At 73.3% G+C, this 114,909-nt stretch carries 100 protein-coding genes and 1 riboswitch (1 of these 101 only partly in view); of the genes, 23 read left to right on the forward strand and 77 right to left on the reverse strand.

Annotated elements, in window-relative coordinates; translation table 11 throughout:
• Positions 1-521 precede the first annotated feature (521 nt).
• Both IH48_RS0121445 and ptsP read left to right on the forward strand, forming a co-directional pair.
• On the forward strand, positions 522-971 hold the full coding sequence (locus IH48_RS0121445; protein WP_030906967.1) for a PTS sugar transporter subunit IIA: 450 nt from the start codon (positions 522-524) through the stop codon (positions 969-971).
• A 128-nt stretch (positions 972-1,099) separates the two neighbouring features.
• Positions 1,100-2,779, forward strand: a complete 1,680-nt coding sequence (gene ptsP, locus IH48_RS0121450) for a phosphoenolpyruvate--protein phosphotransferase (RefSeq protein ID WP_030906969.1) — start codon at positions 1,100-1,102, stop codon at positions 2,777-2,779.
• A gap of 92 nt (positions 2,780-2,871) precedes the next feature.
• Here ptsP and IH48_RS0121455 read toward each other — a convergent pair whose 3' ends face one another.
• The 4 genes from IH48_RS0121455 to IH48_RS0121470 all read right to left on the reverse strand — a co-directional run bounded on the left by IH48_RS0121455 (position 2,872) and on the right by IH48_RS0121470 (position 7,735).
• Positions 2,872-3,783 (reverse strand): hypothetical protein, encoded by a 912-nt coding sequence (locus IH48_RS0121455; RefSeq protein ID WP_037842902.1) that lies wholly within the window; start codon positions 3,781-3,783, stop codon positions 2,872-2,874.
• An 86-nt stretch (positions 3,784-3,869) separates the two neighbouring features.
• Positions 3,870-5,846: an acetoacetate--CoA ligase gene (locus IH48_RS0121460; protein WP_030906975.1), complete on the reverse strand. Its 1,977-nt coding sequence runs from the start codon at positions 5,844-5,846 to the stop codon at positions 3,870-3,872.
• A 255-nt stretch (positions 5,847-6,101) separates the two neighbouring features.
• A complete protein-coding gene (locus IH48_RS0121465) occupies positions 6,102-7,064 on the reverse strand; it encodes an amidohydrolase family protein (RefSeq protein ID WP_030906978.1) in 963 nt (320 codons plus the stop codon).
• 59 nt (positions 7,065-7,123) lie between these two features.
• Positions 7,124-7,735 carry an NAD(P)-dependent oxidoreductase gene (locus IH48_RS0121470; protein ID WP_030906981.1) on the reverse strand — a complete coding sequence of 204 codons (612 nt, stop codon included), beginning with the start codon at positions 7,733-7,735 and terminating at the stop codon, positions 7,124-7,126.
• Between the two features lie 142 nt (positions 7,736-7,877).
• Here IH48_RS0121470 and IH48_RS33545 point away from each other — a divergent pair, with 142 nt between their 5' ends.
• The gene (locus IH48_RS33545) at positions 7,878-8,585 is read left to right on the forward strand and encodes a TetR/AcrR family transcriptional regulator (RefSeq protein WP_234434338.1); all 708 of its coding nucleotides are present in this window, start codon (positions 7,878-7,880) and stop codon (positions 8,583-8,585) included.
• On the opposite strand, the gene IH48_RS0121480 is transcribed toward IH48_RS33545, so the two are convergent.
• From IH48_RS0121480 to IH48_RS0121500, 5 genes are read right to left on the reverse strand one after another with little or no spacing between them, the layout of a single operon-like run.
• Positions 8,579-9,124, reverse strand: a complete 546-nt coding sequence (locus IH48_RS0121480) for an NUDIX domain-containing protein (protein ID WP_030906987.1) — start codon at positions 9,122-9,124, stop codon at positions 8,579-8,581. The two genes, IH48_RS33545 and IH48_RS0121480, sit on opposite strands and share 7 nt — an antisense overlap.
• Positions 9,111-9,785, reverse strand: a complete 675-nt coding sequence (locus tag IH48_RS0121485; protein WP_078849932.1) for a GTP-binding protein — start codon at positions 9,783-9,785, stop codon at positions 9,111-9,113. Before IH48_RS0121485 ends, IH48_RS0121480 begins: the two co-directional genes overlap by 14 nt.
• Entirely contained in the window at positions 9,766-10,161 is a 396-nt protein-coding gene (locus tag IH48_RS0121490; protein ID WP_030906992.1) for a DUF742 domain-containing protein, read from the reverse strand. Before IH48_RS0121490 ends, IH48_RS0121485 begins: the two co-directional genes overlap by 20 nt.
• 11 nt (positions 10,162-10,172) lie before the next feature.
• Complete coding sequence (locus IH48_RS0121495) at positions 10,173-10,610, reverse strand: roadblock/LC7 domain-containing protein (protein WP_030906995.1); 438 nt, start codon at positions 10,608-10,610, stop codon at positions 10,173-10,175.
• On the reverse strand, positions 10,607-13,189 hold the full coding sequence (locus IH48_RS0121500) for a nitrate- and nitrite sensing domain-containing protein (protein ID WP_030906998.1): 2,583 nt from the start codon (positions 13,187-13,189) through the stop codon (positions 10,607-10,609). The genes IH48_RS0121495 and IH48_RS0121500 overlap by 4 nt, the downstream gene beginning before the upstream one ends.
• Before the next feature lie 407 nt (positions 13,190-13,596).
• On the opposite strand from IH48_RS0121500, the gene IH48_RS0121505 reads away from it, so the two are divergent.
• Positions 13,597-14,109: a hypothetical protein gene (locus IH48_RS0121505; RefSeq protein WP_234434339.1), complete on the forward strand. Its 513-nt coding sequence runs from the start codon at positions 13,597-13,599 to the stop codon at positions 14,107-14,109.
• Between the two features lie 20 nt (positions 14,110-14,129).
• On the opposite strand, the gene IH48_RS0121510 is transcribed toward IH48_RS0121505, so the two are convergent.
• The 3 genes from IH48_RS0121510 to IH48_RS0121520 form a co-directional block, all read right to left on the reverse strand.
• Positions 14,130-18,911 (reverse strand): hypothetical protein, encoded by a 4,782-nt coding sequence (locus tag IH48_RS0121510; RefSeq protein WP_078849933.1) that lies wholly within the window; start codon positions 18,909-18,911, stop codon positions 14,130-14,132.
• A gap of 66 nt (positions 18,912-18,977) precedes the next feature.
• Positions 18,978-19,880, reverse strand: a complete 903-nt coding sequence (locus IH48_RS0121515) for a hypothetical protein (RefSeq protein WP_030907021.1) — start codon at positions 19,878-19,880, stop codon at positions 18,978-18,980.
• Positions 19,881-20,007: 127 nt separating this feature from the next.
• A complete protein-coding gene (locus IH48_RS0121520; RefSeq protein ID WP_030907024.1) occupies positions 20,008-21,552 on the reverse strand; it encodes a hypothetical protein in 1,545 nt (514 codons plus the stop codon).
• A 278-nt stretch (positions 21,553-21,830) separates the two neighbouring features.
• On the opposite strand from IH48_RS0121520, the gene IH48_RS0121525 reads away from it, so the two are divergent.
• The 3 genes from IH48_RS0121525 to IH48_RS0121535 are packed head-to-tail and all read left to right on the forward strand — an operon-like array spanning position 21,831 to position 24,144.
• Positions 21,831-22,595 (forward strand): LamB/YcsF family protein, encoded by a 765-nt coding sequence (locus tag IH48_RS0121525; RefSeq protein WP_030907027.1) that lies wholly within the window; start codon positions 21,831-21,833, stop codon positions 22,593-22,595.
• Positions 22,592-23,209, forward strand: a complete 618-nt coding sequence (locus IH48_RS0121530; RefSeq protein WP_030907030.1) for a 5-oxoprolinase subunit B family protein — start codon at positions 22,592-22,594, stop codon at positions 23,207-23,209. The genes IH48_RS0121525 and IH48_RS0121530 overlap by 4 nt, the downstream gene beginning before the upstream one ends.
• Positions 23,206-24,144, forward strand: coding sequence for a biotin-dependent carboxyltransferase family protein (locus IH48_RS0121535; protein WP_234434340.1), 939 nt, complete (start codon positions 23,206-23,208; stop codon positions 24,142-24,144). The genes IH48_RS0121530 and IH48_RS0121535 overlap by 4 nt, the downstream gene beginning before the upstream one ends.
• 794 nt (positions 24,145-24,938) lie before the next feature.
• Here the strand turns inward: IH48_RS0121535 and IH48_RS0121540 are convergent.
• Positions 24,939-26,354 carry a hypothetical protein gene (locus IH48_RS0121540; protein WP_030907038.1) on the reverse strand — a complete coding sequence of 472 codons (1,416 nt, stop codon included), beginning with the start codon at positions 26,352-26,354 and terminating at the stop codon, positions 24,939-24,941.
• A 385-nt stretch (positions 26,355-26,739) separates the two neighbouring features.
• Between IH48_RS0121540 and IH48_RS0121545 the strand changes: the two genes are divergently transcribed.
• Both IH48_RS0121545 and IH48_RS0121550 read left to right on the forward strand, forming a co-directional pair.
• A complete protein-coding gene (locus IH48_RS0121545; protein WP_030907041.1) occupies positions 26,740-26,934 on the forward strand; it encodes a hypothetical protein in 195 nt (64 codons plus the stop codon).
• 62 nt (positions 26,935-26,996) lie between these two features.
• Positions 26,997-28,754, forward strand: a complete 1,758-nt coding sequence (locus IH48_RS0121550) for a hypothetical protein (RefSeq protein WP_078849935.1) — start codon at positions 26,997-26,999, stop codon at positions 28,752-28,754.
• Between the two features lie 240 nt (positions 28,755-28,994).
• On the opposite strand, the gene IH48_RS0121555 is transcribed toward IH48_RS0121550, so the two are convergent.
• Entirely contained in the window at positions 28,995-30,500 is a 1,506-nt protein-coding gene (locus IH48_RS0121555; protein ID WP_030907046.1) for a PLP-dependent aminotransferase family protein, read from the reverse strand.
• A gap of 80 nt (positions 30,501-30,580) precedes the next feature.
• On the opposite strand from IH48_RS0121555, the gene IH48_RS0121560 reads away from it, so the two are divergent.
• The 4 genes from IH48_RS0121560 (at position 30,581) to IH48_RS0121575 (ending at position 34,129) form a co-directional block, all read left to right on the forward strand.
• Positions 30,581-31,267, forward strand: coding sequence for a membrane protein (locus IH48_RS0121560; RefSeq protein WP_051840328.1), 687 nt, complete (start codon positions 30,581-30,583; stop codon positions 31,265-31,267).
• Positions 31,264-32,034, forward strand: a complete 771-nt coding sequence (locus IH48_RS0121565) for a glycerophosphodiester phosphodiesterase (RefSeq protein ID WP_030907052.1) — start codon at positions 31,264-31,266, stop codon at positions 32,032-32,034. The genes IH48_RS0121560 and IH48_RS0121565 overlap by 4 nt, the downstream gene beginning before the upstream one ends.
• A 63-nt stretch (positions 32,035-32,097) precedes the next feature.
• Positions 32,098-33,486 carry an MFS transporter gene (locus IH48_RS0121570; RefSeq protein WP_030907055.1) on the forward strand — a complete coding sequence of 463 codons (1,389 nt, stop codon included), beginning with the start codon at positions 32,098-32,100 and terminating at the stop codon, positions 33,484-33,486.
• 268 nt (positions 33,487-33,754) lie between these two features.
• The gene (locus tag IH48_RS0121575; RefSeq protein ID WP_030907058.1) at positions 33,755-34,129 is read left to right on the forward strand and encodes an RNA polymerase-binding protein RbpA; all 375 of its coding nucleotides are present in this window, start codon (positions 33,755-33,757) and stop codon (positions 34,127-34,129) included.
• Positions 34,130-34,253: 124 nt separating this feature from the next.
• On the opposite strand, the gene fxsA is transcribed toward IH48_RS0121575, so the two are convergent.
• The 4 genes from fxsA to IH48_RS0121595 form a co-directional block, all read right to left on the reverse strand.
• Complete coding sequence (gene fxsA / locus IH48_RS0121580; protein WP_030907061.1) at positions 34,254-34,853, reverse strand: FxsA family membrane protein; 600 nt, start codon at positions 34,851-34,853, stop codon at positions 34,254-34,256.
• Positions 34,854-34,932: 79 nt separating this feature from the next.
• Positions 34,933-35,757, reverse strand: coding sequence for a polyprenol monophosphomannose synthase (locus tag IH48_RS0121585; protein WP_051840330.1), 825 nt, complete (start codon positions 35,755-35,757; stop codon positions 34,933-34,935).
• Positions 35,758-36,304: 547 nt separating this feature from the next.
• Positions 36,305-37,957: an amidohydrolase gene (locus IH48_RS0121590; RefSeq protein ID WP_030907066.1), complete on the reverse strand. Its 1,653-nt coding sequence runs from the start codon at positions 37,955-37,957 to the stop codon at positions 36,305-36,307.
• A 32-nt stretch (positions 37,958-37,989) separates the two neighbouring features.
• Positions 37,990-38,430 carry an Lrp/AsnC family transcriptional regulator gene (locus tag IH48_RS0121595; RefSeq protein WP_030907069.1) on the reverse strand — a complete coding sequence of 147 codons (441 nt, stop codon included), beginning with the start codon at positions 38,428-38,430 and terminating at the stop codon, positions 37,990-37,992.
• Between the two features lie 204 nt (positions 38,431-38,634).
• Between IH48_RS0121595 and IH48_RS0121600 the strand changes: the two genes are divergently transcribed.
• Positions 38,635-39,072, forward strand: a complete 438-nt coding sequence (locus IH48_RS0121600; protein ID WP_037842905.1) for a hypothetical protein — start codon at positions 38,635-38,637, stop codon at positions 39,070-39,072.
• A 48-nt stretch (positions 39,073-39,120) separates the two neighbouring features.
• Here IH48_RS0121600 and IH48_RS0121605 read toward each other — a convergent pair whose 3' ends face one another.
• Both IH48_RS0121605 and IH48_RS0121610 read right to left on the reverse strand, forming a co-directional pair.
• Positions 39,121-39,810, reverse strand: a complete 690-nt coding sequence (locus IH48_RS0121605) for a TetR/AcrR family transcriptional regulator (protein ID WP_078849936.1) — start codon at positions 39,808-39,810, stop codon at positions 39,121-39,123.
• A 201-nt stretch (positions 39,811-40,011) separates the two neighbouring features.
• A complete protein-coding gene (locus tag IH48_RS0121610) occupies positions 40,012-41,403 on the reverse strand; it encodes a C39 family peptidase (protein ID WP_030907077.1) in 1,392 nt (463 codons plus the stop codon).
• A 197-nt stretch (positions 41,404-41,600) separates the two neighbouring features.
• On the opposite strand from IH48_RS0121610, the gene IH48_RS0121615 reads away from it, so the two are divergent.
• Positions 41,601-42,251 (forward strand): uridine kinase family protein, encoded by a 651-nt coding sequence (locus IH48_RS0121615; protein ID WP_051840332.1) that lies wholly within the window; start codon positions 41,601-41,603, stop codon positions 42,249-42,251.
• Between the two features lie 245 nt (positions 42,252-42,496).
• On the opposite strand, the gene IH48_RS0121620 is transcribed toward IH48_RS0121615, so the two are convergent.
• Positions 42,497-43,231 (reverse strand): S1 family peptidase, encoded by a 735-nt coding sequence (locus tag IH48_RS0121620; protein WP_030907084.1) that lies wholly within the window; start codon positions 43,229-43,231, stop codon positions 42,497-42,499.
• 117 nt (positions 43,232-43,348) lie between these two features.
• Positions 43,349-44,224: a phosphotransferase family protein gene (locus tag IH48_RS0121625; RefSeq protein ID WP_420705529.1), complete on the reverse strand. Its 876-nt coding sequence runs from the start codon at positions 44,222-44,224 to the stop codon at positions 43,349-43,351.
• A gap of 360 nt (positions 44,225-44,584) precedes the next feature.
• On the opposite strand from IH48_RS0121625, the gene IH48_RS0121630 reads away from it, so the two are divergent.
• Positions 44,585-46,480, forward strand: a complete 1,896-nt coding sequence (locus IH48_RS0121630; protein ID WP_030907089.1) for an AAA family ATPase — start codon at positions 44,585-44,587, stop codon at positions 46,478-46,480.
• An 80-nt stretch (positions 46,481-46,560) separates the two neighbouring features.
• On the opposite strand, the gene IH48_RS0121635 is transcribed toward IH48_RS0121630, so the two are convergent.
• From IH48_RS0121635 to IH48_RS0121685, 11 genes are all read right to left on the reverse strand, one after another.
• Entirely contained in the window at positions 46,561-47,676 is a 1,116-nt protein-coding gene (locus IH48_RS0121635; RefSeq protein WP_051840335.1) for a hemolysin family protein, read from the reverse strand.
• The gene (locus IH48_RS0121640) at positions 47,673-49,082 is read right to left on the reverse strand and encodes a hemolysin family protein (RefSeq protein ID WP_051840337.1); all 1,410 of its coding nucleotides are present in this window, start codon (positions 49,080-49,082) and stop codon (positions 47,673-47,675) included. Before IH48_RS0121640 ends, IH48_RS0121635 begins: the two co-directional genes overlap by 4 nt.
• Before the next feature lie 181 nt (positions 49,083-49,263).
• Positions 49,264-49,773: a PH domain-containing protein gene (locus tag IH48_RS0121645; RefSeq protein ID WP_051840339.1), complete on the reverse strand. Its 510-nt coding sequence runs from the start codon at positions 49,771-49,773 to the stop codon at positions 49,264-49,266.
• Positions 49,774-49,778: 5 nt separating this feature from the next.
• Complete coding sequence (gene hisG / locus IH48_RS0121650; RefSeq protein ID WP_030907102.1) at positions 49,779-50,624, reverse strand: ATP phosphoribosyltransferase; 846 nt, start codon at positions 50,622-50,624, stop codon at positions 49,779-49,781.
• Between the two features lie 70 nt (positions 50,625-50,694).
• A complete protein-coding gene (locus tag IH48_RS0121655) occupies positions 50,695-50,967 on the reverse strand; it encodes a phosphoribosyl-ATP diphosphatase (RefSeq protein ID WP_030907104.1) in 273 nt (90 codons plus the stop codon).
• Between the two features lie 19 nt (positions 50,968-50,986).
• Entirely contained in the window at positions 50,987-51,487 is a 501-nt protein-coding gene (gene ribH / locus IH48_RS0121660; RefSeq protein ID WP_030907107.1) for a 6,7-dimethyl-8-ribityllumazine synthase, read from the reverse strand.
• Between the two features lie 55 nt (positions 51,488-51,542).
• Positions 51,543-52,823: a bifunctional 3,4-dihydroxy-2-butanone-4-phosphate synthase/GTP cyclohydrolase II gene (locus tag IH48_RS0121665; protein ID WP_030907110.1), complete on the reverse strand. Its 1,281-nt coding sequence runs from the start codon at positions 52,821-52,823 to the stop codon at positions 51,543-51,545.
• Positions 52,820-53,482: a nicotinamide mononucleotide transporter family protein gene (locus tag IH48_RS0121670; protein WP_030907112.1), complete on the reverse strand. Its 663-nt coding sequence runs from the start codon at positions 53,480-53,482 to the stop codon at positions 52,820-52,822. The genes IH48_RS0121665 and IH48_RS0121670 overlap by 4 nt, the downstream gene beginning before the upstream one ends.
• Complete coding sequence (locus IH48_RS0121675; protein ID WP_030907116.1) at positions 53,479-54,099, reverse strand: riboflavin synthase; 621 nt, start codon at positions 54,097-54,099, stop codon at positions 53,479-53,481. Before IH48_RS0121675 ends, IH48_RS0121670 begins: the two co-directional genes overlap by 4 nt.
• Entirely contained in the window at positions 54,100-55,221 is a 1,122-nt protein-coding gene (gene ribD, locus IH48_RS0121680) for a bifunctional diaminohydroxyphosphoribosylaminopyrimidine deaminase/5-amino-6-(5-phosphoribosylamino)uracil reductase RibD (RefSeq protein WP_030907119.1), read from the reverse strand.
• Positions 55,222-55,397: 176 nt separating this feature from the next.
• A riboswitch (FMN riboswitch) is annotated at positions 55,398-55,528 on the reverse strand.
• A 93-nt stretch (positions 55,529-55,621) separates the two neighbouring features.
• A complete protein-coding gene (locus IH48_RS0121685; RefSeq protein WP_030907122.1) occupies positions 55,622-56,800 on the reverse strand; it encodes an ROK family transcriptional regulator in 1,179 nt (392 codons plus the stop codon).
• Between the two features lie 102 nt (positions 56,801-56,902).
• Between IH48_RS0121685 and IH48_RS0121690 the strand changes: the two genes are divergently transcribed.
• Complete coding sequence (locus IH48_RS0121690) at positions 56,903-58,204, forward strand: MFS transporter (RefSeq protein ID WP_030907125.1); 1,302 nt, start codon at positions 56,903-56,905, stop codon at positions 58,202-58,204.
• Between the two features lie 99 nt (positions 58,205-58,303).
• On the forward strand, positions 58,304-59,236 hold the full coding sequence (locus IH48_RS0121695) for an LLM class F420-dependent oxidoreductase (protein WP_030907130.1): 933 nt from the start codon (positions 58,304-58,306) through the stop codon (positions 59,234-59,236).
• 91 nt (positions 59,237-59,327) lie between these two features.
• Here IH48_RS0121695 and IH48_RS0121700 read toward each other — a convergent pair whose 3' ends face one another.
• From IH48_RS0121700 to fmt, 9 genes are all read right to left on the reverse strand, one after another.
• Entirely contained in the window at positions 59,328-61,034 is a 1,707-nt protein-coding gene (locus IH48_RS0121700; RefSeq protein ID WP_030907133.1) for a flavin monoamine oxidase family protein, read from the reverse strand.
• A 78-nt stretch (positions 61,035-61,112) separates the two neighbouring features.
• A complete protein-coding gene (locus IH48_RS0121705; protein ID WP_030907135.1) occupies positions 61,113-61,910 on the reverse strand; it encodes a carbon-nitrogen hydrolase family protein in 798 nt (265 codons plus the stop codon).
• Between the two features lie 192 nt (positions 61,911-62,102).
• Positions 62,103-62,576, reverse strand: a complete 474-nt coding sequence (locus IH48_RS0121710; RefSeq protein WP_030907137.1) for an Lrp/AsnC family transcriptional regulator — start codon at positions 62,574-62,576, stop codon at positions 62,103-62,105.
• A gap of 55 nt (positions 62,577-62,631) precedes the next feature.
• Positions 62,632-63,537, reverse strand: coding sequence for an RNA polymerase sigma factor SigF (locus IH48_RS0121715; protein WP_420705520.1), 906 nt, complete (start codon positions 63,535-63,537; stop codon positions 62,632-62,634).
• A gap of 106 nt (positions 63,538-63,643) precedes the next feature.
• Positions 63,644-65,092 carry a GuaB1 family IMP dehydrogenase-related protein gene (locus IH48_RS0121720; protein WP_420705530.1) on the reverse strand — a complete coding sequence of 483 codons (1,449 nt, stop codon included), beginning with the start codon at positions 65,090-65,092 and terminating at the stop codon, positions 63,644-63,646.
• Positions 65,093-65,272: 180 nt separating this feature from the next.
• Positions 65,273-66,262, reverse strand: coding sequence for a sugar-binding domain-containing protein (locus IH48_RS0121725; RefSeq protein WP_030907142.1), 990 nt, complete (start codon positions 66,260-66,262; stop codon positions 65,273-65,275).
• A 167-nt stretch (positions 66,263-66,429) separates the two neighbouring features.
• Entirely contained in the window at positions 66,430-67,113 is a 684-nt protein-coding gene (gene rpe / locus IH48_RS0121730; protein ID WP_030907144.1) for a ribulose-phosphate 3-epimerase, read from the reverse strand.
• Positions 67,114-67,198: 85 nt separating this feature from the next.
• Positions 67,199-68,650, reverse strand: coding sequence for an RsmB/NOP family class I SAM-dependent RNA methyltransferase (locus tag IH48_RS0121735; protein WP_030907146.1), 1,452 nt, complete (start codon positions 68,648-68,650; stop codon positions 67,199-67,201).
• A gap of 119 nt (positions 68,651-68,769) precedes the next feature.
• Positions 68,770-69,708 carry a methionyl-tRNA formyltransferase gene (gene fmt, locus IH48_RS0121740; protein WP_030907147.1) on the reverse strand — a complete coding sequence of 313 codons (939 nt, stop codon included), beginning with the start codon at positions 69,706-69,708 and terminating at the stop codon, positions 68,770-68,772.
• Between the two features lie 309 nt (positions 69,709-70,017).
• On the opposite strand from fmt, the gene IH48_RS0121745 reads away from it, so the two are divergent.
• Positions 70,018-70,563 (forward strand): hypothetical protein, encoded by a 546-nt coding sequence (locus tag IH48_RS0121745; RefSeq protein ID WP_030907149.1) that lies wholly within the window; start codon positions 70,018-70,020, stop codon positions 70,561-70,563.
• A 23-nt stretch (positions 70,564-70,586) separates the two neighbouring features.
• On the opposite strand, the gene IH48_RS0121750 is transcribed toward IH48_RS0121745, so the two are convergent.
• The 14 genes from IH48_RS0121750 to pyrR all read right to left on the reverse strand — a co-directional run bounded on the left by IH48_RS0121750 (position 70,587) and on the right by pyrR (position 87,285).
• Positions 70,587-72,752, reverse strand: a complete 2,166-nt coding sequence (locus IH48_RS0121750) for a primosomal protein N' (RefSeq protein ID WP_051840341.1) — start codon at positions 72,750-72,752, stop codon at positions 70,587-70,589.
• Positions 72,753-72,846: 94 nt separating this feature from the next.
• On the reverse strand, positions 72,847-74,070 hold the full coding sequence (gene metK / locus IH48_RS0121755; protein WP_030907154.1) for a methionine adenosyltransferase: 1,224 nt from the start codon (positions 74,068-74,070) through the stop codon (positions 72,847-72,849).
• A 306-nt stretch (positions 74,071-74,376) separates the two neighbouring features.
• Entirely contained in the window at positions 74,377-75,585 is a 1,209-nt protein-coding gene (coaBC, locus tag IH48_RS0121760; RefSeq protein ID WP_030907157.1) for a bifunctional phosphopantothenoylcysteine decarboxylase/phosphopantothenate--cysteine ligase CoaBC, read from the reverse strand.
• Between the two features lie 139 nt (positions 75,586-75,724).
• Positions 75,725-75,997 (reverse strand): DNA-directed RNA polymerase subunit omega, encoded by a 273-nt coding sequence (rpoZ, locus tag IH48_RS0121765; protein ID WP_030907161.1) that lies wholly within the window; start codon positions 75,995-75,997, stop codon positions 75,725-75,727.
• A gap of 26 nt (positions 75,998-76,023) precedes the next feature.
• Positions 76,024-76,587, reverse strand: coding sequence for a guanylate kinase (gmk, locus tag IH48_RS0121770; RefSeq protein WP_030907163.1), 564 nt, complete (start codon positions 76,585-76,587; stop codon positions 76,024-76,026).
• Positions 76,588-76,646: 59 nt separating this feature from the next.
• Positions 76,647-76,970 carry an integration host factor gene (locus tag IH48_RS0121775; protein ID WP_030907165.1) on the reverse strand — a complete coding sequence of 108 codons (324 nt, stop codon included), beginning with the start codon at positions 76,968-76,970 and terminating at the stop codon, positions 76,647-76,649.
• Between the two features lie 220 nt (positions 76,971-77,190).
• Positions 77,191-78,054, reverse strand: coding sequence for an orotidine-5'-phosphate decarboxylase (gene pyrF / locus IH48_RS0121780; protein ID WP_030907167.1), 864 nt, complete (start codon positions 78,052-78,054; stop codon positions 77,191-77,193).
• Positions 78,051-79,160: a quinone-dependent dihydroorotate dehydrogenase gene (locus IH48_RS0121785; RefSeq protein ID WP_030907169.1), complete on the reverse strand. Its 1,110-nt coding sequence runs from the start codon at positions 79,158-79,160 to the stop codon at positions 78,051-78,053. Before IH48_RS0121785 ends, pyrF begins: the two co-directional genes overlap by 4 nt.
• 8 nt (positions 79,161-79,168) lie before the next feature.
• On the reverse strand, positions 79,169-82,480 hold the full coding sequence (gene carB, locus IH48_RS0121790) for a carbamoyl-phosphate synthase large subunit (protein WP_030907171.1): 3,312 nt from the start codon (positions 82,478-82,480) through the stop codon (positions 79,169-79,171).
• The gene (gene carA, locus IH48_RS0121795) at positions 82,473-83,621 is read right to left on the reverse strand and encodes a glutamine-hydrolyzing carbamoyl-phosphate synthase small subunit (protein ID WP_030907173.1); all 1,149 of its coding nucleotides are present in this window, start codon (positions 83,619-83,621) and stop codon (positions 82,473-82,475) included. Before carA ends, carB begins: the two co-directional genes overlap by 8 nt.
• Positions 83,618-84,259, reverse strand: a complete 642-nt coding sequence (locus tag IH48_RS0121800; protein WP_051840343.1) for a hypothetical protein — start codon at positions 84,257-84,259, stop codon at positions 83,618-83,620. The genes carA and IH48_RS0121800 overlap by 4 nt, the downstream gene beginning before the upstream one ends.
• Positions 84,256-85,548, reverse strand: a complete 1,293-nt coding sequence (locus IH48_RS0121805) for a dihydroorotase (RefSeq protein ID WP_030907178.1) — start codon at positions 85,546-85,548, stop codon at positions 84,256-84,258. Before IH48_RS0121805 ends, IH48_RS0121800 begins: the two co-directional genes overlap by 4 nt.
• The gene (locus tag IH48_RS0121810) at positions 85,545-86,555 is read right to left on the reverse strand and encodes an aspartate carbamoyltransferase catalytic subunit (RefSeq protein ID WP_051840345.1); all 1,011 of its coding nucleotides are present in this window, start codon (positions 86,553-86,555) and stop codon (positions 85,545-85,547) included. The genes IH48_RS0121805 and IH48_RS0121810 overlap by 4 nt, the downstream gene beginning before the upstream one ends.
• A 109-nt stretch (positions 86,556-86,664) precedes the next feature.
• Positions 86,665-87,285 (reverse strand): bifunctional pyr operon transcriptional regulator/uracil phosphoribosyltransferase PyrR, encoded by a 621-nt coding sequence (gene pyrR / locus IH48_RS0121815; protein WP_030907183.1) that lies wholly within the window; start codon positions 87,283-87,285, stop codon positions 86,665-86,667.
• 206 nt (positions 87,286-87,491) lie between these two features.
• On the opposite strand from pyrR, the gene bldD reads away from it, so the two are divergent.
• The gene (gene bldD, locus IH48_RS0121820) at positions 87,492-87,992 is read left to right on the forward strand and encodes a transcriptional regulator BldD (protein ID WP_030907185.1); all 501 of its coding nucleotides are present in this window, start codon (positions 87,492-87,494) and stop codon (positions 87,990-87,992) included.
• Between the two features lie 235 nt (positions 87,993-88,227).
• Here the strand turns inward: bldD and nusB are convergent, their stop codons facing one another.
• The 14 genes from nusB to IH48_RS0121890 form a co-directional block, all read right to left on the reverse strand.
• Positions 88,228-88,656 (reverse strand): transcription antitermination factor NusB, encoded by a 429-nt coding sequence (nusB, locus tag IH48_RS0121825; protein WP_030907187.1) that lies wholly within the window; start codon positions 88,654-88,656, stop codon positions 88,228-88,230.
• A 2-nt stretch (positions 88,657-88,658) separates the two neighbouring features.
• Complete coding sequence (gene efp, locus IH48_RS0121830) at positions 88,659-89,225, reverse strand: elongation factor P (protein ID WP_030907188.1); 567 nt, start codon at positions 89,223-89,225, stop codon at positions 88,659-88,661.
• Positions 89,226-89,298: 73 nt separating this feature from the next.
• A complete protein-coding gene (locus tag IH48_RS0121835; protein ID WP_030907189.1) occupies positions 89,299-90,396 on the reverse strand; it encodes a M24 family metallopeptidase in 1,098 nt (365 codons plus the stop codon).
• 89 nt (positions 90,397-90,485) lie between these two features.
• A complete protein-coding gene (locus IH48_RS0121840) occupies positions 90,486-91,283 on the reverse strand; it encodes an AAA family ATPase (RefSeq protein WP_030907190.1) in 798 nt (265 codons plus the stop codon).
• A 107-nt stretch (positions 91,284-91,390) separates the two neighbouring features.
• Positions 91,391-91,831 carry a type II 3-dehydroquinate dehydratase gene (gene aroQ, locus IH48_RS0121845; protein WP_030907191.1) on the reverse strand — a complete coding sequence of 147 codons (441 nt, stop codon included), beginning with the start codon at positions 91,829-91,831 and terminating at the stop codon, positions 91,391-91,393.
• Positions 91,828-92,931: a 3-dehydroquinate synthase gene (gene aroB, locus IH48_RS0121850; RefSeq protein WP_030907192.1), complete on the reverse strand. Its 1,104-nt coding sequence runs from the start codon at positions 92,929-92,931 to the stop codon at positions 91,828-91,830. Before aroB ends, aroQ begins: the two co-directional genes overlap by 4 nt.
• Complete coding sequence (locus tag IH48_RS0121855) at positions 92,928-93,446, reverse strand: shikimate kinase (protein WP_030907194.1); 519 nt, start codon at positions 93,444-93,446, stop codon at positions 92,928-92,930. Before IH48_RS0121855 ends, aroB begins: the two co-directional genes overlap by 4 nt.
• Positions 93,443-94,627: a chorismate synthase gene (gene aroC / locus IH48_RS0121860; protein WP_030907195.1), complete on the reverse strand. Its 1,185-nt coding sequence runs from the start codon at positions 94,625-94,627 to the stop codon at positions 93,443-93,445. The genes IH48_RS0121855 and aroC overlap by 4 nt, the downstream gene beginning before the upstream one ends.
• A gap of 185 nt (positions 94,628-94,812) precedes the next feature.
• Positions 94,813-95,691: a shikimate dehydrogenase gene (locus IH48_RS0121865; RefSeq protein WP_037842916.1), complete on the reverse strand. Its 879-nt coding sequence runs from the start codon at positions 95,689-95,691 to the stop codon at positions 94,813-94,815.
• The gene (gene mltG / locus IH48_RS0121870) at positions 95,688-97,556 is read right to left on the reverse strand and encodes an endolytic transglycosylase MltG (RefSeq protein ID WP_030907200.1); all 1,869 of its coding nucleotides are present in this window, start codon (positions 97,554-97,556) and stop codon (positions 95,688-95,690) included. Before mltG ends, IH48_RS0121865 begins: the two co-directional genes overlap by 4 nt.
• A gap of 127 nt (positions 97,557-97,683) precedes the next feature.
• Positions 97,684-98,148, reverse strand: a complete 465-nt coding sequence (gene ruvX / locus IH48_RS0121875) for a Holliday junction resolvase RuvX (protein WP_030907203.1) — start codon at positions 98,146-98,148, stop codon at positions 97,684-97,686.
• On the reverse strand, positions 98,145-100,817 hold the full coding sequence (alaS, locus tag IH48_RS0121880) for an alanine--tRNA ligase (RefSeq protein ID WP_030907206.1): 2,673 nt from the start codon (positions 100,815-100,817) through the stop codon (positions 98,145-98,147). Before alaS ends, ruvX begins: the two co-directional genes overlap by 4 nt.
• A complete protein-coding gene (locus IH48_RS37110; RefSeq protein ID WP_030907208.1) occupies positions 100,817-101,164 on the reverse strand; it encodes a DUF6167 family protein in 348 nt (115 codons plus the stop codon). Before IH48_RS37110 ends, alaS begins: the two co-directional genes overlap by 1 nt.
• Positions 101,165-101,171: 7 nt before the next feature.
• Positions 101,172-101,603 (reverse strand): DUF948 domain-containing protein, encoded by a 432-nt coding sequence (locus tag IH48_RS0121890; RefSeq protein ID WP_030907210.1) that lies wholly within the window; start codon positions 101,601-101,603, stop codon positions 101,172-101,174.
• 168 nt (positions 101,604-101,771) lie between these two features.
• On the opposite strand from IH48_RS0121890, the gene IH48_RS0121895 reads away from it, so the two are divergent.
• Positions 101,772-103,967 (forward strand): ATP-binding protein, encoded by a 2,196-nt coding sequence (locus tag IH48_RS0121895; protein ID WP_051840347.1) that lies wholly within the window; start codon positions 101,772-101,774, stop codon positions 103,965-103,967.
• A gap of 121 nt (positions 103,968-104,088) precedes the next feature.
• Here the strand turns inward: IH48_RS0121895 and rpsD are convergent, their stop codons facing one another.
• From rpsD to IH48_RS0121920, 5 genes are all read right to left on the reverse strand, one after another.
• Positions 104,089-104,703 (reverse strand): 30S ribosomal protein S4, encoded by a 615-nt coding sequence (rpsD, locus tag IH48_RS0121900; RefSeq protein ID WP_030907215.1) that lies wholly within the window; start codon positions 104,701-104,703, stop codon positions 104,089-104,091.
• 298 nt (positions 104,704-105,001) lie between these two features.
• Positions 105,002-106,354, reverse strand: a complete 1,353-nt coding sequence (locus IH48_RS0121905; protein ID WP_030907218.1) for a replication-associated recombination protein A — start codon at positions 106,352-106,354, stop codon at positions 105,002-105,004.
• 21 nt (positions 106,355-106,375) lie between these two features.
• Entirely contained in the window at positions 106,376-107,011 is a 636-nt protein-coding gene (locus IH48_RS0121910; RefSeq protein ID WP_030907221.1) for a vitamin K epoxide reductase family protein, read from the reverse strand.
• A 124-nt stretch (positions 107,012-107,135) separates the two neighbouring features.
• A complete protein-coding gene (gene hisS, locus IH48_RS0121915) occupies positions 107,136-108,398 on the reverse strand; it encodes a histidine--tRNA ligase (protein ID WP_030907224.1) in 1,263 nt (420 codons plus the stop codon).
• 14 nt (positions 108,399-108,412) lie between these two features.
• Entirely contained in the window at positions 108,413-109,141 is a 729-nt protein-coding gene (locus tag IH48_RS0121920; RefSeq protein ID WP_030907227.1) for an MBL fold metallo-hydrolase, read from the reverse strand.
• A 179-nt stretch (positions 109,142-109,320) separates the two neighbouring features.
• Between IH48_RS0121920 and IH48_RS0121925 the strand changes: the two genes are divergently transcribed.
• Both IH48_RS0121925 and IH48_RS0121930 read left to right on the forward strand, forming a co-directional pair.
• Complete coding sequence (locus IH48_RS0121925; protein WP_030907230.1) at positions 109,321-110,121, forward strand: peptidylprolyl isomerase; 801 nt, start codon at positions 109,321-109,323, stop codon at positions 110,119-110,121.
• 172 nt (positions 110,122-110,293) lie between these two features.
• Positions 110,294-111,523 carry a DUF349 domain-containing protein gene (locus IH48_RS0121930; protein ID WP_030907234.1) on the forward strand — a complete coding sequence of 410 codons (1,230 nt, stop codon included), beginning with the start codon at positions 110,294-110,296 and terminating at the stop codon, positions 111,521-111,523.
• A 619-nt stretch (positions 111,524-112,142) separates the two neighbouring features.
• Here IH48_RS0121930 and IH48_RS0121935 read toward each other — a convergent pair.
• Both IH48_RS0121935 and IH48_RS0121940 read right to left on the reverse strand, forming a co-directional pair.
• Positions 112,143-114,659: a RelA/SpoT family protein gene (locus IH48_RS0121935; RefSeq protein ID WP_030907237.1), complete on the reverse strand. Its 2,517-nt coding sequence runs from the start codon at positions 114,657-114,659 to the stop codon at positions 112,143-112,145.
• Between the two features lie 185 nt (positions 114,660-114,844).
• On the reverse strand, positions 114,845-114,909 hold the final stretch of the coding sequence (locus tag IH48_RS0121940; RefSeq protein ID WP_030907240.1) for an adenine phosphoribosyltransferase. The gene runs 481 nt beyond the window's last position; the window shows 65 of its 546 coding nt (coding positions 482-546); its start codon lies beyond the right edge, outside the window; the stop codon is at positions 114,845-114,847.

Genomic DNA, 114,909 nt, shown 5'->3' on the forward strand with positions numbered 1-114,909 from the left:
CGAGAGCGGAACAGGAGAGAGGAATAATCCCTCCCGTCCACAGCATCCTCGCTGTGTTACTACAAAGGAACCCAAATCCACCGGACATCACATCCGGCAAACCGGGGTATCAACATATCTGGCGTTGACTTTTAGCACGCTGTTGAGTTCTCAAGGAACGGACGCTTCCTTCGGAAACCCTTCCAGGATCCCTCCGGGCGCTTTCCCTTCGGTGTGTCCAAACTCTATCAGGGTTTTTCACCCTCCCCGACCACCGTTCTGCGCACATGCAGAAGCAGTACCCGGTTCCGGGCGAGTTCATCTTGACAGGAGTTCCGCCGACGCCGACCCGTCGGGCCGCGTCAAGCAGGGGTATGACCCTACAGCCCCTTTACCTCTGCCCGCAAATCGGTTACGCGCCCTCCGCACGCTCCTCTCGTGCGGAGGCGCCGCTGGCCATGACTTACGCTCTGTTCAGCACCCCGTCCCGCTCACTCACAGTGACGACGGATCCGAGAACACTCCGCCCACTGGGAGGTCCCATGACCCTCGTGTCAGCTCCGCTGTCCGGCCGCGCCATCGGTCTCGCCGCCGTACCCGACCCCGTGTTCGCCGGGGCCATGGTCGGGCCAGGCACCGCCATCGACCCCGTGCGTGAGCCGACCGAGGCCGTCTCCCCCGTCGACGGCATCGTCGTCTCCCTGCACCCGCACGCGTTCGTCGTCGTGGACGGTGACGGCCATGGTGTGCTCACCCATCTCGGGATCGACACCGTCCAGCTCAACGGCGCCGGTTTCGAGCTGCTGGTCAACAAGGGCGACGCCGTCACGCGCGGTCAGGGTGTCGTGCGGTGGGACCCCGCGGGCGTCGAGACGGCCGGCAAGTCCCCGATCTGCCCCGTCGTCGCACTTGAGGCCACCGCCGACTCGCTCGCCTCCCTGCGCGAGAGCGGCGACGTCGCGACCGGTGAGACGCTGTTCGACTGGCAGTGAGCCGGAGTTCGGCAGCGGGCCGAAGCTCGATCGGCGGTTGAGGCCGGAAGCCGGGCACCCGGCTTCCGGGCTGCCGCACACCAACCGCGGTGCAGGGGGCCACCGCACGTAACACGGAGACGGTGAAATTGGAGACAACGCTGCGAGGCGTCGGTGTCAGCCACGGTGTGGCGATCGGCGAGGTACGGCACATGGGGACGGCCGTCCTGGAGCCGCCCGCCAAGCAGATCCCCGCGGGGGAGGCCGAGCGCGAGCAGGGTCGGGCCCGGCAGGCTGTCGAGGCGGTCGCCGCCGACCTGATCGCCAGAGGCAATCTCGCCGGCGGCGAGGCCCAGGCGGTCCTTGAGGCGCAGGCCATGATGGCGCAGGATCCCGAGCTGATCGCGGACGTGGAGCGGCGGATCGCCGTGGGCAGCACCGCCGAGCGCGGTGTGTACGACGCGTTCGCCTCGTACCGCGCACTGCTCGCGGGCGCCGGTGACTACCTGGCGGGGCGGGTGGCCGACCTCGACGACGTGCGCAACCGCATCGTCGCCAGGCTGCTCGGCGTGCCGATGCCCGGGGTTCCCGACAGTGACGCGCCGTATGTGCTGATCGCGCGGGACCTCGCCCCCGCGGACACGGCGCTGCTCGACCCGTCGCTGGTGCTCGCCTTCGTGACCGAGGAAGGCGGACCGACGAGTCACAGCGCGATCCTGGCGCGAGCTCTCGGGGTGCCCGCCGTGGTTGCGCTGCCGGGTGCGACGGAGCTGGCGGAGGGCGCGGCGGTCGCCGTGGACGGTTCCACCGGCGAGGTGTTCGTCGAGCCCGGCAGCGAGCGGCGTGCGCAGCTCGAGCAGATCGCCGCGGAGCGGCGGGCCGCGCTGGGCGCGGCGACCGGCCCGGGTGCGACGTCGGACGGGCACAAGGTGCCGCTGCTGGCCAACATCGGTGGGCCGGGGGATGTCGCGGCCGCGGTGGACGCCGGGGCGGAGGGCGTGGGGCTGTTCCGTACGGAGTTCCTGTTCCTCGACGGCGGTGGGCAGGCGCCGTCGGAGGAGAAGCAGATCGCGGCCTACCGCCCGGTTCTCGAGGCGTTTCCCGAGGGCCGGGTCGTGGTGCGGGTGCTCGACGCGGGGGCGGACAAGCCCTTGGCGTTCCTGACCCCGGCCGACGAGCCGAACCCTGCGCTCGGCGTGCGGGGGCTGCGGAGCCTGCTCGACCATCCGGACGTGCTGCGGACGCAGTTGGCCGCGCTGTCGAAGGCCGCCGAGGGGCTCCCGGTGTACTTGGAGGTCATGGCGCCCATGGTGGCGGACCGCACGGACGCGAAGGCGTTCGCGGACGCCTGCCGCGAGGCGGGGCTGCGGGCGAAGTTCGGCGCGATGGTGGAGATTCCCTCCGCCGCACTGCGTGCCCGCTCCATCCTGCAGGAGGTCGAGTTCCTCTCCCTGGGCACGAACGACCTGGCGCAGTACACGTTCGCCGCCGACCGGCAGGTCGGCGCGGTATCGCGGTTGCAGGACCCGTGGCATCCCGCCCTGCTCGACCTGGTGTCGCTTGCGGCGGACGGTGCGGAGGCGGAGGGCAAGAGCTGCGGGGTGTGCGGTGAGGCGGCCTCCGATCCGCTGCTCGCGTGCGTGCTGACGGGTCTCGGGGTGACGTCCCTGTCGATGGGCGCGGCGTCGATTCCGTACGTGCGGGCGGCGCTGGCGAAGCACACCCTGGCGCAGTGCGAGCGCGCGGCGGCGGCCGCGCGGGCCACGGACTCCGCGCAGGAGGCCAGGCAGGCGGCGCAGGCGGTGCTCTCCGGAGAGTCGCACGCGTAGCGGACGCGCGTGACCGCCGTCAGGGCGGTGCGGGGTGGGCCGCCGGCCGGGGTTTCCCGTCGGCGGCCCCGTTCATGTTTCCGCCTGCGCGGTCAGTGGTGGAGTCCGGGCTCTTCCGGGCCGAGGTCGAAGCCGGCCCGGTAGTCCACGTCCGGTTCCGGGCCGATGGGTTCGCCCGTCTCCGCGTCCGTGCAGTACGCGTTGAACACCTCGGCGGCCGTCAGGGGCGCGAGGTGCCCTTCGGCGAGGTGCCAGCCGTGGAGGCGGTCGGGGGCGCCGTGGGCGGTGGTGCGCATGACGACGCCTCCTCGCGTGCCGAGGGCGATGCCCGTGGCCAGGACGCAGACGAACTCGGCGCTCTGCACGGTGTCCAGGACGGTGGGACCGTCCGTCTGCTCGGCCTGGAGGACCGCGGTCAGTTGTTCCTCGGCGGCGGGGATGCTGCACACCATCTGGTGCGTGCCGGGTCCCGCGCCTTCCAGGAGCCGCCACAGGAGGCGGTGGGCCTGGTCGAAGGCGGCCTGCCCGATGTCCTCGCCGCAGTCGGCGCAGGAGCCGAGGTCGGCGAGTACCGCCGTCGCGTACGCGTGGGTCGCCTTGCGGACGGCGGTCTCGGCGAGCGTGTGCAGCAGGCTCTCGAACGGCGCGCCCGTGTAGGGCACGACGGCGCCGCCGGTGGCAGCGATGTGCGCCGTGTAGCGGGCCCTGACCGCGGGAGAGTCGGGGTCGAGGCCGGCGTCGGCGCAGTACCAGGCGTATTCCTCGGGGTCGAACAGGGCGGCGCCGACGTGCAGTGACTCGCGGGCGAGGCCGCGCAGCAGGGCGTCGGCCTGCCGCCGGTAGGCGGAATGGTCGTCGAAGGGGAAGCTGCGGTAGCGGCACATCGCCGCGAAGTCCTGCTCGTCGGCCAGGAGGCCGACCGTGCTGGGTACTTCGCGGCGCAGCGCCCTGCGCAGCGTCCTGGCCGTGGGCCGTCCGCCGCTGTCGTCGGTGTGTGCTGTCATGGCTCCCCCTGAGGTCACGCGCTGTCCGGGTGGTGCGCTGTGGTCTCACTCACCGTAACGAGGGGGTCTGACAGTGGCCCGCTCGTTCAGTGGCGGTCGCGGGCGAAGCGCTCGTAGAACCGCAGGACGTCGATGTCGTCGACGGAGCCCGGGTTGACGGCCTTGTCGAGTCGGGAGCCCTGGAGCAGGCGTTTGACGGGGACTTCGATGCGCTTGCCCGTCAGGGTGTGCGGGACGCCGGGTGCCTCGATGATCTCGTCGGGTACGTGGCGGGGCGAGAGGTCGGCCCTGATGGCCTGTTTGATGCGCAGGCGGAGGTCGTCGTCGAGGCTCGCGCCCTCGGCGAGGTGCACGAAGAGCGGCATCCAGTATCCGCCGTCGGGTTGTTCGATGCCGACGACGAGGGACTCGCGGATCTCGGGGAGTCGCTCGACGGCCTCGTAGATGTCGGCGGAGCCCATGCGCACGCCCTGCCGGTTCAGGGTGGAGTCGGAGCGTCCGTGGATGATGACCGTGCCGCGGTCGGTGAGGGTGATCCAGTCGCCGTGCCGCCAGACGCCCGGGTAGGTCTCGAAGTAGCTCTCGCGGTAGCGGCTGCCGTCCGGGTCGTTCCAGAACCGGACCGGCATCGACGGCATGGGGCCCGCGACGACGAGCTCGCCGACCTCGCCGATGACGGGCTTGCCCTGGGCGTCCCACGCCTGAAGATCGGTGCCGAGGCCCGCGGCCTGGAGTTCGCCGATGTGGACGGGGAGGGTGGGCACGGCGCTCGCGAAGCAGCTGCAGACGTCGGTGCCGCCGCTGACGGAGGCGATCCACAGGTCGTGGCCGACCTCGTCGTGGAGCCAGCGGAATCCGTCGGGCGGCAGTGGGGATCCGGTGGTGGCGACGCATTTGAGGCGGGAGAGGTCGTGGTCGCGGCCCGGGTGGACGTCGGCCTTGCGGCAGGCCATCACGTACGCGGCGGAGGTGCCGAAGAGGGTGGTGCCGGTGCGTTCGGCCACGTCCCACTGCGCGTCGGTGCCGGGGTGGGCGGGGCTGCCGTCGTAGAGCACGACCGTGGTGCCGACGAGGAGTCCGGAGACGAGGAAGTTCCACATCATCCAGCCGGTGGACGTGTACCAGAAGAACCGGTCCTCGGGCCCGAGGTCGCAGTGCAGGCCGAGTTGCTTGACGTGTTCGAGGAGGATGCCGCCCTGGGACTGGACGATGGCCTTCGGCAGTCCCGTGGTGCCCGAGGAGTAGAGGACCCACAGCGGGTGGTCGAAGGGGACGTGCGTGAATGCGGGTTCGGTGGTGCCGCCGACGAGCGCGTCCCAGTCGAGTGCCCCCTCGGGGGGCTCGGTGCCGAGGAGCGGTACGTGGACGACGGCGCGCAGCGTGGGCAGTTCCCGGCGCAGTTCGGCGACGACGCCGGTGCGGTCGTGGGTCTTGCCGCCGTAGCGGTAGCCGTCGACGGCGAACAGGACGACGGGTTCGACCTGCTGGAAGCGGTCGAGGACGCTGCGCGCGCCGAAGTCGGGGGCGCAGGACGTCCACACGGCGCCGACGGCGGCGGTGGCGAGGAGCGCGACGACGGCCTGCGGCACGTTGGGGAGGTAGCCGCTGACGCGGTCACCGGGGCGCACGCCGAGTTCACGCAGGTGGGCCGCGAGCCCGCCGACCTGGTGGCGGAGTTCCCGCCAGCTGGTGGTGGTCTGCTGCTGGGTCTCGTCGACGTGGAGGAGCGCGGGCAGTTCGGCCCTGTCCGGGTCCTCGCCGGCGCGCAGGGCGTGTTCCGCGTAGTTGAGGGTGGCGCCGGTGAACCACTGGGCGCCGGGCATCGTGCGGTCGCCGATGACCTGCTCGTACGGGGTGGCGAAGCGGATGCCGAACCATTCGGCGACGGCGGCCCAGAACGTGTCGAGTGCGTCGACGGACCAGCGGTGCAGCGCCGGGTAGCCGCCGTCGGCCGGCGCGCCGTGGTGTTCGGCCGCCCATGCCTGGAACCGTGTCACCTGCGCGGCGGCGACGCTCTCCGGCGTGGGCCGCCAGAGAGGGGCAGGGGTGGGTTCTGTGATCATGGTACGGCTCCCGGCCTGGGCTCGACGCTGGTGTGCGACGCGCGTGCCCGTGCGGGGTACGCGCGGGACACGGCTGACAGGGACGATGCCACGTGATCGTCTCTCGCACCAGGCTGCGCTGCCCGCCGCCCGCCGCTCGCCGCGCCGCTTGGACGTGGTCGCACGGGCGCTAGGGCCGGCCCGTGCGGGCTCCCTCCGTGCGGGGTCCGTCCGTACGTGGTCCGTCCGTAGGTGGTCCGGGCGGCGGCGCGCCGGTCAGATGTTCAGCACGCGCCGCGCGTTCAGGTGGGCGATCCCGCTCTTCACCTCGGGCGGGAGCGCGGCCTCCTCGATGGAGGCCACCGCGTCGGCGGTGTCTTCGTACGGGTAGTCGACGGCGAACATGACCGAGTCGGCGCCGACGGTGAGGACGGCGGCCCGCACGGCCTCCGGGGCGAGTATCCCGCTCGTGGTGATCAGGATGTTGGATCCGATGTACTGCGACGGCATGCGTTCGAGCGGTTCGTCGACCTCGAGCGTGCGGTAGCGGGAGTCGAGGCGGGAGCGCTGGAACGGCAGGAACTCGCCGAGGTGCCCGAGGATCAGCGTGGCGCCGGGGTGCCGGTCGAAGACTCCGGCGTACACCAGCCGCAGGGCGTGGCCGCCGGTCTCGGCCTGCCAGCTCCAGCTCGCCCCGTACATCTCGGGCCGCCCGCGCATCACGTGCCAGTCGTCCGCCGGCAGCGAGCCGGGGTGCAGGTACAGCGGCACGCGCAGTTCTTCCAGTGCGCTCCACAGCTCGTCGTAGGCGGGATCGTCCAGGTACCGGCCCTGCGTGTGGTCGTTGACCAGTGCGCCGCTGAAGCCCAGGTGGCGGATGCAGCGTTCCAGTTCGGCCACCGCGGCCGCGGGGTCCTGCAGCGGCAGGGCGGCGAACCCGCGGAAGCGGGAGGGGTGGCGGGCGATGGTGCCGGCGAGATGGTCGTTGGCGAATCGGGCGTTGCGCACCGCCGCGCGGGTGTCCGCGTCGGCCTGGATGCCGGGGACGCTCAGCGAGAGGACCTGGATGTCGATGCCGTGGGCGTCCATGTCGGGCAGGCGGTACTGCTCGAAGTCGTCCAGGCGCCGCATGCAGTGCTCGGCGTACTGGTCGCTGGTGCGGATCCTCATCGGGGCCGCGCCTTGGCGTGCGGCCAGTTCCGGGATGGTGAAGGCCTCCTCCAGCGCGATGTAGGCCATGGCAGGGCTCCTCGGTCGTCTGCGGTGACGGTGTGCGGGCGTGGGGTGTGGCTCGGGACTCAGCCGAGCGGTACGACGATCGCGCCGGCATGGTCGCCCGTCCGCGCCTCGTCGAGCATGAGCGCGGCCACGGAGGCGCGGGACATCCTGGGCGGCAGGAGCGGGCGCCGCAGTTCGGCGAGCGGCACCGTGCGGCGATCGGGGCTGAGGGGGCCGTTGGTCAGATCCGGCGCATGGAACACGCTGGCGCCGGCATCCAGGGCGATCCGGTCCGCCTCGGCCTTCTCGGCCAGTTCGGCGCCGACGGCCATCCGCATCACGGCCTGGTAGATCCGGCCGCCCGCGCCGGTCGACTCGCCCGAGCCCAGCGCGCCGAGCCATACCGTGCGCACGCGTGCCGCGGCGAGCAGCCCGGCGCCCGCAACCAGCGCTCCCGGACCTTCGCCCTTGGCCAGGCCGATGGCCGATATGGCCACGTCGACGTCGTCCAGGGCCGGGAAGGTGCGCGGGGAGCATACGTCCGCCCGCCGGACGTCGATCGCGCCGGGGCCCGACGCGGTGAACCCGTCCGGGTCGCGCACGAGCGCCACGATGTCGTGGCCCCGCTCGATGGCCTGGTCCACGAGCAGGCCGCCGACCCTGCCCGACGCGCCAAGTACTGCGATTCGCATGGTGATCCGACTCCTGACTGAACAACTGTTGGTTACATGAGTAAACAAGTGTTGGTCAGCGGCTGTCAAGCGGCGGAGACGGTAAAGTGAACAGCCGTAGCCGAACGGTGCAGCCGGTGCACGAGGCCGGAAGGGAGCAAGGGTGGCGTCTCGGGAGCAGCCCGCCCGCCGCCGGCGCAATCCGCGAGGACAGGGGCAGGTACTCAGGACCCAGCTCGTGGATGCCGCGGCGAAGCTGCTGGCCACGCTCGACCAACCGGAGACGCTGACGCTGCGGCAGGTCGCCCGCGAGGTCGGGGTGGCGCCGGCCAGTATCTACAGCCATTTCCCCGACCTGGGCGCGCTGGTCCAGCACGTGCTGCGGCTGCGCTACGACGAACTGGCCCGTTCGATGAGCGAGGCGGCACGATCCGCCCCCGACCCGCTGTCCGACCTCGTAGCCAGGTGCGCGGCCTACGTGCGCTGGGGCGTGGGGCAGCCCGGGCACTACCGCACGCTCTTCGGCGGCCGGATGCCCGCCGATCTCGTTCCCGTGTCGGCCCACGGCGCCGGGGCCGACCTGCTGGGATCCGTCGTCGACTCGCTCGCGGCCGTCACCGATCCGGACGGGACGCGGTCCACGGCCGGGCAGCGCCGGCAGGCGGCGCTCCTGCTGTGGAGCGCGATGCACGGCCTGATCCTGCTCTACAACGACCACGGCGCCATGGACTGGCCCCCGCTCGACGACCTGCTCGCGGCTCTGATCGGCCTGCACGCCGCCCGGCCAGCGGCCGAGGTCGCGGCCCGCCTGCCGTCCGACGACGGGCCGGGCGCGGACGGCGCGAGCGCCACGGACGACGCGGGTCAGTAGCCCTCGTGGCGGTACGCGCCGGCGAACCAGTTCCGCGCTGCCGTCGTGTGCAGCGGGAACGCGAGCTCCTGCGGGCCGCGCAGCAGGTACCTGCCGTCCGTCTCCGCCGTGGGCCGGTCGGGCGGCAGGAGGTCGGCGCGGCGCGCGGGCAGCAGGCCGAACAGCAGCAGGTGGCCATCGGGCGAGCTGAGCGCGTCGGCGAGCCGCACGTCCTCGCGTACGGCCTCGATGCCCGTCTCCTCCCGCAGCTCGCGCACGACGGCCTCCCGCCAGTCCTCGCTCGCCTCGACGAAGCCGCCGGGCAGGGCGGTGCCGCCGCGCTGCGGCTCGATGGTGCGGCGGATCGTGACGAGCGCCGTGCCCTGCTCGTCGGTCACGGGCAGCAGGGCGACGGCGACCGGCAGCGGGTTGCGGTAGGCGGTGTCGCCGCAGTCGGCGCACGTGCGGGGCCACCCCGTGCCGACCGGGTAGCGGCCGCCGCAGCTCGCGCAGTGCGAGTCCGGCACGGGGGTCTTCGTGAATCCGTCAGGTCGCGGCATGCTCCGGTGCCCCGGTCGCCACCGTCATGGCGTGTTCCACGACCGTCACCAGGACCTCCTTCACCGATTTTCTGTTCCGCGCGTCGCACTCGACCAGCGGGACACTCGGATCGAGGTCCAGTGCCTCGCGCACGCTGCCCTCGGGGTAGCGGTCGGCGCCGTCGAATCGGTTCACGGCGACGGCGAACGGGATGCCGCGGCGCTCGAAGAAGTCCACGGCGGCGAACGAGTCGGCGAGCCTGCGGGTGTCGGCGAGGACGACCGCGCCGAGCGCGCCCTGTGCCAGTTCGTCCCACAGGAACCAGAAGCGGTCCTGTCCAGGCGTGCCGAACAGGTACAGCGCGAGGCCCTCGCGAAGCGTGATGCGCCCGAAGTCCATGGCGACCGTGGTGGTGGTCTTGCGCTCGACGCCGCTCACGTCGTCGACCGGGCGGCTGGCCTCGGTGAGCGCCTCCTCCGTGCGCAGCGGCTTGATCTCGCTCACGGCCCCGACGAACGTCGTCTTGCCCACCCCGAAGCCGCCCGCGACGAGGATCTTCAGGGTGATCGGGTCGGCGGGCCCCGATGCGGGTCCCCGGGCGGCCCCGCTCGCGCGTGCGGCGGCGGTGCCCGGGCCCCGGCGGTCGGAGGGGCCGGACGAGCTAGAGCGCCCGAAGGCCATTGATCACCTCTCGGAGGATGTTCACGTCCGGCAGCTCGGCCGGCGGAACGGGGCGGGTTACGTGGACGAGTTCGTCGTCGAGGAGGTCGCCGACGAGTACGCGGATCACCCCGACGGGCAGGTCGAGGCCCGAGGCGAGTTCGGCGATCGACTGCGGTGTCCGTACGCAGCGCTCGACGATCTCCACGTGCTCGGGCGACAGCTTCCTGTCGAGGCCGGGCCTCTCAGCGGCCGGCTCGGGGATGACAAGGGCGATCAGGTCGAGCCGGTGCCTGGCGCCCGTTCCGGTGCGGCCGCGCGTCATCGCGTACGGCCGCACCACGGGCCCGGCCTCACCGTCGAACCACGCCTGAGGGCCTTGACCTGTGTCCTTCATGTGCCGGGTGCTCAGCCTGACAGGCCACCGCGTCGCGGCGCGGTCGCGAGGTGGCTGCCCACCCGCTTCACCATGAGCGTCATCTCGTAGGCGACCTGGCCGACGTCGGTGTCGGCGTCGGCGAGCACGGCGAGGCAGCTGCCGTCTCCAGCGGCGGTGACGAACAGGAACGCGCCGTCCAGTTCGACGACGGTCTGCCGGACCTGGCCGACGTCGAAGTGCCTGCCGACGCCCTTGGCGAGGCTGTGGAAACCGGAGGCGACCGCCGCGAGGTGCTCGCCGTCCTCCCTGCTGAGGTCCCTGGACGCGCCGGTGGGGAGCCCGTCGCCCGAGAGAACGAGCGCCTTGCGGATGCTGGCGACCCGCCCGACCAGCTCGTCGAGGAGCCAGTCGAGCTCGCGGCCGCCGTCCGCCTGCGTCGCGCCTCGTGGTGTGTGCGGTGCGGTCATCGACCGTCCCCCTCCGATGTCGTTCCTGGTGTGCCACCGGGGGCGGCGCCGGGGTTTCCGGCGGAGTCCTCGGCTTCGTTCTGAAGGCGGCCGCGCTGCCAGCCGCGCTGGAGGGAGGCCATCCGGGTGCGTACGTCACGCGCCTCGCGCTCGGCGTCCTCGGGCGACGAGACCGGCGCGGGCGCCGGCGCCGAGGCGCGCTCGGCGGCGGCCTCACGCAGCTGCGGGGCGAGGTTCGCCTGCCGCACGCGCCGGGGCAGTCCGCCCGCGGCCGGACCCGAGGGGCCGGCCCCGTACGCGGGCTCCGCGCCGGCTCCGCGCCCTGCGGCCGCTGCGGGCCCCGTGGCCGGCGGTTCGGGGTGCGTCCTGCCCTGCTGCCGGTCGTCCAGGCGCCTGCCGCGGTCGGCGACGAGCGTGGGCGAGGTCCTGCGGCGCGGCAGCTCCGGCGGTGTGCCGTCGCCCTCGCCCGCCACCGGCTCGCCCGCCTGCTGGTGCTGGTCCTCGGCGGCCCAGGCGGCCGCCCTCGCGCGTGCGGCGGTGTCGCGGGCGGCCGCACGGTCGCCGGGCGCCGGCGCCTCCGGGAGCGCCGCAGGGGCGAGCCTGATGCCGTGTTCGGCCCGCGGTCCCGGGACCGTACCGGAGGCCTGCCGCCGCTTGCGGTCGAGCCGGAGGCCGGTCTCGGTGTCGGGCGCCTCGGTCAGCAGGGCCGCAGGCAGCAGGATGATGGCGGTGGTGCCGCCGTAGGGGGACGGTTCGAGTGAGACCCGGACGTTCTGCCGCTGGGCGAGCCTGCTGACGACGAACAGGCCGAGCCGGTCCGTGTCGGACAGCTCGAACTCGGGGGTCTCCGCGAGGCGCAGGTTCGCTTCGAGCAGCGCGTCGGACGGCATGCCGAGGCCGCGGTCGTGGATCTCCAGCGTGAAACCGCCCGCGGTGCGCTCGCCGTTGACCTGCACGGCGGTCTGCGGCGGCGAGAACACCGTGGCGTTCTCCAGCAGTTCGGCGAGCAGGTGGGTGAGGTCGGCGACGGCCGGGCCGCCCACGCCGATCCTGGGGAGCCTGCGCACCTCTACGCGCTCGTAGTCCTCGACCTCGGCCACGGCCGCCCGTACGACGTCCATCAGCTGCACGGGCTTGCGCCACTGCCGTGACGGCACGGCACCGGAGAGGATGACGAGGCCCTCGGCGTGCCGGCGCATGCGGGTGGTGAGGTGGTCGAGGCGGAACAGGTCGGCGAGTTCGTCGGTGTCCTCGGTGCGGCGCTCCATGGCGTCGAGGAGGCCGAGCTGGCGGTGGAGCAGTACCTGGTTGCGGCGGGCGAGGTTGACGAACACCTCGGCCACGCCGCGCCTGAGGTCGGCCTGCTTGACGGCGGCCTCCACGGCGGCCCGCTGGAGGGTGTTCAGCGCCTGCCCGACCTGGCCGATCTCGTGGTCCTCGTAGGCGAGCCTTGGCGCCTCGGTCTCGACGTCGACCTGCTCGCCCGAGGCGAGGCGGCGCATGACGGCCGGGAGGCGGACGCCCGCCGACTCGTTGGCCTCCTTGCGCAGTTCGGACAGGTCGTGGACGAGGGCGCGGCCGACGCGTACGGAGACGATCACGGAAGCGATGAGCGCGATGAGCCCGACGCCGGCGGCCGCGAGGAAGCGGAGGTAGACGTCGTGGCGCGCGGCGGTCACGTGGCGCTGGAAGAGCGAGTCGGCCCTGGCGCTCTCCTTCTGGGTGCCGGCCATGACGGGACGGGCGAGGTCGCGCCACTTCTGCGCCGACATCGTCCGGTCGTTGACCATGGCGCCGGTGGTGGCGATGTCGTTCTCGTGCATCGCCAGCATGTCGTTGGCGGCGCCCGAGTTGTACGCGCCGAGTACGGCGGACTCCGAGGACGGCAGGTCCGCGAGGCTGGTCTTGTAGAGCAGCTGGCGGTCGGAGACGAGGCCGGAGACCGTGCGGCGTTCGGCGGGGCTCAGTTCGCCTGCCACGAGGGCGGAGGTGACCAGGGCGTTCTCGCGGGAGAACATCTCCTGCGCCTGGAAGATGCCGACGAGGGCGCGGCCCTGGTTGTCGCCGTCGACGTCCTCCTTGCCGTAGACCGTGGAGAGGAAGAGGTACGCGGGGTCGACGACCGTGGCGTACGCGTCGAGCGCCTTGCCCCGCGAGAGGCCGTTCTTGTCGACGGACGCGCGGACCGCTGCCAGCCTTCGGGCCTGGGTGGTGAAGTCGTCGAGGTGCTTCCTCGCAGTCGCGTCGAGGTCGTCCCGCAGCGCCGGAGAGGCACCGGCCCGCACGCCGGCGACGGCGCGGTCGGTGGCGGCGCGGTCGGAGCGCAACTGCCGTGCCGTGTCCGAGTCGCCGGGCGCCGCGAGGAGTACGAGCGTGTCGAGCCGCTCCTGCTGGACGGCGGCGACGGTGCGCTGCACCGGCCGGCCGACGTCGGCGGCCGCGGCCTTGAGGTGGCGCAGGCGCAGGGCCTCGCTGCCGGTGAGCACGCCCGTGAGCGCCGACAGGGCGGTGACGGATATGAGCGGCACGAGCAACAGCGCCACGATCTTCCGGCGGATCGACTTCCCGCGAAAGCGCATGGCCTCCCCCAGATTCCCGGCAACAAACGGCGTGAGCCTACTACTGTCACACCGGCAACTCGAAGACGTGTCAGGAGCCTGACGGGCCGACCGGCGAGGGATTGCCGCCGGTTTTCCCCTTATGCCGTCCGGGTTCGGGCGGCACCGATGTGCCGCCCTCAACGAACCGGCAGGTCAGACGGTTTTGCCAGTTCAAACACACCACGCAAAACCTTCACTCGGCGCGGGCCGCGAACCGGGGGTGCCGCGGGGCTGTGGCACCGCCTGATTGCCGCGTAAATGTCTGGGAAAACAATGGTGTTACGGGAATCGCGTTCGCCCGCGGATCGTTTTCGTATCAGGCGGAGTGATCCGGCCATTGCCGGGCACTCGGCGTGCGGTCGGGTCGGGGTGGGGAGTGACGGTCCATGGACACGGACGAGCGGCGTGGCGGTGCGCCGGCAAGGGCGTTCACGGGCGTGGCGCGCGACCTGTGGGTCGAGGAGCCCGCGGTGCGCTACCGGATGGCCGATCCCGTCAGGACGGCGGCCGTGCGCGCGGTGATCGTGGCGGCCGTGACGCTGATCGAGGCCATGGTCGCGTTCCTCGCCACGCTGGCGGACTCGTGGCTCGCGTTCCCCATGGTGATCGCCGGTGTGGCGTCCACCGTGGCGGCGACGTGGGCCGTGCTCGACGTGTGGGTGACGCGCCAGATGTGGAACCAGCGCCACGGCGTGGTGTCCGTGCCGAGCAGTACGGCGCGCCGGCTTCGCAAGGAGCGCAGGGCCGCGCGGCGCGCGGCCCGTGAGGCGCAGCGTGCGGAGGCCCGGATAGCCAGGCGCGCGCGGCGCCGCCGCCCCGGGCCGCGGTCCGGCGGTGCGGGCGAGCGCCGTGGAGGCCACCGTCAGCACCACGCGCCCCGCTCGGCGGTGACGCGCTGACCGACGGGTCGCCGGTACCGTCAGTTCCCGTCGTCGTCCGGCGCCTGGTCGGCGGTGGGAGACTGCCCCACCGGAGCCACCCGCGGGGACGATTGCTGGGCGGGGATCTCGCGCGCCGTCTCCGGCGGGGCCGGGGCCTCCTGTGACGGCGTCCTGCGGAAGACGCGCGTCGCGGTGATCTCGCCGTGCACCTGCTCGCCCTCCGGCTCGTGTACGGGCAGACCGGGCCTCAGATGCTCCTCCACGCTGATGTACTTGAGCCCCGCCCGCAGGTCCGCGTCGTTGCGCAACCGGATGACCAGCGGGAACTCCGCGAGTGCCGTCGTGTCGAACAGCCCCGTCGTGTAGAGCAGCTGGACGCCCAGCGCGTCGGAGACGGCACGCTGCAGCTCCAGCAGGTACGTGGCGTTGGCGCGCCCGATGGGGTTGTCGAGGAACAGCGTGCCCGCGTGGCGGTGCTTGTCACGTCCACGGTCGTTGCTGCGCAGCGCGGCCATCGTGCAGTACAGGGCGATCGCGGCCGTCAGCAGCTGGCCTCCGGAGAAGACGTCCCCCATCTGGCCGACGGGGACGCGTTCCGCGCGGAGCACCGCGTCGGGCTTGAGGATCTCGACGGCGACGCCCTTCGGGGAGAGCGCGGCCCGCACGCCGCGCAGCAGCAGCGACATGCCGTCCCTGCGCAGGTCGGAGTTCTTGCGCAGCGCGGCGCGCGTGGCCTCGTCCACGACCTCGCCGAGCCGTTCCGTGAGGGTCGCGCGGTCCGGTTCCTCGAAGCGGATCCGCAGGAACTCCTGCCCCGACCACTCCCCGAGTCCCTCGGGGAGCCGGGAAAGACGCTGGGCGGAGCGCAGCGTCGTCAGGGCGGACTCCACGAGCCCGCGCAACCTGTCGACGATGGAGTCACGGTTGCGTTCGAGCTGGGCGAGCTCGTCGGTCAGGACGCGCAGGCGCGGCGCGAACGCCTCGGCCCAGCGCTCGGCGTGCTCGGGCAGCGCGGCCGCGGGCAGCTCGCGGATCTGCTGGCGCGCCGGCGTGCGGACCTGTTCGTAGCGTGTCGCGTTCGCGTGGCGTACGAGGACGTCGCTCGCCTCGCGGACCGCGGACTCGGCGACCGACAGGTCCTGTGCGCAGCCGCGCACCGACCTGCGGGCACCGGCGGCCTCGTGGCGCGCTTCGGCGAGGGTCCCGGCGTAGGGCTCGGGCCGCTGGGACGCCTCGTCGCCCGCCTCGCCGCCGGTGGTCGCGTGCTCGTCCTGTGCGGGCGCGCCGCGCAGTAGGTCGCGCAGGAGCGCGGCGGTCTCGTCGAAGCCGCCCGCCGCGTCCTCGGCGGCGCGGTGCGCGTGCAGCAGTTCGTCGTGCGCCGCGCGGGCCGCCTCCAGCGCGTCACCGCGCACGGCCAGTTCGCCGGTGGCGGTGCGCAGCAGGGCCTGGGCCCGGTCGGCGTCGGTGGGCACCTGCTCATCGGGCAGTTCGACGTGGGCGTCGCCGTCCTGCGGCGCGAGGCGCTCGGCCTCGCCTCGCAACCTGCCGAGCTGCTCGCTCGCGGCGGACGCGCGGGACTCCAGCATCTGCACCAGTGACTCCGCCCGGGCTGCGGCGGCCTGCCGGGAAGGGCCGTCCGCGCCGTCGGGTGATTCCAGTAGCTCGGACGCGCGCGTGCGTACCTTGTTGCTGAGCCGGTCGAGTTCGGCGAGGGCCGCGCTCTCGTCGCTCTCCGAGCGCGCCTGCTCCGCCCTCAGATCAGCGCCGACGCCGACCTTCTCGTACAGCTGGGACGCGGCACGGTAGGCCTCGCGGAGCGCGGGCAGGGCGGCGCGCGGCGCCTCGCCGTCCGGACGTTCGGGCTCGTTCTCGGGGGCGCCGGCGATCTCGGCGCGTTCGGCACGCAGGGTGCGCGCCGTGCGGCGGGCGTCGTCGGCGGCGCGCTGGGCTGCCCTGCGGTCCTCGTCCGCCGCGCGCGCGTGGTCGAGGCAGCCGGCCGCGCGGGCCTCGGCCTCGGCCGCGTCGTCGGCCAGTTCGCGGAGCGCGGCCTGCCAGGCGGGCCGCTCCCGCAGCCGGTGCGCGAGGCCGGACAGCGCGTCGGCGGCGCGCCGGGCGCGCTGGGCGGCCTCCTGGCGCTCCTCGCCGGCGCGCGCCGTGTCCGCGGCGGCCTGCTCGGCCTCCGCGCTCGCGGCGCGGGCCACGGCCAGTTCCTCCCCGGCACGCTCGGCGCTCTCGCGGGCCGTGCGGGCCGACGCGGCCAGCTCCGTCAGCGTCCCCGGTGGGCAGTCGGCACGCCAGGAGCCGATGCGGGCCGCGAGCGCGCGGTCCCCGGTGAGGCGTGCCGCGACCTCCGTGATCTCCTCGTCGCGCGCGGCTGCGCGGCCGCGCAGCGCCCGCCGCTCCTCGTCGGCCGCGTGCTCGTCGTGCATCGCCGGGTTGGGCGGGACGAGGAACACCCCGGCTGCGCCGTCCTCGCCACCGCGCGGCACGGGCGCGAGCAGCGCGGCCGCCGTGCCGACGGCGACGGTGGAGCGGGGCAGCAGGGCGGCGGCGGCGAGCACTTCGCGTGCGCGCGCGTGGGACGCGTGGTCCGTGATGACGACGCCGTCGACCAGTTCCGGGCGGGTGGCGAGGACGGCCGCGTGGTCGGCGGGGTCGACACTCTGCGCGAGGTAGCGCCAGCCGGGCAGCGCGGGGATGCCGTGCTCGCCGAGGTACTCGACGGTGGCGAGCACGTCGGGGCCGGGCGGCAGGAGCCCGCCGTCGCCGAGCGCGCCGAGGATGCGCGCGTCGTCGGCGGCCGCGGTGCGCAGGTCGAACAGGCGCCGCTCGGCGGAGACGATGGACTGGTCGAGCAGGTCGCGCAGTTCGTCGGCGTGGCCGTCGAACTCCTCGGCCGGCAGCGGCCCCAGGGTGGTGGACCCGCCGCCGTGACTGCCGGTGCGGGGTGCCGGGACGCCCGGGCCGCCGGACGCCGAGGGCAGGGAGAGCAGCTGGGTGAGGCGGTCGTCCGCCGCGATCGACTCCGCCGCGCGGCGCTCCGCCTCGTACGCGCGCTCCGCGGCCTGCGCCGCGTCCTTGGCGCGCGCGGCGGCCAGTTCGCTGCGGCTCTCGGCGCCTGCGGCCTCCCTGGCGCGCTCGGCGGCGGCGCGTGCCGCGGCGCGGGCGGTGTCGAGCGCCGCCGCGGCGGCCTTCTCGGCGTCGCTCGCCGCGAGCGCCGCGCGTGCGGGGTCGGCGCCTGGCGCCGCGTCGTCCAGCCAGCCCGCGCGTACGGCCTCCGCGGTCTCCTGCTCGACCTCGTCGAGGCGCCTGTGCAGGTGGTCGGACTCGCTGCGCGCGCGTTGCGCCGCGGTGGCCGCCGACGTGGCGTCGCGGTGTGCGGCGTCGGCGGCGTCCTGGAGGGCGGCGGAGCGCGCCTCCTCCTCGTTGGCGAGGCCTTCGGCGTCACCGGCGGCCGCGTGCAGGGCGCGTACGAGGTCGGCCGCGGCCGTGGCGCGCGCGGCGAGCGCGGGCGCCGCGTCGCGCTCGGCCTCGCGGATGGCGACGGCCACGCGCGCCGAGCGGTCGGCGGCGGCGCGGTGGCGCAGCACGGCCTCGGCGGCCTGCCAGGCGGAGTGCAGCGTCCGGGCGTCGGTCAGCTCGCGGCGCTGGGCGGCGGCGCGCTTCTCGGCGGCGGCCAGCGCGAGCGAGGCGTGCCGGTAGGCCAGTTCCGCGGCGATGAGCGCGCTGTGCGTGCGCGCGTCCTCCGCCGCGGTGACGGTGTGGGCGGCGTCCGTGACGCGGCTCGCCAGCTCGCCCGTGCGGGCACGTTCGCGGGCGGCGCGGGCGGCGAGGCGGCGCACCAGCGCGCGGGCGGCGCGTTCCGACGCCGTGTGGACCTCGCGCGCGTGTGTGCGGGCGTGGGCGGCCTCCACGATGCGGCCGAGCAGGTCGACCGAGCCGGCGGTGAAGTCGCGTTCCGCGGTGAGTTCGGCGCGGCGGCCCAGCTTGTTGCCGAAGCCGCCGACGAGGTCGGCGAGGCCGTCCGTGTCGCGCGTGTCGGTGACGGCCCGCAGCAGCAGGTCCGTGAAGTCGGAGTCCTTCTTGACGGCGAACAGGCCGGCGGCCTCTCCCTCGTCCGCGTTCATCTCGCGCTGGTAGCGGAACAGTTCGGGGTCGAGGCCCAGGTCGCCGAGGTGCTCGTTCCAGCGGTCGTGGATCTCCTCCCAGTACACCTCCAGGTGGGGGTAGGCCTTGCCCGCGTCGGTGAGGGCGTCGCGGAAGCCCTTCATGGTGCGGCGCCGCCCGCGCGCGCCCGAGGCGCCCTCGGCGGGCGGACGCACGGACTGCGCCTCGGCGACGGGCAGGGAGTCCAGGCTCAGGCCGGGGCCAGGCCTGAAGGAGTACCAGGCCTCGGCGAACTTGCGCGGGTCGCCGGAGACCTGGCGGCCGCGCCACTCGCTGGCCTTGCCGACGACGACCAGCTCGCCGGTGAGCGTGTGCTGCCACTCCAGGGCGACGTGCCCGCAGTCGTCGGCCAGCAGGAACTTGCGCAGCACGCCGGAGCTCGCGCCGCCGAGTGTGTTGCGGTGCCCGGGCAGCATCACGGAGAAGATCAGCTTCAGCAGGACGGACTTGCCGCCGCCGTTCTCCAGGAACAGCACGCCCGCGGGCGCGGGGCGCCGCGGCGGGCCGGCCGGCACGTCCTCGAAGAACTCTGCCTGCACGGGCGCGGGCGCCGGCACGGCGGCACCGACGCCGCGCAGGTCGAGCACGGTGTCGGCGTAGCGCGCTCCTGCGGGCCCGATGGAGTAGAGGCGGACCCTGGACAGCTCGTACATGGCGGCGGTCTCTCTTGAACTCGCGAACGATTGTGCGGAGGTGGGCGGTGGGCGGCGTCAGCCGGGTCAGCTGTGGAACGGCAGCCCCGCGCCCTCGACAGGACCGAGGTCGTCGGCATCGGCGCCGGGCGGCAGCAGCGTCGCCGAACCGTCCGTGACCGGCACGACGCCCAGCTCCGCGAGCTCGCCGAGGGCGGCGGACCCCGCCATGTCGCGGACCTGCAACTGGTAGCGCGCGGTGGTGCGGTAGGCGCCGCCCGCGTCGTCGCCCGTGCGGTGCAGGAACCCGGACTCGGTGAGGAAGGCGACGGCCTTGCCGACGATGCCCGTGGTGGAACCGGCGAGGCGGCGCGCGTCCTTGGTGGCGCCCGTGGCGCTGCGGCGGGCGTACACCCGCCACGCGGCCTCGAGACCGGGCGCGTCGCTCGCCGGGTCGGTGTTCTCGCCCGACTCCTCGGCCCGCTCCTCCAGGCGGCGGCACGCCTGGCGGACGAACGCGTCGACGCCGTTGACGGTGATGCGTCCGATGTACCCGTCGTCGGCGAGGTCCTCGGGGCGGGGGAACGCGAGCGCCGCGACGGCGAGATGGGCGAGGCCGTGCAGGAAGCGGTCGGCGGAGTCGCTTGCGGCGCGGCGCGCGTACTCGCCCATGCGGACGGCGAACACCGAGTCCTCGGCAGCCGTCACCGCCATGCCCGCGCGGACGGACACCTCGAGAACGACAAGACCGAGCCCGGTGGCGACGGCGTCGGCCACCCGGGCGAACGGGGGATCGTCGCGGTAGCGCCGCAGCAGCTCCGTGTACTCGGCGTCACGGGCGGGCAGCAGCCGCGGCTGGAGCCCGAAGGACACGAGCCGGGCCGCGTCCGCCGCGTCGGCGGGTGTGACGCCCGCGGGGGCGGCCGGTGCGGGCCGCTCTCCCCCGAGGTCGCCCCAGGCGTCGCTCGCCGCCGGGTGCTGGTCGCTCACGGACGTCTCTCCTCGGGTACGTGCGGACAACTGGCGACGGGCCGGCAGGGGCCGGTGACCGCAGGGTGCGCCCCGCAGGCCACCGGAAGGCGGTGCGCGGGTGCCGGGCGCTGCGGCCCCCGCGCCGTCACGCCGCCTCCGTGCGGGCCGTGGCCATGGCGGCCGCGTCGAGCAGCGCCGTGCCGACGATCAGGTCGGCGCCGCCGAACTCGGGGTCGTCAAGCGGTGTCCCGTCGTCCACGGCGAACAGCAGGCGCTCCTCACCCTGCCGGTACGCCGTTCCCACAGGCGGGCTGGCCGCGTGGACCGCGAGCAGCGCGATCAGGTACGGCAGGTCGGGGTCGCGGCGGCGCGCCTCGGCGAGCAGCCCGGAAAGGCGGCGGGGCGCGTCGTGTTCCAGCGTCAGCAGCTCCATGGCCTGGGCGAGCTGGTGCTCGCTGAACCTGCTGTCGTCCGGGGTGGCGACGAGATCGGGCTCGGGCATCTCAGCGCCCAGGTGCGCCCGTTCCACCGGCGGCGTCAGCAGGAGCTCCACCAGGTCGCCGACGCGGACGGCAGCCGGATTGCGCAGCCCCGTCCCCCGGGCGAAGTACGCGTCGGTGACGCGGGTCGCGTCGGCCACGGGCAGCGGCAGCAGGGGGGCGACGAGCTGGCCGTACAGGTCGAGCCCGGACCGGGCGGCGGGCGTGGCGAACGCCTGCCTGTCCTGTTCCGCGCGAAAGAGCGGGCCGGCCTCGAGCAGCCGCGACTGGAGCTGCGTGTGGCGGCGGATGCAGTCCTTGACGATGTCGACCAGTTCGGCGGCGCGCCGCTTGTGCTCCGCGGTCTTCGGGTCGGCGCCGGTCTCCGCCTCGTCGCGCGCCTTGCGGATGTTCGTCAGGATCGCGTTCTCGTGGCGGTAGCGGTCCGCGACGTGGTCGAGCGCCTCGTCGATCATGTCGGGTACGGCGTCGAGCCAGTCGACCGCGCGCACGTTGCGCCGGGTGGCCTCCAGGGTCCTGCGCAGCGTCTCCGCGTACTGCACCGTGCGGTACCTGGCCTGCTCGGCGGCGAGCTGCGCGTCGGCCAGGCGGCCGCGGCTGATCAGTACCTCGAGCTTGACCTCGGCGGCGATCTGCGCGCTCGTGACGTCCGTGTCGAGCGCGCCCACCAGCACGTTGACCGCCTCGTCGGTCGTACGCAGGTAAACGCTGCCGCCCTCGCCCGGCACCTCCTCGATGAGCTTGAAGTCGTAGTCCCTGCGGCGGTAGACGCCGTCGGTGCCGAACGTGCCGTAGACGGCACGGAATCCGCGGTCGACGCTGCCGACGTTGATCAGGTTCTCCAGCACCCAGCGTGCCACCCGCTCGTGTTCCGCGGCGGGCCGCCGCGGTGCCTGCGCCGCCACGCGCGGGAGGAGCCTCGCCACTATCTGCTCGTGGTCCGCGCCCGTGTCGAAGTCCATGTGCAGCGTGACCAGGTCGATCGCGGCGAGTGCCACCTCGGCCATCGCGTACACGCCGTACTCCCCCGCGAGGTTGGCCTTGCGCGCGTCCAGGTCGTGCAGCGGGGCCGTGCAGGCCAGGGCGCGCAGGCGGCGCGCGAGGCCCTCGTCGGCCGCCGGGCCCTGCGCGGGCCGCGGCCCGGCGCCGAGCCGGGGCGTAGCTGGGTGGGTCGGGGCGGGCGAAGTCACGGTGCACAGACTAGGTCCTGCCACTGACAGGGGCCGAAACGGCGCAGAACCGCCCACGTCGCGGCCGGGCCCGCGCGTCCCCCGCCGCGCCGGAACCACGCATCACCTGAAAAGATGCGGCCGTGACTCCGCTCCCCCGCCTGACGGCAGGGGGCCTCCAGCCAGAAGGTTGCGGTCCAGCCCGAACCGGTCCCTTTCGGGACGAGAAGGAGCCAGCACGACGCAGGGAAGCGATTCCCCCACCGGCCGAAGCCAGTGGTTCCCTCACTAGGAGACTGATGGAGTCGAGAAAGATCGATCTGAACGCCGACCTCGGGGAGGGTTTCGGCCGCTGGCACCTGACGGAGGACGAGGCGCTGCTCTCGGTCGTCACGAGCGCCAACGTGGCCTGCGGCTTCCACGCGGGCGACGCGGTGACGATGCGCTCGGTGTGCGCGTGGGCCGCGGAGCGCGGCGTGCGGATCGGCGCTCAGGTGTCGTACCGGGACCTGGCGGGGTTCGGCCGGCGGTCGATGGACGTCCCGGCGGACGAGCTCGCGGCGGAGGTCGCCTACCAGATCGGCGCGCTGCGGGTGTTCGCGGAGGCCGCGGGGTCGCGCGTCTCGTACGTGAAGCCGCACGGCGCGCTGTACAACCGGGCGGTGCACGACGACGGGCAGGCCGGGGCCGTCGTGTCGGGCGTCCTCCTGGCGGGCGGCGGGCTCCCCGTGCTCGGCCTGCCGGGTTCCCGGCTGCACGCGCGCGCGGCGGAGGCCGGACTCCCGGTGGTGGCGGAGGCGTTCGCGGACCGCGCGTACACGGCGCGGGGCACCCTGGTGCCGCGTACCGAGGAGGGCGCGGTCGTCAGTGACGGCGCGGCGGTGGTCGAGCGCGCCGTGACGATGGCAACGTCCGGTTCGGTGACGGCGGTGACGGGCGAACGGGTGGACGTACGCGCGCGTTCGCTGTGCCTGCACGGTGACACGCCGGGCGCCGTGGAACTGGCGCGGACGGTGCGCGGGGCGATGGAGTCCGCGGGGGTGCGTGTGGAGCCGTTCGCGTGAGGACGGTGGGCGTCGGGGACCACGCGCTGCTCGTGGAGCTCGCGGACGGCGAGGAGACGGCGGCGCTGCACGGCGAGTTGCTGCGGCGCCGCGCGGACGGGTCGCTGCCGCGGGTGGGCGAGATCGTGCCCGCGGAACGTACGGTGCTGCTCGACGGGGTCGCGGACCCCGCGCGGTTCGCGGCCGAACTGGCGACCTGGCGGCTGACGGCGGCCTCCACGGCGGACGCCGCGTCCGTGGACGTGCCGGTGCGCTACGACGGGCCCGACCTCGCCGACGTGGCCGCCATGTGGGGCGTCGGTCCCCGGGAGGCGGCGCGGATCCACGCGGCGACGTCGTTCCGCGTGGCGTTCTGCGGCTTCTCCCCCGGCTTCGGGTACCTGACAGGACTCGGCGAGCGGTACGCGGTGGCCCGCAGGGCGACGCCCCGGACGTCGGTACCCGCCGGGTCCGTGGCCGTGGCGGGCCCGTACACCGGCGTGTACCCGCGTCCTTCGCCGGGCGGCTGGCAGCTGATCGGGACGACGGACGCCGTCCTGTGGGACACGGAACGCGAGCCCGCCGCGCTGCTGGCGCCCGGCACGCGCGTGCGGTTCGTGGCGGTGGAGGCGTGAGCGGCGTGCATGGCGCGAGCGGCGTGAGCAGCGTGGCGCGGGACGGTTTCACGGTGGTGCGGGCGGGTGCGCTGACGACGGTGCAGGACCTGGGCAGGCCGGGCCACGCGCACCTGGGCGTGCCGCACGCGGGCGCGCTCGACGCGCCGGCGGCGCGGCTGGCGAACCGCCTCGTGGGCAACGCGGACGGCGCCGCGGTGCTGGAGACCACGCTGACGGGGTGTGCGCTCAGGCCGGGGCGCCAGGTGACGGTCGCGGTGACGGGCGCCCCGGGCCCCGTCCTCGTCGACGGCCGCCCGGCGGCGTGGGGCGCGCCGGTGCTGGTGCCCGCGGGCGGTGTGCTGGAGGTCGCGCCGGCGCGCTCGGGCGTGCGCGCGTACGTGGCGTTCGGCGGCGGCGTCGCGGTCGCCCCGGTGCTCGGCAGCCGCTCGACCGACCTGCTGTCCGGGTTGGGGCCCGCGCCGCTGCGCGACGGGGACGTGCTGCCGCTCGGCCGCCCGACGGGCCCCGGCGCGCCGCCGGACGCGCTGCCGTGGCCGGCGCCGCCGGCGGAGCTGGTGCTGCGCGTTCGGCTCGGGCCGCGTGCCGACTGGTTCACGGACGCGGGGCTGCGGACGCTGACGGCAGGCGCCTTCCGCGTCTCGTCCGCGAGCAACCGCATCGGGCTGCGTACGGAGGGCCCCTCGCTGGAGCGCGCGAGGAGCGGCGAGCTGGCGAGCGAGGGCATGGTGACGGGCGCGGTGCAGGTACCGCCGGACGGCCGCCCCGTGGTGTTCCTCGCCGACCACCCGACGACGGGTGGCTATCCGGTGGTCGCGGTCGTGCGGTCGGCCGACCTCCCGGCGGCGGCCCAGGCGGCACCTGGCACGCCGATCAGGTTCGTCGTGACACGCGCGACGGCGGGCGGCCCGGCCGCGGGGCGCGCCCGCGCGTAGGGGCCCCGCCGGGCGTGGCGAGGCGGTGGCGGCGCCCGGCGCCGGCCGCCACGCGCGCAGCGGTGCGGGTCGATCCAGGCGCGCGTCCGCCCGGTGCCCCGCTTGGCCCCGGGCTGCGTGCGGCGCCCCGCCCTGGGGCGGGCAAGGGGTCCCACGCCCATGTCCGGGCGGCTGCCCACAGGCGAGCGGCCGCCCGTGGAACCACCGCCGCGTGTGACCGCCGGGGCTCCCGTCGGCCGCGCACCGGCGGCGTCCAGAAGGACCGGACCGTGCCCGGCGGGCGTCTCCGTCGTACGCGCTGCACGCTCGCGGTGAGCGGCCGTTCCCGCGATCACCGGCGCCGCGCGCCCCTCCCTGCGCCCGGCGCGGCGCGAGCGCAGCAGCGGAGCCGGGGGCGCGTGCCCGGCTCAACGTGCGGATGGCAGCGGGACCGGTAGGCCGCCCGGGGGCCACGAGCGCGCCCGGTGCGGCGCGGCGCGTGAGCTGCCCGGCGGGGAGCGGCGGGCCCCGCCCCAAGGGCGGCGGCGGATTCCCGCGCAGCCTCCTGGGCGGCGATGAGCCGGCGGGATCCGCGGACCCGGGCCCGCTCGGGGCCACGGGGCGCGGCCCGGTGCGGAACGCTCCGTGAGCCGCGCGGCGGGGCGGTGGCACGGCAGCCGGGATGCGGCGCCGGCGCAGGACCTCGCGCCGCGCAGACGCGGGTACACGACCACACGCGCGGCGCCACGGGCCGCGCCCGTGTGGCGCGCCGCGAGGGCCGCCCGGCGCGGTGGCGCGCGACGCGGCGGGCAGCGCTACAGCGCCGTCGCGTCCGGGCCGAAGCGGCTGCGTACCGCCGTCTGCACCTCGTCCTCCTCCGCGGGGTCGGCGGCGAGCGTGCGCAGCCGCTCCGCGACGCGCGCGTCGCCCATCTCCGCGTGCAGTGCGGCGATCTCGCGGGTGGTCTCCTCGCAGTCCCACAGGCACTCGAAGGCGAAGCCCGTCGCGTACGAGGGGTCGGTCGCGGCGAGGGCGCGCGCGGTCCTGCCGCGCAGCTGGGAGGAGGTCGTCTCGCGGTAGACGTGGCGCAGCACGGGCGCGGCGCAGGCGATACCGAGCCGCCCCGCGCCGTCCACGAGCGTCCACAGCGCGGGCGCGTCGGGGCCGTCGGCCCGTACCGTCTCGCGCAGGGCGCCGAGGACGAGCGGCGCGTCCTGCGCGGCGCCCCGTACGGCCAGCACGCGCGCGGCCGCCGCTCCGAGCCCGTCGGCCCTGTGGACCCAGCGCCGTGCCCTCTCCACGGCCGCGACGCCGCACATGCGCTCGAAGGCGGACACGGCCGCGTCCGCCACCGCGCGTTCGCCGCCCGCGGCCGCTTCGATCAGGTCGAGGGCCGCGGGGTCGGACGTCCTCGCCAGGTAGTGCAGGCAGGCGCCGCGGGCGCCCGGCGGCCCGCCCTGTGCGGCTTCGAGGATCGCCGGGCGGTCCTCGGGGCCTGCGACGGCGAGCAGGCAGCGCGACGCGGGCAGCCCCGGGTCGCCGCCGTCCTCGTGGCCCTGCTGTGCCCAGTCGAGTACGGCGCCGACGCTCCAGCCGGGACGAGGGCCCTGCGGCCGCAGCTGACGCTGCCACCGGTCGAACGAGCCGCGCTCGCCCGCCGCCCTGATGCGGTCGCCGACGCCGTCGCGCTCGTCGTCGGCCCACAGCCGCCAGGGTCGCGGCTCGAAGGCGTCGCGGACGGCCGCGGCGAGCGCGGCCTCGCCCTCGTGCGTCGCGGGGAAACGCGCCAGTACCGGCACGGCGAGGGCGCGCAGGCCCTGGTCGTCGTCGCGCAGCGCGAGCTCGTCGAGCGCCCAGGCCCAGTTGGAGCCCGTGACGGCGTAGCGCCTGAGGAGGTCGAGGGCGTCCCGCCTGCCGTACGAGGCGAGATGGCCGAGGACGGCCAGGGCGAGCCCGGTGCGCTCCTCGCCGGTCTCGTACCGGTCCTCGGCGCGGAAGAGGTGACGGTCGATCGCGTCGAGCCCGCCGTGGAGGTCGAAGTAGAGGCGCGCGTAGTACAGGGAGCGGTTCTCCGCCTGCCAGTCGTGGCGCGGGTCGCCGAGCACGCAGTGGTTGAGGGCGGTGAGCGCCTCGTCGCGCGGCGCGGCGAGCGCGTGCAGCGTGCCGTCGCCGCGGCCCCGCTGGAGCAGGCCGAGCAGGGTGCCGCTCGGAGCTATGACCGGATCGAACATTCGGGAAGCCTCACATCAAGCTGTCGACACAACCGGGGAGTACCTAGGCCGCGCGGCAACAAGGAGGACCCACTGTCGTCTGCTTGGTGTAGACCATTTCCCTGCCTCTCGTCGCAGGCCCGGTATGGGCCCGTCGTCATGATGACCCAGCGTTTTCGCCACCGCGACCACATTTAGGCGCCACCTGCTCATGCCCGGACTCGCGCACCGTATCCGTGCCGGGCGGAGCGTACTGCGCGGAACTTTGCATCCGGATCGGCAGCGACACTGGTCCATTGCGGTGAAAAAGATGGCCTTTCACCCATTTACACCTTTAGTCATATAGATACTTGGCGTCAGGATGGAACAACTCATGGTGACTGTCCCCTCAACCAGGAGAACACTCATGATTCTGTCTATCTCGGGCGTCGTGCTGCTGGGCATCATCGTCTTCCTCTTCTTCAGGAAGGACGGGCTCAAGGCGTCGCACGGCCTCGTGTGCGCCCTGTTCGGCTTCTACCTGGCGGGCACGGCCATCGCGCCGAGCATCACGGCAGGCGGGCAGAGCCTCGCCGGGCTCCTGGGCGGGATCAAGTTCTGACCCCTGGTCCGCGCGAGTGCTCATCGCCCGTCGAATCCCTTCCGCACCTCCAGGAGACAGCTGTGGCCCGGCGACCACTCCCCCGCATTCTGAGCAGCGGCACCATCCGTCTCGCGCGTGGCCGCGAGATGGCGCGTACGGCCGCCGACAGCGCCACGGACGTCCTCCATCCGCTGATCACGCTCACGCGCGGTCTGCGGCTGCTCGCCGTCGCGGCGCGGCAGAAGTGGGCCGGCACCCCGAAGGAACGGCGCGGTCCCGCGCTGTTCCTGGTGGCGGCCTGCGTCCTGGTGGTCGCGCTCATGCCGTACGGGCCGCTGCTCGCCCTCGTCACGGTCATGGCGCTGGCCGCGTGGAAGGGACGCGACCGCACCGCGCGCGCAACCGGGCCCGACGAGGCGGAGTCGCGGCGCCTGCAGTCCCTCTACGAGGCGCTGGTCCCGTACTTCTCCGTGCCGGAGGACCCGAGTCCGCTCTTCGCACACGGCGGGGAGTGGAGCGCGGCGTTCGACGCGTACGAGTTCGACGGCGAGGGGCGCCTGACCCGCCTGCGGGTGACGTACCCGCCGTACTTCACCGACGGTGACGCCACCGCGCGCGCCACGGTCGAACAGCTCCTGCACGCCAAGTCCGGGCGTGGCAGGGAGTACCACTTCGCCTGGAACGAGGAGGGCAACGAGCTCGTCATGAGCGTGCTGCCCGCCCTGTCCACGTCGATCGTCGCGCAGCGCTTCGTCACCGTCCCCGGCGAGACGCTGCTCGGCTTCACCGACGACGCGTCGGTACGGCGCACCGTGCCGGTCGTGGCCGGCGAGGAGACGCTGCAGGAACCGCCGGTCGTCTGGCGGACCGGGCAGCGGTCCACGGAGCCGCACCTCCTGGTGGCGGGCCTGCCGGGCGCCGGCTCGACGAGCCTGCTGCGTGGCATCGCGCTCCAGGCGCTGCGCCACGGCGATGTGCTGGTGGTCGAGGGCAGCGGCACGGGCGAGTTCGCCTGCTTCATGGGCCGGCCCGGGGTGCTCGGGGTGGAGTCGGCGCTCGGCGGCGCGCTCTCCGCGCTGGAGTGGGTGGCGCGCGAGACCGAGCGGCGGCTGGTCGCGGCGAACCGGGCGCGGCAGGCGGGGCTCGCGCTGCCCGACGACGTCAAGCGGCCCCTGTGGGTCCTCTTCGACCGGCCGAGCGTCTTCGCCCACCTGGCGGCGGCCGAGTCCATGCGCGACCCGCAGCAGTTGCTGACCGTGCCGCTGCGGCACGGCAGGGCGGCCGGGGTGACGGTCGTGGTGGCCGACCAGATCGACGCGCTCGACTGGGTCGAGGAGACCGTCAAGGCGCACACACGCGCGCGCGTCGTGCTCGGCGCCGTCTCCGCGGGGGTGGTCGAGTCCGTGCTCGGCGCGCCCCCGCACACGACCCCGACGCCGGAGGTCCCGCCCGGCCGCGGGTACGCGCGCTTGGGCGCCCGCGAGGTGCTGCGCCTTCAGGTGCCTGCCACGCCCGACCCCCACGACGAGTCGGCGCCCGCCGCGCACCGCGAGGCGGTGCTCGGCCTGCTGCCGGCACGCGGCGAGGAGTCCGCGGAGCGGGCGGAGCCCGAGCCGGATCCGGGCGTCGCTCCGGGCCCGGGCACCGGCCCCGGAGCGGCAGCGGGGCCGGAACCCGAGCCGGAGGCCGCCGACGGCTCCCGCCCGGCCGTGGGGCAGGAGCCGGCCGACGAGCCGGAGCCGAGCGAGGAGCGGCCGGAGCACGAGCCCGCGCCGGAACCGGCCGTCGAGCACGCGGGTCGGGTGCCCGTGCTGAACCGGCTGCTGACGGAGGGCTGACGCGGCGCCCCGGCGCCGGCCGTGCTTCCCGGGCGGCCGGTGGAGCGACTGCCCGCGAGGCTCGCGGCCCCGCGGGGGGAACCCCAGAAGGCGGCGGCCCGCCCGCGCCGACCGCCACTCCTGGAGGTGAGTGTCCGCCGGAGCGCAGACCCGCGCCCCGCACGAAGCGACGGCCACGCACGATCCCGCGCCGGGCCCGTCGCCGGACGGGAACAGGCGCCCGCGGCGTGCGCGCCCGTGCTACGCCACGAACGTGCGGGGCGGCGTGTGCGGGGCCGCGCCCGAGTCCAGGAGGCCGACCGCTCGGGCCAGGCGCGCCGCCGCCTCCGTGGCCACCGGGCCCGAAACCGTGAACGGCAGCCGCACGTATCCCTCGAAGGCGCCGTCCACCCCGAAGCGCGGACCCGACGGCACGCGCACCCCGACCCGTTCGCCCACCTCGGCGAGGCGCGAGCCCGACAGTCCGCCCGTGCGCACCCAGAGCGTCAGTCCGCCCTCCGGGACGTGGAACTCCCAGCTCGGCAGCGCCCGGCTGACCGCGGCGACCAGCGCGTCCCTGTTCTCTCTCGCCTGCGACCTGCGCAGCGTCAGGGCCTCCTCCCAGCCGCCGGTCCGCATCAGCCAGTGCACCGCGAGCTGTTCGAGCACGGGCGTGCCCATGTCCGCGTACGCACGTGCGGCGACCAGCGAGCGGATCACGTCGGGCGCCGCCCGTACCCAGCCGATCCGCATCCCCGCCCAGAACGCCTTGCTCGCCGAGCCCACCGTGATCACCGTGGAGCCCGCCGGGTCGAACGAGCAGACGCGGCGCGGCATGCTCATGTCCTCGTCGTGGTGCAGCTCGGACATCGTCTCGTCGACGACGAGCACCGTTCCCGAGCACCGCGCGACGTCGACGAGGCGCCTGCGCTGGTCCTCGTCCGCCAGTGCGCCCGTCGGGTTGTGGAAGTCGGCGACGACGTACGCGAGCCGCGGCGCCGAGTCCCGCAGTGCCTGGCGCCACCTGGGGATGTCCCATCCGGACAGGCCTTCTGCCATGGCGACGGGGACGAGGCGCGCGCCCGCCTCGCGCATCAGCTGGAGGATGTTCGCGTAACTGGGGGACTCCACCGCGACGCGCTCGCCGCGCCCGGCGAACAGGTGGGAGATCGCGTCGATGGCGCCCATGGCGCCCGTCGTCACCATGATCTGCTCCGGCATCGTGGGCACGCCGAGCGCGGTGTAGCGGTCGGCGAGCAGTTGCCGGAGCGCGGGCAGGCCCGCCGGGTAGTCGCCGTGGGTGTGCGCGTACGGCGGGAGGTCCTCGAGCGCGCCGCTCACCGCACGCGTCAGCCACGGCTCGGGCGCGGGCAGCGCGGCCGTGCCCAGGTCGATGAGCGAGCCGAGCGACTCGGGCGGCAGCGGTTCGAGGCCGCGCGCGGGCAGCGGGTTGCCCGCGGGTACGGCCGTCCAGCTGCCCGCTCCCCTGCGGGACTCCAGGAACCCTTCACCGCGCAGCGCCTCGTAAGCCGCCGCGACGGTGGTGCGGCTCACGGCGAGCGCCACCGCAAGTTCGCGCTCCGCCGGCAGCCGCGCGGCGACCGGCACCCTGCCCTCGAGGACGAGCAGCCTGACGCCGTCCGCGAGCGCGCGGTAGGCGGGCTTCCTGCGGCCGCCGCCCGACGCCGGCCGCGCGGTGTCCTGGCGCTGTGCCTTGAGCTGCCGCGCGAGCTGGGTAGCGCCGACCGCTGACGTCCACTCGGCCATGAATGCGGTCCACCTTCCCCGGATTGGCCATGGCTGGCCCTGATCGGCAGGGAACAAGCTGGCGTTTCACCAGTCCACCGATGCCAGGGAAAGGGTACGCCGTGTTCCTCTCGCTCCGCCGGGTCCGGGGACTCCCGCGACGCCTCGTTCAGCTGTACGCCGGCCTCGTGCTGTACGGCGCGAGCTCCGGTCTCATCATCAGGGGCGACCTCGGGCTCGAACCGTGGAACGTACTCAACCAGGGCGTCGGGGACCTGGTCGGCCTGTCCATCGGTACGGTGTCGATCGTCGTCGGCGCGGGCGTGCTGCTGCTGTGGATCCCGCTGCGGCAGCGGCCCGGTCTCGCCACCGTCTCCAACGTGTTCGTGGTGGGGCTCGCGATCGACGCCATGACGGCCGTGCTGCACCCGGTGCACGGCATGGCGGTGCGGATCGCCCTGCTGGTCTGCGGCATCGTGCTCAACGGCGCGGCGACCGGCCTGTACATCTCCGCCCGCTTCGGCTCCGGACCCCGCGACGGCCTGATGACGGGCCTGCACCGGGTGACGGGCCGCTCGATACGGCTGGTGCGCACGGCGATCGAGGTCACCGTCGTCGCGGCGGGGTTCGCGCTCGGAGGCTCGCTCGGCGTCGGCACCGTCGCCTACGCGCTGGCGATCGGCCCGCTCGCGCAGATCTTCCTGCGGATCTTCGCCATCCCCGCGGCCGACGGCGGTGCCGCGGCAGCCACCCGCGAGGCGGCCGAGGGCGCGATACTGCGGCCGTGAACCGCGAACACCAGCTCCATCCGTACCTCGGCCGCCGCACGCCCATCCCGTTCGCCCACAGGGGTGGCGCGGCCGACGGCATCGAGAACACGGCCGCCGCGTTCCGGCGCGCCGCGGGCCTCGGGTACCGCTACTTCGAGACGGACGTGCACGCCACGGCCGACGGCCGCCTCGTCGCCTTCCACGACGCGACGCTCGACCGGCTGACCGACGCCGCGGGACGCATCCGCGACCTGCCGTGGTCCGAGGTCGCCGATGCGCGTGTCGCGGGGCGCGAGCCGCTGCCGCTCTTCGCGGACCTGCTCGCCGAGTTCCCGGCCGCGCGGTGGAACGTCGACGTCAAGGCGGAGGCGGCGCTGCTGCCGCTGCTCGACCTGATCCGGGAGGCGGACGCCTGGGACCGGGTCTGCGTCGGCTCGTTCTCCGAGGCGCGCGTGGCCCGTGCCGCCCACCTCGCGGGCCCGCGGCTCGCCACCTCCTACGGCGTGCGGGGCGTGCTCGGGCTGCGGCTGCGCTCCCTCGGCGTCCCGGCCTTCGTCCGCGCCGGGGCGGTCTGCGCGCAGGTCCCGGTGGAGCACGCGGGCGTGCGAGTGGCGGACCGCCGCTTCCTCACGTGGGCGCACGCGCGCGGGCTTCAGGTGCACGTCTGGACGGTCAACGACCCGGATCGGATGGGAGCGCTCCTCGACCTCGGCGCGGATGGCATCATGACCGATCATCTGGAGACGCTCCGCACGGTGTTCGAGGCGCGGGGCGTATGGCGCTGACCGGCCGCCGGGCCCGTTTCCCGCGGACGGCGGCCCGGGACGCGGGGGACGGGGAGGTGGCGGGTGACCGCCGAGATCGTGGACGGCACGGCGGCAGGCGAGGGGTCCGCGGCACGGCGGCGTGAGCAGCGGGGCTGGTACTTCTACGACTTCGCCAACTCGGTCTACTCGACGAGCGTCATCACGGTCTTCCTCGGCCCGTACCTGACGTCGGTCGCGAAGAACGCCGCCGACGCACACGGCTTCGTGCACCCGCTGGGCATCCCTGTGCGTGCCGGGTCGCTGTACGCGTACACGATCTCCGTCTCGATCGTGATCGCCGTGCTGCTCATGCCGCTGGTCGGTGCGGTGGCGGACCGTACCGGGCGCAAGAAGCCGCTGCTCGGGGCCGCCGCGTACGTGGGCGCCGCGGCGACGGCCTGCATGTTCTTCCTGGACGGCGACCGCTACCTGCTCGGGGCCTTCCTGCTGATCGTGGCGAACGTGGCGCTGCCCGTATCGTCGGCGCTCTACAACGCCTACCTGCCGGAAATCGCCGAGCCTGCCGAGCGCGACCGCGTCTCGTCGCGCGGCTGGGCCTTCGGCTACACGTCCGGCGCGTTCGTGCTCGTCCTCGATCTCGCGCTGTACTCGGGCCACGACTCCTTCGGGGTGTCCCAGTCGACGGCGGTACGCGTCTGCCTGGCCACGGCGGGCCTGTGGTGGGGCGCGTTCACCGTGGTGCCGCTGCGCAGGCTGCGCGACCGCCGCGCCGCCGCGCGGCGCACGGACGGCGCGCGGGGCGGCACGGCACCGGCGCGCGGCGCCGTCGCCGGCGGCTGGCGCCAACTCGCCGCGACGCTGCGTGACATGCGCCGCCATCCGCTCACGCTCGCCTTCCTGCTGGCGTACCTCATCTACAACGACGGCATCCAGACGGTGATCTCGCAGGCGTCGGTCTTCGGCTCCGAGGAGCTGGGGCTCGGGCAGACCACGCTGATCGTGGCTGTCCTCCTGGTGCAGGTGCTGGCGGTCGCCGGGGCGCTGGCCATGGGCAGGATCGCCCGCGTCTACGGCGGCAAGCGGACCGTGCTCGGTTCCCTCGGCGTATGGATCCTCATCCTGGTCGGGGGGTACTTCCTGCCGGCGGGGGCGCCGGCGTGGTTCTTCGGCCTCGCCGCGGCGATCGGCCTGGTGCTCGGCGGCAGCCAGGCGCTTTCCAGGTCGCTGTACTCCCACCTCGTGCCCCGGGGCAAGGAGGCCGAGTACTTCTCCGCCTACGAGCTGAGCGACCGCGGCCTGAGCTGGCTCGGCCCGCTCGCATTCGGCCTCGCGTACCAGCTGACCGGCAGCTACCGCGTGGCGATCGTCTCACTGCTGGTGTTCTTCGTGGTGGGTTCTGTGCTGCTGGCGCGGGTACCGCTGACACGGGCGGTGGCGGCCGCGGGCAACACCGCGCCCGAGCGGATTTAGACGCGGGACCCAAAGGGCGGTAGTGTACGCGTTTGGCCTGCCAGCTGTACCGTTCCTTCGTGGTTCGGTATGTAAAATACGGGGTGACATCTCTTGCCACAGGTGACAAACCGGGCGCTGGCGGGTACCCGAAGACCAAGTGAGCACCAGCGGTACAACGGGCGACGCAGCACCGGGACGGGAATCTTTACCGCCGACCGGACGTTGACCGGAAGACGACGACAGCGACACCTTGTCCTGTGGGCGACAAGCCCGGGAGGCACGATTCATGAGTGAGCGAGCTCTCCGCGGTACGCGACTCGTGGTTACCAGCTACGAGACGGACCGCGGCATCGATCTGGCCCCGCGCCAGGCGGTGGAGTACGCATGCCAGAACGGCCATCGATTCGAGATGCCGTTCTCGGTAGAGGCGGAGATTCCTGCGGAGTGGGAGTGCAAGGCGTGCGGCGCCCAGGCACTTCTGGTGGACGGGGACGGCCCCGAGGAGAAGAAGGGCAAGCCCGCCCGTACTCACTGGGACATGCTGATGGAGCGGCGTACGCGCGAGGAGCTCGAAGAGGTCCTCGCCGAGCGGCTGGCCGTGCTGCGGTCGGGCGCAATGAACATCGCCGTACACCCGCGCGACAGCAGGAAGTCCGCCTGACGTCCTGACGCGGCGGCGCTTGTGGCGCGAGACGGAACACGGGCCGCGGGCCCCGGCACGGATTCCGTGCCGGGGCCCGCGGCCCGTGTCTGTCATGTGGTTCCCGCGGGTTCGTGCGGGTCACTCAGGGAGTGAGGGGCGGCCTCGGGCCCTCGTCGTCACCCCGCTGCCCCGGGCGCCGTCCGGCGCCTTCGTCGTCCCTGACGACCTCGCCCTGGACCACGTTGCCCTCCTGGCGCATCCGGGCACGCTGCGCCTGCTGGAAGGCGTCCTGGAGGTCGCCCGGCACCGCGGCCCGCATCCGCTTCTCCATCGACCGGTCCGCGATCCGCCCGACGACGGACCTGACCGGGGGGATCAGCAGGAGCAGCCCCGCCGCGTCCGTGATCAGGCCGGGGACGATGATCAGCAGGCCGCCCAGCATCAGGAAGCCGTTGCGGCTGGAGTGCGCGCTCTGCTCGCGGCTCACCTCGCCCTGGCGCTGTTGCTGCTGGAGCGTCTGCCGCAGGCTCTCGAAGGCGCGTCGGCCGGCCGTCTTCACGACGACGGAGCCGAACACGATCCCCGCCACGATGATCAGGAAGACGATCAGGCCGCTCGTGGCGGAGCCCACCAGGGTGAGCAGCCAGATCTCGAGCGCGATCCAGACGAGCACGGCGAGGGGCGCGAGGGAACGGGCGCGCGAGCGCTTGGGCACCGGCCCCTGCGGCGTTGCTGTGGTCATGACTCCAGTGTGCCTGGCGGGGCGTCCGTCCGGGGTAAGCGGCCGACGGGTTTCGGGCCCGCGGCCCGGGCGGCGTCCGTCAGGACGACTCGGCGGCCCGCGACTCGGCGCCGCCCTCGCGGGCGGGCGCCGGCGCGCCGATCGGGCCGCGGCCCAGCATGCGGTTGGCGCGGGTCTCCACGCCCCAGGCCGTGACACGCCAGAGGGCCTCGACGAAGATGTCCCGGCTCATCTTGGAGTCGCCGATCTCGCGGTCGACGAACGTGATGGGGACCTCCACGACGTGGAATCCCGCCTCGACCGCGCGCCGGGCGAGGTCGACCTGGAAGCAGTACCCCTGCGAGGCGACCTCGTCGAGGCCGATGCCCTCGAGCGTCTCCTTGCGGAAGGCGCGGAAGCCGCCTGTGACGTCCCTGATCGGCACGCCGAGCAGCAGCCTCGAGTACGTGCTGCCGCCACGGGAGATGAGCTCCCTGGTGCGCGGCCAGTTGACCACGCGGCCGCCGGGCATCCAGCGTGAGCCGAGCACCAGGTCGGCGCCCTTGAGCGCGGTGAGCAGGCGGGGCAGTTCCTCGGGCTGGTGCGAGCCGTCCGCGTCCATCTCCACGAGCACGCCGTAGCCGTGGTCGATGCCCCAGCGGAAGCCCGCGAGGTAGGCGGCTCCGAGGCCCTCCTTGCCCTTGCGGTGCAGTACGTGGACATTGTCGTCCTTCGCGGCGAGCCCGTCGGCGATCCGTCCGGTGCCGTCAGGGCTGTTGTCGTCCGCGACCAGCACGTGGGCGTCGGGCACCGCGGAGCGTACGCGCCCGACGATGGCCTCGATGTTCCCCGCCTCGTCGTAGGTCGGGATGATCACCAAGGCCGAGCCGAGCGGACCGAACCGCCTCTGACCGCCGTCGTTCACGTATGCCCCTTAGTCGTGTTGCGCAGAGCACCACCATAGCGATCTCGGCGGCGCAGGTCGCTTCCACGGGTGGCGAGTTGTGGCATCCGGGGGTGCTCGCGGTGTCCGTCCCGTGGTCCCTGCGCGGGCCGCCGACCGCCGGCCTGCGGATCGGGACCCGGCGTCCTTCGGGCCGACCTGGCACCCGCTGGCTGCGGGCCTGCCGAGAGCCGTTGTCTACTGAACGCCGGGGCCCCATCCGGGTCGCACCCGCCGACCGGGCGAAACCTTCCCGCACCGCCGGAGCGCCGAGGCTGGGCCTGGCTCCCAGTGGCGTTGCGCCGGTGCGGCACACCGCCCCTGACCCAGTGGCGTTCGGCGAGGGGCGTGGAGGATGCCGGACGGACGTCCTGTGGTGGACTCCGCCGAACCTACCCGCCCCCGGCGGTTCGCTGTCAACAGCCGTACGACCTGCGCCGTTGAGCGGAAACAGCAGGTCAGACGGGAAGATCCGCAGGTCGCCGTGCGACTGGGCGGTCCACGCCCGTGGGCTCGGAACGTCCGTACGTCACTCGTTCGGTCGCCTGAAGACGGTGCGTCCGGCGACGACCGTCTCCAGGCACTCGGGCAGCGGCCGCCCCGGCGTGAGGTCCGGCAGTCCGGGCGTGCCCGAGCGCGGGTCCGTCGACCAGCGGGACACCCGGTCGTCGGGCGCCTGGACGATCAGCTCGCCGGTACGCCAGACGGCGTAGTCGGCGGGGGCGCCGGGAACGAGCGTCCCGGCGTCGTCACGGCCGGCGGCCCGCCACCCGCCGCGCGTGTGCGCCGTGAACGCGGCCCTTACGGACACCCGGTGCTCAGGCGTGCGGTGGAAGGCGGCGGCCCTGACGGTGCCCCACGGGTCGAGCGCGGTGACCGGGCTGTCCGAGCCGAGAGCCAGCGGCACGCCGGCCTTCAGGAGCGCCGCGTACGGGTTGAGCGTGCGGGCGCGTGCGGCGCCGAGGCGTGCGGCGTACATGCCGTCGGCGCCGCCCCAGGCGGCGTCGAACGCGGGCTGGACGGACGCGGTGAGGCCGAACTCGGCGAAGGCGGCGACCGTCTCGGGGCTCAGCATCTCGGCGTGTTCCACGCGGTGGCGTGCCGCGCGCACGCGGGCCGCGCCCAGCCGGCCGCCGGCGGCGCGCACCCCCTCGACGACGGCGCCGACGGCCGCGTCCCCGATGGCGTGGAAGCCGGCCTGCAGGCCCGCCTCCGTGCAGGCCGCGACGTGGGCGGCGATGTCGGCCGCGTCCAGGTGGGCGGTGCCGGTGTGCGGCGCGTCGGCGTACGGCTCGTGCAGGCACGCCGTGTGGGACCCGAGCGAGCCGTCCACGAACAGGTCGCCGGCCGCGCCGAGGGCCCCGAGCTCGCGCACGCGCCGGGCACCCTTCTCGTCGGTGACGTGCTCGGCCCAGTAACCGTGGACGCGCGGGCCCTGGCCGTCGGCGGCCAGCGCGAGCAGCGCGGTGAAGTCGTCCTCGTCGGAGATGTCGGGGCCACCGCACTCGTGGACGGAGCCGATGCCGAGGGACGCGGCGCGCGCCAGGGCGGCGCGCTGGGCCTCGGCGCGCTGGGCCGGGGTGAGGGCGGCGTGGGCGGCTGCCCGTACGGCGTGGTGGGCGTCGCCGGTGAGCGGGGCGCCCGGCTCGTGGCCGCGCAGCCCGGTGACGCCCGGCACGAGGTCGAGAAGGGCTGTGGTGACGACGGCGGAGTGCACGTCGACGCGTGTGAGGTAGAGCGGCCTTTCGCCGGTGGCCTCGTCCAGTTCCGCCCTGGTGGGCGGGCGGCCGTCCGGCCAGCGTGCCGCGTCCCAGCCGTGGCCGAGCAGGATGCGGTCGGCGGGGCGTGCGGCCGCGTGGGCGCGTACGCGCGCGAGGGCGTCGGCGAGGTCGCGTGCGCCGGACAGGTCGAGGCCGGTGAGCGCGAGGCCGGTGGCTGTGGTGTGGACGTGGGCGTCGGTGAAGGCGGGCGTGACGAGCGCGCCGTCCAGGTCCACGACCTCGTCCGCCCCCGCCGCGAAGGAGTCGGCGGCGCCCTCGGAGCCGACCCAGGCCACATGCCCGCGTTCGACGACCATGGCGGTGGCGAACGGGTCGGCGGGGCTGTGTACTTCCCCCCGGCGCAGCAGCACGGTGCGGGGTTCGCTCTGGGGGGCGGCGTTCGGGGCGGTGCTCGGGTTCATGGGCACCAGTCTCCCCGCCTGCCCCGGCACGGTCAGATCCGGGGCGGACGCGCCTCGTAAGGGGTGGAGAGCACCACGGTGGTCCTGGTGGAGACGCCCGCCAGGGTGCGGATGCGGGTGAGCATGTCCTCCAGCTCGACCGGCGCCGACACGCGGATCTTCAGGATGTAGTTCTCGTCGCCCGCGACGCTGTGGCACGCCTCGATCTCGGGGATGCCGGCCAGGCGCTCCGCGATGTCGTCGGGCGCGCTCGGGTCGAACGGCTTGACGGAGATGAACGCGGTCAGCGGCAGGCCCACCGCCTCGGGGTCGACGACGGCGCGGTAACCGCGGATCACCCCGCGCTGTTCGAGCCGCCGGACCCGCTGGTGCACCGCCGACGTGGACAGGCCCGTGGCCTTGCCCAGGTCGGTGTAGCTCATCCGGCCGTCCCTGACGAGCAACTCCACGATCTGACGATCCAGCTCCTCCATGCGGCTCAACCTATTCCCTCCGGGTCGCTCCCGGCACCGGCGGAGGCGTGATGCGATGATCCATCCGCCGCCGTGTGACGAAGGCCACAGGTTCGGCCCGTGGTCGTTCGAGGCCTCGCGATTACCCGGCACGCCGGGCGGGAAGTGCTTGCTGTGGTCGAGACCACATGTGCCTGGTCGGCCCACCCGAGGGGGAATGACTCCATGCAACGCTGGAAGCGCACCGGTATGTCCGCACCGGAGCCCGCCGGTCTCTTCGACGCCGACGACGGCGAGTTCGAGGACACCTTCGAGATGTACCGCGTGGTCTGCCCGGCGTGCGCCCGGCCGATCGCGCTGCTCGCGGGCGAGGACGCCCTCCCGGAGCACGCGCTGTGCCCGACGCCCTGGAATCCGTTCGTGCTCTCCGTCTGCCCCGGCACGGGCGGCGCCGCGGCCGACGCGCTGCCGGCGGACGCGAAGGCCGAGGCCCGCGAGCGTGACGCCTCGCTGCTGCTGACGCTCCCCCAGGGGCTCGACTGGCGCACGCAGCCGTTCTCGCACGTCGGCGGCCCCGGCTCGCGGCCGGTGAAGCGTCCTGACATCGCCCTGGGGCCCGACGCGGCACCCCGTCGGGCCGCGGCGCACCGCGCGGCCGCCTGAGCCCGCCCGCCGCCCGGCCCCCGTCTCCTCCGGCCTGCTGCCCGTTCGTCAGTCCTGCGGGCCCTCCGGGGCGCCTTCGGCGTCCTCCCGGCCCGTGACCGGACGCCAGTCCGGGTCCGGTGACGGGGACGGGCACTCGGGCGCGAACTCCTCGATCGTGTCGAGCGTGTGCCGCAGCATGCGTACGAGCAGGTCGCGCGGGATCTCGAGACGCAGCTCCTGGTGGCCGAGCCATTCGAGGGTGAGCCACTCGACGCTGCTGAGCCAGCCGAGGAGTGCGAGCCGCGCGATCGCCGGGATGTCCTGCGTCCCGTAGGCGCCCTCGGCGAGGGTGAGCACGAGCCCGTCGCGGACGACGTCCCTGATCGCCTGCACCTGCGTGTCGAAGCCGACGCCGCCGTTGATGATGGTGCGGTACGCGGCACCGTTCTCCTGGGCGAAGCGCAGGTACGCCTCGACGGTGCGCTGGACACGCGTGGCGCGCGGCAGTTCTGGGTCGCTCGCGGCCAGCGTCACCAGCTCGCGCACGGAGTCCTCGACGATGGCGAGGTAGTAGCCGCGCTTGTTCTTGAAGTAGTAGTAGATCAGCCCTTTGGCGACACCCGCGTGGCTCGCGATGTCGTCCATCGACAATGCGTCGTAGGACGTGTTGGCGAACATCTTCCGCCCGGTCGATATGAGTTCGGAACGACGCAGTTGCGATCGTGCCGAAGGGGCGCTCTGCTGACTACCGTTCAATTGGGGTCCTGCCCTCCGGCCTGCCACGGAATTCCCGCAGTATGCCAGAGGGCCGGCCGCGCGCGCCCCCGGGGTTACCGGCGGACACCGCAGGTCGGGGCGGCCGCACGGGCGTGCCCCCGCCGGGCGTACGCCACGGCCGGGGCACGCGGTGCCGGCGCGCTACCCGTGCGGCGCCGGCGCGGTGCCCGCCAGGTCCCGTCAGAGCAGGCCGAAGGACCTCAGGGCGCGCTCCTGAGTCCCGGTCGGCCGCGGCGGCCAGTAGACGTAGACGACGCCGCCCGAACCGGAGGAGACGCCACCGGAGGCGTTGTGGCGCTTGGTGCGCAGCCAGATGGTCTCGAACTCGGACCGCTTGTAGACGTTGCGCACGGCCGCGTCGTCCTCGGAGGCCGGGTCGTGGGCGATGACGTCGCCGTCCGCGGTGAAGCCGACGATCGCCATCAGGTGGCCCGAGGTGCCGTAACCTGCGCCGGTCAGTTCCGAGGCGAGGAACGACTGCGAGGTGATGACGGGGATGCCGGCGCCCACCAGGGTCTCGATGTCGTTCAGCGACCCGAGCCGGGTGACGGCCGCGCTCAGGCCGTGGCTCGCCGCGTAGGCCGCGTTGAAGGGCCAGTTGCCGCACCCCTCGTACTGGTAGTCGTAGGTGTAGCGGGCCGCGTTGTCGACCTGCGGGTCGGCGTACGACGGGTCGACCCAGGCCGTCTCCGCCTTGCTGGGCCCGTGGCCCCAGTAGCCGAGGACCATCGACGTGGAGGTCGGGCTGCACCAGGCCTCGCCGCCGTTGTCGTACTGGGGGTACTGGCCCTTGTGGATGTCCTGCGAGTACGAGGGCACCCGCAGTTCGCGGGCGAGGCCCGGGGTCGACGTCGCAACCGTGAAGCGGGCGGGCACCGCCGAGGCCATCGCGCCGATGCGGTACACGGCGGGCGTGAGGCGGGTGCCGGGCCTGCGGTACAGCGTCAGCCGCAGCTGGTACGAGACGACCCTGAGCGTGCCCGACTCGTCGTCGAGCGCGAAGGTGTCGGTGGAGATGGACGAGCGGCCGTCGGCCTGGCCGTCCACGGAGGTGCGCCGGATGTCGCCGTCCCCGTCGCCCGCCGTCCAGCGGCCCATCACGTACCAGGGCGTGTCGGTGCCGTCGGAGTAGCGGCCCTTGAGCTCGACCTGCAGCCAGGTGCCCGCGGGGGTCTCGGCGTTCCAGTGGGCGATGATCTCCGTGGCGGACACCGACGAGCGGTGGACCGGCGCGGTCCAGGTCGCGTACTCCCACGTGGCGGTCGTGCCGGTGTGCGGGTCCGCGTAGTCGGTGGTGCCGGCGGCGTCGGCGATGGCGAGCGCGGGGCGGCGTCCGGCGAGGGTGCGGACGCCGCGGGAGGTGCCCGTGCGCCAGTCGTGCCGGCCGGCCCAGAACGCGTTGTCGACGAGCCGGTCGGCGGGGCGGCCGGGCGCGTGCCCGCGTGGGGCGGCGCCCGGGGCGTGCCCCGCGGGTGCGGCGAGTGCAGGCGAGGCGGCCGCGCCGGTGCCCGCGGCGGCGGCCGCCGCGATCGCGGCGGCCAGGACGGTTCTGCGCGAGGTGTGCATGGTCATACGACTCCTGTTCGCGGGGTGCGCGACAGACGGGGTGGGGACTGATCGAGCGGTGCGGCTCGGCGCCCACTATCGCTCGCGATACCGGCTCATCGCCATACATCAGGGCCGACTCGCGGACACTTATATTGGTCTTGACCACTGGCGCCGCCTGCGGTGATGCCGTCCCGCGATGGGAACGCCCGTACGCTGGCCGCATGAGTGACCTCCGCTCGGCGGCAGCGGCCCTCGCGGCCGCCCCGCCCTCCTGCGGACCGGCGCGGCTGGTCGCCGTGGACGGGCACGCGGGGTCGGGCAAGACGACGTTCGCCGGTCTGCTCGCGGCGGAGCTCGGCGGCGCGCCCGTCGTGCACCTGGACGACATCGCCACGCACGACGAGCTGTTCGGCTGGCTGCCGCGGTTCGTGCGGCAGGTCGTCGTGCCGCTGTCGCGGGGCGCCGAGGCGCGCTACGCGCCGTACGACTGGGTGGCGCGCCGGTTCGGCACGCCGCGCGTCCTCGCTCCGGCGCCGGTCGTCCTGGTGGAAGGGGTGGGCGCGGGCAGGGCCGGGCTGAGGCCGTGGCTCACGGCACTGCTGTGGATGGAACGCGCGGCGGACGCCTCCTGGTCACGCGGCAGGCACCGCGACGGGCCCGGCCTCGGGGACTTCTGGGACGGCTGGACGCGCGCCGAGTCGGACCACTTCGCCGCCGACCCGTCCCGTCCGTTCGCCGACGCACTGGTGTGCGAGGTGCCGGACGGGTACGAGGTGAAGCCTGCGACCGGTGGGGCGCTGAACGGCGCCGGCGGGGCACCGGAGGCACCGCGCGATACCACGCGCACGGCACCCTCCCCTCACTCACGGTGACACAGGTGCGTCGCGGTACCGTCCGGCCTCGCACCGCCGCCGGAGTGTCGAGGCCCGGCTTGACCGGGGGGTGCAACTGGTCTTACGTTCTGAATGTGCAGCTTTCACCGGCTGCCGCAGACACGAAGCCCCCGGTCGTTCCCCCGTGATCGGGGGCTTCGTTCTGCCCCGGTGGGCCCCGGCCCACCCGGACCACCCTCACCCTCGGTGATCACCCACAGCCGCCCCGGTGATCCACTTGCCACTCATCGCACGATGACCGAGCGGATCCAGGCGAGTTGGCCGGAGACCTCCCCCGCCTCTGCGGTCTTGTCCCGGTCGGAGCCGTCGAAGACGCCGACGAGCCTCTCCTTGCCGCGCGGAGCGGTGGTCATCACCGGCCCGCCGGAGTCGCCGCCGGCGGGGATCCCGGACACCTTGGCCATGCAGAAGTCCGAACCGCCCGGTGCGGTGAACCCCTCGCACCGGGGATCGTCCGGCCGCACCACCCGCAGCCTCGACTGCTTGAGCACGGGCGACTGGCAGGCGTTCTCGTCCCCGGTGCAGGTGGCGCCCCACCCGTACTGCCGCACGGCCTCGCCCGGGTGGACCCCGGACGTGGCGAGGCGCGCCGTGCGCACCCTCATGGGCGGGACCTCGACGAGCATCATGTCGGCGTGAGCGCTCCCCACGAGCCCGCCGGACACCGGGCGGACCGTGGCGCCCTTCCGCATGTCGAGGCTGCCGACCCTGAACGAGACGCGCTTGACGGAGATCCGCCGCCCCTGCTCGAAGAAGCAGTGGGAGGCGCTGATGATCCACCGCCGCGCGATCGCCGTGCCGGTGCACACCGGCTTGCCGTCGACCAGCATGCGCACCGCCCAGGGGCCGTAGGTACTCCTCGCTCCACCGATGACGGCGGACGCCGGCGCGGCCGACACGACGGATGCCGTCATCAGGAACAAGCCGGTCAGCAACAGCACACGCACTCGACGCACCATCGGGAATGCTCCTTGTTGCGGGGCAGCACAGGCACTTCTGAGGGTGAGATACCACGCGGGGGAGAAAAGTTCCCGCTTCAGCGTGACGGCGCGTCGAATGCACCGCCCCTGCGGTGGTCAGGCGTGGGCCGACTCCAGCGCCCGCTTCAGGTTGTACTCGGCGATCCCTGCCATGAAGTCCCGGTCGGGGAAGTCACCGTCGAGCAGCCGCAGCGGCCCCGCGGTCAGCGAGAGTCGCTGTGCGAGCGTGTAGAGCGCGAGCCGGTCGCCGTCCAATCCACTCGCGGACAACGGCTGGTATGCGTCGTGCAGGCGGATCCGCAGAAACACGTGCTCCCATTCGACGTCGAAGTACATCAGCCCCTCGATGTCGATCAGCACGGGGTTCCCCTCCGCGTCCACCAGCACATGGTCAGGGCCGAGTTCGCCGTGCACGACCGCGTACTCCGCGCGCGGACTCACCGCCGCCGCCAGGTCGAACAGCCGCTCCCGAAGCCTGTCGCGGGCGTCCGCGACCCGCGAATCGCGCGAGGCCGCCTCGGTGAGGTCCCGCAGCGCGCGGTCGAGAACCACTCCCTCGCACGAGGTGCCGCGTGATCGCTCCCCTCCGTCGACCACGGCCACCTTGCCGTACACGGGTGCCCGGTGGCCTCGCATCGCCTCCAGCGACTCCGCGAGCCTCGCCATGACCGGCGCGGCCGCACTCCTGTCGCGCGCGAGGAAGGCCTCCAGGTTCTCGCCCTGGACGTCCTCGACGATCGCCAGGCCCGCCGGGCCGTGTGAACCGTCGCGGTCGATGAGACGGAGCGCCGGGACGCGGACACCGAGCGACTCCAGCCGCGCGTGCGCGGCCTGGAACAGATCGAGCCCGGAACCCGGCGAGAACGGGTCGGTGAGGTCGTCGTCGTGCTCGGCCGCGGGCCAGTAGTTCTCGGCGTCGCTCCACAGGTAGGCGATGGCCGTAGTGGCGTCATCCATCACCAGGCGGTACACGCCCTTCTTGCTGCCGCCCACAACCCGCTCGACTGCCTCAAGCCGCCGGCCGCTGCCCAGGGCGGCCCGCGCCGCACCCGCCAACTGCTCCCGCGTCGCTGCCTTGCGTGCCACTCTCCCGACCGCCTTCCGTCACGACAACCCGCACACCCTACGAACGCGGCTGCGCGGCGGCGATCGGTTTGTTCACCCCGAAAGACGTCGCCAGTGGTTGGGGCAGGGCTTCGGCGGACACCGCGTGCGCAGGTACGATGCACTGCGGTGCGGTCAAATACCGTCCACCAAGAGGTGGTTCAGCAGCGGCCGACGGGCAACCGCCCGCCGGGACACCGCGGGGGCACGGTGTGGGTGGGGGCCTGGATGGACATCGGCACGCAGGGCACGGCGGCGCCGGGCGACCTGGCGTGGGTGCGTGGCGTCGACGCGTACACCATGGGCGCTTACCCGCAGGCCGAGGAGGAGTTCAAGGCCGCGGTGCGGCTCGATCCCGGCATGGCGGACGGCTGGCTAGGGCTGCACGCGCTGCGCGTGGACACGTCCACCGCGCTGCTGCGGATGTACGCGGCACGCGACCGCTTCGGCGAGCAGCGCGCCCTGCACGGCCGCACTCTCAACTCCTGGTACTGGCTGGGCTGGTGGGTCCAGCCCGTGCTGGAGACGGTGCGTGATCTGCTGCTCGCACACGCCTCGCACTGGCTGGACGGGCGCAGAGTGCCCGAACTCGACCACGCGCTGGCCGGGTTGCCGCCCGCGGAGTCGGATGCGCAGGTCAGGTTCCTGCATGCCTGCCGCGCCTACCTCGTCAAGGACTGGGAGCTGCTGGCCCGTTGCACTGACCCGCTGCTCGACGACGCGCAGCTGGGCACGGAGGCCGGCCTGTTCGGCGGCATGGCCCGGGTGCGGCAGGAGATGTACGGGCAGGCCGAGCCGCTGCTCGCCACCGCTCTCATGCGGTGCCGCAGCGAGCAGCCGCAGCGCAAGGAGCTGCGGTACTGGCTGGCCCGCGCCCACGAGGGCACCGGACGCAGCGCCGCCGCGCTGCCCCTGTACCGCGCCGTGCACCGGCTCGACCCGTCGTTCATGGACACGGCCGCGCGGCTCGCGGCGATCGCGGACTCCGACGGGTACGAGGCCGTCGCCGACGGCGCCTACGACCTGGCGGGTCCCGCGGGGGCCGTGCCGCTGGCGCTGGCGGGGCCCGGCGCCGAGGCGCTGTCGGAGGCGCGCGGCGAACCCGACGCGGTGCTCCCGCTCGACCCGCGGTTCGGCGGCGGGGTGCCGGGCGCCGCGGGGCCCGCCGTCTCCCCCGACGAGATACGCGAGCGTACGGTGCCGCCACCGCGGCAGCCCTCCCCGGCGGACTTCCCCGGTGCCCCGACGGATCCGGCGCTGCTGGCCGATGCGCTGGCGGAGCTGGACCGCATGGTCGGCCTCGAACCGGTGAAGCGGCAGGTGCGGGCGTTGTCGGCGCAGCTGAACATGGCGCGCCTGCGGGCCGGCGAGGGGCTGCCCGTCCAGCCGCCGAAGCGGCACTTCGTCTTCCTCGGCCCGTCCGGCACGGGCAAGACGACGGTGGCACGGATCCTCGGCCGCGTCTTCTACGCCCTCGGGCTGCTCGGCGGTGACCATCTGGTGGAGGCGCAGCGCGCCGACCTCGTCGGCGAGTACCTCGGCCAGACGGCCGTGAAGGCGAACGAGCTGATCGACTCGGCGATCGGCGGGGTGCTGTTCGTGGACGAGGCGTACAGCCTGTCCAACGCCGGGTACAGCAAGGGCGACGCGTACGGCGAGGAGGCACTCCAGGTGCTTCTGAAGCGTGCCGAGGACAGTCGCGACGACCTGGTGGTGATACTCGCCGGCTACCCGGAGGGCATGGAGCGGCTGTTCGCGGCGAACCCCGGACTCTCGTCGCGGTTCACCACGCGGGTCGACTTCCCGAGCTACCGTCCGCTGGAGCTGACCGCCATCGGCCGGGTGCTCGCCGCGGAGGGCGGCGACGCGTGGGACGAGGAGGCGCTCGACGAGCTGCGCTCCATCAGCGGGCACGTCGTCGACCAGGGCTGGATCGACGACCTCGGCAACGGGCGCTTCCTGCGGACGCTGTACGAGAAGAGCTGTGCCTACCGGGACCTGCGCCTCGCGGGCTACCCGTCCACGCCGACCCGTGACGACCTGTCGACACTGCGCCTGCCCGACCTGATGCAGGCCTACGGTGAGGCGCTGTCCGGCCGGGACACGGCGACCGGCCCGGAGTGACCTGCACCCGGGCGGAGCGCCGAGCGCACCCCGCCGGGCCGCCTGCCGGGACCTGACGGCCCGGGCCGCCGGCCCGCCGCTCACGCGCGGGGGGCCAGGACCGCCTGGGCGTCGTCGCCGCCGTGCTGCCCCTGGGACGGCATGGCGCTCCCCGCGTCCGCGGCGTCGCGGTGTGACGGGTCGCGCACCTCGCCGACGAGCGTCTCCAGCACGTCCTCCAGGGCGACCAGGCCGATCACCCGGCCCGTCGCGTCCGCGACCTGCGCCAGGTGGGTGGCGGCCCTGCGCATCACGGTGAGGGCGTCGTCCAGCGGGAGCTCGGCGCGCAGGGTGGTCATCGGGCGCCACAGGTGCTGCGGCACCGCGCGTTCCGGTGCCTCAAGGTCGAGTACGTCCTTGACGTGCAGGTAGCCCATGAACGCCCCGCCCGCCACGGCGCACACCGGGAAGCGCGAGTAGCCGGTGCGCACCGTCAGCTCCTCGATCTCGCGCGGGGTGACGGCGGCGGTCACCGTGATGAGCGAACCGCGGCTCAGCAGGACGTCGGTGACGGGGCGGCTGCCCAGCTCCAGGGCGTCCTCCAGCTGCTCCTGCGCCTCGGGTTCGAGCAGGCCTGCCTGGCCCGAGTCCTCCACGAGCCGGCCGAGCTGGACGCTCGTGTACACGGAGTCGACCTCGTCCTTCGGCTCGACGCGGAACATCCGCAGCACCAGCCGGGCGCACGCGGCGAGCGCGACGGTGACCGGGCGGCAGGGCCTGGCGAAGGCGACGAGCCAGGGGCCCAGCCACATGGCCGCCTTGTCGGGGGCCGCCATGGCGAGGTTCTTCGGGACCATCTCGCCGATCACGAGGTGCAGGAAGGACACCATCGCGAGCGCGATCACATAGCCGACCGGGTGGACGGCGACCTCGGGCAGGTGCACGGCCTGGAAGACCGGTTCCAGCAGGTGGGCCACGGTCGGCTCGGCGACGGCGCCGAGCGTCAGCGAGCAGACCGTGACGCCGAACTGCGCGGCGGCCATCATCTGCGGCAGGTTCTCCAGGCCTTGCAGGGTCCTGCGGGCGCGTGCCGAGCCCGCGCGCGCGTGGGGTTCGATCTGGCTGCGGCGCACGGAGACGAGGGAGAACTCGGCGGCCACGAAGAAGCCGTTGGCGAGCACGAGCAGTAGCGCGCAGGCCAGTTGGAGGACGCTCACCCGGTGCCTCCAGCCGCCGCGTCGGCCGTGGCGCGCCTCTCGGCCCGGAGGCCCGGCCCGTCGGCGTCCGCGCCGGGTCCGTCCGCCGCCGGCACCGCGCCGGTGCGTACGATCCGCACGCGCTCGGCGCGGTAGCGGTCCACCTGCCGCACCGCGAGCCGCCAGCCCGGCAGTTCGACGCGGTCGCCGGGGACGGGGATGCGGCCGAGCAGGTCGGCGACCAGGCCCGCGAGGGTCTCGTAGGGCCCTTCGGGCGCTTCGAGGCCGATGCGCCGCAGGGTGAAGACGCGGGCGCTGCCGTCGGCCTCCCAGGCGGGGTGTCCGTCCTCGGCGGGCGCGGGGACGACCTCGGGGCGCGCGGCGCCCTCGGCGTCGTGCTCGTCGCGTACCTCGCCGACGAGTTCCTCGACGATGTCCTCGATGGTGACGACGCCCGCGGTGCCGCCGTACTCGTCGACGACGACGGCTATCGGCTGCTCGGTGCGCAGCCGGGCGAGCAGCTGGCGCGCGGGCAGCGTCTCGGGGACGAGCAGCGCAGGTACGGCTATGCGCGTGACGGGCGTGCGCGGGCGCAGGTGAGCCGGTACGGCGAGCGCGTCCTTGAGGTGGACCATGCCGACGATCTCGTCCATCCGGTCGCGGTAGACGGGGAAGCGTGACAGGCCGGTCGCGCGGGTGAGGTTGACGACGTCCGCGGCGGTCGCGTCGGTCTGCAGCGCGCTGACCTTCACGCGGGGCGTCATCACGTGCTCCGCCGTGAGCCCGCCGAGTGCGACGGTGCGCACGAAGAGGTCGGCCGTGTCCTGTTCGAGGGTGCCCGCCTGCGCCGAGTGGCGGGCGAGCGAGACCAGCTCGCCCGGTGTGCGGGCCGACGCGAGCTCGTCGGTGGGCTCGACGCCGAGCATCCGCACGATCCTGTTGGCGACGGTGGTCAGCAGCGCGATCACCGGCCGCAGCAGCAGGCTGAAGCGGTGCTGGGGCCCGGCGACGAACCGGGCGACCTGGAGCGGCTTGGACACCGCCCAGTTCTTGGGCACGAGCTCGCCGATGACCATCTGCGCGGCGGACGCGACGAGCATGCCGAGTACGACGGCGATGCCGGCGACCGCGTCGTCCGGCAGCCCCGTCGCGGACAGCGGGGGCGTGAGCAGGTCGTCGAGCGCGGGCTCGGCGAGCATGCCGACGACCAGGGAGGTGACGGTGATGCCGAGCTGGGTGCCGGAGAGCTGGAAGGACAGCTCGCGCACGGCCTTGACGACGACGCCCGCGCGCCGGTCTCCGGCGGCCGCGGCGCGTTCCGCGTCCGCTCGCTCCACCGTGACGAGGCCGAACTCGGCCGCCACGAAGAAGCCGTTGGCGAGGATGAGGACGAGTGCCGCGGCGAGCAGCAGCAGGGGGACCATCATGTCGCCGCCTCCCGGAAGGGGGCGGCGCAGGTACTACCGGACGTTCCGTCCATTGCTGGAGGGAGTCACTCCTCGATTAGCAGGAATCCCCGCGGGCCTCGACCGGCCGTGGGATGCGGGGCAGGGCGCTCCTGGCGCCCGCTCCCCACAGAATAGTCAAGACGGCGTGCAAAGGGATGTGTCAGCGCCCGGCCGCCGGCGGGGCGCCCGATTCGGTGCCGGTGCCGTGGGCGTCGACGAGGGCGCGCAGGGCGCGTGCGTCCCTGATGGCGCTGTGGCGTGCGATGCCCGGCTGGATGCCGAGCGCGGGCATGCTGGTGCCGTCGCTGAGGTCGAGGAAGACCCACGGGTCTCCGGGGCGCAGGTTGACCGCGAGGATCTCGGGCCAGGTGAGACGCCTGACACGTGTGAGGTTGACCACGGTCACCCCGCCGTGGTCGGCGACGACCTTCGGCCTGGCGAGCAGGGCGAGCACGCCGTCGACGATCACGGCGACCACGAGGAACCCGGCCTGCTCGGCCGGTTCCGCCGCGTCGAGCAGCAGCGCGAGGCAGGCGATCACCGCGAGCATGACGAACCCGGCGACGAGCAGGAGCAGCCGGGTGCGCCGCGGCCTGAAGGTCACCGGCAGCGGCGGGGGCGCGCCGTGCGCCCGCCCACCGCCGTCGTCCGGCGGCGTCTTCGACGGCATCGCCGTCAGAGCCGGCAGGCGTGGATGGCCGTGGTGAGGATGGCGCGGGCGCCGAGGGCGTACAGGTCGTCCATGATGCGCTGCGCGTCGACGGTGGGGACCATCGCACGGACGGCGACCCAGCCCTCGTTGTGCAGCGGCGAGACGGTCGGAGACTCAAGGCCCGGGGTGAGCGCGACGGCGCGCTCCAGGTGCTCGGCGCGGCAGTCGTAGTCCATCATCACGTAGGTGCGGGCCACCAGGACGCCCTGGAGCCTGCGCAGGAACTGCCCGACCTTGGGGTCGTCGGCGGCGCCCGTGGCGCGGACGACGACCGCCTCCGACGTCATGATCGGCTCGCCGACCACTTCGAGGCCGGCGTTCCGCAGCGATGTGCCGGTCTCGACGACGTCGGCGATGACCTGGGCGACGCCGAGCTGGATCGCGGTCTCGACCGCCCCGTCGAGGTGGACGACGGAGGCGTTGATGCCGTTGTCCGCGAGGTGCTTCGCCACGATGCCCTCGTAGGAGGTGGCGACCGTCATCCCCCCGAAGTCCCCGACGCCCTTGGCGGTGCCGGGCTTCGTGGCGTAGCGGAAGGTGGAGCGCGCGAAGCCGAGCTCCATGATCGGCTCGGCGTCCGCGCCCGAGTCGAGCAGCAGGTCGCGGCCCGTGATGCCGACGTCGAGGCGTCCCGAGCTCACGTAGATCGCGATGTCGCGGGGGCGCAGGTAGAAGAACTCCACCTCGTTGACGGGGTCGACGAGTACGAGCTCCTTCGACTCCTTGCGCTGCTGGTAGCCGGCCTCATGGAGCATCGCCGACGCAGGTCCTGACAGTGAACCCTTGTTGGGAACGGCGATGCGCAGCATGGTTGCGGCTTCCTCACGGTGTCGTTGGCTGGTGCGGGCACGGCCTGTGGCGGCCCGGGGACGGATCGGCTCAGAGATGGGCGTACACGTCGTCGAGGTCGATCCCGCACGCGACCATCATCACCTGGACGTGGTAGAGGAGCTGGGAGATCTCCTCCGCGGCGGCTTCCTTGCCCTCGTGCTCGGCGGCCATCCACACTTCGGCGGCCTCCTCGACGACCTTCTTGCCGATGGCATGGACGCCCTTGCCGACCAGCTCGGCGGTGCGGGACGTGGCGGGGTCCGCCTGGGCGGCCTTGTGCTGGAGCTCGGCGAAGAGCTCCTCGAACGTCTTGTTGGACATGGTGTCGCTCACTCTAGCGTCAGGCGCCGGCCGCCTGGCGCCAGGGTTCGGCGACGGTCCGCAGGATCGTGGCCGTGGCGACGGCCGCGGTGACGGCCTCGTGCCCCTTGTCCTCGGTCGAGCCCTCCAGGCCCGCGCGGTCCAGCGCCTGCTGCTCGGTGTCGCACGTCAGCACGCCGAAGCCGACGGGGACGCCCGTCTGCGTGGACACCTGGGTGAGCCCCTGGGTGACGCCCTGGCACACATACTCGAAGTGCGGTGTGCCGCCGCGGATGACGACGCCGAGGGCCACGACAGCGTCGTAGCCGCGCTCTGCCAGTGCCTTGACGACGACCGGCAGCTCGAAGCTGCCGGGCACCCGCAACAGGGTGGGCTCGTCGATGCCCAGTTCGTGCAGGGCGCGCATCGCGCCGTCGACGAGGCCGTCCATCACCTTTTCGTGCCAGCTGGCCGCGACGACGGCGACCCTGAGGTCCCCGCAGTTCTTGACGGTCAGTTCCGGCGCGCCCTTGCCGCTCACGTGTCTCCCTGTTTCGTTTCTGCCGGGTGCTGTCCGGGTTCGTGCCCGGTGGGTACTACTGGTTGCCGCAGGCCGACGCCGGGATGGCGGCGTCGAGCCAGGGCAGGTCGTGGCCCATGCGGTCGCGCTTGGTCCGCAGGTAGCGCAGATTGTGCTCCCCTGCCGTGACCGGCATCGGCTCGCGCCCGGTCACCCGCAGGCCGTGGCGGGCGAGGGCGTCGGTCTTGTCGGGGTTGTTGGTCATGAGGGTCAGGCTGTGCACTCCGAGGTCCTGGAGGATCTGGGCGCCGGCCGCGTAGTCGCGCGCGTCGGCGGGCAGCCCGAGCTCCAGGTTGGCGTCGAGGGTGTCGAGGCCGCGCTCCTGGAGCTCGTACGCGCGCAGCTTGGACAGCAGGCCGATGCCGCGCCCCTCATGGCCGCGCAGGTAGACCACGACGCCGCGGCCGGCCGCCACGATGTGCTCCATGGCGGCGTGCAGCTGGGGGCCGCAGTCGCAGCGCTGCGAGCCGAAGACGTCGCCGGTCAGGCACTCGGAGTGGACGCGCACCAGGACGTCCTCGCCGTCGCCGATGTCGCCGTGCACGAGCGCGATGTGCTCCACGCCGTCCGCTGCCGAGCGGTAGCCGAAGGCGGTGAACGGGCCGAAGGCGGTGGGCAGTTCCACCTCGGCCTCGCGGTGCACGACGGGTTCGGCGGCGCGCCGGTAGGCGATCAGGTCCTCGATGGAGATGATCGTCAGGCCGTGCTTGCGCGCGAACGGGACGAGTTGCGGCAGCCGCAGCATGGCGCCGTCCTCGCCGGCGATCTCCACGATGGCGCCCGCGGGGTGCAGGCCGGCGAGCGTCGCGAGGTCGACAGCGGCCTCCGTGTGGCCGTTCCTGGCGAGCACGCCGCCGGGCCGGGCGCGCAGCGGGAAGACGTGTCCCGGCCTGACGAAGTCGGCGGGGGCCGCGGTGCCGCTCGCCAGCAGGCCGAGCGTGGTGGCGCGGTCTGCGGCGGAGATGCCGGTGGTGACGCCGTGCGCGCCCGCGGCGTCGACGGAGACGGTGAACGCCGTGCGCATGGACTCGGTGTTCCGGCCGACCATCTGCGGCAGTTCGAGACGGTCGAGTTCGGCGCCCTCCATCGGCGCGCAGATCAGGCCGCGGCACTCGGACATCATGAACGCCACGATCTCGGGGGTGGCCTTCTCGGCCGCGACGACGAGGTCGCCCTCGTTCTCCCGGTCCTCGTCGTCCACGACGACCACGGGGCGGCCCGCGGCGATGTCCGCGATCGCCTGCTCGACCGGGTCGAGGGCAAGGTCATCGGCGTTGCCGTTGGTGTACCAGGTCATGCTGTCGCGCCTCCAAGCGCCAGGGCACCGGTGCGGCGGGAACGCAGCCACCAGTCGCGCATCCCCCACAGGACGAGGGCCAGATAGATCACGTAGACGAGGCCGGAGAACGCCAGGCCGCTGCTGAACGCGAGCGGTACGCCGACGACGTCGACGAGCAGCCAGGCGAACCAGAACTCGACCAGGCCGCGCGCCTGGGCGACCATCGCCGCCAGCGTGCCGACGAATATGTAGGCGTCCTGCCAGGGGCTCCAGGAGAGCGACGGGAAGGCCGTGAACAGGCCACCGAGCGCGGCGGTGCCGAGCGCGGTGCCCGCGATGAGCAGGCCGCGCTCCCGCCAGGTCGCGAACCGCACGGTGACGGCCCCGCCGTCGCCCGCGGGGGCGCTGCCGCCGCGCGCCCGCCACTGCCGCCAGCCCCACAGGGCGACGACGATGACGATCAGCTGCTTGCCGACGCCGCCGCCGAGGTCGGCCGAGAGGTACGCGGCGACGAGTATCGCGCCGGAGAGGAACTGGGCGGGCCAGGTCCATACCGAGCGCAGCCAGCCGAGCGCGAGCGCTATCAGGCCTATCGTGTTGCCGATCATGTCGGACCAGAGGATGTGCTGGCCGAAGGCGGTGAACGCCTCGGTGTCCAGCCAGGAGAACGCGCTCATCCGGCGGCCTCCGTCCCGGTCGCGGCCGTCCGGTCCCCCAGCAGCCGTTCGACGTACTTCGCGAGGACGTCGACCTCCAGGTTGACGGGGTCGCCCGGCCCCTTGGAGCCGAGGGTCGTCAGCGCGAGCGTGGTGGGGATGAGGCTGATGGTGAAGTGATCGGCACCGGCCTCCACGACGGTGAGGCTGACGCCGTCCACCGTGATGGAGCCCTTCTCCACGACGTAGCGGCTGAGTCCGGCGGGCAGCTGGACGGTGACGATCTCCCAGTGCTCCGAGGCCTCGCGCGCCGCGATCGTGCCCGTGCCGTCGACATGGCCCTGGACGATGTGTCCGCCGAGCCTGCCGCCGACGGCGACGGTGCGCTCCAGGTTGACCGGGGAGCCGGGCGCGAGCGCGCCGAGGCTGGAGCGTTTCAGGGTCTCGGCCATGACGTCCGCCGTGAACCAGTCATCGCGATGGTCGGCCACGGTGAGGCACACGCCGTTGACGGCGATGGAGTCGCCGTGTTTCGCGCCCTCGGTGACCACGGGCCCGCGCAGGGTGAACCTGCAGGAGTCGCCGAGGTCCTCGACGGCGGTGACTTCACCCAGCTCTTCGACGATTCCGGTGAACACTCAGCGCTCCTTCTGGGCGGGGGCGGCGGAGGCCGCCGCCGCGCGTACCGCGGTGATCCGCAGGTCGGGTCCGACGGTCTCGACGTGCGTCATCCGCAGTCGCAACGCGTCGGCGAGGGTGGGGATTCCGGCGTCGGCGAGTGCGGTGGGTCCCGCGCCGAGCAGGAGGGGTGCGAGGTAGCCGACGACGCGGTCGACGGCGCCGGCGGCCGCGAAGGACCCGGCGAGTGCCGCGCCGCCTTCGAGGAGCACGGAGCGCACGCCCCGCGCGTACAGGGCGTCGAGCAGGGCGGGCACGGACAGGCCGCGCTCGCCGCGCGGCAGCCGCAAGATGCCCGCGGCCGTGCCGGTGTCCGTACCGGCGTGCGCCGCCGCGTCCGCGAGGGCGCGGGTGTCGGCGTCCTCGGCGACGGCGATCAGCGTGGGCGCGGCGCCGTCCAGGATCCGGGCCCCCGCGCGCACGGCGGTGGCCCCGGTGTCGACGCCGACCCGCAGCGGCTGGGTCGCGCCGTCGATGCCGCGCACGGCGAGGTGCGGGTCGTCGGCGCGCAGCGTGCCGGAGCCGACGACGACCGCGTCGGCCTCGGCGCGCAGCCTGTGCACGTCGGCGCGTGCCTCGGCGGAGGTGATCCAGCGGCTGGAGCCGTCCTGCGCGGCGATCCTGCCGTCCAGGGTGGCGGCGTACTTCCAGGTGACGTGGGGGCGGCCGTGGCGCACGGCGGTCAGCCAGGCGGCGTTGACCTGCTCGGCCTCGTCCGCGAGCAGTCCGCCCTCGGCGGTGACGCCGGCGGCCCGCAGCGCGCCCGCTCCCCCGGTGGCCTGCGGGGTCGGGTCGGCGACGGCGTAGTGGACGCGGGTGACGCCGGCGTCGATGAGCGCCTGCGCGCAAGGGCCGGTGCGTCCGGTGTGGTTGCAGGGTTCGAGCGTGACGTACGCGGTGCCGCCGCGTGCGCGGTCACCGGCGGCGCGCAGGGCGTGGACCTCGGCGTGCGGCCCGCCGGCGCGCTGGTGGTAGCCCTCCCCCGCGGGGCGGCCTTCGGCGTCGAGGATGACGCACCCCACGACGGGGTTGGGGCTGGTGGAGCCGAGTCCGCGGGCCGCGAGGGCCACGGCGCGCCGCATGGCGTCGATGCCGGCCTGGTCGTTCACCCGTCCCACCGGGTCCTCCTGCCTTCTCAGGCACGGACTCCGGGGGCTGCCACGAGGGCAGGAGGCGGAACCATCGCATCGGGAACGCCGCACCGCACGCCCGTCCACGAGGACGGACGATCCGGCGGTGGCGTACCCGTCAGGGCCCGCCGCGCACTGCCTCCCATCCGGACTTTAACCGTCGGTCCAGGAATTTCACCTGGTCAACCGGCCGCTGGAGGCGGACGGGTCGCGGACTGTAACCGCCGGTTCGGACTTTCACCGACCCCGGAGTGCGCTGCTTGTTCGTCGTGACCAGTGTGCCACGGACGGGTATCACCCACGCGGGTGAATTCTGTGCACTGGCTCACAGTGCGTGCGGCCGTACAGCAGGTCACCTCTCGGGGCCGAACAGGTCGTGCTGGGCGGCGTCCCGGGCGGTGAGCAGCGCGCCGCGCAGCACGGCGGCGCCGCCGAGCGCGCTCGGCGCGACCTCTGTGCGCAGCGGGCAGATGGCCGCGAGCCGCCGCTCGACGCGCGCGGCGAGTTCGGCGCCTCCCGCGCGGCCGAGTTCGCCGGAGAGCACGACGAGCCCCGGGTCGAGCACGGTGGTGAGGGCGGCGGCGCCGAGGGCGACGCGGTCGGCCAGCTCGTCGAGGAAGGCGCCGCCCGCGCCGCCCGCCGAGGAGGCCGCCCGCAGGCACGCGGCGGCCGGCGGCTCGTGCGCCGCGGGGCGCGCGTCGATGCCGTGGCGGGCGGCGAGATCGCACACGGCGGCGGAGTTCACGAGGGCGTGCAGCCCTCCGTCGCACCCGGTCGCGGACGGCGCGCCCGGGGCGCCCGGCACGGGCAGGAAGCTGACCTCGCCCGCGCCGCCCGAGACGCCCCTGCGCAGCCTGCCGTCGATGACGACGGCGGCGCCGACGCTCAGCCCGAGCCACAGGAGTGCGAAGTCCTGGTGGCCGCGCGCGGCGCCGATGCGCTGCTCGGCGACGGCCGCGAGGTTCGTCTCGTTCTCCACCAGCACGCGGACGCCGAGCCGTTCGGGCAGTGCGGCGACGAGGCGGCGGTGCCAGGCGGGCAGACCCGAGGTGTCCCGCAGCTCCCCGCTGGCCGGGTCGACGAGGCCGGGCGCGCCGACGGCGACGCTGTGCAGCCGGGTGGCGCCCGCCTGCTCGACCGTGCGCTCCAGCAGGGCGCGGGCGTGGTCCGCCGCTTCCTCCGGGTCCGTGCGCTGGTCCACGGGGGCGGCGGCCTCGGCGAGCGTGCGCCCGAGCAGGTCGGCGACGACGGCGAAAACGCTGCCCGTCCTGATGTCGAGGCCCGCGAGCTGGGCGCGGTCGGCGGCGATCCCGTACACGCGCGCGTTGGGGCCCCTGCGCTCGCCGCCGCTCTCGCCGACGACGCGGACGAGCCCCGCGCCCTGGAGCCGCTCCACCAGGTCGGCAACGCTGGGCCGCGACAGACCGGTGAGCGCCTTGAGCTGAGCCGCTGTCAGGGGGCCCTGCTCCTGGATGTGCCGCAGCGCCAGCCTGTCGTTGATGGCTCTGGCGGTACTCGGGGATGCGGGCATGGCGGTATCCTTCCACAGCCATCTATTTATCAGGCAGGCTTCCTGATAGTTTACGCCCCGACAGTGGACCCTCACAGCACGCCACCGCGCGAAGGACGACGCATGACTTCACAGGCCGCCCACCACGACGGTGAGCCGGGCATACGCCATGTGCGCAGGGCCCGGGTCGCGCTGGCCGTGGTGTTCTGCGCGCACGGCTGCGTCACCGGCAGCTTCGCCACCCGGGTCCCCTGGATCCAGGACCACACCGGCATCGGCGCCGGCCAGCTGGGCCTTGCCCTCGCCTTCCCCGCGCTCGGCTCCCTGCTCGCGATGCCGCTGGCGGGAACCGTGGCCCACCGCCTCGGCTCGCGCGCCGCGCTGCGCGTGCTCCTCTCGGCGTGGACGCTGTCGCTGGCCCTGCCCTCCCTCGCGCCGAACCTGTACACGCTGTGCGCGGCGCTGTTCGTGTACGGGGCGTCGTCCGGCATGTCCGACGTGGTGATGAACGGCATCGGAGTCGAGACGGAGAACCGGCTCGGCAGGTCGATCATGTCCGGGCTGCACGGGATGTGGAGCGGGGGCGCCCTGCTCGGCTCGGCCTTCGGTGCGCTGGCCGCGAACCTCGGCGCCGGTGCCCCGCTCCACCACGAGCTCGCGGCCGCCGTGCTGACCGCCGTGGGCCTGCTGGCCTGCGGCGGCGTGCTGGACGTGCGCAGCGCGCCGGAGGCGCAGGCGCCGCCGCGGTTCGCGCTGCCGCCGAGGGCGGCGCTCCTCATCGGTCTCGTCGGCTTCTGCGCCGTGTTCGGCGAGGGCGCGAGCCTGGACTGGTCCGCCGTCTACCTCAGGGACGTGCTGTCCACGTCGGCGGGGCTCGCCGCCGCGTCCACCACGGCGTTCTCGCTGACCATGGCGGTCACCAGGATCGCCGGCGACCGGCTGGTCGACCGGTTCGGCCCGGTGCGCACGGTGCGCGCCGGCGGCGTGTTCGCCACCGCGGGCGGCGCGCTGGTGGTGCTGGCGCCGCGCCCGGAGATCGCGATGGGCGGCTTCGCGCTGCTGGGCGTCGGGGTCGCGATCGTGGTGCCGCTGGCCTTCGCCGCGGCCGGGCGCAGCGGCTCGAACCCCAACCAGGCCATCGCGGGCGTCGCGACGATCACGTACACCTCCGGGCTCGTGGCGCCGTCCGTGATCGGCGGCGTCGCGCACGCGAGCTCCCTCCAGGCGGCGTTCGGCCTGGTGACCCTGCTGGCGGCCGGGCTCCTCGCGGGCGCGGGCGTCCTGCGGCCGCGGCCCCGCGCGGGCGGCGACCGCCTCGGCGGGGGCGGGGCCGACGGCGCGAACCCGGCGGCCGGCACGGCGGGCACGGACGGCGCCCCGGCCAACGGGCCGCGGCCGGGGCGCACCGGGCACGCGGGCCCCTGAACCGCCCGCGTCCGCCATGTCGTTGTATCGTCAACGACCTGCCGTGCTCTACGGTGAACTCCTCGGTCGTGACTCGATCTTGTCTCGTAGGAGCAGCGCATGCCGATCAAACTCGGTCTCTCCCTTCCGCAGATGCACCAGTTCGACCTCTCCCGCGACCTCGTGCCCGTCGCGCGGGCCGCTGAGGAGACGGGGTACGACAGCCTCTGGGTGTTCGAGCGCACCCTCTTCCCGACCCCGGCGACGCAGGGCCTGTACGGCGTGCCCGGCCTCGAATGGCCGGACAGCTACCGCTCCGTGGCCGACCCGCTGGTCACGCTCGCCATGGCCGCGGCGGTCACCGAGCGGGTCCGCCTCGGCAGCAGCGTCCTCGTCGCGCCCTACCACTCGCCGTTCCACCTCGCGCGCTGGTTCGCCACGCTGGACGCCGCGAGCAACGGGCGCGCGGTGGCGGGTCTCGGCACCGGCTGGTCCCACGACGAGTACGCGGCGGGATCGACGGGGACGTTCGCGGAGCGCGGCGCCGTGCTCGACGAGATGCTCGACGTCTTCGCCGCCGTGCACGGGCCCGACCCGGTGTCGTACGAGGGCCGGTTCACCACCATCGCCCCCGCCGAGGTCGGCCCCAAGCCGGTGCGCCCGGTGCCGGTCTACCTCGCCGCGTCGGGCGGCGCCGCGCTGCGCCGCCTGGTGGAGCGTGCCGACGGCTGGCTGCCGACGGGTATGACCGCCGAGCAGCTCGCCGGCGCCTGGAAGGGCGTCAACGCTCTCGCCGCCGAGCGCGGCCGCACGCGGCCGCTCGACGTGTGCGTGCGGGCCAACGTGCGGTACACGCCGCAGCCGGTCGACTCGTCGGGCCGGCAGCCCTTCCACGGCAACGTGGCGCAGATCGTCGAGGACGTCGCGGCGCACGCGGCGATCGACGGCATCGGCGAGATCCTGCTCGAACTCGGCCCCGACGCGAGGGACGGCCAGGAGCTGGCCGACCGGGCCCGCGAGGTCCACGCGGCGGTGCGCGAGGCCGGCGTCTGACCGTCCCTCCTGCGCCGCGCGGGTCCCGGCCCTCCCCGATGGGCCGGGACCCGCGGCGGCCGGGCGACGCGGCGGCTCGTGCGGCCCGTGTTCAGTCCTCCGGCAGCTCCACCGGCGCGAGCTCGTCGAACAGGTCGCCCGGTCCCGGGTTCGACGGGTCCGTCGTGCCGCCGAAGTGGTGCAGCACCCCCCACACCGCGTTGAGCGCGGTCTGCACGGCGCCCTCCGCCCACCCGGCGGTCCACGAGACGTCGTCGCCGGCCAGGAAGATCCCGCGCTTGTCCGCCGGCAGCGCGTCCTGCACGAAGTGCGTGAACAGCCGCCGCTGGTAGCGGTAGTGGCCCGGCAGGTTGGCCTTGAACGCGCCCATGAAGTACGGCTCGTCCTCCCACGAGACCGTGATCGGGCTGCCGATCACATGGCTCCTGATGTCGACGCCCGGGTAGATCTCCCCCAGCGAGGCGAGCATCACCTCCATCCGCTCGTTCGCCGACAGGGGCAGCCACTTGAGGCTGTCGTCGCACCACGTGTACGAGAGGCAGATGACGGCCGGCGCTTCGGGATCGTCGCCGAGCAGGTACGTGCCGCGCGTCATCCGGTCGGTGAGCGTCATCGACATCGTGTCGCGTCCGGTGCGCGGGTCCTTGTCGAGCCAGAACGGGCGGTCCACCGGGACGAACAGCTTGCTCGACTCCATGTAGTGGGTCCGCTCGATGGCGGTCCAGTGGTCGATCGGGAACAGCGCGTCGTCGCAGGCGATCTTCGACAGCAGCATCCACGACTGCGCGGTGAAGACGGCCGCGCGGTACGTGCGGATCGCGCCGGACGCGTCCGTGACGGTGATCCCGCCCCCGGCCGTGCGCCGCAGTCCCGTCACCGCGGGCAGCGGGTCGCCGTCGTGCAGGGACGCGAGCGAGGTGCCCTGCGCCCAGTACGTGATCTTCCCGGGGGCGCGGCGCCACAGCCGTTCCGGCAGCTGCCGGCTGCCGCCGACGATGCCCTCGTGGTGGTCGTCGGCCTCGGTGTAGACGACGCGCAGGATCTCCAGGATCGAGTTGGGGAAGTCGGTGTCCCAGCCGCCGGTGCCGAAGCCGACCTGCCCGAAGATCTCCCGGTGCCGGAAGGAGCGGAAGGCCGGCGAGTCGCAGAGGAAGCCGTAGAACGTCTGGTTGTCCAGGTCGCGCACGAGCCGCGACCAGATCTCCCGGATCGCGGGGATGTCGCGTTCGCGCAGCGCGCGGTTCATCGCCGAGAAGTCGGCGCCCTCCTCCAGGCAGGTGTTCCACGCGTCCATCACGTCGCGGTACACCTGGGGCAGGTCGTCGATCGTCCGGGCGAAGTGGGGCACACCCTTGAGGTCCACCACGGTCGAGGGGGTGCCGGGGGCCAGCGGGTTGGGGAACGGCTCGGTCTCCAGGCCCACCAGGTCGATGTAGTGCCTGAGCGCGGTCGACGACGGCGGGAAGCGCATGGCGCCGAGTTCGGCGGTGAGCGCCGGGTCGCACCCCTCGAACCCGACGGTGCGCAGCCGGCCGCCGATGCGGTCCGCCTCGTAGAGGACCGGGCGCAGGCCCATCTTCATCAGCTCGTACGCGGTGACGATGCCGGACAGCCCGCCGCCGATGACGGCGACCTCGGTGCCGTGCTCGGTCGCGGGTATCTGGCCGAGGCCCGCGGGGTGGGCGAGGTAGTCGTCGTAGGCGTACGGGAAGTCAGGACCTGACATGGTGATGGGCCGCTCGCCCGCCGGGGGCTGCGGGTGGGTGTGGGAAACGGCGGTGGGCACCGTGGACGTCATGACGCGACGCTCCTGAGGCGTGAGGGTGGCGGGCGGTGAAGGGCGGAGGAAGCCCGGGCAGGGCCGAGGAGGGCGGGGTCAGGCGGGGGCGTCGTACAGGCCGGGCCGCCGGTCGCGCAGGTACGGGTTGGCCTCGCGGGACGCGGCGAGCAGCGCGGGGTCGACGTCGCACACGAGGAGTTCCTCGCCGCCGCCCGCGCGCGCGTGCGCCGTGCCATCGGGGCCCGCGAGGCAGGAGAGGCCGACGAAGTCGAAGTCACCCTCGGGCCCCGTCCTGTTGACGTAGGCGATGTACATCTGGCTCTCGAAGGCGCGGACGGGCACGACGGACTCGGCGACGAACTCGAAGGGCCGCATCTGCGCGGTGGGCACGAGCAGCAGGTCGGTGCCGGCCAGCGCGTGGGCGCGCACGTTCTCGGGGAACTCGACGTCGTAGCAGATCAGCACGCCCACGCGCACACCACCGACCTCGGCCTGCACCACCTGCTGTCCTCCCGCGGCGAACCGCTCGCGCTCGAAGGGCCCGTACAGGTGGGTCTTGCGGTAGTTGGCGAGCCGCTCGCCGCCGGCGCCGATCAGCTGGGCGCTGTTGTGGACCAGCTCGCCGTCACGCTCGGGGTAGCCGTAGAGCACCGCGACGCCGTGGCGCGCCGCGCTTTGCGCGACGGCTCGTGCACCGGGTCCTTCGGCGCTCTGCGCGAGGCGCGCGACGTCGTCGCCGATCGCGTACCCCGTCAGGAACATCTCGGGGCAGACGAGCAGGGACGCGCCGGCCTCGGCCGCGCGCCGCGCCGCGTCGTCGAGCGCGCGCAGGTTCCCGTCCGTGCGGCCGGGGCGGCCCGAACTCTGGAGCAGGGCGGTACGCAACGGCGGCATGGCGGTTCCTCGCAGGTCACGGCGGTGTGAAGCGGGGCCGGGCGGGGCCTTCCCGGCCGCCTGCCCACCCCCTGAAGACGGTACGTTCGGCGACGGCGCGGCGACAAGCGGCGACCGTTGCGCGTACAGGCGTGATCCATTGCGCGGTCGGAGGCATCCGCGGCGATTCGTTGCGCGACGGTGCGAGATGCCTCAGGGACGTGACCCCGGCCACTGCGGCGCGCCCGCCGCGTACCGCCTCAGCAGCGGGGACAGGACGAGCACGGACTTGGTGCGCTCCACGTACGGCTCGCTCGCGATGCGTTCGAGTACCTCCTCGAAATGGCGCATGTCCGCCGCGAACACCTGGACCACGGCATCGGCGTCGCCCGTGACCGTCGACGCGGCCGCCACCTCGGGCAGCCGTTCGAGGCCGCGGTGGATGTCGTCGGGCGACGTGTTGCGCCCGCAGTAGATCTCGATGAACCCCTCGGTGCGCCAGCCGAGGGCCGCCGGGTCGACCCGTACGGTGAAGCCGGTGATCGCGCCCTCGGAGCGCAGCCGGTCGACGCGCCGCTTCACGGCGGGGGCGGACAGGCCGACGAGGGCGCCGATGTCCGCATAGGAGCGGCGGGCGTCCTCGGCGAGGGCGTGCAGGATGCGTTCGTCCAGGTCGTTCAGTCGCACCGGTGCAGTAGACCACGTACTCCCGGGCGGCCGGTGCCGGCCGTGGCGCCGGGGCTCAGCAGCCCGGCTCCAGCAGGCCCTTGCGCAGCCTGCCGGTGACCCTGGCAAGCAGCCGGGACACGTGCATCTGCGAGACGCCGAGGACCCGGCCGATCTCCGCCTGCGTCATCTCCTCGCCGAACCGCATCCGCAGCAGCTGCCGCTCCCGCTCGTCCAGCGTCTTGAGCAGGGGCTTGAGCGCCTGCACGTTCTCCGCGATCTCCAGTCCCGCGTCGAGTCCGCCGAGCCGGTCGGCCAGGGGCGTCACGGTCTCGGCGCTGTCGTCGGCCGGCATGTCGATGGAGCCGGCCGTATAGCCGTTGCTGGCGACGATGCCCTCTATGACCTCGTCCTCGTCGATGCCGAGGCGCTCGGCGAGCTCCGATGTCGTCGGCGTGCGGTCGAGCCGCTGTGACAGCTCGTCACTGGCCTTCGCCAGGTCGATCCTGAGCTCCTGGAGGCGGCGCGGCACATGCACGGCCCAGCTCGTGTCCCTGAAGAAGCGTTTGATCTCGCCGATGATGTACGGCACGGCGAACGTCGCGAACTCCACCTCGCGGGTGAGCTCGAAACGGTCGATCGCCTTGATCAGGCCGATGGTGCCGACCTGGACGATGTCCTCCATCTGGTCGGCCCTGTTGCGGAACCGGGTGGCGGAGTAGCGCACCAGCGCGAGGTTCAGCTCGATCAGCGTGTTGCGCGCGTACTGGTACTCGGACGTGCCCTCTTCGAGCTCCGTCAGCCGCGCGAAGAACAGCCGGGAGATCTCCCTGGCGTCCTTCGGCGCGACATCGGCGGGCGATTCGACACGCGGCAGGGCGTACGTCCACGACGACTGGGCACTCCCCCCGTGGCCCTCCGTGCCGCTTCCCCCGTGTGCGTACTCCGTGCGTTCGAACGGGACCGCCTTGGCCGTCGACACGTTCGCCTCCCCTGTGTTCCTGGTTCAGTAGGAGGCGTGTACCCCGTGGCGCCGTGGTCATGCGCCCGAATTCCGGGATCGCGGCATTCGGGCGCCCGTCGCCGTGTCAGCTCCAGCTGGACGAGAGGGGCTTGCCCTCCGCGTAGCCTGCGGCGCTCTGGATGCCGACGACCGCCTTCCGCGCGAACTCCTCCAGGGACGCGGCACCCGCGTACGTGCACGACGAGCGCACCCCGGCGATGATCGAGTCGATCAGGTCCTCGACGCCGGGCCGCGCCGGGTCGAGGAACATGCGCGACGTGGAGATGCCCTCCTCGAACAGGGCCTTGCGCGCCCGGTCGTAGGCCGACTCGTCGCTCGTGCGGTTGCGCACGGCGCGTGCGGACGCCATCCCGAAGGACTCCTTGTACAGCCGCCCGTCCGCGGACTGCTGGAGGTCGCCGGGCGATTCGTACGTGCCGGCGAACCACGAGCCGATCATCACGTTGGACGCGCCGGCGGCCAGCGCCATCGCGACGTCGCGCGGGTGCCTGACGCCGCCGTCGGCCCACACGTGCTTGCCGAACCTGGCGGCCTCGGCGGCGCATTCGAGTACGGCGGAGAACTGCGGCCTGCCGACGCCGGTCATCATGCGCGTGGTGCACATGGCGCCAGGACCGACTCCGACCTTGACGATGTCCGCGCCCGCCTCGATCAGGTCGCGCACGCCCTCGGCGGCGACCACGTTGCCCGCGACGACGGGGACGCGCGGGTCGAGGCCGCGCACGGCCCTGACGGCGGACAGCATCGACTCCTGGTGGCCGTGCGCGGTGTCCACGACGAGCGTGTCGACCCCGGCCTCCAGCAGCTGCGCCGCCTTGCCGACCACATCCCCGTTGACGCCGACGGCAGCGGCGATCCTGAGCCTGCCGCGCGCGTCGGTCGCGGGCGTGTAGAGCGTCGCCCGCAGGGCGCCCTTCCTGGTCAGGATGCCGACGAGGCGGCCCTCCGCGTCTACGGCGGGCGCGAGCTTGCGGTGGGCGCCGTCGAGGGCGTTGAACGCCTCCCTCGGGTCCATTCCGGCGGAGAGCACCAGCAGCTCCGTGGACATCACCGCGGACAGCTGCGTGAACCGGTCGACGCCCGAGAGGTCGTGCTCGGTGACGATGCCGACGGGCCTGCGCTTGTCGTCGACCACGATGCCGGCGCCGTGCGCGCGCTTCGGCAGCAGGGACAGCGCCTCGTCGACGGTCTGCGTCGGCCTGAGCGTGATGGGGGTGTCGAGGACGAGGTCGCGTTCCTTCACCCAGGACGTGACGTCGGCGACGACATCGAGCGGGATGTCCTGCGGGATCACCACGAGGCCGCCGCGCCTGGCGACGGTCTCGGCCATCCGGCGGCCCGCGATGGCGGTCATGTTGGACACGACCAGCGGAATGGTGGTGCCCGTGCCGTCGGGCGAGGAGAGGTCCACGCCGAGCCGGGAGCCGACGGCCGACCTGTTCGGCACCATGAAGACGTCGTCGTAGGTCAGGTCGTACGACGGCGAGAGATCGTTGAGGAAACGCACGTACAGAACATCCCAGTCGCTCGGAGCAGGCCGCCGGTCGATGAGCCCGGCGGCAGACGCACGTACTTCATTGTCCCATGCACCGCCCCAGTACTTCCTCGCCGCGCGGGGGCAGAAACGTACAGGTCCCGCCGCCCGCGTTCGGAGGAACCTCCAAGCGGCGCGCCCCGTCCTGCCGTGGCGGGGTCAGGCGCCGCCGGGGTCGGCCCGTTCGAGCGCCGGCTTCGGCGCCGGGGCGAAGTCCTTCAGCAGGAAGTCCGCCGCGACGGTGTCCGTGACCAGGCTCGTCACGAGGCCGGAGCGCAGTACCGCGCCGATCGCCTCCGACTTGCGCCTCCCGCCGGCGATCGCCACCACCTCGGGGATGCGGCGCAGCCGGTCCGTCTCGACGGTGATGCAGCGCTCGCCCAGGTCGCGGCCGACCCTGCGGCCCTCGGAGTCGAAGAGGTGCGCCGACATCTCGGCGGCGGCGCCCAGCGACGAGTAGTGCGAGCGCTCCTCCTCGCTGAGCATGTCGTACACCGTCGAGATGCCCGGCTCCCACGAGCCGATGGACACGGCGGCGACGGTCACCTTGTCGAAGTACTCGAAGGCGCGCGCGATACCGGGCTGGCCCCGCAGCGCGGCCGCCGTCGCCGTGTCGGGCAGCAGCATCGGCGCGTAGATCGGGTGCGCCTCGCCGCCGGACACCTGTGCCGCCCGGCGTACGGCCTCCACGGACCCGCGCTCGGCGGTGCCCGCGTCGTACACGCCCGTGAGCTGGACGACCGTGCAGGGCGGCAGGCGGTCGAGCGCCGCCGCCATGTGGATCGTGGACCTGCCCCACGCGAGGCCGAGGACGTCGCCCTCCGTGACCAGCTCGCCCAGCAGGTCGGCGGCCACCTCGCCGAGGTTCTCCGGGTCGGGCGACTCGTCCGCGCCGTCCGCCGGCGACTCCACCACGACCGCGTGCCGAAGGCCGTAGCGGGCGCGGAGCGCGTCGGAGCGCTCGGCGTCCAGCTCGGCAGGCACGCGGATCTCGATGCGTACCAGATCGCGCTCGAGCGCGGTCTCCAGGACACGCGCCACCTTGAAGCGGCTGACGCCGAACTCCTCGGCGATCTGGATCTTGGACTTGCCCTCCAGGTAGAAGCGGCGCGCCATGGCGGCCGCCTGCACCAGCTCCGCGGGTCCCATACGCAGGGCCGGCCGCCCCGCCGATGTTCCAGGCACCGCGTTCTCCTTCACTCCGCACACCTCTGGATCCGCCGTTCATCCTGTCAGATACGGCGATCCACGATCAGCCCCGAAGGGCGCTGTTCACTTGGCCGCGGCCCGCCTGCCGCACGGCCGTACCGCGTGCGTCAGTGGCCGCACGCCCAGGATGCCTTGGCCGTGGCCTCGTCGGCCTGGTGGCGCAGCATCCGCACCGCGGCGGCCGGGTCGTCGGCCCCGTACACCGCGGAGCCCGCGACGAAGACGTCCGCCCCGGCCTCCGCGCACCGCTCGACGGTGTCGGCCGAGACACCGCCGTCGACCTGGAGCCACAGTTCGAGGCCGTACTTGGCGATCATCTGCCGCGCCCGGCGGATCTTCGGCAGCATGATGTCCAGGAACGCCTGGCCGCCGAAGCCCGGCTCCACCGTCATGATCAGCAGCATGTCCAGTTCGGGCAGCAGGTCCTCGTACGGCTCGACCGGCGTCGCCGGCTTGAGCGCCATGGACGCGCGTGCTCCCTTGGCGCGGATCTCGCGCGCGAGGCGCACGGGCGCCGCCGCGGCCTCGGCGTGGAAGGTCACCGAGCCCGCCCCTGCCTCGACGTACTGCGGCGCCCAGCGGTCGGGCTCCTCGATCATGAGGTGGCAGTCGAGCGGGGTCCCCGCGGCCTTGCCGAGCGCCTCCACCACCGGTACGCCCAGGGTCAGGTTGGGCACGAAGTGGTTGTCCATGACGTCGACATGGAGCCAGTCGGCGCCTTCGACCGCCTTCGCCTCCTCGGCGAGGCGTGAGAAGTCGGCGGACAGGATGCTGGGGTTGATCTGTGCCATGTGACAAGCCTCCCATGGACGGGGACCCGCCCAGGCCGCGGTCCGCCCATCGGAACGGGCACGCCCTCGGAGCGGGCCGCGCCGATCAGGACGTGCGCCGCAGCACGGCCAGGTACATGGCGTCGGTGCCGTGCAGGTGCGGCCAGAGCTGGACGTCCGGTCCTTCGCCCAGCGCGGGCACGCCGGGCAGCAGCGGGCGCGCGTCGATCCACTCGGCGCCGGTACGGCCTTCCCGCAGCACGTCGTCGACGACCACGCGCGTCTCCGCGAGGTGCGGCGAGCAGGTCGCGTAGCAGACGACGCCGCCGGGTCGCACCGAGCCGAGCGCCTCGCGCAGCAGCGCGCGCTGGAGCGGCGCGAAGCCCTTGATGTCGTCGGGGCGGCGCCGCCAGCGCGCCTCGGGGCGGCGGCGCAGCGCGCCGAGGCCCGAGCACGGCGCGTCGACGAGCACCCGGTCGAAGGCGCCCTGGCGCCACGGCGGCCTTGTGCTGTCCGCGGTGACGACCTGGACCGGGCCCGGGTTGCCCGCGAGCGTGCGTGCGACGAGGCGCGCGCGGTGCGGCTGCTTCTCCGCCGCGAGCAGCGCGGCGCCGCGGCCGGCGGCGAGCGCGGCGAGCAGGCCCGCCTTGCCGCCGGGGCCCGCGCAGGCGTCGAGCCAGTGTGCGTCGCGCCCGTCGAGGGACGCGTTCGCCAGGGCGAGGGCGACCAGCTGGCTGCCCTCGTCCTGGACGCCCGCACGTGCCTCACGCACGGCGTCGAGCGCGCCGGGCTCGCCGCCCTCCGCGAGCCTGACCGCGTACGGCGACCAGCGGCCCGGCAGGGCGCCCTCGGCCAGCAGCTCGTCGGTCGTGGCACGTCCGGGCCTGGCAACGAGCGTCACCTCGGGCCGCTCGTTGTCCGCTTCCAGCAGGTCCTCGATGCCCGCCCGGCCGCCGCCGAGCGCGTCCCACAGCGCCGAGACGACCCAGCGGGGGTGCGCGTGGACGACGGCGAGATGGTCCTCCGCGTCCTCGTCGTAGGGCGGCGCGACCCGTTCGAGCCAGGCGTCCAGGTCGGCCGTGGAGATCTTGCGCAGCACGGCGTTGACGAACTTGGCCCGCCCGTCGCCGAGCACGACGCGCGCGAGCTCCACGCTCGCCGAGACGGCGGCGTGGGTGGGGATGCGCATGGAGAGCAGCTGGTGCGCGCCGAGGGACAGCACGTCGAGCACGGGCGGGTCGACCTCGCGCAGCGGCCGGTCGACGCAGGCCGAGATGATGGCGTCGTAGGTGCCCTGGCCGCGCAGGGTGCCGTAGACGAGCTCGGTGGCCAGGGCCGCGTCGCGCGCCTCGAAGCCGGGCTGCTCGCGCGCCTTGCCGAGCAGTGGCGGCAGCACGAGGTTGGCGTACGCGTCGCGCTCGTCCACGGCGCGCAGGGCCTCGAAGGCGACGATGCGCGCGGAGTCCTTCTTGGGACGGCGGTAGGGCTTGCCCTGGCGTGCCGGACGCCGGCGCCCGCGGGGTGCCTGGTCGTTGCCGCGGGGTGCCTGGTCGTTCAAAGGTGCTCCGGAGGTATGGATGTGCGGTGCCCTGTCTGGGGTTTTCGATGTCTGGGTTTTCGATGCCCGCGCGTTTCGATGCCCGGGGTTTTTCAGCGTACGCCGGGGCGGCGAGCGGTTCAGCCGGCGTCCCCGACGCGCTCCCCCGGTGCGATCCGCACGCCGCGCGCCCAGTCGGCGGCGCGCATCGGCTTCTTGCCCTGCGGCTGCACCCACAGGAGCTCGACGGGGGTCGAGCCGGTGCCCGCGTACACGTTGTTCTTGCCCACGGCGAGGGCGCCTGGCGCGAGGTCGTCGTGGCCCGGCGCGGGAGCCACGTGGACGAGCTTGAGCCGCTCGCCGCGGAAGACCGTCCATGCGCCGGGGGCGGGCGTGCAGCCCCTGACGACGCGGTCCACGCGCAGCGCCGGCGCGTCCCAGTGCACCTGGGCGTCCTCGACCGAGAGCTTCGGCGCGAGTGAGACACCCTCGGCGGGCTGGGGCGCCGCCTTGAGCGTGCCGTCCTCGATGCCGTCCATGGTGGCGGCGAGCAGGCCCGACCCGGCGAACGCGAGCCGGGTGAGCAGGTCGCCGCTGGTGTCGGTGGGGCGTACGGCCTCGGTGACCACGCCGTAGACGGGTCCGGAGTCGAGGCCCTCCTCGATCTGGAAGGTGCTGGCGCCCGTCACCTCGTCGCCGGCCATCACGGCGTGCTGCACGGGCGCCGCGCCGCGCCATGCGGGCAGCAGCGAGAAGTGCAGGTTCACCCAGCCGTGCGCGGGCACGTCGAGGGCGACGCGCGGCAGCAGCGCCCCGTACGCCACGACGGGGCAGCAGTCCGGGGCGATCTCGCGCAGGCGGGCGAGGAAGTCCGCGTCGCGCGGCTTCGCGGGCCGCAGGATCTCGATCCCCGCCTCCTCGGCACGCTGGGCGACCGGGCTCGCGACGAGCCGGCGGCCGCGGCCCGAGGGCGCGTCGGGGCGTGTCACGACGGCGGCGACCTCGTGCCGGTCCGAGGCGATGAGGGCGTCAAGGGCGGGTACGGCGACCTCGGGGGTGCCGGCGAAGACGAGCTTCATCGGTGGCGTGCTGCCTCTCGGAAGGTGGTGGGAGCGGGTGCGGTCCTCAACGTGGCGGGCACGGCCCGCGAACCCTGCCACCTTATGGCGCGGCCGCACGCCTCGTGCGGTGCGGGGCGCCGCGAGGAGCAGGGCTCGGGGGCGGCGGCTCCCCGGGGCGCGTGGTGGCTCACGCGCCCCGCGCATATGCCCGTACGCCCCCGCAGCGTGACCACACGCCAGGTGCCGCGTTGTCAAGGGAGATTGACCACCGCGGGCCGCACCGGTACGGCCCGCGTCCTTTTCCACGCCGGTTCGAGAGGCTCGTCCATGGCCGACCACGCAACCCACGACGCCCAGGCCCGTGCCAGCCTGCACATGCTGGTGCGGGACATCGAGCGCGTACGCCGCCAGGTGGACGCACTGCGCACCCTCACAGCCCAGTTGGGCAACGTCTACCGGCCCCGGCGGACGGGCTCCTCCACGGGGTTCGTCGTCTACGGGCGGGCCCCGGCACCCACCGTCCGCCTCGCCCAGGAGTTGAGGGACAGCGTCGAGACGCTGGTGACGGCGGCGGTGGACTTCGACCGCTCGCTCGGCTTCTCCTGGGACGCCGTGGGCTCGGCGCTCGGCGTCACCAAGCAGGCGGTGCACCGCCGTTACGGGGCGCGGCGCACCACGCCGCGCCCCGGTTCGGCCGAGGGCGCGGAGCAGGCGCCCGCCGCGGCGCGCAGGGCGCTGCCCGCGACGGGCGCGCTGCCGTCCGTGCCCGCCGCGCGGTCCATGCCCCCGCAGCCCGCGGTGGAGGCGCGCGAGCAGCGGGAGGCGCAGGGCGAGCCGCGTCCGTCCGTGTTCCCCAGCCCGCGCGGGAACTGACGCCGCCTCGGCACCGCGGCGCCTCAGCCGATGTCGGGCGGATCGATCCTGATCCGCACCGAGGGCGCCCCGCCGCCGCGGGACAGCCGGCTCGCCTGGGCCGCCTTCAGGGCGGCGGCGAGTGCGGCGCCGCCGCCCTGCGGCACCCGCAGCAGCACGCGCTCCCACCTCTGGCCGGGCGGCGGCCCGCCACGGCGCGGCGCGCCGGGCGGCGCGCTCGCCACCGGAACGGGCCCGAGCACCTCGGCGCCCGGCGGCAGTTCGGTGCTCGCGACGAACTCCGCGACGGCCTCGCCAGGCCCTGACACCGCGGCCATCCGCGACACCGGAGGGAACCCGAGCTCCGCCCGCTCGGCGAGCTCGCGCCGCGCGTGCCCCACGGGGTCCCAGCGCACCAGCGCCTGCACGGGCCGCAGCGTCGGCTCCGCGACCACCACGACCGTGCCCCCCTCGCCCTGGCTCCGCACCAGCGAGGCGGCCTGGATCCAGCGGCGCAGCGCCTCTTCGGAAGCCCTGAGGTCGGGGCGGGAGACCATCGCCCAGCCGTCGAGGAGCAGCGCCGCCGCGTAGCCGCCGTCGGCGACGGGTTCGGCGCCCGGGGTGGAGACGACGAGCGCGGGTCTGCCGGGCACGGCGTCCAGGATGTGGTCGCGGCCCGACGTGCGCACGGGGACGGCCGGGAAGGCACGGCCCAGCTCCTCGGCCGTGCGGCGGGCCCCGACGACCTGGGCGCGCAGCCTGGGGCTGCCGCACTCGGGGCAGTGCCAGCCGGGAGCGCCGCGGCCGCACCAGCCGCAGCGCAGGTGGTGCGCCTCCGCGGCCTCGACGGGGCCGGCGCAGTGCGGGCACCGTGCGGGCGCCCGGCAGCGTTCGCAGGCGAGCCTCGGCGCGTACCCGCGGCGCGGCACCTGCACGAGCACGGGCCCGGACGCCAGGCCCTCGCGCACGGCCTGCCAGGCGAGTGTGGGCAGCCTGGCGGCGCGCGCCGCCTCGTCGCGTGCCAGTTCGGCGTCGCCGACGGTGCGTACCAGGGGCGCCGTCACCCGCACCGTCTCGCGGGGCGCGGCGAGCGGCAGGGCCCAGCCCGACGCCACGAGCTGGGCGGCCTCGACGGTGCAGCTCGTACCGCCGAGCAGGAACGCGCACCCGTCGTGCGCGGCGCGCAGCAGCAGCACGTCGCGCGCGTGGGGCTGGGGCGCGTGCTGCTCGCTGTGGCTGGAGTCGCCGTCGTCCCACAGGGCGACGAGGCCGAGGTCGCGCACGGGCGCGAACATCGCGGCACGCGTGCCGACCACGGCGCGCACCGCGCCGCGCCGCACCGCGAGCCACTCGCGGTACCGCTTCTCGGGGCCGGCCTCGGCGGTGAGCAGCGCGTGCCGCCCCTCCCCCAGCAGGCCGGTGAGCGCCGCGTCGACCCGGGCCGAGACGCGGCCGTCGGGTACGACGACGAGTGCGCCGCGCCCGGAGGCCAGCGCCGCGGCGACGGCGCGTGCGATCTCCTGCGCCCACAGCGGCCCGGGCAGGGCGGTCCACACGGCGCGCGGCGCCCCGCCCGTCGCGAGGGCGTCGAGGAAGGCGGGCCCGGTCGGATACCTCTCCCAGCTGCCGGGCTCCGGGGCGGGCGGCGGCTCGAGCGGCTGGGGGGACGGGCGGCTCTCGGCGCGCGCGCTGCGCGGTGGCACGGCGAGTTGCAGCACGTCGGCGAGGGATCCGGCGTAGCGGTCGGCGACGGCACGTGCGAGCGTGAGCAGTTCCGCGCTGAGCACCGGCTCGGGGGAGACGACGCCGGCGAGTGCGGCCAGCGGGCCCGTGTAGTCGGACGTGGCGAGCCGCTCCACCACGAACCCGTCGATCAGCCGCCCGCCCTCGCGCCGCCCGCCGCGCACGGAGTGCGCCCCGGCCCCGAACCTGACCCGCACCCGCACGCCGGGCTGGGCCGTCTCGTCCAGCTCGGCCGGGACCGCGTAGTCGAAGAACTGGTCGAGATGGAGCACGCCCTTGTTGACGACGACCCGCGCGACCGGCAGCCGCTCCGCGAGCGGGGCGCCGCGCCAGGTGCGCGGCTTGGCGCGCGGCGTCCTCGCCTCGCGCACGGTCTGCTTGATCAGCGCGAGCTGCTCCCCCTCGGCCCCCTGCCTCTGCTCGTCACCGCTGCTCACAGCCCCATACCTACCAGACGGGTACGACATCGGGCGGCCGGTCGCGGGCGGCCGACGCCGTCGGGGCCCGGTCCCCCGCCGAGGCGGAGGGGCCGGGCCCCGACGGTGCTGCTGCGCGGGCCGGTCAGACCCCGGCCGCCTCGCGGAGCGCGTCGACGCGGTCCGCGTGCTCCCAGGTGAACTCGGGCAGCTCGCGGCCGAAGTGGCCGTAGGCCGCCGTCTTCGCGTAGATCGGGCGGAGCAGGTCGAGGTCGCGGATGATCGCGGCCGGGCGCAGGTCGAAGACCTGGCTGATGGCCTTCTCGATCTTCTCGTGGTCGACGGTCGCGGTGCCGAACGTCTCCACGAAGAGGCCCACGGGCTCGGCCTTGCCGATCGCGTAGGCGACCTGCACCTCGCAGCGCGAGGCGAGGCCCGCGGCGACGACGTTCTTCGCGACCCAGCGCATCGCGTACGCGGCGGAGCGGTCGACCTTCGACGGGTCCTTGCCGGAGAAGGCACCGCCGCCGTGGCGCGCCATGCCGCCGTACGTGTCGATGATGATCTTGCGGCCTGTCAGGCCCGCGTCGCCCATCGGCCCGCCGATCTCGAACCGGCCCGTCGGGTTGACCAGCAGGCGGTAGCCGTCGGTGTCCAGCTTGATGCCGTCCTCGACGAGCTGCTGGAGCACGTGCTCGACGACGAACTCGCGGATGTCGGGCGCGAGCAGCGAGTCCAGGTCGATGTCGGACGCGTGCTGCGAGGAGACCACGACGGTGTCGAGGCGGAGGGCCTTGTCGCCGTCGTACTCGATGGTGACCTGCGTCTTGCCGTCGGGGCGCAGGTAGGGGATGGTGCCGTTCTTGCGGACCTCGGACAGCCGGCGGGACAGCCGGTGCGCCAGGTAGATCGGCAGCGGCATCAGCTCGGGCGTCTCGTCGCACGCGTAGCCGAACATCAGGCCCTGGTCGCCCGCGCCCTGCTTGTCCAGATCGTCGACCTCGCGGCCGTCAGTGGCGCCCTCGACCCGGTTCTCGTACGCGGCGTCGACGCCCTGCGCGATGTCGGGGGACTGGGCGCCGATGGAGACGGAGACGCCGCAGGACGCGCCGTCGAAGCCCTTCTTCGAGGAGTCGTAGCCGATCTCCAGGATCTTGTTGCGCACGAGCTGCGCGATCGGCGCGTACGCCTTGGTGGTCACCTCGCCGGCGACATGGACGAGACCCGTGGTGATCAAGGTCTCCACGGCGACGCGAGAGGACGGGTCCTCGGTGAGGAGCGCGTCGAGGATGGTGTCGCTGATCTGGTCAGCGATCTTGTCGGGGTGACCCTCGGTCACGGACTCCGAGGTGAACAGACGGCGGGACACATCGCTCCCTGAGGTTGCAGCGGCTGCTGACTGATCAGCCGATCAGCTGATCACTTACTACTGGTAGCGCGGCTGGAGGCTGCGCCCGGCCACGCTCCGCCGTCAGTTTATCCGGCACCCCGCGCCAGGAGTCCAGGCATCTCGCTCCGTGAGCGCGGTGTGTGCCGTCTTACGGGCGGTGCGGGGCCGGGAGAACGGGGTTTCCCGCCTCCCGCGCCGGGCCGTGTCCCCTTTCACGCTTCGGCGCGCCGTCCACAATGCGGGACGCGGGACCACTATATGGACTCTGCGGACGCCCCGCGCCGGTCACGGCGTGGCGAGCCGCTCCGCGACCAGGTCCCAGACCGTGTCGGCGAGCGCCTCCTTCGGCCCGTACGGCACCGGTGTCTCGCCGCCGTCCGCGGCCAGGACCACCGCCTCGCTCTCCGCGGCGCCGAACGTCTTGTGCGTACCGACCTCGTTGACCACCAGCAGGTCACACCCCTTGCGCCGCAGCTTCGCGCGCCCGTTGGCCAGCACGTCGTCCGTCTCCGCGGCGAAGCCGACGACCACCTGACCGGGCGAGGGGCGCTCGGCCGCGAGCGCCGCGAGGACGTCCGGGTTGCGCACCAGCGCCAGCGGCTCGGGCTCCACGCCGTCCCGCTTCTTGATCTTGCCCTGCGCGTAGGCGGCAGGGCGGAAGTCCGCGACCGCGGCCGCCATCACCACCGCGTCGGCATCGGCGGCCGCCTTGAGCGCCGCGTCGCGCAGTTCGAGCGCGGTCCCGACGTGGACGACGTCGGCGCCCGCCGGATCCGCCATGCCGGTGTTGGCCTCGATGAGGGTCACCCGGGCGCCGCGCGCCACGGCCGTCCTCGCCAGGGCGAACCCCTGCCTGCCCGAGGAGCGGTTGCCGAGGAAGCGCACCGGGTCGAGCGGCTCGCGCGTGCCTCCGGCGCTGACCACCACGTGGCGGCCCGCGAGGTCGGGGGCCTTGGCTCCGCGCGCCAGCGCCGCACGGCACACCTCGAAGATCTCGCCCGGGTCCGGCAGCCTGCCCTTGCCCGTGTCGACGCCCGTGAGCCTGCCCACGGCGGGCTCGACGACCACGGCGCCCCTGCGGCGGAGCGCCGCCACGTTCTCCCTGGTGGCGGGGTGTTCCCACATCTCCGTGTGCATGGCGGGCGCGAACACGACGGGGCAGCGCGCCGTGAGCAGGGTGTTCGTCAGCAGGTCGTCGGCGAGGCCGTGGGACGCCCTCGCCAGCAGGTCGGCCGTGGCCGGCGCGACGACGACGAGGTCGGCCGCCTTGCCGATCCTCACGTGGGGGACCTCGTGCACGTCCTGCCACACCTCCGTGGAGACGGGGTGGCCCGAGAGCGCGGACCAGGTGTCGGCGCCCACGAACCGCAGCGCCGACGCCGTCGGCACGACCGTCACGTCGTGCCCCGACTCCGTGAGGCGGCGCAGCAGCTCGCACGCCTTGTACGCGGCGATCCCGCCGGCCACCCCAAGGACGACCCTCGGCTTCTCCACCATGTCTCCCGCTCCCCGCTCCGGCTCCGACCGCGGCGGCCGCACTCGCACACCGCCTGCTCCCATGACACACCACAGGCCCGGCAGACGTCTGCCGGGCCTGTGGACAACGCGTCGATCATATGACCGATGCGGGCGATTACTGGGCCGGGGCCTCGATGGCCTCGGAGGTCAGCAGCCCCGCGTTGATCTCGCGCAGGGCGATCGAGAGGGGCTTCTCGTGCACGTGGGTGTCCACGAGCGGGCCGACGTACTCCAGCAGGCCCTCACCGAGCTGCGAGTAGTACGCGTTGATCTGGCGCGCACGCTTGGCCGCGTAGATCACCAGGCTGTACTTGGAGTCCGTGGCCTCAAGCAGCTCGTCGATCGGCGGGTTGATGATGCCCTCGGGTGGGGTCATGGAAGAGGACACTCTTGGCCTTCCGAAGAATGAACGATTCAGGACACTGCCAGCAAGGCTAGCAGCTCGCGCGCGACGTCCTCGACGGAGGTGTTGACGAGGGTGGTGTCGAACTCCGGCTCGGCGGCCAGCTCCACCCGCGCCGCCGCGAGCCTGCGCTCGATGACGTCGGGCGACTCGGTGCCGCGCCCGGTGAGCCTGCGCACCAGCTCGTCCCAGTCCGGTGGCGCGAGGAAGACGAGGCGGGAGTCCGGCATGGACTCCTTGACCTGCCTCGCGCCCTGGAGGTCGATCTCCAGCAGCACGGGCGCGCCCGCGTCGAGCCGGTCCATGACGGCGGCCCTGGGCGTGCCGTAGCGGTTGCCCGCGAACTGTGCCCACTCCAGCAGTTCGCCGTTGGCGACGAGCTTGTCGAACTCGTCGTCCGTGACGAAGAAGTACTGGACGCCGTGGCGCTCGCCGGGGCGTGGCTTCCTTGTCGTGGCCGACACCGAGAGCCACACCTCGGGATGAGCCTTGCGCATGTGGGCGACGACCGTGCTCTTGCCGACCCCTGAGGGTCCGGAGAGCACGGTCAGCCGCTGACGTACCTCTGCTGCCATGCAGCGATTATCCAGGTTCCCGGGAGTGCCCGGGAACCATGGAAGCTCTCAACAACTTCTCAGGCGGGGGTCGAGCCGAACTCGCGCTCGAGCGAAGCGATCTGGTTGGACCCGAGGCCGCGCACGCGGCGGCTCTCGGAGATGCCGAGACGCTCCATGATCTGCTTGGCGCGGACCTTGCCGACGCCGGGCAGCGACTCGAGCAGGGCGGAGACCTTCATCTTGCCGATGACGTCGTTCTCCTGACCCTGCTTGATGACGTCGTGCAGGGACGCGCCGGAGTGCTTGAGTCGATTCTTGACCTCGGCCCGCTCCTTGCGAGCCGCGGCGGCCTTGTCGAGCGCGGCTTTGCGCTGTTCAGGGGTAAGGGGCGGAAGAGCCACGCCTACGTCACCTCGGATGTCGAACTGTCGGATACGGACCCGTGCGGAGACTGCCGTCCCGCACCAGGCGAGCCGCGGACGAAGGCTCCGCCCGTTGGCTCTGGTGGGGAGACTATCGGCCAGGACCGCCGGAGTCAGCGAGAACAGGGGAAAACTCCCTGGTCAGCATCGCCCGACCGGTACATTTCCGACATTTTGCACCTCTTTTTGGCTCAAAGCTCTACCTGAACTCCTCATTCCGGGGACCCACGGCCTCCCTCACCTCGTCACGGAAGCGGTCGGCGGCGCCCCTGAGCGCCGCCGCACCAGGCCCGGAACGCAGGATTCCGCGGCTCACGCTGGGCACCACGTTCCCTGCCGCGGCCCCGAACAGCGCGGGGAGGTCGGCCGGAGTGGCGCCCTGCGCGCCGATGCCGGGGGCGAGCAGCGGACCGTTCACACGCAGGTCCACGTCGACGTCCCCGAGGGTCGCGCCGACGACCGCGCCCACGGAGCCGAGCGGAACGGCTCCCGCGTTCCGCGCCGCGATGTGGTCGAGCACCGTCTGCGCGAGCGACCTGCCGTCCGCGGTGGTGGCGCGCTGCACCGACGCGCCCTCCGGATTCGACGTCAGCGCGAGCACGAAGACGCCGGCGCCCGAGGCCGCCGCCGCGTCGAGCGCGGGACGCAGCGACCCGAACCCCAGGTAGGGCGAGAGCGTCACGGCGTCCGAGAACAGCGGCGACCCCTTGTCGAGGTACGCCGACGCGTAGGCGGCCATCGTGGAGCCGATGTCGCCGCGCTTCGCGTCCATCAGGACCAGCGCGCCGGCCGCGCGCGCGTCGGCCACGGTCCGCTCCAGGACGGCGACGCCGCGCGAGCCGAAGCGCTCGAAGAACGCCGACTGCGGCTTGAGCACGGCGACACGGTCGGCCAGCGCCTCCACCGTCGTGCGGGCGAACCGCTCCAGCCCGCCCACGTCGTCGGGCAGCCCCCACGCGGCGAGCAGCGCGGCGTGCGGGTCGATGCCCACGCACAGCGGGCCGCGCGTGTCCATGGCACGCCGCAGGCGCGCCCCGAAGGGTTCGGGCTCCGCACCGCTCATGCGGCCACCTTCCTCACGTCGGCGCCGACGGCGTCGGCGAGTGTCCGGTACGGGCTCGCGGCCAGCCGCGCGTCGAGGCCCTTGTGGATGGCGCGCGCCCAGAACGGGCCCTCGTAGATGAAGGCGCTGTAGCCCTGGACGAGCGTCGCGCCCGCGAGGATCCGCTCCCAGGCGTCCTCGGCGTCCTCCACTCCCCCGACGCCCACGAGCGTGAGGCGGTCGCCGACGCGCGCGTACAGGCGCCTGAGCACCTCGAGGGAGCGCCGCTTCAGCGGTGCGCCCGACAGGCCGCCGGTCTCACGGGTCAGGCCTGCCGGCGACGTCAGTCCGAGGCCGTCGCGCGCGATGGTGGTGTTGGTGGCGATGATGCCGTCGAGGCCGAGTTCCACGGCCAGATCGGCGACCGCGTCGATGTCCTCGTCCGCGAGGTCGGGCGCGATCTTGACCAGCAGCGGGACGCGCCGCCCCGGCACCGCGCGGTCCGCCGCCTCGCGCACGGCGGTCAGCAGCGGCCCGAGGCGGTCCACGGCCTGGAGGTCGCGCAGGCCGGGCGTGTTGGGCGAGCTGACGTTGACGACCAGGTAGTCGGCGTGCGGTGCGAGCCGCTCGGCCGAGGTGACGTAGTCGCCGACGGCCTCGTCCTCCGGGACCACCTTCGTCTTGCCGATGTTGACGCCGACGACGGTGCGGAAGACCTCGCGGCGCGCCCCGAGCCGGCCCGCGACCGCGGCGGAGCCGTCGTTGTTGAACCCCATGCGGTTGATCAGGGCACGGTCGGGCACCAGCCGGAACAGCCGCCTGGGCGGGTTGCCCGGCTGGGGCCGCGCGGTGACCGTGCCGACCTCGACGTGGTCGAAGCCCAGCATCGCCATCCCGTCGATCGCGACGGCGTTCTTGTCGAACCCCGCGGCGAGCCCGAAGGGACCGTGCATCCGCAGCCCGAGCGCCTCCGTGCGCAGCCCGGTGTACCGGGGCGCGAGGGCGGCCGCCACGTATGTGCGCAGGACCGGGATCCGCGCCGCGAGGCGGATCCACCCGAACGCGAGGCGGTGGGCACGCTCGGCGTCCATGCGCCGGAAGAAGAGCCGGAAGAAGAGCGCGTACATGCCGCGGATCAGTCCTCCCTGGCGGCGGTCAGGCGGCTCGCGTGGTCCTGCAGCGAGCACACGCCCACGTCGCCGTGGTTGAGGGCGTCGATGCCCTGGACCGCGGCGGCGAGCGCCTGCACGGTGGTCAGGCACGGCACGGCACGTGCGACGGCGGCCGTGCGGATGTCGTAGCCGTCGAGCCGGCCGCCGGTGCCGTACGGGGTGTTGACGATGAGGTCGATCTCCCCGTCGTGGATCAGCTGGACGACGGTCCTCTCGCCGTTCGGGCCCTCGCCCTCGGACTGCTTGCGCACGACGGTGGCGTTGATGCCGTTGCGCTTGAGCACCTCCGCGGTGCCCGAGGTGGCCAGCAGCTCGAAGCCGTGGGCGACCAGTTCGCGCGCCGGGAAGATCATGGAGCGCTTGTCCCGGTTGGCGACGGAGATGAACGCGCGGCCCTTGGTGGGCAGCGGCCCGTACGCGCCCGCCTGGGACTTCGCGTACGCGGTGCCGAAGACCGAGTCGATGCCCATGACCTCGCCGGTCGAGCGCATCTCCGGGCCGAGGACGGTGTCGACGCCGCGGCCCTGGATGTCGCGGAAGCGCGACCAGGGCATCACGGCCTCCTTGACGGAGATCGGCGCGTCGAGCGGCAGGTCACCGCCGTCGCCTCGCGCGGGCAGCATGCCCTCCGCGCGCAGTTGCGCGACGGTCGCGCCGAGCGAGATGCGCGCGGCGGCCTTGGCGAGCGGCACGGCCGTCGCCTTCGAGGTGAAGGGCACGGTGCGGGACGCGCGCGGGTTGGCCTCCAGCACGTAGAGGATGTCCCCGGCCAGCGCGAACTGGATGTTGATCAGCCCGCGCACGCCCACGCCCCGCGCGATGGCCTCGGTGGAGGCGCGCAGCCGCTTGATGTCGTAGCCGCCGAGCGTGATCGGGGGCAGCGCGCAGGCGGAGTCGCCCGAGTGGATGCCGGCCTCCTCGATGTGCTCCATCACGCCGCCGAGGTACAGCTCCGTGCCGTCGTAGAGGGCGTCGACGTCGATCTCGATGGCGTCGTCGAGGAAGCGGTCGACCAGGACGGGCCGGTCGGGGCTGATCTCGGTGGACTCCTCGATGTACGCGGCGAGCCGCGTCTCGTCGTAGACGATCTCCATACCGCGCCCGCCGAGCACGTACGACGGGCGGACGAGGACGGGGTAGCCGATCTCGTCCGCGATCGCCTTGGCGCCGGGGAAGGACGTCGCCGTGCCGTGCTTGGGCGCGGGCAGCCCCGCCTCGTCGAGGACGCGGCCGAAGGCGCCGCGGTCCTCCGCGAGGTGGATGGCCTCGGGCGACGTGCCGACGACGGGCACGCCGTTGTCCTTGAGCGCCTGCGCGAGGCCGAGCGGGGTCTGCCCGCCGAGCTGGACGACCACGCCGGCGACGGGTCCCGCCAGGGTCTCCGCATGGACGATCTCCAGCACGTCCTCCAGGGTGAGCGGCTCGAAGTAGAGCCGGTCGGAGGTGTCGTAGTCGGTGGAGACGGTCTCCGGGTTGCAGTTGACCATGACGGTCTCGTAGCCGGCGTCGTGCAGCGCGAAGGAGGCGTGGACGCAGGAGTAGTCGAACTCGATGCCCTGTCCGATGCGGTTCGGGCCCGAGCCGAGGATGATCACCGCGGGCTTCTCGCGGGACGCGACCTCGCTCTCCTCGTCGTAGGACGAGTAGAAGTACGGGGTCTTCGCGGCGAACTCGGCCGCGCAGGTGTCGACGGTCTTGTAGACGGGGCGCACGCCGAGTGCGTGCCGCACCTCGCGCACGACGTCCTCGCGCAGCCCGCGCAGGGCGGCGATCTGCGCGTCGGAGAAACCGTGCCGCTTGACGTCGGCGAGGAGCTCGGGCGTCAGTTCCGCGGCGGCGGCGATCTCGTCGGCGAGCTCCTTGATCAGGAAGAGCTGGTCGACGAACCAGGGGTCGATCCGCGTCGCGTCGAAGACCTCCCGCGGGGTGGCCCCGGCCACGATGGCCCGCATGACGGTGTTGATCCTGCCGTCGGTGGGCACCCCGGCACGCTCCAGGAGCAGGGCCTTGTCGCCCGGCTCGCCGGTGAGGTCGAACTGGCTGCCGGCCCGCTCCAGCGAGCGCATCGCCTTCTGCAGCGCCTCGGTGAAGTTGCGGCCGATGGCCATGGCCTCGCCCACGGACTTCATCGTGGTGGTGAGCGCGGGGTCGGCGGCGGGGAACTTCTCGAACGCGAAGCGCGGCACCTTCACGACGACGTAGTCGAGGGTCGGCTCGAAGGACGCCGGGGTCTTCTCCGTGATGTCGTTCGGGATCTCGTCCAGCGTGTAGCCGACGGCGAGCCGCGCGGCGATCTTCGCGATGGGGAAGCCGGTGGCCTTGGAGGCGAGCGCGGAGGAGCGCGAGACGCGCGGGTTCATCTCGATGACGATGACCCGGCCGTCCTCGGGGTTGACCGCGAACTGGATGTTGCAGCCGCCGGTGTCGACGCCGACCTCGCGGATGACGGCGATGCCGACGTCCCGCAGGACCTGGTACTCGCGGTCGGTCAGCGTCATCGCGGGCGCGACGGTGATCGAGTCGCCGGTGTGGACGCCCATCGGGTCGAAGTTCTCGATGGAGCAGACGACCACGACGTTGTCGTTGCGGTCGCGCATCAGCTCGAGCTCGTACTCCTTCCAGCCGAGGATGGACTCCTCCAGGAGCACCTCGGTGGTCGGCGAGAGCATCAGGCCCTGGCCCGCGATGCGGCGCAGGTCCTCCTCGGTGTGCGCGAAGCCCGAGCCCGCGCCGCCCATGGTGAAGGAGGGCCGCACGACCACGGGGTAGCCGCCGAGCGTGTCGACGCCTGCGAGCACGTCGTCCATGGAGTGGCAGATGACGGAGCGCGCCGACTCGCCGTGGCCGATCTTGCGGCGCACCTCCTCGACGACGTCCTTGAAGCGCTCGCGGTCCTCGCCCTTGTTGATGGCCTCGACGTTGGCGCCGATCAGCTCGACGCCGTACTTCTCCAGCGTCCCCGCCTCGTGCAGGGAGATCGCGGTGTTGAGCGCCGTCTGGCCGCCGAGGGTGGCGAGCAGCGCGTCGGGGCGCTCCTTGACGATGATCTTCTCGACGAACTCGGGGGTGATCGGCTCGACGTACGTGGCGTCGGCGATCTCCGGGTCGGTCATGATCGTCGCGGGGTTGGAGTTGATCAGGACGACCCTGAACCCCTCCGACCTCAGTACGCGGCAGGCCTGGGTGCCGGAGTAGTCGAACTCAGCGGCCTGGCCGATGACGATCGGTCCCGATCCGATGACCAGGACGGACTGGATATCGGTGCGCTTAGGCACGCTGGTCCTCCATGAGCTGGGCGAAGCGGTCGAACAGGTACGCGGCGTCGTGCGGGCCCGCGGCCGCCTCGGGGTGGTACTGGACGCTGAAGACGGGCCGGTCGATCAGGCGCAGACCCTCGACCACGTCGTCGTTGAGGCAGACGTGGGTGACCTCGGCGGGGCCGTAGGGCGTCTCGGAGGCGTGGTCGAGCGGCGCGTCGACGGCGAAGCCGTGGTTGTGGGCGGTCACCTCGACCTTGCCCGTGGTGCGGTCCTGGACCGGCTGGTTGATGCCGCGGTGGCCGTACTTGAGCTTGTACGTGCCGAAGCCGAGGGCGCGGCCGAGCAGCTGGTTGCCGAAGCAGATCCCGAACAGCGGCGTGGAGCGCTCCAGGACGCCCTTCACGACGGTCAGGTCGGCCGTCGCGGGGTCGCCGGGACCGTTGGCGAGGAAGACGCCGTCGGGGTCGACCGCGTACACCTCGTCGAGGGTGGCGGTGGCCGGCAGGACGTGCACCTCGATGCCGCGCTCGGCCATGCGGTGCGGTGTCATGCCCTTGATGCCGAGGTCGATGGCGGCGACGGTGAAGCGCTTCTCGCCGATCGCGGGCACGATGTAGGGCTCTGCCGTGGTGACCTCGCCGGACAGTTCGGCGCCGGTCATCTCGGGTGCCTGCCGCACGCGCCCGAGGAGCGTGGCCTCGTCGGCGAGGGCGTCGCCCGAGAAGATGCCCACGCGCATGGCGCCGCGCTCGCGCAGGTGGCGCGTGAGGGCGCGGGTGTCGATGCCGCTGATGCCGACGACGCCCTGCTCGGTCAGCTCGTCGTCGAGGGTGCGGCGCGAGCGCCAGCTGGACGGGGTGCGCGCGGGGTCGCGCACGACGTAGCCGGAGACCCAGATCCTGCGCGACTCGCGGTCCTCGTCGTTGACGCCGGTGTTGCCGACGTGCGGGGCCGTCATGACGACGACCTGGCGGTGGTACGAGGGGTCGGTCAGGGTTTCCTGGTAGCCGGACATGCCGGTGGAGAACACGGCCTCGCCGAAGGTCTCCCCCACGGCCCCGTAGGCGCGGCCGCGGAAGCTGCGGCCGTCCTCCAGGACGAGTACGGCGGGGGACGCCTGCCTGCGTGCGGTTCCCCGGGTGGACGAGGGGGTCATCGTGCGGGGCCTTCCGTTGTGACGGTCTTGGCGGTTGTGCCGGGCCGGGCGGCCCGGTCCGCGGCCGGCTGGGCCGCGATCAGTGAGGTGAGGGCGTCGACCCAGGCGGCGTGTTCGGCCGAGTGGTCGGAGCGGAATCCGGAGTCGAGCAGCTTGCCGCCGTGCTCCCACGTGACGATCAGGAGGCCGCCCTCGGCGAGTACCTTGCCCGCGATGCCCTTGTCGAGCCGGGCCTCGCGCAGTCGGCCCGCCGGCACGAAGAAGTCGTCCGCGCCGGGTCGCACGACCTCGAGGCCGTCGTCCGTGAGGGTGAGCTCGACGCGGCTGCGGGCGCCGAGGCCGTGGGCGACGATGCGGTCGAGCCACTGCCCCGCGGTGGTGGAGCCGTGGTAGCGGCCGCTCATCGTCATCCTGACCGTGGAGCGGTCCTCCGGCAGCGGGAGCAGCTCCGGCACGTCCGACTGGAGGCCGGCGCGCCACTTCCAGCCCTGGCGCATGAGCCAGTACACGAGCGCGATGAAGATCAGCAGCCCGATGACCCAGCCGATGCGGCCGCCCCAGTCCGTCACGGGCGCCGAGTGCTTGTCCTCGGCGAGCGTGGCGGCGGGCAGGAGGGTGGAGAGGTGTGCAGATGTCATGCCAGATTCCCGTCGGTGACCGTGGCCTTGCCCCGCAGGAAGGTGTGGGTGACGCGCCCGGGCAGCTCGCGGCCCGCGTAGGGGCTGTTGCGGCTGCGGGAGACGAAGCCCGCGGGGTCCACCGTCCCACGGTATGCCGGATCGACGAGGACCAGGTTCGCGGGCTCGCCCGCGGCGATCGGGCGGCCGTGGCCGTCGAGGCGGCCGATGCGCGCCGGGCGCAGCGACATCCGGTCGGCGACGCCGGCCCAGTCGATCAGGCCGGTGTCGACCATGGTCTCCTGCACGACGGAGAGCGCGGTCTCCAGGCCGAGCATGCCCATGGCGGCGGCCGCCCACTCGCAGTCCTTGTCCTCGTGCGGGTGGGGTGCGTGGTCGGTCGCGACGCAGTCGATGGTGCCGTCGGCCAGCGCCTCGCGCAGCGCCATCACGTCGGCGTCCGTGCGCAGCGGCGGGTTGACCTTGTAGACGGGGTCGTAGGAGCGCACGAGCTCGTCGGTGAGCAGCAGGTGGTGCGGGGTGACCTCGGCGGTCACGTGCCAGCCCTTGGACTTCGCCCAGCGCACGAGCTCGACCGAGCCCGCGGTGGACAGGTGGCAGATGTGCACGCGGGAGCCGACGTGCGCGGCGAGCAGCACGTCGCGGGCGATGATCGACTCCTCCGCGACGGCCGGCCAGCCGCCGAGCCCCAGCTGCGCGGAGACGGCGCCCTCGTTCATCTGGGCGCCCTCGGTCAGCCGCGGCTCCTGGGCGTGCTGGGCGACGACGCCGTCGAACGCCTTCACGTACTCCAGCGCGCGCCGCATGATCACGGCGTCGTCCACGCACTTGCCGTCGTCGGAGAAGACGCGGACCTGCGCGGCGGAGTCGTGCATCGCGCCGAGTTCGGCGAGCTGCTTGCCCTCGAGCCCGACGGTGACGGCGCCGACGGGGCGCACGTCGCAGTAGCCGGAGGCCTGGCCGAGGCGCCAGACCTGCTCGACGACGCCGGCGGTGTCGGCGACGGGGAACGTGTTGGCCATGGCGTGCACGGCGGTGAAGCCGCCCTTGGCGGCGGCCCTGGTGCCGGTGAGGACGGTCTCGGAGTCCTCGCGGCCCGGCTCGCGCAGGTGGGTGTGGAGGTCCACGAGGCCCGGCAGCAGGATCAGGCCGTCCGCGTCGACGACGCTCGCGCCGTCCGCGTCGAGGCCCGTGCCGAGACGGCTGATCGTTTCGCCTTCCACGAGGACGTCCCGCGGGTCGCCGCCGAGTACCCGGGCACCGCGGATAAGGATCTTGTCGTCGCTCACTTGCTCTCCTCGGGGCGGTGGTGGGACACGGCGGGCTCGTTGCCGCCGAGCAGCAGGTACAGGACGGCCATCCGGATGGACACGCCGTTGGCGACCTGTTCCACGATGGTGGCGCGCGGGGAGTCCGCGACCTCCGCGGTGATCTCCATGCCGCGGTTCATGGGGCCCGGGTGCATCACCAGCGCGCCGTCCGGCATGCGGTTCATCCGGTCGGTGTCGAGGCCGTAGCGGCGCGAGTACTCGCGCTCGGTGGGGAAGAAGGCGGCGTTCATGCGCTCACGCTGCACGCGCAGCATCATCACGGCGTCGGTCTCGGGCAGCGCCTCGTCGAGGTCGTAGGAGACCGTGCAGGGCCACGCGCCGACGCCGACGGGCACCAGGGTGGGCGGGGCGACGACGGTGACGCGGGCGCCGAGCGTGTGCAGCAGCAGGACGTTGGAGCGTGCGACGCGGCTGTGCAGGACGTCGCCGACGATCGTGACGCGGACGCCGTCGAGGTCCTTGCCGAGGCCGGCGTCGGCGCCGACGAGCCTGCGGCGCAGCGTGAAGGCGTCAAGCAGGGCCTGGGTGGGGTGCTCGTGGGTGCCGTCGCCCGCGTTGACGACGGCGCCGTCGATCCAGCCGGACGTGGCGAGCCGGTAGGGCGCGCCTGAGGCGCTGTGCCGGATGACGACGGCGTCGGCGCCCATCGCCTCCAGGGTGAGCGCGGTGTCCTTGAGCGACTCGCCCTTGGAGACGGAGGAGCCCTTGGCGGAGAAGTTGATGACGTCGGCGGACAGCCGTTTGGCGGCCACCTCGAAGGACGTCCTGGTGCGGGTGGAGTCCTCGAAGAACAGGTTGACGACGGTGCGGCCGCGCAGGGTCGGCAGCTTCTTGACGGGCCGGTCGGCGACCCGCGCCATCTCCTCGGCCGTGTCGAGGATCAGGACGGCGTCGTCACGCGTGAGGTCGGCGGCGGAGATCAGGTGGCCTGGTGTCCGGGGGTTCGCCCCGGGGAGACGCAGCATCTCGGTGTGCTCCGGTGGGTCTGGTGCTCGGGCGCGCGGAGGCGCGCGCCCGCAGCCGTACAGGACGGGCGGGCCGGGTTCCGCGCCCTTCGGCGCGGTGGGGCGGCCGCTAGCGCTCTCGGCGCTCCGCGGGACCGGGCCCCTCGACACCGAGCAGTACGGTGTCGCGCCCGTCCATCTCGCTGAGCTGGACCTTGACGGTCTCCCTGAGGGAGGTCGGGATGTTCTTGCCGACGTAGTCGGCGCGGATCGGCAGTTCCCTGTGCCCCCGGTCGACGAGGACCGCGAGCTGCACCGCGCGCGGGCGGCCGATGTCGCCGAGCGCGTCGAGCGCGGCGCGGATCGTGCGGCCCGAGAACAGGACGTCGTCGACGAGGACGACCAGCCCGCCGTCGACACCGCCCGCGGGGATCTCGGTGCGTGCGAGGGCGCGCGCGGGCTTCAGCCTGAGGTCGTCGCGGTACATCGTGATGTCGAGCGAGCCGACCGGTACGGGCCTGCCGGTGATCTCTTCGAGCTTGGCCGCGACCCTGCGGGCGAGAAAGACGCCGCGGGTCGGGATGCCGAGGATCGTCACGTCCTCGGCGCCGCGTGCGCGCTCCACGATCTCGTGGGCGATGCGGGTGAGGACCCGCGCGATGTCGGGCGCTTCGAGTACGGGCCTCGGCGTTGAGCCGGCGCCCGCGGGGCCTGCCGTGCCGGCGGTTTCCGCCGTGCTGTCTGTATCCATGGGACTCATGGGGAACGGACCTCCTTCTCCGCCTCACGGGACGGATGTTAAAGGACGTCTTGATTGCGCCATGCATCCTACCAGTGGCGGACGCGCGACCCCCGGGAGACCCTCTTGGGAGTGCGGTACGGACCATCCGGCTTGACGCATCCAAGTAACGCTGCGTAACCTCACAGTGAGTTACCAGACTTCGTCCGGGGAGCTATATGTCCAGCGAATACGCAAAACAGCTCGGGACCAAACTCCGTGCCATCCGCACCCAGCAGGGCCTCTCGCTCCACGGCGTGGAGGAGAAGTCCCAGGGTCGTTGGAAGGCCGTGGTGGTCGGTTCGTACGAGCGCGGCGACCGTGCCGTGACCGTGCAGCGCCTCGCCGAGCTCGCTGATTTCTACGGTGTCCCGGTGCAGGAGCTCCTTCCCGGCACGACCCCCGGCGGAGCCGCCGAGCCGCCGCCGAAGCTCGTCCTGGACCTGGAGCGCCTGGCGCACGTGCCCGCGGAGAAGGCGGGCCCGCTGCAGCGGTACGCGGCGACGATCCAGAGCCAGCGCGGCGACTACAACGGCAAGGTGCTGTCGATCCGCCAGGACGACCTGCGCACGCTCGCCGTGATCTACGACCAGTCGCCCTCGGTCCTCACCGAGCAGCTGATCAACTGGGGCGTCCTGGGCGCCGACGCCAGGCGCGCCGTCGCGCACGAGGACGCCTGACGGCTCCTGAGCGCTTCTGAGGACTCCCCGCAAGGGGGACGAATCAGCAGAAACGTCACGTCCGGGGGGCGGGCGCCGCTTCGGCGGTGCCCGCCCCCCGGCATATGCGGACGGTGATTGACGCCTTCGCGCGGCGGGCGCCCTCGCGCGCTCACGACGCGCGGGGGCCCGTGGCGGAAAACACCTCCACCACGGGCCCCCGGGGCTCGTAAGGGCCGTCAGGGCGGCCCAGGCGCTACGCGCGGCGCAGACTCGGCTTGAGGTCCTTGAAGCGGCCAAGGAGGCCGTTCACGAAGGCGGGCGAGTCGTCGCCCGAGAACTCCTTGGCGAGCTGCACGGCCTCGTCGATGGCGACCGCGTCGGGCGTCGCGTCGACCCACACCAGTTCGTACGCGGCGAGGCGGACGATGTTGCGGTCCACGACCGGCATGCGGTCGAGCGTCCAGCCGACCGCGTACGTCGAGATCAGCTCGTCGATGCGGGTCGCCTGTTCGGCGTAACCCTCGACGAGCTCCATCGTGAACTCCGTCACGGGGGGCTGCCGATCGTCGTTCCGTGAGTGCCTGATCCAGTCGGCCAGCACCGTGGTGACGGACTCGCCGCGCTGGTCGGCCTCGAAAAGGATCTGGAACGCGCGTTTCCTGGCGTTGTTCCGGGCAGCCACGGTTAGCTGTTCACCCGGCCGAGGTACTCGCCGGAACGCGTGTCGACCTTGATCTTCTCGCCGGTGGAGATGAACAGCGGGACACCGATCTCGTAGCCCGTCTCCAGCTTCGCCGGCTTGGTGCCGCCGGTGGAGCGGTCGCCCTGGACGCCCGGGTCGGTGTGCTCGATGACCAGCTCGACCGCGGCGGGCAGCTCCACGTAGAGCGGGTTGCCCTCGTACATCGCGACCGTGCCCTCGAACCCTTCGAGCAGGAAGTTCGCGGCGTCGCCGACGACGTCCCTGCTGACGTGGATCTGGTCGTACGTGCCCATGTCCATGAAGACGAAGTACTCGCCGTCCATGTACGAGAACTGCATGTCGCGGCGGTCGACGACAGCCGTCTCGACCTTCACGCCGGCGTTGAAGGTCTTGTCGACGACCTTGCCTGACAGCACGTTCTTGAGCTTGGTGCGCACGAAGGCGGGGCCCTTGCCGGGCTTCACGTGCTGGAACTCGACGACGGACCAGAGCTGGTCTCCGTCGAGCTTGAGCACCAAACCGTTCTTGAGGTCGTTGGTGGATGCCACGTTTGCGGATCTCCTGGACTGAAGCTGGTGGGACCAGTGGGTGCGCCGCGCACCGGGGACCGCGGATGAGGTCCTAGAGCGCGAGCAGCTCCTTGGTCGTGATGGTGAGTAGCTCGGGTCCGCCGTCCGCCTCGGGGCGGACGACGAGCGTGTCGTCGATCCGGACGCCGCCCCGGCCCGGGAGGTGGACCCCAGGTCCGACGGTGACCGGCACACAAGCGTCCAGTTTACCCATGGCCGAGGGTGCCAACTGCGGCTCCTCCACGATTTCGAGCCCGACCCCGTGCCCCGTGCACGGGTCGAGGCCCTCCTCGTGGCCCGCGGCGACGAGCCGGTGGCGCACCGCGTGGTCGGCCTCCCGGCACCCCACGCCGGGCAGCAGGCTCTCCCGGCCGGCCCTCTGAGCGGCGAAGACCAGCTCGTACAGCTCGATCTGCCAGTCCGCGGGCGCCGTGCCGATGACGAAGGTGCGGCCGATGCCGCACCGGTAGCCGCGGTACTCGGCGCCGAGCGTCACCGTCAGGAAATCGCCCTCCTCGACCCTGCGGTCGGACGGCCGGTGCGCGGCCCGGCCCGAGTGGGGGCCCGTGGCCACGGACGTCGGGAAGGCGGGGCCGTCCGCGCCGTGGTCCACGAGCCTGCGGTCCAGTTCGAGCGCGAGATGGCGCTCCGTCCTGCCGACGAGGATCGACTCGAGCAGTTCGCCCAGCGCCTGGTCGGCGATCTCGGCGGCGATCCGCAGCCGGGAGACCTCCTCCTCGTCCTTGACGACGCGCAGCTGTTCGACGGCGCCCGCGAGGTCGGTCAGCCGCAGCCCCGGCGCGGCCGCGGCGAGTGCGCGGTGCCTGGCGACCGTCAGGTGGTCCTCCTCGACCGCGAGCGGCCCCTCGGCGCGCGCCAGGAACCGCGCGGCGGCCACCGCCGGGTCGTCGGGCCCCTCGCAGAGGGCGGTCCGCAGGCCGCCGTCGACCCGGCAGGACTGCTCGTCGTCGGCCTGGGCGCGGGGGTGGAAGAGCACGTCCTCGCCCGGCGCGAGCAGCAGCGCGGCGCCCGGGGGCGCGCCACCCGCGAGGTAGCGCACGTTGGCGGGGCCGCAGACCAGGGCGGCGGCGCCCGTGGCCCCGTAGTGGTCGCGCAGCCGGGCGCGGCGGGACGCGTACACCTCTGACATGGTCCGAGCCTAGGAGAGCCGCCGCCGCCCGGCCGGTCGGACGCGTCCGACCGTGGGCGTGCCGCGTGCGCCGGGCGTGCCTGGCGCCGTCACCAGGCCGGCGGGCTCGCGATCGACTGCGCGAGCACGTCGTCGAGTACGCGCGCGGTGGTCGGCACGTCGTACGTGCTGTTGTCGATGATCGGCAGGCCCGAGCCGTACCAGCCGGCCATCCTGCCGTGGATCCCGGCGACCTCCTCGTCCGCGAGCCTGCGGTTGCCGCCGCGCTTCGCGTTGCGCTCCAGGACGGCTTCGAGTCCTGGCAGCAGCACCACGGGCAGCAGGCCGGGGCCCACGTGGCGCTTCCAGCCGCCGAGGCCGATGACGGGGCGGTCGGGGAAGACGGCGTCGTCGACGACGCACGAGATGCCGTTGGCCAGGAAGTTGCGGGCGGCGAAGCCGCAGGTCCTGCGGGCCAGGCGGTACTGCGCCTCCGAGTGCTCGTTCCAGCCCGCCTGCGGGTCGGCGAAGCCCGAGCGCACCCACTCGCGCACGTCGTCGAGGCTGATGTGGGCGGTCGGCACGCGGCGGCTGCCCGCCCAGTAGCGGGCCACGGTGGTCTTGCCGGCGCCGGCGGGACCGATCAGCAGGACGGCCAGCGTGGCCGATCCCGTGCCCGACTCCGGCGCGAGCGGCAACGGCACGGGGCCGCCGGGCGGCAGGGCCACATGGCCCGTCGAGTCGGGGAGCGCGCCCGCCGGGGCGGGGGGCCGGGCCGGCGGGGCGCCGTGCGGTCCCGGCAGCCCGGGGGCGCCGGCCGGCGGCGCGGGCGGAGCCGGTGGAGCGGGGGGCGGGGCCCAGTCCTGGACCTGCCGGCCGTCCTCGGACGCGCCCATCGGGTGCTGCATCTCCTGCCACTCCGTCTCGTGCGACCGGCGGGTTCCCACCGAACAATACGGCCCCCGGCCGCCGCGCCGTCAGCGCGGCCGGGCGCCGTCAGCTCGGCCGGCGCCCGTCAGTCCGTCAGCTCCTCGGCGAGCGCGCGCAGCGCGAGCCGGTAGGAGCCGATGCCGAAGCCCGCGACCGTGCCGCTCGCGACCGACGCCACCACGGAGTTGTGCCGGAACTCCTCGCGCGCGTGCGGATTGGAGATGTGCACCTCGATCAGCGGGGCGGTGCGCTGCGACATCGCGTCCCGCATGCCGTACGAATAGTGCGTGAACGCACCGGGGTTGACAACGACCGGCAGGCGGCCGTCCGCGGCCTCGTGCAGCCAGCGGATCATCTCGCCCTCGTCGTTCGTCTCGCGGACCTCCACGTCGAGGCCCAGCTCCTTGCCGAACGTCTCGCACGTCTCGACGAGGCCGCGGTACGTCGTCGCACCGTAGATGTCGGGCTCGCGCGAGCCGAGCCTGCCGAGGTTCGGGCCGTTGAGCACCAGGACCCGCCGCGTCACTCCGAGACCTCCCCGTAGGCGGCGACCAGGAACGCCGGGTCGGGGCCTTCGAGGACCGAGGGCTTGGCGAGTCCGTCGAGCACGATGAAGCGGAGCAGGTCGCCGCGTGACTTCTTGTCGACCCTCATCGTCTCCAGCAGCTTGGGCCACTGGTCGCCCCGGTAGGTCAGCGGCAGGCCCACGGAGCCGAGCACCGCCTTGTGGCGGTCGGCGGTCGCGTCGTCGAGCCGCCCCGCGACGCGGCCGAGTTCGGCGGCGTAGACCATGCCGACGGAGACCGCGGCGCCGTGCCGCCACTTGTACCGCTCGTTCTTCTCGATGGCGTGCGCCAGCGTGTGGCCGTAGTTGAGGATCTCCCGCAGGCCCGACTCCTTGAGGTCGCTGGAGACGACCTCGGCCTTCACGCGGATCGACCGCTCGATCAGCTCGGCCGTGTGCGGTCCTTCCGGGGTGCGTGCGCCCTCGGGGTCGGACTCGACGAGGTCGAGGATCGCCGGGTCGGCGATGAATCCGGCCTTGATGATCTCGGCGAGGCCGCTCACGTAGTCGTGGCGGCCGAGCGAGTCGAGCGCCGCGAGGTCGCACAGCACTCCGGCCGGCGGGTGGAACGCGCCCACGAGGTTCTTGCCCTCGGCGGTGTTGATACCGGTCTTGCCGCCCACGGCCGCGTCGACCATGCCGAGCACCGTCGTCGGGACGGCGATCCAGCGCACCCCGCGCAGCCAGCTCGCCGCGACGAACCCGGCGAGGTCCGTGGTGGCGCCGCCGCCGACGCCGACGATCACATCGGTGCGCGTGAACCCGGACTGGCCGAGCGCCTTCCAGCAGTAGGCGGCGACCTCGGCGGTCTTGGCCTCCTCCGCGTTGGGCACCTGGACGGCGATCGCCTCGTACCCCTGCTCGGCGAGGTCGCCGCGCAGCGCCTCGCCCGTCTCCGCGAGCGCCTCCGGGTGGATGACGGCGACGCGCTTCGCGCGGCCGACGAGCCCGGGCAGTTCGCCGAGCAGTTGCCGGCCGACGAGCACCTCGTAGGGGTCCGTGCCCGCAGTGCCGCCGACCTGGACGCGGGTGACCGCGTGCTCCGCTGTGTGCTCCGTCATGCCTTCCCCAGTTCCAGTGCGTCGAGTACGGCGTCCGCGACCTCTTCGGGCGTGCGCCCGTCGGTGGCGACGACCGCGCGCGCGACCTCCGTGTAGAGGTGGCGCCGCTCCTCCATCAGCTGCTTCCACTGCTGCCGCGGGTTGACGACGGCGAGCAGCGGGCGCGCCACGTTCAGCCCGGTGCGCCTGACCGCCTCCGCGACCTCCATCGACAGGTAGGCCACCGGCAGCCCGCCGAGCAGCTCGCGCGTCGACGCGTCGAGGATCGCGCCGCCGCCGAGCGACAGCACGCCGGCGTGCTCGGCGAGCGCGGCCCGCACGGCGGCACGCTCGAGCTCGCGGAAGTGGGCCTCGCCCTCGTCCAGGAAGATGTCGGAGATCTCCTTGCCGGCGGCGGCGACGATGTCCGCGTCCGTGTCGCGGTAGGACGCGCCGAGACGGCCGGCGAGCAGCTGCCCGACCGTGGACTTGCCCACGCCCATGGGGCCGACGAGGACGACCCGGGGCCCCGTCACCGGATCGCCAGGTGTTCGAGGTAGGACGCCACGTTGCGGCGGGTCTCCACGACGTTGTCGCCGCCGAACTTCTCGGCGACCGCGTCGGCAAGCACGAGCGCGACCATGGCCTCGGCGACGATCCCCGCGGCGGGCACCGCGCAGACGTCGGAGCGCTGGTGGTGGGCCTTGGCGGGCTCGCCGGTGGCGACGTCCACGGTGGCCAGGGCGCGCGGCACCGTCGCGATCGGCTTCATCGCGGCACGCACCCGCAGGAGTTCGCCCGTGGTCAGCCCGCCCTCGGTGCCGCCGGAGCGTCCCGAGGCGCGCCTGATGCCGTCCTCGGTCACGAGGATCTCGTCGTGGGCCTGCGAGCCGGGCACGCGGGCCAGGTCGAAGCCGTCGCCCAGCTCGACGCCCTTGATGGCCTGGATGGACATCAACGCGCCCGCGAGGCGCCCGTCGAGCTTGCGGTCGGCGTGCACGTGCGAGCCGAGGCCGACCGGCACCCCGTACGCCAGCACCTCCACGACGCCGCCCAGCGTGTCGCCGTCCTTGTGCGCCTGGTCGATCTCGGCGACCATCGCCTTGCTCGCGTCCGCGTCGAGGCAGCGCACCGGGTCGGCGTCGAGGCGCTCCACGTCCGCGGGGAGCGGGTAGACGCCCTTGGGCGCCCTGGCCGACGCCAACTCGACGACGTGGGAGACGATCTCGATGCCGGCCGTCTCCTTCAGGTACGACCTGGCGAGGGCCCCGAGCGCGACGCGCGCGGCGGTCTCGCGTGCGCTGGCGCGCTCCAGGATCGGCCGGGCCTCGTCGAGGCCGTACTTCTGCATGCCGGCGAGGTCTGCGTGGCCGGGGCGCGGGCGCGTCAGGGGCGCGTTGCGCGCCTGCTCGGCGAGGATCGCGGGGTCGACCGGGTCGGCCGCCATGACCTGTTCCCACTTGGGCCACTCGGTGTTGCCCACCATGACCGCGACCGGCGAGCCGAGGGTCAGCCCGTGCCGCACGCCGCCGAGGAAGGTGACCTCGTCCCGCTCGAACTTCATGCGCGCGCCGCGCCCGTAGCCGAGGCGCCGGCGGGCCAGGTGGTCCGCGACGGTGTCCGTGGTGATCGGGACGCCGGCGGGAAGGCCCTCCAGCGTCGCGACGAGTGCGGGTCCGTGCGACTCCCCCGCCGTCAGCCAGCGCAACCTGCTCAACGGTGCTCCTCATGTCCGCGCCTGGAACTGCTGCGGCGCGACCGGATGCGTGGGCCAGGCCCGCCGTGTCCCGATCCTCCCACGGCGGGGCGTGCGGTCCGGCCGCCGGTCCACAGGACGGACGACTCGTCCGATCATCGGACCGAGCGTCGGTCGCATCGGACCGGGCGGCGGACGTGCCTGCGCTAAGCGGCCCCGCGCCGCCGCGACGCCAGGGCGGCCTCGCCCGCCGTACGCATCGCCGCGAGCGGCGCCTGCGGCACGCCCGTCATCAGCTGGACCTGGAGCACGGCCTGGTGCACGAGCAGGTCGAGCCCCCCGACGATCCGGCCGCCGCGCGCCGCCCAGGCGGCGGCGAGCCGGGTGGGCCACGGGTCGTAGACCACGTCGAAGAGCGTGCCGGGGCCGGGCGGCACGCTCCCTGCCAGCTCGTCGGCCACGCCCGCCGGCGTGGTCGCGACGACCAGGCCGGCGCCGAACGCCTCCGCGGCCCTCGACCACGGCGCCGTACGCACGTCCACTCCGAGCCGCTCGCCCCAGCCGCGCATCTCGGCCGCGCGCGCGTCGCCGCGCACGTACGCGGTGACGGGCCCCGTGCACACGCTCGCCAGGGCGGCGACGGCGGACGAGGCGGTGGCGCCCGCGCCGAGGACGGCCGCCGACTCGACCGTTCCCACGCCGCGCTCGGCGAGCGCCGCCACCATGCCGGGGATGTCGGTGTTGTCGCCCTTGGCGCGCGCCCCAGGCCCGAACGTCACCGTGTTGACCGCCTCCACCGACGCGGCCGTGTCGCTGATCTCGTCGAGCAGCGGGATCACCGCGCGCTTGAGCGGCATGGTCAGCGAGAATCCCCCAGGACGGGCGTCACCCGCCCATTCGGGAACGCGGGCGAAGAAGCCGGGCAGCGCGGCCTCGTCGACCTCGTGGCTGTCGTAGTGCCACCCCGTCAGGCCGAGCTTCGCGTAGGCGGCGCGGTGCAGCACCGGCGAGAGGGAGTGGCCGATCGGCGAGCCGAGCACGCCCGCGCGGTGCGGCGCGTCCTTGGTGCCGTCCCCTCGTGTCATCCGCCGGTCCCCTTCTTGCGGTTGTTGAACTTCTGCTTGAGCTGCTGGAATCCGGCGCTGGTCTTGGCGAACTCCGTCTTGTCGTTGCCGTCGGTGGCCACGAAGTAGAGCCAGCCGTCGTTGGTCGGGTCGAGGACCGCGGAGATGGCGTCCTCGCCCGGGTTGTCGATGGGGCCAGGCGGCAGCCCCTTGCGCGTATAGGTGTTGTACGGGTCGTGGTTGCTGTTGACCGCCGACTCGCTGATGTCGATGTTGCTCTGGCCCTTGAGGTAGTTGTAGGTCGAGTCGAGCTGGAGGCGCTGGTTCGTCCCCTGCGTGGCCGGGTCGAGCCGGTTGTAGATGACCTCCGCTATCTTGCGGAAGTCGTCCTTGGTCCTGCCCTCGGCCTGCACCAGGCTCGCCACCGTCAGCACTTGCCACGGGTTGTCGAGCCCGACCGACTTGGCCTTGTCGGGCAGCCCGTACTTGTCGTACTCGGCGCTCGCGCGGGCGACCATCTTCTTCAGCACGTCCTCGGGCGTCGAGCTCTTGCCCACGGGGTAGCTCGCGGGGAAGAGGAAGCCTTCGAGCGGGTCCTTGATGTCCTTGCCGTCGTCGGCCCAGCTCGGCAGGCCGAGGGACTTCGCCTTCTTGAAGGCGACGGACTTCGTCGTGCCGGCCTTGAGCTTGAGCTGCTTGTCGATCATCGCGTAGACGGTGGCGTCGCGCGTGCCCTCGGGAATGATCAGCGAAGTGCGGCTCTTCGGGCTCAGCATGAGCGTGACGGCGCTCTTGCCCGACATCTGCTTCTTCAGCGTGTAGACGCCGGCCTGGATCGTGTTGCCCTTGGGGTCGTTGTTCTGCGCGACGACGAACGCGCCCGCGCTCTTGACCACGCCGTTCTTGACGAGGAGCGCCGCGATCTGCGAACCGCTCGACCCGTCGGGGATCGTCACCTGCACCGTGCTCGTCCCGGAGCCCGCGTAGTCCGGCGGCGGGCCGAAATGGTCCTGATAGAACCCGTACCCGAAGTAGGCCGCGCCGCCGAGTCCGCCGGCCAGCACGACCGCGATGACGAGGCAGGCCGCGCCGCTGCGGCCCTTGCGCTTCTTGCCGGGGCCCGGGTCGCCGTCGTAGTCGGCCTCGTCGCCGTCGCCGTCATCGGCGTCCCCGCGCCTGCCCGCGCGGGGCAGGGGGGTGTCCTCGCCGGTGAAGAACGGGTGCGTCTCCTCCTGCGGCTCGTCGTCCCAGCCGCCGTCGTGCGCTCCTTCGGCGGCCGGCTCGGGCTCCGGTTCCGCCGCGGCCTGCTGCGGCACGGCCTGCTGCGGTCCGGTCTGCTGCGGTCCGCCGGTGTCCCAGCCGCCGCCGTACCCGGGACCGTACTGCGGCTGCTGGTACGCGTCCTGGCCCTGCGGGGCGTACTGCTGCGGCACGTGCTGCCCGTAGCGCGGGTCGTAGTCCCCGTAGCCCTGGCCGTCGCCGTAGCCCTGGCCCGGCTGCGCCGGGTAGTGCGGCTGTTCCGCGTACTGCTGCGGGTACTGCTGCTGGGGGTACTGCTGGTACGGGTACTGCTGCTGCGCGTACTGCTGCCCATCGGGCTGCTGCTGCGGGAAGTGCTGCTGGTACTGCTGTCCCGTCTCGTAGCCCTGCTGGTCCCGCGGGTACTGCTGGCCCTGCTGGGGAAACTGCTGCTGGTAGGGGTCGTTGCCCCCCGCGTACGGCTGCTGCTGCGCGTACTGCCCCTGGGCCCCTTGGGCCCCCTGGTTGTAGTACTGCGGATCCTGGCCGCCCTGGGGGGCCTGCTGCGCCGCCCACCCCTGCTCCCCGTACAAGGGGTCCTCGGGGTGCCACGGTTCGGAGCCGGAGCTCCGGCCATAGTCGGTCATCGATCCCCAAACCAAGAAGCCGCGAGGGGAGGGCCGCCGTACTCGTGGCGCCGGCCGTTTCGCCTCTTTGTTGTGCGGCAGCTGTTCGAATGCCGTCGCAATCGGGCGGAACGTTACCGTACCGCGATCAGCTGCCCACCTCGACGGCCTCGCCAGGGGCCCTGCCCGAGGAGCGCTCGGTCTCCAGCGCGCTCTGCAGGATGACGACGGCCGCGGCCTGGTCGATCACGGACCTGCCCTTGCGGGAGTTCACGCCGGACGCCCGCAGGCCGCCCGCCGCCGTGACGGTGGACATGCGTTCGTCCACCAGGCGCACGGGGACGGGTGCCACGCCCTTGGCCACCTCGCGGGCGAACGCGCGTACCTTGGCCGCCGCCGGGCCCTCGCCGCCCCGCAGGGAGCGCGGCAGCCCGACGAGGACCTCAAGCGGCTCGTACTCGTCGACCAGCGCCCGCAGCCGCCGGTGGGCGGCCGGGACGTCGCGTCCCGGCACGGTCTCCACCGGCGTCGCGAGGATCCCGTCGGGGTCGCACGAGGCGACCCCGATCCTGGCGTCCCCGACGTCGACCGCGAGGCGGCGGCCCCGCCTCACGAGGTCTCGGCCACCAGACGCTCGACGGCGGCCATGGCGTCACCGATGGCGGCCGCGTTCTGCCCGCCGCCCTGGGCCACGTCCGGCTTGCCGCCGCCTCCGCCGCCCAGCGTCTTGGCCGCCGTGCGTACCAGGTCGCCGGCGCGCAGGCCGCGCTCGCGGGCGCCCTCGTTGGTGGCGATCACGGTCAGCGGGCGCCCGTTCGCGGTGGTGAACAGGGCGACCACGGCCGGCCTCGACGCGGGGATGCGGCCGCGCACGTCGAGGACGAGCCTGCGCAGGTCGTCGGCGCCCGTGCCGTCCGGCACCTGGCCCGTGACGAGGGCCGTGCCGTGCACGTCCCTGGCTCCGGCGGCCAGCTCCCCCGCGGCGGCGAGTACCTTCTCCGCGCGGAACTTCTCGATCTCCTTCTCCGCGTCCTTCAGCTTCCCGAGCATGCCGGAGACCCGCTCGGGCAGTTCGTCGGGCCGGGCGCCCTTGATGAGCTCCTGGAGCTGCGCGACGACCGTGTGCTCCTTCGCGAGGAAGCTGTAGGCGTCGACGCCGACCAGGGCCTCGATGCGGCGGACTCCGGAGCCGATGGACGACTCGCCGAGCAGCTTCACCAGGCCGAGCTGGGCGGTGTTGTGCACGTGCGTGCCGCCGCAGAGCTCCTTGGAGTAGTCGCCGATCGTCACGACGCGCACCCGCTCGCCGTACTTCTCGCCGAACTCGGCGATCGCGCCCTGCTTCTTGGCGTCGTCGATGCCCATCACCTCGGCCTGGACGTCCAGGTCGCGGCTGAGCACCTCGTTGATCTTCTGCTCGACGTCGACGAGCACCGTGCCGGGCACGGCGGCCGGCGAGCCGAAGTCGAAGCGGAAGCGGCCCGGGCTGTTCTCGGACCCGGCCTGGGCGGCCGTCGGGCCGAGGGCGTCGCGCAGGGCCTGGTGCGTGAGGTGCGTGGCACTGTGGGCGCGTGCGATGGCGCGGCGGCGGTGCACGTCGATGGCGGCGTGCGCGGGAGCGCCCACCGTCACCTCGCCGACCTGCACGGTGCCCTTGTGCACGTACACGCCGGGCACGGGCTGCTGCACGTCGCGCACCTCCACGACGGCGCCGGTGTCGAGCCTGATGCGGCCCTGGTCGGCGAGCTGGCCGCCGCCCTCGGCGTAGAACGGGGTGCGGTCGAGCACGACCTCGACGTCGTCACCCTCGGAAGCGGCCGGGGAGGAGGCCCCGTCCACGAGGAGGCCGACGACCGTCGACTCGCCGGCGGTGTGCTGGTAGCCGGTGAACTCGGTGGCGCCGTGGGCGTCGGCGACCTCGCGGTAGGCCGACATGTCGGCGTGGCCCGACTTCTTGGCCCTGGCGTCGGCCTTGGCGCGCTCCCGCTGCTCCTTCATCAGGCGGCGGAAGCCGTCCTCGTCCACGGACAGCCCCTGCTCGGCGGCCATCTCCAGGGTGAGGTCGATCGGGAAGCCCCAGGTGTCGTGGAGCAGGAACGCCTTGTCGCCGGAGAGCACCGAGGCGCCGGCGGACTTGGTGTCCGTGACGGCGGTGTCGAGAATGTTGGTACCGGCCCTGAGTGTCTTGAGGAACGCGGCCTCCTCGGCGAGGGCGACCGTCTCGATGCGCCCCCGGTCGCTCTCCAGCTCCGGGTACTGCTGACCCATCATCCGGATGACGGTGTCGACGAGTTCAGCGACGACCGGGCCGGTGGCGCCGAGCAGGCGCATGTTGCGGATCGCGCGGCGCATGATGCGGCGCAGCACGTAGCCGCGGCCCTCGTTGCCGGGGCTGACGCCGTCGCCGATGAGCATCACGGACGTGCGCATGTGGTCGGTGACGACGCGCAGCGACACGTCCGAGGCGTGGTCGGCGCCGTAGCGGACGCCCGTCAGCTCGGTGGCCTTCTCGATGACCGCCATGGACGTGTCGATCTCGTACATGTTCTGCACGCCCTGCAGGATCATCGCGAGGCGTTCGAGGCCCATGCCGGTGTCGATGTTCTGCTGCGGCAGGTCGCCGAGGATCTCGAAGTCCTCCTTGCCGGTGCCCTCGCCGCGGATGTACTGCATGAAGACCAGGTTCCAGATCTCCACGTAGCGCTCGTCGTTGACGGCGGGGCCGCCCTCGGCGCCGAGTTCGGGGCCGCGGTCGTAGAAGATCTCCGAGGACGGGCCGCAGGGTCCGGGCACGCCCATGGACCAGAAGTTGTCCTTCTTGCCCAGGCGCTGGATGCGCTCGGCGGGGAAGCCGACGACCTCGCGCCAGATGCGCTCGGCCTCGTCGTCGTCCTGGTACACCGTGACCCACAGCCGGTCGGGGTCGAGCCCGTAGCCGCCGTCGTCCTGCGAGGTGGTGAGCAGCTCCCAGGCGAGCTTCGCGGCGCCCTCCTTGAAGTAGTCGCCGAAGGAGAAGTTGCCGCACATCTGGAAGAACGTGCCGTGCCTCGTGGTCTTGCCGACCTCTTCGATGTCCGGGGTGCGCACGCACTTCTGGACGCTGGTGGCCCGCTCGAACGGGGGCTTGACCTCGCCCAGGAAGTACGGCTTGAAGGGCACCATGCCGGCCGGGACCAGCAGCAGAGTCGGGTCGTCCGCGATGAGCGACGCCGAAGGGACGACGGCGTGCCCGCGCTCCTCGAAGAAGCTCAGCCAGCGGCGGCGAATTTCTGCCGACTCCATCAGTGGTCCTCATTCCGGTTGTGTTCTTCGGTGCTTCTGCGGGCGGTGCGGGCGTCTGCCGCGCCGCGTACGGCCCTGGCGAGCCGGGGTGGTTCGGAAACGGGCAGCGCGGGGCGCTCGGACGCCTCGATGCCGAGCGCCTCGCCCAGTTCCGCCTCGCGGCTGACCATCCCGGTCCTGACGTCGAGCGCGAAGTCCCTGAGCCGGTGGCCCGCTTCGACGGCCCTGTTCGCGGCCTGCGCCGCGAGGCTCTCCGGCGTCAGCTGCCTGATCTTGCGGTTGACCTTGGTGGTGGCCCACACGCCGGCCGCTGCGCCCGCGGTGAACCAGAACGTACGGCGGAACATCGCTGGATCAGCCCTTCTTCTTCCTGCGCCGCGCCCCGGATACGGTGCGGCCGACGATCACCTGGCGGGGCCCCGGCACCCGTTGGGGCTCCTGCGACCTGCGCGACATCGCCTGGCGAACGCCGTAGCCGAAGGCCGCGACCTTGACCAGCGGGCCGCCGAAGGTGGACGCGACCGTCGACGAGAGCGCCGACGCGTTGGAGGTGACTTCCTGCACGTCGGACGCGATCGAGTCGACACGCTCCAGCTGGGTCTGCGCCGTGCGCACCGTCGCGGACGCGTCCGCGAGCAGCGGCACCGCCTGTTCCGTCACGTCCGCCACGAGCTTGGTGGTCGCCTTGAGCGTCTGCGCCAGCCTCGCCAGCGCCACGGCGAGGAAGGCGACGAGGATCGCCCAGAACACGGCCACCAGGATCCCGGCCACCTCTCCACCGGTCACACCGCACCGCTTCCTGCTTGGTCGCGGACGCCTGACAGGGTCCGCAAAGTCGTGCTCCGACCCTATCGCGGCGCGGTCCGCCCCCCGAACCGCATTACGGTCCTGCACGGGCGCGCCTGTCAAGACCGATTGTACGGAACGGGACCACCTCAGTACGCTCTGTGTTTCATGCACGGCACATCCGGAGCGGACAGCGGCCACGGCGCTCCCGGGCGGACGCGGCCCGGCAACCTCCCCGCCGAGTTGTCGACGTTCGTCGGGCGGGACGGCGAACTCGCCGATCTGGTGGGACTGCTGGAGAGCGGCCAGGACCGGCTCCTCACGGTCGTGGGGGTCGGCGGGGTCGGCAAGACGCGGCTCGCTCTGCGGGCGGCGGCGGAAGCGGCGCGCTCGGACTCCGGGCAAAAACGGTACTGCGACGGTGTCTGGCTCGTGGAGCTGGCGGCGCTGCGCGACGGGGACCTCGTCGACCACGCGTTCGCCGACGCGCTCGGCCTGACCGACCAGAGCCCGAGGCCCACGCGCGACGTACTCGGAGAGTTCCTTGCGGAACGCGAGGCACTGCTGGTCGTCGACGGCTTCGAGCAGCTGGCGGACGCGTGCGCCGCGGCCCTGCGTGACCTCCTGCGGCGCGCGCCCGGGCTGCGCGTCCTCGCGACGGGGCGCAGACAGCTGAGCGTCGAGGGCGAGCGGACCGTGGCGCTCGCGCCGCTGCCGCCCGAACAGGCCCGGGAGCTGTTCGTGGCGCGTGGCGCCGCGCGGGTGCCGGGCTTTTGGCCGTCGGCGACCGACGACTGCGCGATCGCGGAGGTGTGCGCGCGTCTCGACGGCATCCCGCTGGCGCTCGAACTGGCCGCGGGACGGCTGGCCGCGCTCTCGCCCGACCAGCTGCTCGCCCGGCTCGACGACCGGTTCGCGCTGCTCAAGGACGGCGGCAGGGGCGCGCTGCCCCGCCACAGGACCCTGCGTACGGCCATCGGCTGGAGCCACGAGCTGTGCACGCCGCGGGAGCGCCTGCTGTGGGCGCGGCTCTCGGTCTTCCCCGGCCCGTTCGACCTGGACGCGGCGGAGTACGTGTGCGGCGGCCCCGACCTGCCGGCCGACGAGGTGCTCGACCTGCTCGGCGCGCTGATCGACCAGTCGCTGGTGATCAGGGATGCCACGCCCGCCGGTGTCCGCTACCGGATGCTGGCGACCGTGCGCGCCTACGGCGCCCAGTGGCTGGAGGAGGTGGGCGACGCCGACCTGCGGCGCAGGCTGCACCGCGACTGGTACGTGGGGCTCGCCACCTGGTACGAGCTCGACTGGTACGGGCCGCGCCAGGAGGAGGTCGCCGCGGGCACGGAGAGCGCGATGCCCAACCTGCGCGCGGCGCTCGACCTGTGCCTGGCCACGCCCGAGGAGGCGCACATCGGGCAGCACCTCGCGGGCACCCTGTGGTTCTACTGGGCGGGCTGCGGCCGCCTCGCCGAGGGCAGGCACTGGCTCGACCGCGCGCTGTCCTGGGCGTCGACGCGCAACGACGGCGCGCGGCTGAAGGCTCTGTGGGTGCAGGGCTACGTGTCGCTGCTGCAGGGCGACACGACGGCGGCGGTCGGCGCGCTGCACGAGTGCCGCCGCGAGTCGCTGCGCACGGGCGACGAGCTGGCGTACGCCTACGCCGTGCACCGGATGGGGTGCCTCGCGCTGCTGACGGACGACATGCCGCGCGCCGAGCACCTGCTGGGCGCGGCGCTGCGCGCCTACCGCGAGCTCGGGGAGGTCAACAGCAACGTGCTGATGGCCCAGGCCGAGCTGGCGATGGCGCTCGCGTTCCAGGGCGACCTCGACCGCGCGGTGGCGGAGTGCGTCCTGCTGCGCGAGGCGTGTGAGGACAGCGGGGAGCGGTGGGCGCGCGCCTACGCACTGTACGTGCTGGCGTACGCCGAGTGGGAGCACGGCGGGTACCTGGCGGCACGCGGACTGCTGGCGGAGTGCCTGACGATCAACCACTCCTTCCACGACCTGGTGGGACTGGTGCTGGCGATGGAGCTGGTGGCGCTGGTGTCGGCGAGCGAGGGCGACGCGGCGGAGGCCGCCGTGCTGCACGGGGCGGCGTCGCAGCTGTGGGACTCGGTCGGCCTGCCGCTGTTCGGCTCGCGCTTCTTCGGGGCGCCGCAGGCGCTGTGCGAGCGGCGGAGCCGCGAGGAGCTGGGGGCCGCCCGGTACGCGGCGTGCGTGGAGCGCGGCAGGCGCCTGCCGGTGCCCGAGGCGGTGGCGAGAGCGCTGCGGGGGCCCGGCGGGCAGGCGCGGGAAGGGGATGCGGACGCCGGCGCCGAGGCGGGCGAGGCACGGTCCGGGCCCGCGGCGTCCAGGGAGAGCTGAGGCCGGCGGCGTCCGGGCGGCAGGACGGGGCCCGGGAACGGCGAGGGCCCGCCGGCTCCCCGCCGAGGTGGGCGGGGTGCCTGCGGGCCTTCGGGGCGCGTGGCGCGGGTACGGCGTCCGCTCAGCGGGCGTAGTACTCGACGACGAGCTGCTCGTCGCAGATCACGGGGACTTCCTTGCGCTGCGGGTCGCGGTCCAGGCGGAACGCCAGGGCCTTCAGGTTGACCTGCAGGTAGCGCGGGGTCTCGCCCTCGGTGTCGTTGCCGCCCTCGCGGGCCACCTGGAAGGGGACCTTGCTGCGGCTGCGCTCGCGGACCATCACGACGTCGTCGGGACGGACACGGAACGACGGCTTGTCGACCTTGTGGCCGTTGACCTCGATGTGGCCGTGGACGACCATCTGGCGGGCCTGGTAGATGGTCTTGGCGATGCCGGAGCGCAGGACGAGCGCGTCCAGGCGGCGCTCCAGCTCGATGACCAGGGCCTCGCCGGTCTTGCCCTCGGCCTTGCGTGCGCGGTCGTAGGCGCGGGCCATCTGGCGCTCGCTGATGTCGTACTGCGCGCGCAGGCGCTGCTTCTCCAGCAGACGGACCTTGTAGTCGCTGTTCTGCTTGCGGCCGCGGCCGTGCTCGCCCGGCGGGTAGGGACGGGCCTCGAAGTACTTGACGGCCTTCGGCGTCAGCGCGATACCGAGCGCGCGTGACTTCTTGACCTTGGGACGCGACTGGTTAGGCACGTTCTCCGGACCTCCATGCAGGTTGGTTGGGCTCACCTTGTTCAAGGAGATCGCGTGTCTCACCCTGGGAACACCAGGAGCATCACGGACAGCCCCGGCAAGAAGCGGGGCACCGAATCGACGGAGGTCCGATCAGCTCATGGTCAGCCGCGTCCCTGTCCTCGACATCGGTTCCGGGAACGTCTGCCGTGGACAACGGGCCTGAGATCGCCCGGATGCCGTCAGCAGCCGGGCGCACACGAACTCTCGTACAGGGTACATGCCCGTCGGCAGTGCTCCGTCCCGCCCCCGGCGGGGCTCAGGGGCCGTCGCCGCGCAGCCGCTCGCGCACCTTCTCGACCACGTCCGCGTACCGCGCCTCCGCGCCGTAGCGCGTCGGCGTGTAGTAGCGCCTGTCCTCCACCCCGTCCGGCAGGTACCGCTGCGCGGCGATCCCGCCGGGCACGTCGTGCGGGTAGACGTAACCCTGCGCGTGGCCGAGCTTCGCCGCGCCCTTGTAGTGGCCGTCGCGCAGGTGCGCGGGCACCTGGCCGGCCACGCCCTTCTTGACGTCCTCGAGCGCCGCGCCGATCGCGAGTGTCGCCGCGTTGGACTTCGGCGCGAGAGCCAGGGCGATCGTCGCGTGGCTGAGGGTCAGTGCGGCCTCCGGGAAGCCGATCATGGCCACCGCCTGGGCGGCGGCCACCGCGAGCGGCAGCGCCGCCGGGTCGGCCAGGCCGATGTCCTCGCTCGCCGAGATCATCAGCCGCCTGGCGATGAACCTGGGGTCCTCGCCCGCGTCGATCATCCTGGCCAGGTAGTGCAGGGCCGCGTCCACGTCGGAGCCCCTGATGGACTTGATCAGGGCGCTCGCCACGTCGTAGTGCTGGTCGCCGTCGCGGTCGTAGGCGACCGCGGCGCGGTCGACGGTCTCCTCAAGCGTCGCCAGCGAGATCTCCTTCTCGCCCTTGTCGATGGCGGCGCCCGCCGATGCCTCCAGCGCCGTCAGCGCGCGCCGCGCGTCACCGCCCGCGACGCGCAGCAGGTGGGACTCGGTGTCCCCGGGCAGCGCCACCGCGCCGCCGAGGCCGCGCTCCTCGGCGAGCGCGCGCCGCAGCAGGGCGCGCACGTCGTCGTCGGTCAGCGGCTCAAGCGTCAGCAGCAGTGAGCGCGAGAGCAGCGGGGAGATGACCGAGAAGTAGGGGTTCTCCGTGGTGGCGGCGATCAGCGTCACCCAGCGGTTCTCCACGGCGGGCAGCAGGGAGTCCTGCTGTGCCTTGCTGAAGCGGTGGATCTCGTCGAGGAAGAGGACAGTCTCCTTGCCGTATCCGCCGGACGCGCGGCGCGCGCCGTCGATGACGGACCGCACCTCCTTGACGCCCGCGGTGATCGCGGAAAGCTCGACGAAGCGCTTGTCCGTGGCCTTCGACACCACGTACGCGAGGGTCGTCTTGCCGGTGCCGGGAGGGCCCCACAGGAGCACCGAGGACGGGCCTGCCGGGCCGCTGCCCTCGCCGACCAGGCGCCGCAGCGGCGAGCCCTGCCTCAGCAGGTGCTGCTGGCCGACCACCTCGTCCAGCGTGCGCGGGCGCATGCGGACCGCCAGGGGGCTGCTGGAAGGGTCCTTCTCCTGGCGGTCTTCCGCCGCTGCGGTAAAGAGGTCGGGCTCCACGCTGAAAGCCTAAGGCAGTGCTCAGCTCGTCCAGAAGCTCCACCAGTTCGTCAGGATCAGCAGGCCGATGATGGCGAGGTGCAGCGTGGGCAGGATCCACGTGAAGTCGGTGAAGAAGGAGCGCATCCAGCGCGGCGCGGGGATCACGCCGTGCCGCACGTTGTGCGACACCGTGTACCAGAACATGATCACGGTGGTGACCCAGGCGAGGCAGCACCACAGGCACAGCGCGTGGATCCGGTACAGCGACTCGAACTGGAGCCAGGTGATGAACCCGACGCCGAAGAGCGTGCCCGCCTGCAGCCCGAGCCAGTACCAGCGCTGGTGCTTGGCGCCCGCGAGGATCGCGAGGCCGATGCCGATGACGACCGGGTAAGTGGCGAGGCCCAGCATCGGGTTGGAGAACCCGAACACGTGGGCCTGGTCGCTCTGCATCACGCTGCCGCAGGACACGACCGGGTTGAGGCTGCAGCTGGGGACGAAGTGCGGGTTCTGCAGCAGCTTGAACTCGTCCAGCGTGATCACCCAGGCGGCGAGCAGGCCCGCCGCCCCGGTGAGCGCGAGGAGCACTCCGAAGGCGCGGCTGCCGGCGATCGGCGCGCCGCCGAGCCGTTTCGTCTCCCCCGTGGAGGAGGCGCTGTCCAGCGTGGTCGTCATTGTCCCTGTCCGGTCGCTAGAAGTGGGGGCGTAGGAGCAGGGCCATTGTGCCGCACGAGAGTTGTCCCGCACCGTTCGAACGGGATAAGCACCGGCTGTGAGCCATCGCCCCCACTTCTCCTGCTCAGCCGAGCAGGGTGCGCAGCCGGTCGACGATCTTGTCGAGCGCTACCGCCTCCTGCTCACCGGACTCCATGTCCTTCAGCTGCGCGACGCCCGCTTCGAGGTCGCGCTCGCCGGCGACGAGCGTGTACCGCGCGCCCGACCGGTCGGCGCTGCGCATCGCGCCCTTGATCCCCTTGCCGCCGTAGCTGAGGTCCGCCGCGATGCCGGCCCTGCGCAGTCCGGTGACCGCCGCGAACAGCACCCGGCGCGCCTCGTCCCCGAGCGGTACGGCGAACACGCTGGTGACCGGGGGCAGTTCGAGAGTGACGCCCTCGGCCTGCAGCGCGAGCACCGTGCGGTCGACGCCGAGCGCCCAGCCCACGGAGGGCAGCGCGGGGCCGCCGATCATCTCGGACAGCCCGTCGTAGCGCCCGCCGCCGCCGACGGCGGACTGCGAACCGAGCCCGTCGTGCACGAACTCGAAGGTCGTGCGCGTGTAGTAGTCGAGGCCGCGCACGAGGCGCGGGTCGTCCTCGAAGGCGACGCCCTGCGCGGTCAGCAGCGCGCGCACCTCGTCGTGGTACGCGCGGCACGCGTCGCAGAGGTGGTCGCGCAGCAGTGGCGCGCCCTCCAGCTGCCGCTGGACGTCCCGCCGCTTGTCGTCGAGCACCCGCAGCGGGTTGATCTCGATGCGGCGGCGGGTCTCGTCGTCAAGGTCGAGGCCGCGCAGGAACTCCTGGAGCGCCTCGCGGTACGCGGGCCTGCACTCGCGGTCGCCGAGCGAGTTGAGCAGGATGCGGAAACCGCGCAGGCCGAGCGAGCGGTACGCCTGGTCGGCGAGGACGATCAGCTCGGCGTCGAGCGTGGGGTCCTCGGCGCCGATCGCCTCGGCGCCGACCTGGGAGAAGTGGCGGTACCTGCCCTTCTGCGGGCGCTCGTAGCGGTAGTACGAGCCGGAGTACCAGAGCTTGACGGGGAGGTTGCCGGCCTTGTGGAGGTTGGCCTCCAGCGTGGCGCGCAGCACGGACGCGGTGCCCTCGGGGCGCAGCGCGAGCCGGTCGCCGCCCTTGGTCTCGAAGGCGTACATCTCCTTCGTGACGATGTCGGTGGACTCGCCGACACCGCGCGCGAACAGTTCGACGTTCTCGAAGCCCGGCGTCTCCACGTAGCCGTACCCGGACCGCTTCAGCGGCGCGGCGAGGGCCTCGCGCACCGCGAGGTAGGTCGCGGAGGCGGGCGGGAGGAGGTCGTAGGTGCCCTTGGGGGCCTGGAAGGTGCTCATGGTGATCGCTGCGTTCACATTCCTCGTCGCGGTGCGCCGCCCGTACCGGTTCCGCCGCCCGTGCGCGAGGCTGCAGCCTCGCGCAGGTAGGGGTTGGTGGCGCGCTCCTGGCCGATGGTCGTCTGGGGGCCGTGGCCGGAGAGCACCACGGTCGAGTCGTCGAGCGGCAGGCACACACGTCCGAGCGACTCCATCAACTCGGCGGTGTCCCCGCCCGGCAGGTCCGTGCGTCCTACGGAGCCGGCGAACAGCAGGTCGCCCGAGAAGAGGAGCGGCGGGATGTCGCCCGCAGGGGCCTCGGGCAGCCTGAAGGTCACCGACCCCTTGGTATGGCCGGGGGCGTGGGCGACGGCCAGGTCGAGGCCCGCCAGGGACAGCGCGGCGCCGTCGGACAGCACCCTCACGTCGTCGGGCTCGCCGACGGTCAGCTCGCCCATGAGCTGCGCGCCGATGGAGCGGCCGATGCCCTTCTCGGGGTCGCTCATCATGGCGCGGTCCGCGGGGTGGATCCAGGCAGGCACGCCGTGCGCGCCGCACACCGGCACGACGGAGGCGACGTGGTCGATGTGGCCGTGGGTGAGGATCACCGCGACGGGCTTGAGCCGGTGCTTGGCGACCGTCTCGGCCACGCCCTCGGCGGCCTGGTGGCCAGGGTCGATGATCACGCACTCCTCGCCGGCGGCGGGGGCGACCAGGTAGCAGTTGGTCCCCCAGGCCCCGGCGGGGAACCCGGCAATGAGCACGATCGTCCTTCATGTCGGTCGGGCAGGCGTCGCGGCAGATCACAGGCAGTGCACAGAGCGTACCGGGATCGCGATTCCCACAGCGAACCCATATAGCGTACGGGGTCAGTCCTGCCGGACGGACACGAGACGTGCGGACACGAGACCCGAGAACCTCCGAGAAACGAGGAGAAGACCCGGTGGCCAACAACGACCAGCGCCGGCGGCAGCTTGCCAGGGAGAAGTTCGAGCGGCAGCAGCGGCGCCGCTCCGAGGCGCGCAAGCGCTCCAAGCGCCGCAACACCGTGATCGCCTCGACCGTGGCGGCGGTGGTGGTGATCGGCGGCGGCAGCACGGCCTTCGCCGTGATGGGCGGGTCGAGCGACGGCAAGGCGGACGCCGCTGCGTCCCCGTCCTCCGTCCCGAGCCCGTCGGCCTCGGCGCCGTCCGAGCCGAAGATGACGATCGACAAGACGGCCCCGTACACGATGAAGCTCAAGACCAACAGGGGCGACGTGTCGATCGACATGAATGCGGCGAAGACGCCGCACACCGTCAACTCGTTCAAGTACCTCGCGGACAAGGGCTTCTTCGACAACACCAAGTGCCACCGGCTGACCACACAGGGCATCTACGTGCTCCAGTGCGGCGACCCCAAGGGCGACGGGACGGGCGGGCCCGGGTACACGATCCCGGACGAGAACCTGTCCTCGCTCGGCAAGGCGGCCGCCGACGGCTCGGTCACGTACAAGGCGGGCACGGTCGCGATGGCCAACACCGGCCAGCCGCACACCGGGGGCAGCCAGTTCTTCCTCGTGTACAAGGACTCAAAGCTGAAGCCCTCGTACACGCCGTTCGGCACGATGGACAGCGCGGGCCTGAAGCTCGTGAAGAACGTCGCGAAGGACGGCGTCGAGGGGAGCACCAAGAAGCAGCCGGTCACGGACGGCGCCCCGAAGGACGCGGTCACCGTGCAGAAGGCCACCGTCGACAAGCAGTGATCCGCCGGTGGTCCGCTGTATCGGCCACTGAATTTCGGCCGTGCTGAGTGCGGACAGCCGGGCGGCGATTCGCCTATGTTGGCGTGGTGAAGGGCGGGCGCTGCCCGCCCCAGGAACCGTGGACGATGCCGGGGGGCGCGAACCCCCTCAGGTGTCAGCTGGAGGAGGCGCTGTGAGCAGCGACCCGTGGGGCCGTGTCGACGAGAGCGGCACCGTGTACGTGCGTACGGCCGATGGCGAGGTGGTGGTCGGATCCTGGCAGGCGGGATCGCCCGACGAGGCCCTGGCCTACTTCGAGCGCAAGTACGAGGGCCTGGTCGTCGAGATCGGCCTCCTTGAGCGCCGGGTGAAGACCACCGACCTGTCCGCGAAGGACGCGACGACCGCAATCGAGCACCTGCGCGGACAGGTCGACGAGCACCATGCGGTGGGCGACCTCGACGCCCTCAGGAAGCGTCTCGACGCGCTCGTCGCGACGGTCGACGCGCGGCGCGAGGAGCGCAAGGCGCACCGCGCCCGCCAGAGCGACGAGGCGCGGGGCGCCAAGGAGGCCCTCGTCACCGAGGCGGAGGAGCTGGCGCAGAGCGAGCAGTGGCGCGCGGCGGGCGAGCGGCTGCGGGCGCTCGTGGACACGTGGAAGGGCCTGCCGCGGCTCGACCGCAAGTCGGACGACGAGCTGTGGCACCGCTTCTCGCACGCCCGCTCCGCGTTCTCCAAGCGCCGCAAGGCGCACTTCGCGTCTCTCGACGCGCAGCGCGAGGAGGCGCGCAAGGCCAAGGAGCGGCTGGTCGCGGAGGCCGAGTCGCTGTCGGGGTCCAGGGACTGGGGCGCGACGTCGGCGCGCTACCGCGAGCTGATGACGGCCTGGAAGGCGGCGGGCCGTGCGCAGCGTGACGCGGAGGACGACCTGTGGAACCGCTTCCGCGGCGCCCAGGACGTCTTCTTCGGCGCGCGCGGCGAGGTGTTCGCCGAGCGCGACGCGGAGCAGGCGGACAACCTCAAGCTCAAGGAGGAGCTGGCGGCCGAGGCCGAGCGCCTCGTCCCGGTGCGTGACCTGAAGTCCGCGCGGGCCGCGTTCCGCGGGATCAACGAGCGCTGGGAGGCCATCGGCCACGTGCCGCGCGACGCGCGCCCGAAGGTCGAGGGCCGCATGCAGGCCGTCGAACGTGCGCTTCAGGAGTCCGAGGAGACCGAGTGGCGGCGCACGAACCCCGAGGCGCGCGCCCGCGCCGAGGGGCTCACGGGCCAGCTCCAGGCGGCCGTCGACAAGCTGCGCGGCCAGATCGACGCGGCCCGCGCGGCGGGCAACAACGCCAGGGCCGACAAGCTCACGCAGGAGCTCGATGGCCGTCAGGCACTGCTTGACCAGGCCCAGAAGGGCCTCCAGGAGTTCGGAGGCTGACGGCAGTGTGAGGGGGCCCGCGGTCACCGCCGGCCCCCTCACACGTGTCACGCCCCACGGTGTGCGCCCGGCGGCCCGCCACTGAGGCCTGCGGCCGGCGGGCACGGGCCGGGCGGGACGGCCCGCAGCGCTGTCCAGGCTTGCGGTGCCCGCGGAGAGCCGCGCCCCGGGCCCGGCGACCACCCGCACGGACCGCTGGACCGCCGTCGCGCCCACCGCGGGCCGGCGGGCCCGCGGTGGGACGCCCACGTCCAGCGACCCCGAAGAGCCGCACCCAGGCCTGGCGCCGGGCTCTCCCTGCCCACAGAGGGCTGAGCCGGAGGCCACCGCAGGGGGCAGGCCCGCCCGCAGATGCCCGCTGCCCCGCCCCTCGCCGGGAAGCCGTTCCTTCGCCGGCGGCCCGCAGAGGGCCGCACCCAGGCCTGGCGCCGGGTCCGCACAGCCTGCACGGGCCCATTCCGCGCCCGGCGCGACGGTCCCGGCGAAAGCGGCTACTCGCCTGGACGGACGGCAGCGCGCCTCGCGTCACGCGAAGCGGCCCGCGGAGAGCCGCGCCCGGGTCCGGCGGCAGACCCGCGCGGCTCGCTGACGGGCCCCGTGCCGGCCCGCGCGGGCCCCGTCAGGGTCTGCGGGCCGAGGTGACGCGGTAGACGTCGTACACGCCCTCCACGCCGCGTACGGCCTTCAGGACGTGGCCCAGGTGCTTCGGGTCGCCCATCTCGAACGTGAAGCGCGACGTGGCGACGCGGTCGCGGGACGTCTGGACCGCCGCCGAGAGGATGTTCACGTGCTGGTCCGACAGCACGCGGGTGACGTCCGACAGCAGGCGGGAGCGGTCCAGCGCCTCCACCTGGATCGCCACGAGGAACACCGACGACTGGGTCGGCGCCCACTCGACGTCGAGGATCCGCTCCGGCTGCTGCGACAGCGAGTCGACGTTGACGCAGTCCGCCCGGTGCACGGACACCCCGCTGCCGCGCGTGACGAACCCGATGATCGGGTCGCCTGGCACGGGCGTACAGCACCGCGCCAGCTTGACCCACACGTCGTCCACGCCCTTGACGACCACCCCGGGGTCCGCGTTGGACCTGCGCTTGGCCCGGCTGCGCGCGGGCGGCGCGGCCTCCTCGATGTCCTCGGTGGCCGCCTCCTCGCCGCCGAGGGCCTGCACGAGCTTCTGCACGACGCCCTGCGCGGCGACATGCCCCTCGCCGATCGCCGCGTACAGCGACGAGATGTCCGAGTAGCGCATCTCGTGCGCCAGCGTCACCAGGGAGTCGCCGGTCAGGATCCGCTGGATCGGCAGGTTCTGCTTGCGCATGGCCCGCGCGATGGCGTCCTTGCCCTGCTCGATGGCCTCCTCACGGCGCTCCTTGGAGAACCAGCCGCGGATCTTGTTGCGGGCCCTCGGCGACTTGACGAAGCCCAGCCAGTCACGGGAGGGGCCCGCGCCGGACGCCTTCGAGGTGAAGACCTCCACCAGGTCGCCGTTGTCGAGCGTCGACTCCAGCGGCACGAGCCGCCCGTTGACGCGCGCGCCGATGGTGCGGTGGCCGACCTCGGTGTGCACCGCGTAGGCGAAGTCGACGGGTGTCGCGCCGGCGGGCAGCGCTATCACGTCGCCCTTCGGGGTGAAGACGAACACCTCGTTGCGCGACAGGTCGAACCGCAGGGACTCCAGGAACTCGCTGGGGTCCTCCGTCTCCTTCTGCCAGTCGAGCAGCTGGCGCAGCCACGCCATGTCGTTGACGGTGTCCTGGCCGCCGCCCTTGCCCCCGCTCTTGGGCACGTCGGTGCGGACCTTGGAGGCGCCGGCGACCGCGTCCTGCTTGTACTTCCAGTGCGCGGCGATGCCGTACTCGGCGCGGCGGTGCATGTCGAACGTGCGGATCTGCAGCTCGACGGGCTTGCCGCTCGGCCCGATGACCGTCGTGTGCAGCGACTGGTACATGTTGAACTTGGGCATCGCGACATAGTCCTTGAACCGCCCGGGCACCGGGTTCCACCGGGCGTGGACGGTGCCGAGCGCCGCGTAGCAGTCGCGGACGGTGTCGACGAGCACGCGGATGCCGACCAGGTCGTAGATCTCCGCGAAGTCGCGGCCGCGGACGATCATCTTCTGGTACACGCTGTAGTAGTGCTTCGGCCGGCCGGTGACCGTGGCCTTGATGCGGGCGGCCCGCAGGTCGGCCTGGACCTCGTCGGTGACTATGGCGAGGTACTCGTCGCGCTTGGGGGCGCGCTCGGCGACGAGCCGGACGATCTCGTCGTACATCTTCGGGTAGAGGATCGCGAAGGCGAGGTCCTCCAGCTCCCACTTGATGGTGTTCATGCCGAGCCGGTGGGCCAGCGGGGCGTAGATCTCCAGCGTCTCGCGGGCCTTCTTCTCCTGCTTGTCGCGGCCCAGGAAGCGCATGGTGCGCATGTTGTGCAGGCGGTCGGCGAGCTTGATCACGAGCACGCGCGGGTCGCGCGCCATGGCGACGACCATCTTGCGTACGGTCTCGGCCTGCGCGGCCTCGCCGAACTTGACCTTGTCCAGCTTGGTGACGCCGTCCACGAGCGCGGCGACCTGGTCGCCGAAGTCCTTGCGGAGCGTGTCGAGGCCGTACTCCGTGTCCTCGACGGTGTCGTGCAGCAGTCCCGCCATCAGGGTGGCCGGATCCATGCCCAGCTCGGCGAGGATGGTCGTCACCGCGAGCGGGTGGGTGATGTACGGGTCGCCGCTCTTGCGCTTCTGGCCGCGGTGCCAGCGCTCGGCCACCTGGTACGCGTGCTCGATCTGCCGCAGCGTGGCCGTCTCGATCTTGGGGTCGTTGCCGCGGACGGTCCGCAGCAGCGGCTCAAGGACGGGGTTGTACGGGGACGACCGCTGCACGCCCAGGCGTGCGAGCCGGGCCCGTACCCGGTTGGACGAGCCGGACCGCGGCGGGGCGGCCGGGGTCTGCTTGGGTCCCGTGGGGGGCGTGTGGTTCGGGCGCGCGAGAGGGGCGGGCTCGGCGGCCGGGTGCGCGTCGGCGCCGGCGGCCGGCCCGGCGTCGCCCGCCCGTGCCCGCTGCTCCGTCTCGGGCTCCGCCTGGGCCCGGTCGGCGTGCGGCTCGGGCGTGGCGGCCAGTGGCTTGGCCTCGTCTGGCAAGAGCGCTCCTCGTGCGGTCGGGGCCACTCGTCCTGCCCCGGAAAGGTCCATGGTAGCCATCCGGCCATTTCGCCCGCTCCGCGAACGGAACCTGCCCGGGCTGCCGAGCCGTGCGGAAGGGCACTGACGGCGGACGGGCACCCGGTCGTTCCCGGGTGCCCGTCGACGCGCGCGCCTGGGACGGATCAGACCGTGAGCAGGGCCCCGAGCGGCGCGCCGTGCAGCGTCTTCTCCAGCCGGGCCCTGCCGT

It is taken from the genome of Streptomyces sp. NRRL F-5126 (genome assembly GCF_000721265.1).
Classification (GTDB): Bacteria; Actinomycetota; Actinomycetes; order Streptomycetales; family Streptomycetaceae; genus Streptomyces.

Bases quoted from the DNA above. Each gene is read 5' to 3' on its own strand.
- IH48_RS0121595 (WP_030907069.1), bottom strand. From the start codon at position 38,430: ATGGAGGAGCTGGATCGTCAGATCGTGGAGTTGCTCGTCAGGGACGGC.
- IH48_RS0121525 (WP_030907027.1), top strand. From the start codon at position 21,831: ATGGAGTCGAGAAAGATCGATCTGAACGCCGACCTCGGGGAGGGTTTC.
- IH48_RS0121495 (WP_030906995.1), bottom strand. From the start codon at position 10,610: ATGACCGCACCGCACACACCACGAGGCGCGACGCAGGCGGACGGCGGC.
- IH48_RS0121865 (WP_037842916.1), bottom strand. From the start codon at position 95,691: ATGACACGAGGGGACGGCACCAAGGACGCGCCGCACCGCGCGGGCGTG.
- IH48_RS0121610 (WP_030907077.1), bottom strand. From the start codon at position 41,403: ATGACCATGCACACCTCGCGCAGAACCGTCCTGGCCGCCGCGATCGCG.
- IH48_RS0121670 (WP_030907112.1), bottom strand. From the start codon at position 53,482: ATGAGCGCGTTCTCCTGGCTGGACACCGAGGCGTTCACCGCCTTCGGC.
- IH48_RS0121455 (WP_037842902.1), bottom strand. From the start codon at position 3,783: ATGACAGCACACACCGACGACAGCGGCGGACGGCCCACGGCCAGGACG.
- ribD (WP_030907119.1), bottom strand. From the start codon at position 55,221: ATGCGGCGCGCCGTGGCCCTCGCGGCCCGCGGACTCGGCTCCACCAGC.
- IH48_RS0121505 (WP_234434339.1), top strand. From the start codon at position 13,597: ATGGACACGGACGAGCGGCGTGGCGGTGCGCCGGCAAGGGCGTTCACG.
- IH48_RS0121745 (WP_030907149.1), top strand. From the start codon at position 70,018: ATGGCCGACCACGCAACCCACGACGCCCAGGCCCGTGCCAGCCTGCAC.
- IH48_RS0121485 (WP_078849932.1), bottom strand. From the start codon at position 9,785: ATGGCCTTCGGGCGCTCTAGCTCGTCCGGCCCCTCCGACCGCCGGGGC.
- IH48_RS0121575 (WP_030907058.1), top strand. From the start codon at position 33,755: ATGAGTGAGCGAGCTCTCCGCGGTACGCGACTCGTGGTTACCAGCTAC.
- IH48_RS0121490 (WP_030906992.1), bottom strand. From the start codon at position 10,161: ATGAAGGACACAGGTCAAGGCCCTCAGGCGTGGTTCGACGGTGAGGCC.
- fxsA (WP_030907061.1), bottom strand. From the start codon at position 34,853: ATGACCACAGCAACGCCGCAGGGGCCGGTGCCCAAGCGCTCGCGCGCC.
- IH48_RS0121840 (WP_030907190.1), bottom strand. From the start codon at position 91,283: ATGCAGCACCCGATGGGCGCGTCCGAGGACGGCCGGCAGGTCCAGGAC.
- IH48_RS0121460 (WP_030906975.1), bottom strand. From the start codon at position 5,846: ATGATCACAGAACCCACCCCTGCCCCTCTCTGGCGGCCCACGCCGGAG.
- IH48_RS0121545 (WP_030907041.1), top strand. From the start codon at position 26,740: ATGATTCTGTCTATCTCGGGCGTCGTGCTGCTGGGCATCATCGTCTTC.
- bldD (WP_030907185.1), top strand. From the start codon at position 87,492: ATGTCCAGCGAATACGCAAAACAGCTCGGGACCAAACTCCGTGCCATC.
- IH48_RS0121685 (WP_030907122.1), bottom strand. From the start codon at position 56,800: ATGCCCGCATCCCCGAGTACCGCCAGAGCCATCAACGACAGGCTGGCG.
- IH48_RS0121705 (WP_030907135.1), bottom strand. From the start codon at position 61,910: ATGCCGCCGTTGCGTACCGCCCTGCTCCAGAGTTCGGGCCGCCCCGGC.
- IH48_RS0121695 (WP_030907130.1), top strand. From the start codon at position 58,304: ATGCCGATCAAACTCGGTCTCTCCCTTCCGCAGATGCACCAGTTCGAC.
- IH48_RS0121725 (WP_030907142.1), bottom strand. From the start codon at position 66,262: ATGGGACCCGCGGAGCTGGTGCAGGCGGCCGCCATGGCGCGCCGCTTC.
- IH48_RS0121700 (WP_030907133.1), bottom strand. From the start codon at position 61,034: ATGACGTCCACGGTGCCCACCGCCGTTTCCCACACCCACCCGCAGCCC.
- IH48_RS0121510 (WP_078849933.1), bottom strand. From the start codon at position 18,911: ATGTACGAGCTGTCCAGGGTCCGCCTCTACTCCATCGGGCCCGCAGGA.
- pyrF (WP_030907167.1), bottom strand. From the start codon at position 78,054: ATGAGCGGTGCGGAGCCCGAACCCTTCGGGGCGCGCCTGCGGCGTGCC.
- hisG (WP_030907102.1), bottom strand. From the start codon at position 50,624: ATGCTGCGCATCGCCGTTCCCAACAAGGGTTCACTGTCAGGACCTGCG.
- IH48_RS0121690 (WP_030907125.1), top strand. From the start codon at position 56,903: ATGACTTCACAGGCCGCCCACCACGACGGTGAGCCGGGCATACGCCAT.
- IH48_RS0121800 (WP_051840343.1), bottom strand. From the start codon at position 84,259: ATGACATCTGCACACCTCTCCACCCTCCTGCCCGCCGCCACGCTCGCC.
- IH48_RS0121665 (WP_030907110.1), bottom strand. From the start codon at position 52,823: ATGACCTGGTACACCAACGGCAACGCCGATGACCTTGCCCTCGACCCG.
- IH48_RS0121620 (WP_030907084.1), bottom strand. From the start codon at position 43,231: ATGGTGCGTCGAGTGCGTGTGCTGTTGCTGACCGGCTTGTTCCTGATG.
- IH48_RS0121640 (WP_051840337.1), bottom strand. From the start codon at position 49,082: ATGATGGTCCCCCTGCTGCTGCTCGCCGCGGCACTCGTCCTCATCCTC.
- IH48_RS0121835 (WP_030907189.1), bottom strand. From the start codon at position 90,396: ATGTCAGAGGTGTACGCGTCCCGCCGCGCCCGGCTGCGCGACCACTAC.
- mltG (WP_030907200.1), bottom strand. From the start codon at position 97,556: ATGACCGACTATGGCCGGAGCTCCGGCTCCGAACCGTGGCACCCCGAG.
- alaS (WP_030907206.1), bottom strand. From the start codon at position 100,817: ATGGAGTCGGCAGAAATTCGCCGCCGCTGGCTGAGCTTCTTCGAGGAG.
- gmk (WP_030907163.1), bottom strand. From the start codon at position 76,587: ATGGCAGCAGAGGTACGTCAGCGGCTGACCGTGCTCTCCGGACCCTCA.
- fmt (WP_030907147.1), bottom strand. From the start codon at position 69,708: ATGAAGCTCGTCTTCGCCGGCACCCCCGAGGTCGCCGTACCCGCCCTT.
- IH48_RS37110 (WP_030907208.1), bottom strand. From the start codon at position 101,164: ATGTTCCGCCGTACGTTCTGGTTCACCGCGGGCGCAGCGGCCGGCGTG.
- IH48_RS0121655 (WP_030907104.1), bottom strand. From the start codon at position 50,967: ATGTCCAACAAGACGTTCGAGGAGCTCTTCGCCGAGCTCCAGCACAAG.
- IH48_RS0121465 (WP_030906978.1), bottom strand. From the start codon at position 7,064: ATGGCCTACATCGCGCTGGAGGAGGCCTTCACCATCCCGGAACTGGCC.
- IH48_RS0121630 (WP_030907089.1), top strand. From the start codon at position 44,585: ATGGACATCGGCACGCAGGGCACGGCGGCGCCGGGCGACCTGGCGTGG.
- pyrR (WP_030907183.1), bottom strand. From the start codon at position 87,285: ATGGATACAGACAGCACGGCGGAAACCGCCGGCACGGCAGGCCCCGCG.
- IH48_RS0121895 (WP_051840347.1), top strand. From the start codon at position 101,772: ATGCACGGCACATCCGGAGCGGACAGCGGCCACGGCGCTCCCGGGCGG.
- aroB (WP_030907192.1), bottom strand. From the start codon at position 92,931: ATGACGGAGCACACAGCGGAGCACGCGGTCACCCGCGTCCAGGTCGGC.
- IH48_RS0121555 (WP_030907046.1), bottom strand. From the start codon at position 30,500: ATGGCCGAGTGGACGTCAGCGGTCGGCGCTACCCAGCTCGCGCGGCAG.
- IH48_RS0121750 (WP_051840341.1), bottom strand. From the start codon at position 72,752: ATGTCGTACCCGTCTGGTAGGTATGGGGCTGTGAGCAGCGGTGACGAG.
- IH48_RS0121910 (WP_030907221.1), bottom strand. From the start codon at position 107,011: ATGACGACCACGCTGGACAGCGCCTCCTCCACGGGGGAGACGAAACGG.
- IH48_RS0121785 (WP_030907169.1), bottom strand. From the start codon at position 79,160: ATGTACGCGCTCTTCTTCCGGCTCTTCTTCCGGCGCATGGACGCCGAG.
- IH48_RS0121810 (WP_051840345.1), bottom strand. From the start codon at position 86,555: ATGCTGCGTCTCCCCGGGGCGAACCCCCGGACACCAGGCCACCTGATC.
- IH48_RS0121600 (WP_037842905.1), top strand. From the start codon at position 38,635: ATGCAACGCTGGAAGCGCACCGGTATGTCCGCACCGGAGCCCGCCGGT.
- IH48_RS0121500 (WP_030906998.1), bottom strand. From the start codon at position 13,189: ATGCGCTTTCGCGGGAAGTCGATCCGCCGGAAGATCGTGGCGCTGTTG.
- IH48_RS0121645 (WP_051840339.1), bottom strand. From the start codon at position 49,773: ATGCCGTCGAAGACGCCGCCGGACGACGGCGGTGGGCGGGCGCACGGC.
- IH48_RS0121560 (WP_051840328.1), top strand. From the start codon at position 30,581: ATGCCAGGGAAAGGGTACGCCGTGTTCCTCTCGCTCCGCCGGGTCCGG.
- hisS (WP_030907224.1), bottom strand. From the start codon at position 108,398: ATGAGCACCTTCCAGGCCCCCAAGGGCACCTACGACCTCCTCCCGCCC.
- IH48_RS0121590 (WP_030907066.1), bottom strand. From the start codon at position 37,957: ATGAACCCGAGCACCGCCCCGAACGCCGCCCCCCAGAGCGAACCCCGC.
- IH48_RS0121615 (WP_051840332.1), top strand. From the start codon at position 41,601: ATGAGTGACCTCCGCTCGGCGGCAGCGGCCCTCGCGGCCGCCCCGCCC.
- IH48_RS0121480 (WP_030906987.1), bottom strand. From the start codon at position 9,124: ATGCCGCGACCTGACGGATTCACGAAGACCCCCGTGCCGGACTCGCAC.
- rpe (WP_030907144.1), bottom strand. From the start codon at position 67,113: ATGGCACAGATCAACCCCAGCATCCTGTCCGCCGACTTCTCACGCCTC.
- carA (WP_030907173.1), bottom strand. From the start codon at position 83,621: ATGACCCCCTCGTCCACCCGGGGAACCGCACGCAGGCAGGCGTCCCCC.
- IH48_RS0121445 (WP_030906967.1), top strand. From the start codon at position 522: ATGACCCTCGTGTCAGCTCCGCTGTCCGGCCGCGCCATCGGTCTCGCC.
- IH48_RS0121470 (WP_030906981.1), bottom strand. From the start codon at position 7,735: ATGCGAATCGCAGTACTTGGCGCGTCGGGCAGGGTCGGCGGCCTGCTC.
- IH48_RS0121540 (WP_030907038.1), bottom strand. From the start codon at position 26,354: ATGTTCGATCCGGTCATAGCTCCGAGCGGCACCCTGCTCGGCCTGCTC.